103 protein-coding genes, 2 tRNA genes and 2 pseudogenes (1 of these 107 running past the window's edge) are annotated in these 98,779 nt (G+C 63.5%); 61 read left to right on the top strand and 46 right to left on the bottom strand.

Going from position 1 to position 98,779, the window contains the following annotated elements; all coding sequences use genetic code 11:
- Nucleotides 1–258: 258 nt before the first annotated feature.
- The 15 genes from oscA (at nucleotide 259) to OH705_RS17175 (ending at nucleotide 12,716) form a co-directional block, all read left to right on the top strand.
- Nucleotides 259–441: a sulfur starvation response protein OscA gene (gene oscA / locus OH705_RS17245; RefSeq protein WP_003258557.1), complete on the top strand. Its 183-nt coding sequence runs from the start codon at nucleotides 259–261 to the stop codon at nucleotides 439–441.
- A gap of 47 nt (nucleotides 442–488) precedes the next feature.
- Nucleotides 489–1,496, top strand: coding sequence for a sulfate ABC transporter substrate-binding protein (locus OH705_RS17240; RefSeq protein ID WP_031314766.1), 1,008 nt, complete (start codon nucleotides 489–491; stop codon nucleotides 1,494–1,496).
- 110 nt (nucleotides 1,497–1,606) lie between these two features.
- Nucleotides 1,607–2,425 carry a sulfate ABC transporter permease subunit CysT gene (gene cysT, locus OH705_RS17235; protein WP_023629656.1) on the top strand — a complete coding sequence of 273 codons (819 nt, stop codon included), beginning with the start codon at nucleotides 1,607–1,609 and terminating at the stop codon, nucleotides 2,423–2,425.
- 13 nt (nucleotides 2,426–2,438) lie between these two features.
- Nucleotides 2,439–3,311, top strand: a complete 873-nt coding sequence (cysW, locus tag OH705_RS17230; RefSeq protein WP_046853746.1) for a sulfate ABC transporter permease subunit CysW — start codon at nucleotides 2,439–2,441, stop codon at nucleotides 3,309–3,311.
- Between the two features lie 3 nt (nucleotides 3,312–3,314).
- Entirely contained in the window at nucleotides 3,315–4,304 is a 990-nt protein-coding gene (locus tag OH705_RS17225; protein ID WP_267302603.1) for a sulfate/molybdate ABC transporter ATP-binding protein, read from the top strand.
- Between the two features lie 293 nt (nucleotides 4,305–4,597).
- Nucleotides 4,598–5,380, top strand: coding sequence for an energy transducer TonB (locus OH705_RS17220; RefSeq protein WP_267302602.1), 783 nt, complete (start codon nucleotides 4,598–4,600; stop codon nucleotides 5,378–5,380).
- A gap of 30 nt (nucleotides 5,381–5,410) precedes the next feature.
- Complete coding sequence (locus OH705_RS17215; RefSeq protein ID WP_038707008.1) at nucleotides 5,411–6,133, top strand: MotA/TolQ/ExbB proton channel family protein; 723 nt, start codon at nucleotides 5,411–5,413, stop codon at nucleotides 6,131–6,133.
- 1 nt (nucleotide 6,134) lies between these two features.
- On the top strand, nucleotides 6,135–6,536 hold the full coding sequence (locus OH705_RS17210; RefSeq protein ID WP_028688526.1) for an ExbD/TolR family protein: 402 nt from the start codon (nucleotides 6,135–6,137) through the stop codon (nucleotides 6,534–6,536).
- A 194-nt stretch (nucleotides 6,537–6,730) separates the two neighbouring features.
- Nucleotides 6,731–7,312: an alpha/beta hydrolase gene (locus OH705_RS17205; protein WP_267302601.1), complete on the top strand. Its 582-nt coding sequence runs from the start codon at nucleotides 6,731–6,733 to the stop codon at nucleotides 7,310–7,312.
- Between the two features lie 64 nt (nucleotides 7,313–7,376).
- Complete coding sequence (locus OH705_RS17200; RefSeq protein ID WP_267302600.1) at nucleotides 7,377–8,324, top strand: sigma 54-interacting transcriptional regulator; 948 nt, start codon at nucleotides 7,377–7,379, stop codon at nucleotides 8,322–8,324.
- 181 nt (nucleotides 8,325–8,505) lie between these two features.
- On the top strand, nucleotides 8,506–9,291 hold the full coding sequence (locus tag OH705_RS17195; protein ID WP_031315208.1) for a MetQ/NlpA family ABC transporter substrate-binding protein: 786 nt from the start codon (nucleotides 8,506–8,508) through the stop codon (nucleotides 9,289–9,291).
- Nucleotides 9,292–9,759: 468 nt separating this feature from the next.
- A complete protein-coding gene (locus OH705_RS17190; protein WP_110604149.1) occupies nucleotides 9,760–10,425 on the top strand; it encodes an amino acid ABC transporter permease in 666 nt (221 codons plus the stop codon).
- Nucleotides 10,406–11,065, top strand: coding sequence for an amino acid ABC transporter permease (locus tag OH705_RS17185; RefSeq protein WP_094010962.1), 660 nt, complete (start codon nucleotides 10,406–10,408; stop codon nucleotides 11,063–11,065). Before OH705_RS17190 ends, OH705_RS17185 begins: the two co-directional genes overlap by 20 nt.
- Nucleotides 11,062–11,847, top strand: a complete 786-nt coding sequence (locus OH705_RS17180; RefSeq protein WP_023631066.1) for an amino acid ABC transporter ATP-binding protein — start codon at nucleotides 11,062–11,064, stop codon at nucleotides 11,845–11,847. Before OH705_RS17185 ends, OH705_RS17180 begins: the two co-directional genes overlap by 4 nt.
- Nucleotides 11,844–12,716 carry a transporter substrate-binding domain-containing protein gene (locus OH705_RS17175; RefSeq protein WP_267302599.1) on the top strand — a complete coding sequence of 291 codons (873 nt, stop codon included), beginning with the start codon at nucleotides 11,844–11,846 and terminating at the stop codon, nucleotides 12,714–12,716. Before OH705_RS17180 ends, OH705_RS17175 begins: the two co-directional genes overlap by 4 nt.
- Before the next feature lie 37 nt (nucleotides 12,717–12,753).
- Here the strand turns inward: OH705_RS17175 and OH705_RS17170 are convergent, their stop codons facing one another.
- Nucleotides 12,754–13,572, bottom strand: coding sequence for an alpha/beta fold hydrolase (locus OH705_RS17170; protein WP_267302598.1), 819 nt, complete (start codon nucleotides 13,570–13,572; stop codon nucleotides 12,754–12,756).
- Between the two features lie 47 nt (nucleotides 13,573–13,619).
- On the bottom strand, nucleotides 13,620–15,983 hold the full coding sequence (locus OH705_RS17165; RefSeq protein ID WP_267302597.1) for a penicillin acylase family protein: 2,364 nt from the start codon (nucleotides 15,981–15,983) through the stop codon (nucleotides 13,620–13,622).
- 88 nt (nucleotides 15,984–16,071) lie between these two features.
- Here OH705_RS17165 and OH705_RS17160 point away from each other — a divergent pair, with 88 nt between their 5' ends.
- A complete protein-coding gene (locus OH705_RS17160) occupies nucleotides 16,072–16,638 on the top strand; it encodes a sugar O-acetyltransferase (protein WP_263159830.1) in 567 nt (188 codons plus the stop codon).
- Here OH705_RS17160 and OH705_RS17155 read toward each other — a convergent pair.
- The gene (locus tag OH705_RS17155) at nucleotides 16,617–17,174 is read right to left on the bottom strand and encodes a DUF6436 domain-containing protein (protein WP_267302596.1); all 558 of its coding nucleotides are present in this window, start codon (nucleotides 17,172–17,174) and stop codon (nucleotides 16,617–16,619) included. The genes OH705_RS17160 and OH705_RS17155 overlap by 22 nt on opposite strands.
- A 191-nt stretch (nucleotides 17,175–17,365) precedes the next feature.
- On the opposite strand from OH705_RS17155, the gene OH705_RS17150 reads away from it, so the two are divergent.
- Complete coding sequence (locus OH705_RS17150) at nucleotides 17,366–18,292, top strand: alpha/beta hydrolase (RefSeq protein WP_094010967.1); 927 nt, start codon at nucleotides 17,366–17,368, stop codon at nucleotides 18,290–18,292.
- Between the two features lies 1 nt (nucleotide 18,293).
- On the opposite strand, the gene OH705_RS17145 is transcribed toward OH705_RS17150, so the two are convergent.
- Nucleotides 18,294–19,046, bottom strand: a complete 753-nt coding sequence (locus OH705_RS17145) for a DUF2059 domain-containing protein (RefSeq protein ID WP_038707001.1) — start codon at nucleotides 19,044–19,046, stop codon at nucleotides 18,294–18,296.
- Nucleotides 19,047–19,167: 121 nt separating this feature from the next.
- Here OH705_RS17145 and OH705_RS17140 point away from each other — a divergent pair, with 121 nt between their 5' ends.
- Nucleotides 19,168–19,791: a 2OG-Fe(II) oxygenase gene (locus tag OH705_RS17140; protein WP_267302595.1), complete on the top strand. Its 624-nt coding sequence runs from the start codon at nucleotides 19,168–19,170 to the stop codon at nucleotides 19,789–19,791.
- Nucleotides 19,778–20,275: a DUF523 domain-containing protein gene (locus OH705_RS17135; protein WP_094010969.1), complete on the top strand. Its 498-nt coding sequence runs from the start codon at nucleotides 19,778–19,780 to the stop codon at nucleotides 20,273–20,275. Before OH705_RS17140 ends, OH705_RS17135 begins: the two co-directional genes overlap by 14 nt.
- A gap of 34 nt (nucleotides 20,276–20,309) precedes the next feature.
- On the opposite strand, the gene OH705_RS17130 is transcribed toward OH705_RS17135, so the two are convergent.
- Nucleotides 20,310–20,792, bottom strand: coding sequence for a transporter substrate-binding domain-containing protein (locus tag OH705_RS17130; RefSeq protein WP_023632416.1), 483 nt, complete (start codon nucleotides 20,790–20,792; stop codon nucleotides 20,310–20,312).
- A gap of 227 nt (nucleotides 20,793–21,019) precedes the next feature.
- Between OH705_RS17130 and OH705_RS17125 the strand changes: the two genes are divergently transcribed.
- Nucleotides 21,020–21,496 (top strand): DUF4399 domain-containing protein, encoded by a 477-nt coding sequence (locus OH705_RS17125; RefSeq protein WP_217867937.1) that lies wholly within the window; start codon nucleotides 21,020–21,022, stop codon nucleotides 21,494–21,496.
- Nucleotides 21,497–21,652: 156 nt separating this feature from the next.
- Here OH705_RS17125 and serA read toward each other — a convergent pair whose 3' ends face one another.
- Nucleotides 21,653–22,882, bottom strand: coding sequence for a phosphoglycerate dehydrogenase (serA, locus tag OH705_RS17120; RefSeq protein ID WP_023629826.1), 1,230 nt, complete (start codon nucleotides 22,880–22,882; stop codon nucleotides 21,653–21,655).
- Nucleotides 22,883–23,052: 170 nt separating this feature from the next.
- Here serA and OH705_RS17115 point away from each other — a divergent pair, with 170 nt between their 5' ends.
- From OH705_RS17115 to OH705_RS17100, 4 genes are all read left to right on the top strand, one after another.
- Nucleotides 23,053–24,450, top strand: a complete 1,398-nt coding sequence (locus OH705_RS17115; protein WP_267302594.1) for an FAD-binding oxidoreductase — start codon at nucleotides 23,053–23,055, stop codon at nucleotides 24,448–24,450.
- Between the two features lie 25 nt (nucleotides 24,451–24,475).
- Nucleotides 24,476–25,141: a fumarylacetoacetate hydrolase family protein gene (locus OH705_RS17110; RefSeq protein WP_023629824.1), complete on the top strand. Its 666-nt coding sequence runs from the start codon at nucleotides 24,476–24,478 to the stop codon at nucleotides 25,139–25,141.
- Nucleotides 25,142–25,246: 105 nt separating this feature from the next.
- Nucleotides 25,247–26,167 carry an SdiA-regulated domain-containing protein gene (locus OH705_RS17105; protein WP_267302593.1) on the top strand — a complete coding sequence of 307 codons (921 nt, stop codon included), beginning with the start codon at nucleotides 25,247–25,249 and terminating at the stop codon, nucleotides 26,165–26,167.
- An 86-nt stretch (nucleotides 26,168–26,253) separates the two neighbouring features.
- Nucleotides 26,254–27,153 (top strand): SdiA-regulated domain-containing protein, encoded by a 900-nt coding sequence (locus OH705_RS17100; RefSeq protein WP_094010973.1) that lies wholly within the window; start codon nucleotides 26,254–26,256, stop codon nucleotides 27,151–27,153.
- A gap of 119 nt (nucleotides 27,154–27,272) precedes the next feature.
- On the opposite strand, the gene rpiA is transcribed toward OH705_RS17100, so the two are convergent.
- Nucleotides 27,273–27,947, bottom strand: a complete 675-nt coding sequence (gene rpiA / locus OH705_RS17095) for a ribose-5-phosphate isomerase RpiA (protein WP_038707000.1) — start codon at nucleotides 27,945–27,947, stop codon at nucleotides 27,273–27,275.
- A 135-nt stretch (nucleotides 27,948–28,082) separates the two neighbouring features.
- Here rpiA and ilvA point away from each other — a divergent pair, with 135 nt between their 5' ends.
- From ilvA to ptsP, 4 genes are all read left to right on the top strand, one after another.
- Nucleotides 28,083–29,597: a threonine ammonia-lyase, biosynthetic gene (ilvA, locus tag OH705_RS17090; protein ID WP_038706999.1), complete on the top strand. Its 1,515-nt coding sequence runs from the start codon at nucleotides 28,083–28,085 to the stop codon at nucleotides 29,595–29,597.
- Nucleotides 29,598–29,676: 79 nt separating this feature from the next.
- The gene (locus tag OH705_RS17085) at nucleotides 29,677–30,102 is read left to right on the top strand and encodes a DUF2269 family protein (RefSeq protein WP_267302592.1); all 426 of its coding nucleotides are present in this window, start codon (nucleotides 29,677–29,679) and stop codon (nucleotides 30,100–30,102) included.
- A 240-nt stretch (nucleotides 30,103–30,342) separates the two neighbouring features.
- A complete protein-coding gene (locus tag OH705_RS17080; protein WP_028688498.1) occupies nucleotides 30,343–30,822 on the top strand; it encodes an RNA pyrophosphohydrolase in 480 nt (159 codons plus the stop codon).
- Between the two features lie 22 nt (nucleotides 30,823–30,844).
- Nucleotides 30,845–33,118, top strand: a complete 2,274-nt coding sequence (ptsP, locus tag OH705_RS17075) for a phosphoenolpyruvate--protein phosphotransferase (protein WP_038706997.1) — start codon at nucleotides 30,845–30,847, stop codon at nucleotides 33,116–33,118.
- An 87-nt stretch (nucleotides 33,119–33,205) separates the two neighbouring features.
- Here the strand turns inward: ptsP and OH705_RS17070 are convergent, their stop codons facing one another.
- The gene (locus OH705_RS17070) at nucleotides 33,206–33,952 is read right to left on the bottom strand and encodes an NRDE family protein (RefSeq protein WP_104444758.1); all 747 of its coding nucleotides are present in this window, start codon (nucleotides 33,950–33,952) and stop codon (nucleotides 33,206–33,208) included.
- A 131-nt stretch (nucleotides 33,953–34,083) separates the two neighbouring features.
- On the opposite strand from OH705_RS17070, the gene OH705_RS17065 reads away from it, so the two are divergent.
- From OH705_RS17065 to OH705_RS17055, 3 genes are read left to right on the top strand one after another with little or no spacing between them, the layout of a single operon-like run.
- Nucleotides 34,084–34,866, top strand: a complete 783-nt coding sequence (locus OH705_RS17065; protein WP_028688501.1) for a sulfite exporter TauE/SafE family protein — start codon at nucleotides 34,084–34,086, stop codon at nucleotides 34,864–34,866.
- A 16-nt stretch (nucleotides 34,867–34,882) separates the two neighbouring features.
- A complete protein-coding gene (gene lgt, locus OH705_RS17060; protein WP_023630701.1) occupies nucleotides 34,883–35,692 on the top strand; it encodes a prolipoprotein diacylglyceryl transferase in 810 nt (269 codons plus the stop codon).
- 47 nt (nucleotides 35,693–35,739) lie between these two features.
- Nucleotides 35,740–36,711, top strand: a complete 972-nt coding sequence (locus OH705_RS17055) for a thymidylate synthase (RefSeq protein ID WP_267302591.1) — start codon at nucleotides 35,740–35,742, stop codon at nucleotides 36,709–36,711.
- A 39-nt stretch (nucleotides 36,712–36,750) separates the two neighbouring features.
- Here the strand turns inward: OH705_RS17055 and cadR are convergent, their stop codons facing one another.
- On the bottom strand, nucleotides 36,751–37,194 hold the full coding sequence (gene cadR / locus OH705_RS17050) for a cadmium resistance transcriptional regulator CadR (protein ID WP_023630699.1): 444 nt from the start codon (nucleotides 37,192–37,194) through the stop codon (nucleotides 36,751–36,753).
- 111 nt (nucleotides 37,195–37,305) lie between these two features.
- On the opposite strand from cadR, the gene OH705_RS17045 reads away from it, so the two are divergent.
- The 8 genes from OH705_RS17045 (at nucleotide 37,306) to OH705_RS17010 (ending at nucleotide 45,934) form a co-directional block, all read left to right on the top strand.
- The gene (locus OH705_RS17045; protein ID WP_267302590.1) at nucleotides 37,306–39,549 is read left to right on the top strand and encodes a heavy metal translocating P-type ATPase; all 2,244 of its coding nucleotides are present in this window, start codon (nucleotides 37,306–37,308) and stop codon (nucleotides 39,547–39,549) included.
- Between the two features lie 30 nt (nucleotides 39,550–39,579).
- Nucleotides 39,580–40,449, top strand: a complete 870-nt coding sequence (locus tag OH705_RS17040) for a LysR family transcriptional regulator (protein WP_267302589.1) — start codon at nucleotides 39,580–39,582, stop codon at nucleotides 40,447–40,449.
- A 217-nt stretch (nucleotides 40,450–40,666) separates the two neighbouring features.
- Nucleotides 40,667–41,725 carry a putative 2-aminoethylphosphonate ABC transporter ATP-binding protein gene (locus OH705_RS17035; RefSeq protein ID WP_267302588.1) on the top strand — a complete coding sequence of 353 codons (1,059 nt, stop codon included), beginning with the start codon at nucleotides 40,667–40,669 and terminating at the stop codon, nucleotides 41,723–41,725.
- 1 nt (nucleotide 41,726) lies between these two features.
- Nucleotides 41,727–43,451, top strand: coding sequence for a putative 2-aminoethylphosphonate ABC transporter permease subunit (locus tag OH705_RS17030; RefSeq protein WP_267302587.1), 1,725 nt, complete (start codon nucleotides 41,727–41,729; stop codon nucleotides 43,449–43,451).
- A 30-nt stretch (nucleotides 43,452–43,481) separates the two neighbouring features.
- A complete protein-coding gene (locus tag OH705_RS17025) occupies nucleotides 43,482–44,504 on the top strand; it encodes a putative 2-aminoethylphosphonate ABC transporter substrate-binding protein (protein ID WP_094010981.1) in 1,023 nt (340 codons plus the stop codon).
- Between the two features lie 83 nt (nucleotides 44,505–44,587).
- Nucleotides 44,588–45,133 (top strand): phosphonate degradation HD-domain oxygenase, encoded by a 546-nt coding sequence (locus OH705_RS17020; RefSeq protein WP_094010982.1) that lies wholly within the window; start codon nucleotides 44,588–44,590, stop codon nucleotides 45,131–45,133.
- Nucleotides 45,134–45,311: 178 nt separating this feature from the next.
- Nucleotides 45,312–45,503 carry a type II toxin-antitoxin system HicA family toxin gene (locus tag OH705_RS17015; RefSeq protein WP_023630583.1) on the top strand — a complete coding sequence of 64 codons (192 nt, stop codon included), beginning with the start codon at nucleotides 45,312–45,314 and terminating at the stop codon, nucleotides 45,501–45,503.
- A gap of 17 nt (nucleotides 45,504–45,520) precedes the next feature.
- Nucleotides 45,521–45,934, top strand: coding sequence for a type II toxin-antitoxin system HicB family antitoxin (locus OH705_RS17010; protein WP_094010983.1), 414 nt, complete (start codon nucleotides 45,521–45,523; stop codon nucleotides 45,932–45,934).
- On the opposite strand, the gene OH705_RS17005 is transcribed toward OH705_RS17010, so the two are convergent.
- Together OH705_RS17005 and OH705_RS17000 are read right to left on the bottom strand one after the other, a co-directional pair.
- A complete protein-coding gene (locus OH705_RS17005; protein ID WP_267302586.1) occupies nucleotides 45,935–47,314 on the bottom strand; it encodes an ATP-binding protein in 1,380 nt (459 codons plus the stop codon).
- A gap of 1 nt (nucleotide 47,315) precedes the next feature.
- Nucleotides 47,316–48,035 carry a response regulator gene (locus tag OH705_RS17000; RefSeq protein ID WP_267302585.1) on the bottom strand — a complete coding sequence of 240 codons (720 nt, stop codon included), beginning with the start codon at nucleotides 48,033–48,035 and terminating at the stop codon, nucleotides 47,316–47,318.
- 140 nt (nucleotides 48,036–48,175) lie between these two features.
- On the opposite strand from OH705_RS17000, the gene OH705_RS16995 reads away from it, so the two are divergent.
- The 3 genes and pseudogenes from OH705_RS16995 to OH705_RS16985 form a co-directional block, all read left to right on the top strand.
- Nucleotides 48,176–50,470 (top strand): TonB-dependent siderophore receptor, encoded by a 2,295-nt coding sequence (locus tag OH705_RS16995; protein WP_267302584.1) that lies wholly within the window; start codon nucleotides 48,176–48,178, stop codon nucleotides 50,468–50,470.
- Nucleotides 50,471–50,558: 88 nt separating this feature from the next.
- Nucleotides 50,559–50,810 (top strand): helix-turn-helix domain-containing protein, encoded by a 252-nt coding sequence (locus OH705_RS16990; protein WP_267302583.1) that lies wholly within the window; start codon nucleotides 50,559–50,561, stop codon nucleotides 50,808–50,810.
- 78 nt (nucleotides 50,811–50,888) lie between these two features.
- Nucleotides 50,889–51,134 (top strand): annotated as a pseudogene (locus OH705_RS16985) (type II toxin-antitoxin system HipA family toxin); the annotation flags it as partial.
- Here OH705_RS16985 and OH705_RS16980 read toward each other — a convergent pair.
- From OH705_RS16980 to OH705_RS16970, 3 genes and pseudogenes are all read right to left on the bottom strand, one after another.
- Nucleotides 51,115–51,348, bottom strand: coding sequence for a DUF3079 domain-containing protein (locus tag OH705_RS16980; RefSeq protein WP_046853785.1), 234 nt, complete (start codon nucleotides 51,346–51,348; stop codon nucleotides 51,115–51,117). The pseudogene OH705_RS16985 and the gene OH705_RS16980 sit on opposite strands and share 20 nt — an antisense overlap.
- Before the next feature lie 78 nt (nucleotides 51,349–51,426).
- A complete protein-coding gene (gene nirK / locus OH705_RS16975; RefSeq protein WP_267302582.1) occupies nucleotides 51,427–52,572 on the bottom strand; it encodes a copper-containing nitrite reductase in 1,146 nt (381 codons plus the stop codon).
- A gap of 412 nt (nucleotides 52,573–52,984) precedes the next feature.
- Nucleotides 52,985–53,273 (bottom strand): annotated as a pseudogene (locus tag OH705_RS16970) (integrase); the annotation flags it as partial.
- Between the two features lie 189 nt (nucleotides 53,274–53,462).
- Here OH705_RS16970 and OH705_RS16965 point away from each other — a divergent pair.
- Nucleotides 53,463–53,813: a type II toxin-antitoxin system RelE/ParE family toxin gene (locus OH705_RS16965; RefSeq protein WP_267302607.1), complete on the top strand. Its 351-nt coding sequence runs from the start codon at nucleotides 53,463–53,465 to the stop codon at nucleotides 53,811–53,813.
- On the opposite strand, the gene OH705_RS16960 is transcribed toward OH705_RS16965, so the two are convergent.
- From OH705_RS16960 to OH705_RS16935, 6 genes are all read right to left on the bottom strand, one after another.
- Nucleotides 53,810–54,133 carry a helix-turn-helix domain-containing protein gene (locus OH705_RS16960; RefSeq protein ID WP_046853787.1) on the bottom strand — a complete coding sequence of 108 codons (324 nt, stop codon included), beginning with the start codon at nucleotides 54,131–54,133 and terminating at the stop codon, nucleotides 53,810–53,812. The genes OH705_RS16965 and OH705_RS16960 overlap by 4 nt on opposite strands.
- A gap of 253 nt (nucleotides 54,134–54,386) precedes the next feature.
- Nucleotides 54,387–54,462, bottom strand: a tRNA-Thr gene (locus OH705_RS16955).
- A gap of 98 nt (nucleotides 54,463–54,560) precedes the next feature.
- Nucleotides 54,561–54,812, bottom strand: a complete 252-nt coding sequence (locus OH705_RS16950; protein ID WP_023629982.1) for a hypothetical protein — start codon at nucleotides 54,810–54,812, stop codon at nucleotides 54,561–54,563.
- A gap of 22 nt (nucleotides 54,813–54,834) precedes the next feature.
- A complete protein-coding gene (locus tag OH705_RS16945) occupies nucleotides 54,835–55,221 on the bottom strand; it encodes a hypothetical protein (protein WP_046853791.1) in 387 nt (128 codons plus the stop codon).
- Between the two features lie 18 nt (nucleotides 55,222–55,239).
- Nucleotides 55,240–55,446 carry a helix-turn-helix domain-containing protein gene (locus tag OH705_RS16940; RefSeq protein ID WP_023629980.1) on the bottom strand — a complete coding sequence of 69 codons (207 nt, stop codon included), beginning with the start codon at nucleotides 55,444–55,446 and terminating at the stop codon, nucleotides 55,240–55,242.
- Between the two features lie 9 nt (nucleotides 55,447–55,455).
- Nucleotides 55,456–56,034 carry a hypothetical protein gene (locus OH705_RS16935; RefSeq protein WP_094010992.1) on the bottom strand — a complete coding sequence of 193 codons (579 nt, stop codon included), beginning with the start codon at nucleotides 56,032–56,034 and terminating at the stop codon, nucleotides 55,456–55,458.
- A gap of 458 nt (nucleotides 56,035–56,492) precedes the next feature.
- Between OH705_RS16935 and OH705_RS16930 the strand changes: the two genes are divergently transcribed.
- Together OH705_RS16930 and mdtI are read left to right on the top strand one after the other, a co-directional pair.
- Complete coding sequence (locus tag OH705_RS16930; protein ID WP_267302581.1) at nucleotides 56,493–56,852, top strand: SMR family transporter; 360 nt, start codon at nucleotides 56,493–56,495, stop codon at nucleotides 56,850–56,852.
- Nucleotides 56,846–57,163, top strand: coding sequence for a multidrug/spermidine efflux SMR transporter subunit MdtI (mdtI, locus tag OH705_RS16925; protein ID WP_104444766.1), 318 nt, complete (start codon nucleotides 56,846–56,848; stop codon nucleotides 57,161–57,163). Before OH705_RS16930 ends, mdtI begins: the two co-directional genes overlap by 7 nt.
- A 225-nt stretch (nucleotides 57,164–57,388) precedes the next feature.
- Here mdtI and OH705_RS16920 read toward each other — a convergent pair whose 3' ends face one another.
- Genes OH705_RS16920 through OH705_RS16900 form a run of 5 tightly spaced genes read right to left on the bottom strand, consistent with a single transcriptional unit; the run spans nucleotide 57,389 to nucleotide 61,660 of the window.
- A complete protein-coding gene (locus OH705_RS16920; RefSeq protein WP_094010995.1) occupies nucleotides 57,389–58,612 on the bottom strand; it encodes a methyltransferase in 1,224 nt (407 codons plus the stop codon).
- Nucleotides 58,613–58,671: 59 nt separating this feature from the next.
- Nucleotides 58,672–59,361 carry an ABC transporter permease gene (locus tag OH705_RS16915; RefSeq protein ID WP_023630847.1) on the bottom strand — a complete coding sequence of 230 codons (690 nt, stop codon included), beginning with the start codon at nucleotides 59,359–59,361 and terminating at the stop codon, nucleotides 58,672–58,674.
- Entirely contained in the window at nucleotides 59,362–60,054 is a 693-nt protein-coding gene (locus OH705_RS16910; RefSeq protein WP_094010996.1) for an ABC transporter permease, read from the bottom strand.
- A 57-nt stretch (nucleotides 60,055–60,111) separates the two neighbouring features.
- On the bottom strand, nucleotides 60,112–60,873 hold the full coding sequence (locus tag OH705_RS16905) for an ABC transporter substrate-binding protein (RefSeq protein WP_094010997.1): 762 nt from the start codon (nucleotides 60,871–60,873) through the stop codon (nucleotides 60,112–60,114).
- Between the two features lie 13 nt (nucleotides 60,874–60,886).
- Nucleotides 60,887–61,660, bottom strand: a complete 774-nt coding sequence (locus tag OH705_RS16900; RefSeq protein ID WP_046853793.1) for an ABC transporter ATP-binding protein — start codon at nucleotides 61,658–61,660, stop codon at nucleotides 60,887–60,889.
- A gap of 605 nt (nucleotides 61,661–62,265) precedes the next feature.
- Between OH705_RS16900 and gabP the strand changes: the two genes are divergently transcribed.
- Complete coding sequence (gabP, locus tag OH705_RS16895; protein ID WP_046853794.1) at nucleotides 62,266–63,651, top strand: GABA permease; 1,386 nt, start codon at nucleotides 62,266–62,268, stop codon at nucleotides 63,649–63,651.
- Nucleotides 63,652–63,737: 86 nt separating this feature from the next.
- Here gabP and OH705_RS16890 read toward each other — a convergent pair whose 3' ends face one another.
- The 6 genes from OH705_RS16890 to OH705_RS16865 all read right to left on the bottom strand — a co-directional run bounded on the left by OH705_RS16890 (nucleotide 63,738) and on the right by OH705_RS16865 (nucleotide 69,215).
- Nucleotides 63,738–64,181, bottom strand: a complete 444-nt coding sequence (locus OH705_RS16890) for a hypothetical protein (protein WP_094010999.1) — start codon at nucleotides 64,179–64,181, stop codon at nucleotides 63,738–63,740.
- Nucleotides 64,182–64,270: 89 nt separating this feature from the next.
- Nucleotides 64,271–65,281, bottom strand: coding sequence for a polyphosphate kinase 2 (ppk2, locus tag OH705_RS16885; protein WP_038706989.1), 1,011 nt, complete (start codon nucleotides 65,279–65,281; stop codon nucleotides 64,271–64,273).
- 185 nt (nucleotides 65,282–65,466) lie between these two features.
- Nucleotides 65,467–65,542 (bottom strand) — tRNA-Phe (locus tag OH705_RS16880).
- Nucleotides 65,543–65,632: 90 nt separating this feature from the next.
- Entirely contained in the window at nucleotides 65,633–65,905 is a 273-nt protein-coding gene (locus OH705_RS16875) for an oxidative damage protection protein (protein WP_011536185.1), read from the bottom strand.
- On the bottom strand, nucleotides 65,902–66,969 hold the full coding sequence (gene mutY / locus OH705_RS16870) for an A/G-specific adenine glycosylase (RefSeq protein WP_110604173.1): 1,068 nt from the start codon (nucleotides 66,967–66,969) through the stop codon (nucleotides 65,902–65,904). The genes OH705_RS16875 and mutY overlap by 4 nt, the downstream gene beginning before the upstream one ends.
- Nucleotides 66,966–69,215 carry an AsmA family protein gene (locus OH705_RS16865; RefSeq protein WP_267302580.1) on the bottom strand — a complete coding sequence of 750 codons (2,250 nt, stop codon included), beginning with the start codon at nucleotides 69,213–69,215 and terminating at the stop codon, nucleotides 66,966–66,968. The genes mutY and OH705_RS16865 overlap by 4 nt, the downstream gene beginning before the upstream one ends.
- Nucleotides 69,216–69,636: 421 nt before the next feature.
- Between OH705_RS16865 and OH705_RS16860 the strand changes: the two genes are divergently transcribed.
- From OH705_RS16860 to hisF, 6 genes are all read left to right on the top strand, one after another.
- The gene (locus OH705_RS16860; RefSeq protein WP_110604175.1) at nucleotides 69,637–71,295 is read left to right on the top strand and encodes an OFA family MFS transporter; all 1,659 of its coding nucleotides are present in this window, start codon (nucleotides 69,637–69,639) and stop codon (nucleotides 71,293–71,295) included.
- Nucleotides 71,296–71,520: 225 nt separating this feature from the next.
- Nucleotides 71,521–72,114, top strand: coding sequence for an imidazoleglycerol-phosphate dehydratase HisB (gene hisB, locus OH705_RS16855; protein WP_028688464.1), 594 nt, complete (start codon nucleotides 71,521–71,523; stop codon nucleotides 72,112–72,114).
- Nucleotides 72,115–72,753, top strand: a complete 639-nt coding sequence (gene hisH / locus OH705_RS16850; protein WP_046853802.1) for an imidazole glycerol phosphate synthase subunit HisH — start codon at nucleotides 72,115–72,117, stop codon at nucleotides 72,751–72,753.
- Entirely contained in the window at nucleotides 72,754–73,014 is a 261-nt protein-coding gene (locus tag OH705_RS16845) for a DUF2164 domain-containing protein (RefSeq protein WP_023629859.1), read from the top strand.
- A gap of 27 nt (nucleotides 73,015–73,041) precedes the next feature.
- Nucleotides 73,042–73,779 carry a 1-(5-phosphoribosyl)-5-[(5-phosphoribosylamino)methylideneamino]imidazole-4-carboxamide isomerase gene (gene hisA, locus OH705_RS16840; RefSeq protein ID WP_003255731.1) on the top strand — a complete coding sequence of 246 codons (738 nt, stop codon included), beginning with the start codon at nucleotides 73,042–73,044 and terminating at the stop codon, nucleotides 73,777–73,779.
- 9 nt (nucleotides 73,780–73,788) lie between these two features.
- Entirely contained in the window at nucleotides 73,789–74,559 is a 771-nt protein-coding gene (gene hisF, locus OH705_RS16835; protein ID WP_023629858.1) for an imidazole glycerol phosphate synthase subunit HisF, read from the top strand.
- Between the two features lie 36 nt (nucleotides 74,560–74,595).
- On the opposite strand, the gene choV is transcribed toward hisF, so the two are convergent.
- From choV to OH705_RS16820, 3 genes are all read right to left on the bottom strand, one after another.
- A complete protein-coding gene (gene choV / locus OH705_RS16830) occupies nucleotides 74,596–75,774 on the bottom strand; it encodes a choline ABC transporter ATP-binding protein (protein WP_023629857.1) in 1,179 nt (392 codons plus the stop codon).
- Nucleotides 75,771–76,619 (bottom strand): choline ABC transporter permease subunit, encoded by an 849-nt coding sequence (choW, locus tag OH705_RS16825; protein ID WP_172402369.1) that lies wholly within the window; start codon nucleotides 76,617–76,619, stop codon nucleotides 75,771–75,773. The genes choV and choW overlap by 4 nt, the downstream gene beginning before the upstream one ends.
- Before the next feature lie 81 nt (nucleotides 76,620–76,700).
- Nucleotides 76,701–77,648, bottom strand: coding sequence for a choline ABC transporter substrate-binding protein (locus tag OH705_RS16820; protein ID WP_023629855.1), 948 nt, complete (start codon nucleotides 77,646–77,648; stop codon nucleotides 76,701–76,703).
- Between the two features lie 444 nt (nucleotides 77,649–78,092).
- On the opposite strand from OH705_RS16820, the gene OH705_RS16815 reads away from it, so the two are divergent.
- The 3 genes from OH705_RS16815 to OH705_RS16805 all read left to right on the top strand — a co-directional run bounded on the left by OH705_RS16815 (nucleotide 78,093) and on the right by OH705_RS16805 (nucleotide 81,660).
- Entirely contained in the window at nucleotides 78,093–79,469 is a 1,377-nt protein-coding gene (locus OH705_RS16815) for an L-serine ammonia-lyase (RefSeq protein WP_267302579.1), read from the top strand.
- A gap of 389 nt (nucleotides 79,470–79,858) precedes the next feature.
- On the top strand, nucleotides 79,859–80,965 hold the full coding sequence (locus OH705_RS16810; protein WP_046853807.1) for a GlxA family transcriptional regulator: 1,107 nt from the start codon (nucleotides 79,859–79,861) through the stop codon (nucleotides 80,963–80,965).
- A 236-nt stretch (nucleotides 80,966–81,201) separates the two neighbouring features.
- Nucleotides 81,202–81,660: a hypothetical protein gene (locus OH705_RS16805; RefSeq protein ID WP_267302578.1), complete on the top strand. Its 459-nt coding sequence runs from the start codon at nucleotides 81,202–81,204 to the stop codon at nucleotides 81,658–81,660.
- Between the two features lie 92 nt (nucleotides 81,661–81,752).
- Here OH705_RS16805 and OH705_RS16800 read toward each other — a convergent pair whose 3' ends face one another.
- Entirely contained in the window at nucleotides 81,753–82,010 is a 258-nt protein-coding gene (locus tag OH705_RS16800) for a hypothetical protein (RefSeq protein ID WP_094011004.1), read from the bottom strand.
- Between the two features lie 336 nt (nucleotides 82,011–82,346).
- Between OH705_RS16800 and OH705_RS16795 the strand changes: the two genes are divergently transcribed.
- A complete protein-coding gene (locus tag OH705_RS16795; protein ID WP_267302577.1) occupies nucleotides 82,347–83,654 on the top strand; it encodes a hypothetical protein in 1,308 nt (435 codons plus the stop codon).
- A 41-nt stretch (nucleotides 83,655–83,695) separates the two neighbouring features.
- On the opposite strand, the gene OH705_RS16790 is transcribed toward OH705_RS16795, so the two are convergent.
- The 4 genes from OH705_RS16790 to choX form a co-directional block, all read right to left on the bottom strand.
- On the bottom strand, nucleotides 83,696–84,166 hold the full coding sequence (locus OH705_RS16790) for a thioesterase family protein (RefSeq protein ID WP_267302576.1): 471 nt from the start codon (nucleotides 84,164–84,166) through the stop codon (nucleotides 83,696–83,698).
- Between the two features lie 10 nt (nucleotides 84,167–84,176).
- Complete coding sequence (locus OH705_RS16785) at nucleotides 84,177–85,142, bottom strand: L-carnitine dehydrogenase (protein WP_267302575.1); 966 nt, start codon at nucleotides 85,140–85,142, stop codon at nucleotides 84,177–84,179.
- Nucleotides 85,143–85,162: 20 nt separating this feature from the next.
- The gene (locus tag OH705_RS16780; RefSeq protein ID WP_110604178.1) at nucleotides 85,163–86,047 is read right to left on the bottom strand and encodes a 3-keto-5-aminohexanoate cleavage protein; all 885 of its coding nucleotides are present in this window, start codon (nucleotides 86,045–86,047) and stop codon (nucleotides 85,163–85,165) included.
- A gap of 124 nt (nucleotides 86,048–86,171) precedes the next feature.
- Nucleotides 86,172–87,116, bottom strand: a complete 945-nt coding sequence (gene choX, locus OH705_RS16775; protein WP_038706982.1) for a choline ABC transporter substrate-binding protein — start codon at nucleotides 87,114–87,116, stop codon at nucleotides 86,172–86,174.
- 146 nt (nucleotides 87,117–87,262) lie between these two features.
- Between choX and OH705_RS16770 the strand changes: the two genes are divergently transcribed.
- Nucleotides 87,263–88,210 (top strand): GlxA family transcriptional regulator, encoded by a 948-nt coding sequence (locus OH705_RS16770; RefSeq protein WP_267302574.1) that lies wholly within the window; start codon nucleotides 87,263–87,265, stop codon nucleotides 88,208–88,210.
- A gap of 79 nt (nucleotides 88,211–88,289) precedes the next feature.
- Here OH705_RS16770 and OH705_RS16765 read toward each other — a convergent pair whose 3' ends face one another.
- On the bottom strand, nucleotides 88,290–89,486 hold the full coding sequence (locus tag OH705_RS16765) for a class I SAM-dependent rRNA methyltransferase (RefSeq protein WP_046853814.1): 1,197 nt from the start codon (nucleotides 89,484–89,486) through the stop codon (nucleotides 88,290–88,292).
- Between the two features lie 231 nt (nucleotides 89,487–89,717).
- Between OH705_RS16765 and OH705_RS16760 the strand changes: the two genes are divergently transcribed.
- Nucleotides 89,718–90,536 carry an HDOD domain-containing protein gene (locus tag OH705_RS16760; RefSeq protein WP_267302606.1) on the top strand — a complete coding sequence of 273 codons (819 nt, stop codon included), beginning with the start codon at nucleotides 89,718–89,720 and terminating at the stop codon, nucleotides 90,534–90,536.
- Between the two features lie 3 nt (nucleotides 90,537–90,539).
- Nucleotides 90,540–91,352, top strand: a complete 813-nt coding sequence (mutM, locus tag OH705_RS16755; RefSeq protein WP_023631621.1) for a bifunctional DNA-formamidopyrimidine glycosylase/DNA-(apurinic or apyrimidinic site) lyase — start codon at nucleotides 90,540–90,542, stop codon at nucleotides 91,350–91,352.
- Nucleotides 91,353–91,388: 36 nt separating this feature from the next.
- On the opposite strand, the gene ggt is transcribed toward mutM, so the two are convergent.
- The 6 genes from ggt to OH705_RS16725 form a co-directional block, all read right to left on the bottom strand.
- Nucleotides 91,389–93,071, bottom strand: coding sequence for a gamma-glutamyltransferase (gene ggt, locus OH705_RS16750; protein WP_267302573.1), 1,683 nt, complete (start codon nucleotides 93,069–93,071; stop codon nucleotides 91,389–91,391).
- A complete protein-coding gene (locus OH705_RS16745; RefSeq protein WP_011531711.1) occupies nucleotides 93,071–93,322 on the bottom strand; it encodes a YfhL family 4Fe-4S dicluster ferredoxin in 252 nt (83 codons plus the stop codon). Before OH705_RS16745 ends, ggt begins: the two co-directional genes overlap by 1 nt.
- A gap of 109 nt (nucleotides 93,323–93,431) precedes the next feature.
- Nucleotides 93,432–93,911: a pantetheine-phosphate adenylyltransferase gene (gene coaD, locus OH705_RS16740; protein ID WP_023631729.1), complete on the bottom strand. Its 480-nt coding sequence runs from the start codon at nucleotides 93,909–93,911 to the stop codon at nucleotides 93,432–93,434.
- 111 nt (nucleotides 93,912–94,022) lie between these two features.
- Entirely contained in the window at nucleotides 94,023–95,621 is a 1,599-nt protein-coding gene (locus OH705_RS16735; RefSeq protein WP_267302572.1) for a GMC family oxidoreductase, read from the bottom strand.
- Between the two features lie 23 nt (nucleotides 95,622–95,644).
- Nucleotides 95,645–96,130: a twin-arginine translocation pathway signal protein gene (locus OH705_RS16730; RefSeq protein ID WP_267302571.1), complete on the bottom strand. Its 486-nt coding sequence runs from the start codon at nucleotides 96,128–96,130 to the stop codon at nucleotides 95,645–95,647.
- On the bottom strand, nucleotides 96,130–97,560 hold the full coding sequence (locus OH705_RS16725) for a coniferyl aldehyde dehydrogenase (protein ID WP_267302570.1): 1,431 nt from the start codon (nucleotides 97,558–97,560) through the stop codon (nucleotides 96,130–96,132). Before OH705_RS16725 ends, OH705_RS16730 begins: the two co-directional genes overlap by 1 nt.
- A gap of 146 nt (nucleotides 97,561–97,706) precedes the next feature.
- Here OH705_RS16725 and OH705_RS16720 point away from each other — a divergent pair, with 146 nt between their 5' ends.
- Together OH705_RS16720 and OH705_RS16715 are read left to right on the top strand one after the other, a co-directional pair.
- Nucleotides 97,707–98,372 carry a TetR/AcrR family transcriptional regulator gene (locus tag OH705_RS16720; protein ID WP_031315521.1) on the top strand — a complete coding sequence of 222 codons (666 nt, stop codon included), beginning with the start codon at nucleotides 97,707–97,709 and terminating at the stop codon, nucleotides 98,370–98,372.
- A 34-nt stretch (nucleotides 98,373–98,406) separates the two neighbouring features.
- On the top strand, nucleotides 98,407–98,779 hold the 5' end (the start) of the coding sequence (locus tag OH705_RS16715; RefSeq protein WP_267302569.1) for a sulfurtransferase. The gene runs 482 nt beyond the window's last position; the window shows 373 of its 855 coding nt (coding positions 1–373); the start codon lies at nucleotides 98,407–98,409; the stop codon falls past the right edge of the window.

Below are 98,779 nucleotides of genomic sequence, written 5' to 3'. Positions count from 1 at the left end.
CGGCGCGCGGTAAATTAGTTCTTTTAACCCTCGCGCATCCGGTGGGCGGGGGTGGGCCCGCTTTGGGGTCGTCCCCCGCCCCGGGGCTAGGGCGGGCAAGCCAGCTCCCACAGGGGTCAGTTTTCGTGCTAATGGTTATATAAACATTCTTAAACATTATTTTTAAGAATATCCGCGCCTCACTAGTATTGCCCTCAAGCCAGGCGCAAATCCCCTTCAAAACCTCTGCCCGGCTCCCTTACTCACAGGAGAACGAGCATGAGTGCATCTCTGCGCAGCATCGACGGTCAGGACGAAGCCACCATTCTGCGTGAAATCCAGAGTGCCCTGCGCGACCTGCGCTTTGGCGCGGTGGAGATCACCGTGCACAACGCCCAGGTGGTGCAGATTGAACGCAAGGAGAAGTTCCGCCTGCAGCAGCCCGGCAACAAGACCGGCTGACACCGCACCCCTTCAAAACTAGAAAAATGCCAATCGGGAGCTTCACCATGTCCATCCGCCGTTATGCGCTTGCCGCCCTGGCCAGTGCCGTTTTTGCCGGTTCCGCGATCGCCAAGGACTACGAATTGCTGAACGTGTCCTATGACCCGACCCGCGAGCTGTACCAGCAGTACAACGCCGAGTTCATCAAGCATTGGCAAGCCGCCAACCCCGGCGACAAGGTGAAGATCCAGCAGTCCCACGGCGGTTCGGGCAAGCAGGGCCGCGCGGTCATCGACGGCCTGCGCGCCGACGTGGTGACCCTGGCCCTGGCCGGCGACATCGACGAGATCGCCAAGCTCGGCAAGACCCTGCCGGAGGACTGGCAGAAGCGCCTGCCGGACGCCAGCACGCCGTACACCTCGACCATCGTGTTCCTGGTACGCAAGGGCAACCCGAAAGGCATCAAGGACTGGGGCGACCTGATCAAGAAAGACGTCTCGGTGATCACGCCCAATCCAAAGACCTCCGGCGGCGCCCGCTGGAACTTCCTCGCCGCCTGGGCCTACGGCCTGAAGACCGGCGGCAGTGAAGACAAGGCCAAGGCCTACGTGCAGGAGCTGTTCAAGCACGTGCCGGTGCTCGATACCGGCGCGCGTGGCTCGACCATCACCTTCGTCAACAACGGCCAGGGCGATGTGCTGCTGGCGTGGGAAAACGAAGCCTTCCTGGCGCTGAAGGAAGACGGTGGCAGCGACAAGTTCGAGATCGTCGTCCCATCGCTGTCGATCCTGGCCGAGCCACCGGTGGCGGTGGTCGACAAGAACGCCGAGAAGAAGGGCAACGAGAAGATCGCCGAGGAATACCTCAAGCATCTGTACAGCCCGGCTGGCCAGAAGATCGCTGCACAAAACTTCTACCGTCCGCGTGACGCGAAGGTCGCCGCCGAATTCGGCAAGCAGTTCCCGAAACTGGACCTGGTGACCATCGACAAGGACTTCGGTGGCTGGAAGACTGCGCAGCCGAAGTTCTTCAACGATGGCGGTGTGTTCGACCAGATTTATCAGGCACAGTGATCGGCAATGAACAAGCGGGGCTGCGCAGCAGCCCCACAAACAAAACCCTTCAGTAGCCTGCACCGGCCCGGGATGACTCCCGGGCTTCGTGCGTTCAACCAGGGACCTTTATGTCACGTCGCATTTCCCCCGTCATACCCGGCTTCGGGCTGACGCTGGGCTACACCTTGGTGTACCTCAGCCTGATCGTGCTGATACCGCTGGCGGCCATGTTCATCCATGCCTCGCAGCTCACCTGGGAGCAGTTCTGGAACATCGTCAGCGCGCCGCGGGTCATCGCCGCGCTGAAGCTGAGTTTCGGCACCGCCCTGTTCGCCGCCATCATCAACGGCGTGATCGGCACCCTGCTGGCCTGGGTGCTGGTGCGCTACACCTTCCCCGGGCGCAAGGTCATCGACGCGATGATCGACCTGCCGTTCGCCCTGCCCACCGCCGTGGCCGGCATTGCCTTGACCGCCTTGTACGCCCCTGCGGGCTGGGTTGGTCAGTTCGCCACGGATCTTGGTTTCAAGATCGCCTACACCCCACTGGGCATCACCCTGGCGCTGACGTTCGTCACCCTGCCGTTCGTGGTGCGCACGGTGCAGCCAGTGCTGGCTGACATCCCGCGTGAGGTGGAAGAGGCTGCCGCCTGCCTGGGCGCGAAGCCTTTGCAGGTGTTCCGCCATGTACTGGCTCCGGCGTTGCTGCCAGCGTGGCTGACCGGCTTCGCCCTGGCCTTTGCCCGTGGCGTTGGCGAGTACGGTTCGGTGATCTTCATCGCCGGCAACATGCCGATGAAGACCGAGATCCTGCCGTTGCTGATCATGGTCAAGCTCGACCAGTACGACTACACCGGCGCCACTGCCATCGGCGTGTTGATGCTGGTGGTTTCCTTCATCCTGCTGCTGCTGATCAACTTGCTGCAGCGGCGCATCGAAACCCCTTGAAGGAGGCCCGCTAATGTCTTCATCAACCCTTGGCGCGACCGCCGCCGCCAACGCCGCCCGGCGTGGCAGTGCCACTTCGCGCCGCGTGCTGATCACCCTGGCCTGGATCGTCTTTGCGCTGTTCCTGGCGCTGCCGCTGGTGATCGTGGTGTCCCAAGCCCTGAAAAACGGCTTCGGCACCTTCTTCGAGGCGATCTTCGAGGCCGATGCCTTGTCTGCGCTCAAGCTCACCCTGCTGGCGGTGGCCATTTCGGTGCCGCTGAACCTGCTGTTCGGGGTCAGTGCCGCCTGGTGCGTGAGCAAGTACAGCTTCCGTGGCAAAAGTATCCTGGTGACCCTGATCGACCTGCCGTTCTCGGTGTCACCGGTGATCGCCGGCCTGGTCTACGTGCTGATGTTCGGCGCCCAGGGCCTGTTCGGCCCGTGGCTGCAGGACCACGATATCCAGATCGTCTTCGCCCTGCCGGGCATCGTCCTGGCGACCATCTTCGTCACCGTGCCGTTCGTCGCCCGTGAACTGATCCCGCTGATGCAGGAGCAGGGCACCCAGGAAGAGGAGGCCGCGCGCCTGCTCGGGGCCAACGGCTGGCAGATGTTCTGGCACGTCACGCTGCCGAACATCAAATGGGGCCTGATCTACGGCGTGGTGCTGTGCACCGCACGGGCCATGGGCGAGTTCGGCGCGGTATCGGTGGTCTCCGGGCATATCCGTGGCGTCACCAACACCTTGCCGCTGCACGTGGAGATCCTCTACAACGAGTACAACCATGTCGCGGCCTTCAGCGTGGCCAGCCTGCTGCTGATCCTGGCGCTCTTCATCCTGCTGCTCAAGCAGTGGAGCGAGAACCGTATTAACCGCCTGCGCCACAGCGCCGCGGAGGAATGATTCATGTCGATCGAAGTTCGTAACGTCAGCAAGCGCTTCAACAGCTTCCAGGCCCTGGACAACATCAACCTGGACATCCACAGCGGCGAGCTGGTTGCCCTGCTGGGCCCGTCGGGCTGCGGCAAGACCACCCTGCTGCGCATCATCGCCGGCCTGGAAACCCCGGATGACGGCAGCATCGTGTTCCATGGTGAGGACGTGTCCGGGCACGACGTGCGTGATCGCAACGTCGGCTTCGTGTTCCAGCACTACGCGCTGTTCCGCCATATGAGCGTGTTCGACAACGTCGCCTTCGGCCTGCGCATGAAACCCAAGGGCGAGCGCCCGAGCGAGAGCAAGATCGCCGAGAAGGTCCACGAGCTGCTGAACATGGTGCAGCTCGACTGGTTGTCCGATCGCTACCCCGAGCAGCTGTCCGGTGGCCAGCGCCAGCGTATCGCCCTGGCCCGTGCCCTGGCGGTGGAGCCCAAGGTATTGCTGCTCGACGAGCCGTTCGGGGCGCTGGATGCCAAGGTGCGCAAGGAACTGCGCCGCTGGTTGGCGCGGCTGCACGAAGACATCAACCTGACCTCGGTATTCGTTACCCACGACCAGGAAGAGGCCATGGAAGTCGCCGACCGCATCGTGGTGATGAACAAGGGCGTAATCGAGCAGATCGGTTCGCCGGGCGAGGTGTACGAGAAACCGGCCAACGATTTTGTCTACCACTTCCTGGGTGACTCCAACCGCCTGGCGCTGAGCGAAGGCCACCATGTACTGTTCCGCCCGCACGAGGTGTCGTTGTCGCGCCATGAGACCGAAGGCCACCATGCCGCCGAGGTCCGCGATATCCGCCCGTTGGGCGCCACCACCCGGGTCACCTTGAAGGTGGAAGGGCAGAGCGAGTTGATCGAGGCCGAGGTGGTCAAGGATCATGACAGTTTGACCGGGTTGGCGCGGGGGGAGACGTTGTTCTTCCGGCCGAAGGTGTGGCAGAAGGTGACGGATATCTGAACTACTGGATGTGAATGAAGAACCCGGGCCTGGTCCCGGGTTTTTTGTTACCTGGCGGACGCAATCGCGGGGCAGTTGCCCACATGCCATTTGAGCATTTTTTTCATGCCTTCCAGGCATGTCGAACACCCGACCCGGCTAGAGGTCGCTGGTGCCAAGGCTTGCAGCGGACCGGACAAAATCGATAGCAAAAAAAGCTATAATAATAAATTTAAACATTCCTTCATGGCCTAAGCCCCTGCCGTCGATGATTCAGCCACACACCTGAATCAACACCCCAGGAGTTTCTAGCAATGGGTAATGTCCAGTCGGCCGTCAGGGCCTTTGAGCAGCCTTGGCACCCGGCATCGGGCGACCTGGTCGAGCTCGGACGCACGCTACGCCTGCCGCTTGGCCAGTTACGCCTGCAACGCACGCCACTGAGCGGCCTCAAACGACGCGACAAGCTGGCGTTGGTGCTGCTGGTGCTGGCCCTGCACGGTGCCGTCGCCTACTGGATCAACCAGGCACCGACCCCGGCGTTGCCCATCGTTCCGCCGCAGATTCCGCCCATGACCATCGAGTTCGCCGCGCCCGCGCCGCCGGTCGTCGAGCTGCCGCCGCCAGCCCCGGCAGCGCCTGTGGTCGAACCGCCACCGCCGGTGATCGACGAGTTGGCTGCCAAGCCAAAGCCCAAGCCGAAAGTCTTGCCCAAACCTGTGGCCAAGCCACAGCCAAAACCGCAGCCGAAACCGAAACCGAAACCGGTCGAGGCGCCGCCACCCACGCCGACGCCCGTGGCCGCGCCGGCCCCGGTGACGCCAGCCTCGGCCAACGCCGCCTACCTCAAGAACCCGGCGCCGGAATATCCGCAGATGGCCCAGCGCCGTGGCTGGGAGGGCACCGTGCTGCTGCGCGTCGAGGTGCTGCCCAGTGGCAAGCCAGGGCAGATCCAGATCCAGAAAAGCAGTGGTCGCGACGCTCTGGACGCCGCCGCGCTAGCCGCGGTGAAACGCTGGAGCTTCGTCCCGGCCAAGCAGGGCGAGGTGGCCCAGGTGGGTTGGGTCAGCGTACCGATCGATTTCAAGCTTCGTTAACTTGCGAGCGCACACAGGAAGGACTTCATCATGAGCTTGTTGGCATCTCCCCTCGAATCCGTTGAAGGCGCGGTCATCTGGCTGCTGGTCGGCTTCTCCGTCGCCACCTGGGCGTTGGCCCTGGTCAAGGTCGTGCAGTTCGTGCGCCTGAAGAACCAGGACAAGCGCTTCCACCAGCAGTTCTGGGCCGCGTCCAGCCTCGACTCTGCCGCGGAGCCGGCCCACGATCTGCCAGGCCCGGCTGCCCGTGTCGCCCAGGCGGGATTCGCGGCGATCGCGGTTGGCGAGCCTGGTCACGCTAACGATTTGAGCCAGGCCATCAACCACCAGGACCGCCTGGAGCGCGCCCTGCGCCAGCAGATCGTTCGCGAGCGTCGTTCGCTGGAAACCGGCCTGGCGGTGGTGGCCAGTATCGGCAGCACTTCACCCTTCATCGGCCTGTTCGGCACGGTGTGGGGCATCATGGAAGCGCTCAAGGGCATCAGCGCGGCGGGCTCGGCGAGTTTGGAGACCGTGGCGGGGCCGATCGGTGCCGCACTGGTGGCCACCGGCGTGGGTATCGCCGTCGCGGTGCCGGCGGTGCTGGTCTACAACTACTTCCTCCGTCGCCTCAAGCTGACCGCCGCCGACCTCGATGACTTCGCCCACGACTTCTACAGCCTGGCGCAGAAGAGTGCCTTCCGCGTGCTGGTGCATCCGGCGGTGCAGCGCCAGCACACCGGCTTCACCCAACCTGTGAAGGAGGCGTCCTGACATGGCCTTCTCGACCCAGGACAGCGATGAAGTGTTGAGTGAAATCAACGTCACGCCGTTGGTGGACGTCATGCTGGTGCTGTTGGTGGTGTTCATCGTCACCGCGCCGTTGCTGACCAACGCCATCCCTATCAACCTGCCCAAGACCGAGGCCGTGGCACCGGTGGAGCAGAAGGACCCGCTGGTAGTGAGCATCGACGGCAGCGGCAAGCTGTTCATCAACAAGGATGAGATCCAGCCCGACCTGCTGGAGACCAACCTCAAGGCTGCCAAGGACAAGGACGCCGAGCTGCGTGTGCAGTTGCAGGCCGACGATGGTGTGAACTACGGCGAGGTCGCCCGGGCGATGGCGGCGATCGAGCGTGCCGGGATCAGCAAGCTGGCGGTGATCACCGCGCGCTGACCGGCGATACTCTCTTCAGGCAAGTGCTTAGGGGCCATTTTCCTTGGCAGGGGATGGCCCTTTTTTTATTGCTCGAAACCAAGCCTCTTCCACATAGGCATTTTAGTTATTAATAAATAGCTTCTTATTCCTTTACGAATATAACCCCCTCCCTATACTTGCACCCAAGCACGCAAACTTCCGGAGGCGTCCCCATGCGCAATGAGTCGATTCGTTACCTGATTGTGCCGGGCTGGCAAGGATCGCCAGACAACCATTGGCAAAGTCACTGGCAGCGCAGCCTGCCCAACAGCGCCCGGGTCGAGCAGAGCGACTGGCTCACGCCACAACGGCGCGATTGGGTACAGGCATTGGAGCAGGCGATTGCCGCCGAGCGCTCGCCGGTGATTCTCATCGCCCACAGCCTCGGCTGCATCACGGTCGCGCATTGGGCCGCACAGGCCAGCCCTGATCTACAGCAAAGAGTTCGCGGCGCGCTGCTGGTGGCACCGGCGGATGTCGAGCGACCGAATTGCGCGCCAGCGCTGCGCAATTTTGCGCCGATTCCCCTGCAGGCCCTGCCGTTCCCCAGTCAGGTGGTCAGCTCAGACAACGACCCGGCGGTGAGCGTGCCGCGCGCGTTGTACCTGGCGCAGGCCTGGGGCGCCGAAGCCGGGCTGCTGGCCAACGCCGGGCATATCAACGTCAAGTCCGGGCACCAACGCTGGGAGCAAGGCTTTGCCTATCTCTACCGGCTACAGGCCCGTGTCGACCTGCGCGCCCTGCGCCGCGCCTGATCCACAGGTTTTCATCGACTGAGCTGAGTCCCTCGACCGCTTGCGGCCGGGGCGGGAGTATTCCATGACATTTCACACACCATTCGGTCAGCCGCTGCTGACCTTCCCCGAGCTGGACAAGAGCCCGCTGAGCATCCGCGCCAAGGCGCTGGTGTTCGTCGACCCGCGCTCCCAGGCGCTGCGCCAGGCCCTGGAACGGCTGGCGCCACAACCGTTGCCGGTGCTGATCCGCGGCGAGACCGGCACCGGCAAGGAGCTGCTGGCCCGGCAGATTCATCGCGCCAGTGATCGGGGCGGGTTGTTCGTGTCGGTCAACTGCGCGGCCATCAGCCCGACCTATGCCGATGCCGAGCTGTTCGGCTACAGCGCCGGTAGTCAGGGTGGTACTGCCAGCAGTCGCGCCGGATGGTTCGGCTCGGCCAATGGCGGCACCTTGTATCTGGACGAGATCGCCGACCTGCCCCTGGCGGTCCAGGGCAAGCTGCTGGCCGCCCTGGAGAATCGTGAGGTGATCCGGGTCGGCGCCACGCAGCCGCAGGCGGTCGATGTGCGGCTGGTGGCCGCTTCCAGCATCGACCTGGCGCTGGCAGTGCGCGCGGGGCGTTTCAATGAGCGGCTCTACCATTACCTGCACGAAGGCGAGCTGGAGTTGCCGGCGCTGCGTGATCGGGTCGGCGATATCCTGCCGTTGGCCGAGTACTTCGTGGGGATCTACAGCGTGCGCCTGGATCGGCCGGTTCCCCTGATCAGCGAGGCGGCACAACAGGCGCTCGAAGCGCATGCCTGGCCGGGCAATACCCGCGAGCTGGAGAACGTCATTCACTTCGCCCTGCTGGTCAGCGATGGCGATGAAATCCTCCCTGAGCACCTCGACCTGCCGGACACCCGCCCACTGGCCAACCTGGCGCGACAGCTGGAACAGCTACGCCGTGGCGGCGAAGCGCAGACCCTCGCTGAACTGCGTGGGCTGCTGGGCGAAGCCCTGGCGCGACTGGGTGAAACCGCGCCTTAGAGCCGCGCGGTGTCGCTCATGACCAAAGGTCATGATGGCGATTTGTTTTTGGAATAAGCAGCTAAGTAAAAGATATTGTTACGGAATAAAAATAATCGGTATTGTCCGGTTCACGCCCACCCGAACGGATGGGCACCCGACTCGCCATCTGCGATGGCCCAGCTATAGAACAAGGATCACCATGAAAAAGACCCTGCTGACCACCGCCCTGGCCGCCGCCCTGTCGTTCGCGGGCCTCGCCAACGCCGCTGAAAAACTGGTGGTCGCCGCCACGCCTGTGCCGCACGCGGAAATCCTCGAGCTGATCAAGCCGACCCTGGCCAAGGAAGGCGTGGACCTGGAGATCAAGGTCTTCACCGACTACGTCCAGCCCAACGTGCAGGTCGACCAGAAGCGCCTGGACGCCAACTACTTTCAGACCCTGCCGTACCTGAAGAACTTCAACGAAGGCAAGGGCACCCACCTGGAGACCGTGATCGGCGTGCACGTCGAACCGTTTGGTGGCTACTCGAAGAAGGTCAAGAGCCTGACCGAGCTGAAGGACGGCGCGACCGTGGCCATCCCCAACGAAGGCAGCAACAGTGGCCGTGCCCTGCTGCTGCTGCAGAAGGCCGGGCTGATTACCCTGAAGGATCCGAAGAACGCCCTGGCCACGCCGAAGGACATCGCCGAGAACCCGAAGAAGCTCAAGTTCAAGGAGCTTGAATCGGCCATGCTCCCGCGTGTGCTGGATCAGGTCGACCTGGACATGATCAACACCAACTATGCACTTGAAGCCGGCCTGAACCCGGCCAAGGACGCCCTGGTGATCGAAGGCAGCGATTCGCCATACGTGAACTTCCTGGTTGCCCGCCCGGACAACAAGGACAGCGCGGCCATCCAGAAGCTGGCCAAGGCGCTGACCAGCCCGGAAGTGAAGGCATTCATCGAGAAGAAATACAGCGGTGCGGTACTGCCGGCGTTCTGATACGCGACCTGGTACGAAAAACGCCGACGCATTTTGCGTCGGCGTTTTTGTTTGGGCTGGCTTGAAGAGGGGGGCAGCCAGTAGTGGCGCTTCAGCGCTGACTGGCCAGGGCCCGGCGCAGCGCCAGGAGCCACAGCAGTTGTTCGTTCGAAGCAGGCAAGCAGGGGCTGTTCATCGTTGTCTTCCTTGTTGAATGTGATGGGCCGTGCAAGTCACAGTTTGAAATCCCTTGGAGGGGAAAATTCTCGGAAAGATCCGCGTTTGGTGAAGGAAATTTCCGAGCGTCACGGGGTGGTGATATAGATATGCGATAAAGATATTTATAAAAATATTTTTATGCCTTTAGAGTCTAGGAATCGTGCTTACCGGCACAGCGCCACTATTCGTGAAACGACGCCGAGCAACCCTCGTGCCGACCCTGGACCTTCCCATGCCGTACCTTCGTGACCCCGTGCCGAGGCCCCTTCCATGAGCTTCGACACCGCTTTCATGCTTAGCACACTGCCGGCCTTCTTCAAGGCCGTTGGCGTGACCTTGCAAGTCGGGGTGATCGCAATCGCCACCTCATTGCTGGTGGCGCTGCTCAACGCGACGATCCTGGTATTGCGAACGCCGTACCTGTGGCGCCTGGTCAAGGGCTACGTGGAGCTGGCCCGCAACACTCCGTTGCTGATCCAACTGTTCTTCGTCTACTTCGCCTTGCCGAGCCTGGGGGTGAAGGTAACCGGCTTCGCTGCCGCGATCATCACCCTGACGTTCATGGGCGGTGCCTACCTCACCGAGGTACTGCGCGCCGGGGTCGAGGCCGTGCCGCGGGCGCAACTGGAGTCCGGGCGCTCCATCGGCCTTTCCGAGGGCCAGCTGCTGCGCCATGTGATCCTGCCCCAGGCCGGCATCCTCAGCCTGCCGGCACTGTTCGCCAATTTCGTCTTCCTGCTCAAGGAAACCACCGTGGTTTCGGCGGTGGCGGTGCCGGAGATTCTCTACACCACCAAGAACTACATCGCCCTGTACTACAAGACCTACGAAATGCTCGCCGTGCTGACCCTGCTCTGCGTGCTGATCTTCCTGCCGCTATCGCTGCTGCTGCGCTACCTGGAACGGAGGCTGCAACATGGCCAGTTCGGGCATTGAGCTGCTGCTGGTTTCGCTGCCGCAACTGGCCATGGGCGCCGGGCAGACCCTGGCGATCTCGGCCCTGGGCATCCTGTTCGCCACCTTGGGCGGCGTGCTCTACGGCGTGCTGGCGACACTCGGTAGCCGTTGGCTAAATATCCTGCTGCAGGTGTACCTGGAGCTGTTCCGGGCGATTCCGGTGCTGGTCTGGCTGTACCTGGTGTTCTTCGGCTTGCCGATCTTCTTCGGCCTGAGCATCCCCAGCTTTTGGTGCGCGGTGCTGGTGCTGGGCCTGTGGGGCGCCAGCGAGGTCGGCGAAGTGGTGCGCGGCGCCTTGCAGTCGCTGCCACGCGGGCAGCGCGAGGCGGGGTTGTCGATCGGCCTGGGCGGCTGGCAGCTGTATGCCTATGTGCTGCTGCCTCAGGCGCTCAAGCGCATGACCCCGCCGACCATCAATATCTACACGCGGATCATCAAGACCAGCTCGCTGGCGGTGCTGATCGGTGTGGTCGAAGTGATCAAGGCGGGGCAGCAGATCATCGAACGCACCTACGAGTCGGTGCTGATCTACGGCGCGCTGTTTCTGTTCTTCTTTCTTGTCTGCTATCCGCTGTCAGCCGCCTCCCGCGTGCTGGAGCGGCGCTGGGCCCACGCATGAATCCATTGATCGAATTCCAAGGTTTCAACAAGTTCTTCGGCCAGCACCAGGTGCTTGCAGACATCGACCTCAAGGTCGAGGCCGGCGAGGTAGTGGTGATCCTCGGCCCCAGCGGCTGTGGCAAGAGCACCCTGCTGCGCTGCCTCAACGGCCTGGAAGAGGCCCAGGGCGGCAGCCTGCGCCTCGACGGCCAGGAGTTGCTCGGCCCCGACACCGACTGGCGCCAGGTGCGCCAACGGGTCGGCATGGTGTTCCAGAGCTACCACCTGTTCGGCCACATGAGCGTGATCGACAACCTGCTGCTGGGGCCGCTGAAGGTGCAGAAGCGCGAACGCCACGAGGCCCAGGCCCAGGCCGAGGCTTTGCTGGCCCGGGTAGGGCTGCTGGACAAGCGTGACGCGTTCCCGCGCCAGCTCTCCGGTGGTCAGCAGCAACGCATCGCCATTGTCCGTTCGTTATGCATGAACCCACAGGTGATGCTCTTCGATGAGGTCACCGCCGCCCTCGACCCGGAGATGGTCAAGGAGGTGCTGCAGGTGATCCAGGGTCTGGCCCGCGAAGGCATGACCCTGCTCATCGTCACTCACGAAATGGCCTTCGCCCGCGCGGTGGCCGACCGCATCGTGTTCATGGAGGCCGGCAGGATCCTTGAACAGAACCACCCTGAGCGCTTCTTCACTCAACCGCAGACCGCACGCGCGCAGCAGTTCCTGGAGAAATTCTCGTTCGTCGAAAGCCTGCCCAAGACACTGTCTAAGCCATTGCACAAGGAACTGTCATGAAGACTGCCCCGTTCGCCAAACTGCTCGCGCCATTGTTGGGCCTGGCCCTGCTGGCCGGCTGCAACAAATCCGAAGATCCGGCCAAGCCCGCCGCCGCCTCGCCGGCCAGCAGCTACCTGGAAACCATCAAGGCCCGCGACAAGCTGATCGTCGGCGTGTTCACCGACAAGCCACCGTTCGGCTTCGTCGATGAAAGCGGCCGCTACGTGGGTTTCGACACCGACATCGGCCGGCGCTTCGCCAAGGACCTGCTGGGCGACGAGAACAAAGTCGAGTTCGTCGCGGTCGAGCCTGCCAGCCGCATCCCGTTCCTGCAGAGCGACAAGGTCGACCTGATTCTCGCCAACATGACCGTCACCCCGGAACGCAAGGAGGCCGTGGACTTCACCAACCCCAACCTGCGCGTGGCGGTGCAGGCCATCGTCGCCGACGGCAGTCCGGTGCAGAAGCTCGACGACCTGGCCGACAAGACCATCATCGTCACCACCGGCACCACCGCCGACATCTGGCTGACCAAGACCCACCCGGACTGGAAACTGCTCAAGTTCGAGAAGAACACCGAGTCGCTGGCCGCGTTGGCCAACGGTCGGGGTGATGCCTATGCCCAGGACAACCTGATCCTGTTCAGCTGGGCCAAGCAGAACCCGGGCTACCGCGTGCTGCCACAGCTGCTGGGTGATGAAGCACCGATCGCCCCGGCGGTGAAGAAGGGCAATACCGAGTTGCGCGATTGGGTGAACACCGAACTGGCCAAGCTCGGCGAGGAGAAGTTCTTGCTCAAGCTGTATGACCAGTACGTGCGCAAGGAACTGAGCGACGATACCAAGCCTGAGAGCGTGATCGTCGAGGGCGGCAAGTGGCAGGGTTGATTATCTGAACGGGGCCGCACAGCGGCCCCCTCCGGTCTCAGCAATTGCGCGGTAACCAGTTCAACAGGAAATCATTCACCACCTGCGGATTCTCCAGGCTGGAGATATGTCCGGCGAATGGAATCTGTGCCGCCAGACATCCAATCAACTGCGCCATCTCGGCGGACTCCGCCGGTGGCCTTGGGATGTCCTGGTCGCCACAGAGCACGATGGTCCGCTCTCCCGGCAGTTCACCGAGTCGCGCCAGCAGGTCTGGCCGGCCGAAGATCACCCGGCCCATCGGGTCGAGGCTGTCGCGGATGGTTTCGGCGCTGCTTGCCTTGAGGTCCGCACGGAAGGACTCGCGCACCTCGGGCACCGTCTGGCCACCGGCATGGAAGAAGATCGGCACCACGACGTCCAGCAACGGGTCGATGAAGGCTCCCGCTTTGCTTGCCGCATCCAGCAAACCGAAATACTTCAGCCGCGTCGCCTCGGGCTCGGCCCCCAGGTAGGTGTCCATCAGCACCAGGCGGTCGACTCGTTCAGGGTGGTCGACGGCCAACTGCGCGCCCCACATGCCGCCAACCGACAGCCCGATCAGGTGGCACTTCTGGATATCCAGGGCATCGAGCAACGCCAGGTGCTGGCGAGCCAGGGCGGCCATGTCGACGGTACTGGCGGGCGGGGCGGCGGAATCGCCGTGGCCCCACAGCTCAGGTACGATGACCCGGAAGTGCCGTGACAGGGCGTCGATCTGCGGTTGCCACATGGCGGACGACCACAGGTAGCTGTGGCCCAGCAGCACTGGGAAGCCCTGGCCCTGGTCGACATAGCTCATGCGTGCTCCGTCGATCTCGATGAAGTGTTTCTGCATTGCGTGACCTCATGGATTGCGAGAGGGCCGCTGTGCGGCCCCGGTTTCTATCTGGGCACCAGCCGCAGTGTGCTTTGCGCCGGAATCACTCCCATCCGCGCCTTGTGATAGCGCCCCTCGATGTAGTCCTCGGCCTGGTCGCCATAGTGCCGGTCGAACGGCACGCCACTCTGCCCGACCGGGTTGATGGTCAGCGCGGCTCCGGCGTCGGCGAAGTCGATCAGGCGGCGGGTGGATGGCCCGTAGGTGACCGGCCAGGGTGCCGGGCCGATCTTCGCCGACAAGTTGTTTGGCACCTCATGGGTCCCGGGCGCGGCGTAGGGCCCGACATTGAACAACAGGTTCAGCGGCTTCTTCACGCCCAGCGGATGGTTATGGGTGAGGGTATGGGCCTTGCCCCACTGCCAGCTGGCCGGATCCTTGCCGAAGGTCTCGCGCAGGTGCTTGATGCTGCGCTGCCAGGCCAGGCGCACGATGGCGTTGCGATCGGTGTGTTCGTTGCTACCGCGCAGGTTCCACCACGGTGATTGAGGGTCGCCAGCCAGGCGAGGCAGCGCGGCGTCGATGGCACGGGTACTGATCAGCACCGGGAACCAGGTGTCGCCCAGCTCGTCGTGCAGGGCGGCGAACGCCAGCTCGTAGAGGAACTGGTTGAACAGCGTGGCGCTGGTGGAGTCCAGCGGGTAGTCGCCGCGCCAGGCCGCCAGCTGCTCGACCAGTTCTTTCTCTTCGTCGCCCTGGGCGACGTTGCGCAAGGTGCCGAGCAGCGGTGCCAGGGTACGCGGGCCATAGTCGGTGCTGGTGTCCAGCTGCAAGGCCTGGCTGTTCTGGGTGTCCCACTTGATGTCCGGGTCGCGTAACAGGCGATCGAGCTGGCGTCCCCGGTCGGCCAGGTTGTAGTAGCCGGGCACGGGCAGTGCGCCCGGTGGTTGGTAATTGGCCGAGACGATATAGCCGTTGGCCGGGTTCTCCTGCTGTGGATTGGCACTGAACGGGTAGAACCCCGGCTTGGCGGCCTGGCCGCTGCCGCCGTCGAGGATGAACGCCGGGTTGACGCCATCCGGGCGGATCGGCAGGCGCGCCGCCGCCCACCAGCCGATGTCGCCACGGGCATTGGCCCATACGAGGTTCAACCCTGGCGCCTGGATCTTGCTTGCCGCCTCGCGCATCTTGTCCAGGGTGTCGGCGCGGTTGATCTGGTAGAAGCCCTCGAGTATCGGGTTCTCGGTTTCCAGGAAGGCCCACCACATGGCGATGGGCGTCGGGCCGGCGGTGTCGCCGAGCACGCTGTTGACGATCGGACCGTGGGGCGAGCGGCGCAAGGTGATGCTGGCCGGCTGCGCATCCTTGACCGCGATCTGCTGCTCGGTCTTTTCCAGCGACTGCCAGCGGCCATCGACCATCACCTGCTCGGGGTTCTGCGGATTGGTCCGCTCCGCGATCAGGTCGACGTCGTCGTTCTGGAACATGGTCAGGCTCCAGCCGAAGTCGCGGTTGTGGCCGAGCAGGGCGAACGGGTTGAGCGCCTGGAAGTAGCCATACAGGTTGAAGCCTGGCGCCGACAACTCGGCTTCGTACCAGATCGCCGGCACCGCGAAGCTGATGTGCGGGTCACCCGCCAGCAGTGGCCGGCCGCTGCGGGTATGGCTGCCGGCCACGGCCCAGGCGTTGCTGCCCTCGAACTGCGGAATACCCGCATCGCCCAGGGCCTCGTGGCTGAGCCGCGCCAACTGCTCCAGGCTGCGCCAGTCGGCGGCGGCCAGCGGCGTGGCCACGGCGCCGTCGGGCTGCCAGTCGAGGTCGAAGATCTTCAGGTACTCGGGGCCGAGCTGATCGCGAATGTAGGTCAGCGCCGGGTCGGTGCGGAACGCGGCGGCGAAACTGTAGGCGAGGTAGCCGGCAATGCTCAGGGTGTCCTCGGCGGTGAAGGGGCGCGGCGTGATGCCGAGCAGGTCGAACTCCATCGGCTTGGGGTGGCTGGCCTGCCACTGGTTGATGCCGTCCAGGTAGGCCTGCAGCGCCTGCCAGGCCGGTGACTGGCGGTCCTGGCGCTGCACCATCAAGGCCGCCTGGTCGCGAATGCGCAGGCTGCGGAACAGGGTATCGGTGGGCAGCAACTTCTCGCCCAGCACCTCGGCCAGCTCGCCGCGCGCCAGGCGGCGCATGATCTCCATCTGGAACAGACGGTCCTGTGCTTGCACGTAGCCGAGGGCGCGGTACAGGTCCTGCTCGTTCTGCGCCTGCAGGTGCGGCACGCCACGGGCATCGAAGCGCACGCTGACCGGCGCCTGCAAGCCGTTGATGGCCGCTTCGCCATCACGCTGGGGCTGCTTGCCCTGCACGTACCAGTAACCGCCGCCCGCGGCGGCCACGGCGATCACCACCGCCAGCAAGGTCAGGCTGCGCTTCATCGAGACTCCTTGTGCACTCGAGCGAAAGAATGTGGTCCGATCATCGGCGGATTCGCGAACTGAGCATAGCCCCCCGAAAGGAGTTTCCATGTCCCTCAGCGAAAAACAGAAAATGCTGGCAGGCCAGCTCTACCATGCCGGCTGCCCCGAGCTGCAAGCCGAGCAGGCGGCCAACCGGCAGTGGATGCACCGCTACAACGGCAGCGTCGAGCAACCCAACGAAGCGCGTCATGATTTGTTGAAGGCGCATTTCGCCAGCGTGGGCGAAGGCGTGGTGATCCGGCCGCCGTTCCACTGTGACTACGGCTACAACATCAGCGTGGGCGCCAACACCTTCATGAACTTCAACTGCGTGATCCTCGACGTGCTGCCGGTGCGCATCGGCGCCGACTGCCAGATCGCCCCGGCGGTGCAGATCTACACCGCCGACCACCCGCTGGACCCGGCGCTGCGCCGCAGTGGCCTGGAAAGCGGGCGCCCGGTGATCATCGGCGACAACGTCTGGATTGGCGGCGGGGCGATCATCCTGCCTGGGGTGACCATCGGTGATAACGTCGTGGTCGGCGCCGGCAGCGTGGTGACCCGGGATGTGCCGGCGGGAGCGGTGGTGGTGGGTAATCCGGCGCGGGTGCGTCAATCGATCCAGGGGCAATAGCAGCCGACCGCCAGGGTATTCGAGGCCTGCACCCGACGCCCTTGTGCCAAGGCCTTGAGGATCGGCTCGATGAAACTGTTGCTCGAGTTGCATACCGCGCCTTCGCTGTAGGGGCCGAAGTAGGCGAGGTTGCCGTCGTGGTCCCAGATCGCCACGGCGGGGCTGACGGGCAGGTGCTCGCTGCCGGGCAGGCTGGCCAGGGGCTTGAGTGTTCCCAGGTTGGCCGGCAGTTGGCCGTGGCTGCCAGGCTTTTGCACGACATGGAAGCTGACCCCGAGCGGTGCGAAGTGCTCGACCAGTTCGCCCAGGTGTTGCTGGTTGCCGACATTGCATGGGCAGGCCGGGTCCCAGAAATGCACCACGCGGATCGGGCCCGGGCCGGCCAGTTCGGCTGGGAGGCGCAGTTGGCTGCCGTCGAAGAAGGTGGCCTGGTTGTCGAACGGACGCAGGTAACGGGACTGGAAGCTGTCGTAGGCCCACCAGGCGGTGGCAGCGCAGAGCAGCAGTGCAAGGAATATCAGAAGTCGCTTCGCCATAGGGGCCCGGTCGCGGTACCTGCAGGAGCGGGCTTGTCCCGCGATGGCTGCGGTGAAGCCAGCATCGCTATCGCGGGGCAAGCCCGCTCCCACGAGGTCGCGTGTTTCGTTGAGAAAGGCAGCAAGCTTGCCATGACGCGGCCCAGAGCTGAATATCGCAGATCAATACTTGCTTCACTCTGGATGTACCGATGCCCGCCAGTTTCCACCCCGACCTGCTGCGCGCCAGCCTGTCGCCCCTTGCCGATCGCCACCTGCTATCCACCCAGGGCCAGGCTTACCAGGGCTTCTACGGCCTGGGTCTGTCCGCGCACAGTTGGCTGGGTGGCTTCCAGGTGGCAGGCTTCGACCTGGTCGGCCAGGTCTGGCTGCCCGAGCGGCCACAGGCGACGTTGTTCCTGCTGCATGGCTACTACGATCACATGGGGTTGTACCGCCACGTGATCGAATGGGCCCTGGGGCGCGGCTACGCCGTGATCGGCTGCGACCTGCCAGGGCATGGCCTGTCCAGTGGCGAACGGGCCAGCATCGATGATTTCGGCATCTACCAGCAGGTGCTCGAGGCGCTGTTCGAACAGGCCCGGCTGCTTGACCTGCCAAGGCCCTGGCATCTCTGCGGCCAAAGCACCGGTGGGGCGATCGTGGTCGACCACCTGTTGCATCAGGGTGAAAGCAGCCCTGTCGACGGCGAGGTGATCTTGTTGGCCCCCCTGGTGCGCCCGCGGGCCTGGGGCTGGTCGAAGCTGAGCTACCGGGTGCTGCGCCACTTCGTCAACGGCATCGAGCGGCGCTTCAGCGAGAACACCAATGACCCGGCCTTCCTGCCCTTCCTCGAAGCCGATCCGCTACAACCACGGCGTCTGCCGACCGCCTGGGTCGGTGCGTTGATGAAGTGGGTCCGGCGCATCGAAGCCGCGCCCAGGAGTACGCGGCGGCCGCTGATCGTGCAGGGCGAGGCGGACGGTACGGTGGATTGGCCGTACAACCTCAAGGTGCTCAAGGCCAAGTTTGCCGAGCCGCAGATCCTCATGCTGCCCGAGGCGCGGCATCACCTGGCCAACGAGCTGCCCGGCATCCGCCAGCGCTACTTCGAGTTCATCGGCCAGCGCCTGGGCTGACTCACTTCAGGTTGGCGGCGTTCTGGCCCACGGCCAGGGCGGCGCGAATCGCGGCCACCGCGGCCTTGTAGTAGGCCTGGCCGTCCGTCGATTCGGCGAAGGTGGCGAACTGCTCGAGCTCGGCGTCCGACAGGTCGCGATAGACGTACAACAACGTGTTGTTCAGGTCCTCGCCCACCTGGTTCATCAACCGCTGGCGCTGGCCATCGAGCAGGTTCTGGGCCTGGCCGCCGCCGAACAGGCCGGGCAACATCGAGCTCAGGCTGTCGGCCGCCACGCCGGCGATCGCCAGGCTGACTTCGGCGCCGGCCTCGCGGGCGGGCAGGGCCTGGGCCAGGTGGCCGACGATCAGCACGCGGTTGTCGCTGGCCTGGATTTTCGGCAAGCCCTTGGCGTGCTTGGCCAGTTGATCCTTGCGCGTGGCAAGCAGTTCGGCGGCCACGACCTTGCGCCCCAGCGGTGACTGGAAGAAGGCCAGGGCTGGCGAGGGGTTGGGCAGGTTGGCGCGCAGTTGTGCCTGGGCCCGTTGGTCCATGGCCTGGGCCTGGAACCGTTGGTTGCTGTTGTTGACCAGCGCCTGGTAGACGGCAGGCGGCAGGCTATTGCGGTAGCGCTGCTGGGCGGCGCTCACGGCATCGTTGAAATGGGCGCGCTGGTCGGGCCAGCCGGCGACCTTGTACAGCTGATCGAGGGTGTCTGCCCAGACAGGCATGGTGCAGATCATCAGCAGAAGCAGGGAAAACAGACGGCGCATTCAGGACTCCTGTCGGCAGGCCGCTATTGTCCTTGGCGTGGCGGGGCTTTGTCGAGTCGCCAGCGGCGCTTCCTGACCAAGTGGCGCTGTGCGAGCGATGGCCGAATGGCTATGATGCGCCATGCACATACCTTCCGAACATCCGCTGCTGTCGACCATCGTCGATGACCTGGCCACCCGTGGTTGGTCGCAGCAACCCCTCTTCCTGCCCGACGAACTGTCGCGCGCGCTGGCGGCCGAATGCCGTCGTCGTTACGCCGAGGGTGAACTGAACCCCGCCGGCATCGGCCGTGGCGCCGCGCAGGAGATCCGCGAGGCGATCCGTGGCGACCAGATCCAGTGGATCGACCCCGGTGAATCGGAGGTCTGCGACCGCTACCTGGGGGCGATGGACAGCCTGCGCCAGGCCATCAACCAGGGATTGTTCCTGGGGCTCGAGGACTTCGAGTGCCACTTTGCCCTGTATCCGCCGGGCGCCTTCTACAAGCGCCATCTCGACCGCTTCCGCGACGATGACCGGCGCATGGTGTCGGCCGTGCTGTACCTCAACGAGGGCTGGCAGCCGCAGGACGGTGGACAATTACGCATGTTCCTGAAGGGTGATGTCGAGCACGACGTGGCGCCATTGGCCGGCAGCCTGGTGGTGTTCCTGTCGGGTGAGGTCCCGCACGAGGTACTGCCGGCAGGGCGTGAACGCCTGTCGTTGACCGGTTGGTTCCGGCGCCGTGGCAATGAGCCGTTCTGAGCTGCCGAAGGTACTGGTCAGCGCCTGCCTGCTGGGCCAGCCGGTGCGCTATGACGGGCGTGCCAGTGGCCATCCCGATGTATTGCAGCGTTGGCAGGCCGAAGGCAGGGTGGTGCCACTGTGCCCGGAGGTTGCCGGTGGCTTGCCGACACCGCGACCGCCCGCTGAGATACCCGGTGGGCAGGGCGGGGCGGTGCTGGACGGGCAGGCACAGGTGCTGACGGTGACCGGCGACGATGTCAGCGACGCCTTTCTCGCCGGGGCCCGCCTGGCGCTGGAACTGGTGCGCCGGCATGGCATCCGTGTGGCGGTGCTCAAGTCGGGCAGCCCCTCGTGTGGCAATCTGCAGACCTATGACGGCAGTTTCAGCGGTGTGAAGGTGGCGGGTGAGGGCGTGACCACGGCCTTGTTGCGGCGCGAAGGGGTGCAGGTGTTCAGCGAGCTGGAGCTGGAAGAGGCGCAGCGAGCGTTGAGCCAGATCTGATCGCGGGGCAAGCCCGCTGCCCCGCGATGCGGTGTTACTGTCCGGCGCTCGCCTGCTTGGAACCCTTGAGCCATTTGCTTTCCAGGTCAGCCAGGCGGCCGTCGTCCTTGATCCGTTGCAGGGCATTGTTCAGAGCCGTCTCGAAGGCTGGATTGTCCTTCAGGTACGGAATCACCAGATTCTGGCTGGCCAGGGTCCGAATGGTGTCGAGTTGGTCGCTAGGTTCGACGTCTTGCTTGTTGAAGGCCATGTCGAACTTGCCGCTCTCCACCCCGGGCAGCACCTCTTCGGCTGCGGTCTCGACGAACTCGGCCCGCACATCCAGCTCCTTGGCCAGGGCCTGGCCCAACTCGATCTCGAAACCGGTCAGGTGTTCGTCTTCCTTGAACGCATAAGGTGGTGAATCGCTCAGCACCGCAATGCGCAGTTCGCCACGGTCGTTGATTTCGTCGATCAGTTCGGCCTGGGCCAGTGGGCTGAACAATACCGCCAACAGAATGCCAATGGTCAAACGCATGAGTGCCCCTTTCTTGTTCGGCAGGTGAATGTCATTCGCCGAGGCTTTCTTTTCTGCCGCGGTCGAACGCAGCCTATGACCGTGTAGCCGCGTTAATGTTTACGCCGGCCTGAAATATTTCTGCCGTTGTTTTTGAACCTCTGCCTGGTTGGTTGGACTATGGTGAAGTACCGCTGTGCTTCGTTTAAGTGATAGCGGTCAATTGAAGTGAATCACAGGAGAAGTGAATGAAAAGCCTATTTTCGCGTGCTGCCGTTGCCGGTCTGCTGATGGGGGCGTCGGTGTTCGCCAGTGCTGCGGATGCGCTGAAGAGCCAGCAGCCACCGGAGGGCGCCAAGGTCTTCATCGTTTCCCCCGCCGACGGGGCCACGGTCGACAAGACCTTCACCGTCAAGTTCGGTATCGAGGGCATGGGCCTCAAGCCAGCGGGTGACCAGACCCCGCACACTGGGCATCACCACCTGCTGGTGGATGTGGACAAGGCGCCGGTCGCCGACATGCCGCTGCCGACCAGCCTGATGCCGGAGAACAACGCCCCCCTGCCGGCCGGCCCGCAAGTACTGCACTTCGGCAAGGCGCAGACCGAGGCGACCATCACCCTCACCCCAGGCAAGCACACCCTGCAACTTGTGCTGGGCGACAAGTATCACGTGCCGTTCAAACCGAGCGTCGAGTCGCAGAAGATCACCGTCAACGTCAAGTGATGCTGAACCTGTAGGTGCGACTTCAATCGCGAACTAGATACCGCGGTGCTTGGCACCCGCTTTCGCGGGTGATCGCGGCTGAAGCCGCTCCTACAAGATCGCAACAACGAAAAAGGGAGGCCACCAGGGCCTCCCTTCTTCATGCAGCCGGCAAACTCAGAACAGTACGCGCGAGCGAATAGTGCCCTTCACATGCTGCAGTTTTTCCTGGGCCAGATCGGAGTACTCGGCATCGACGTCGATGACCACGTAACCCACTTTTTCGTCAGTCTGCAGGAACTGACCGGAGATGTTGATACCGTTCTCGGCGAACACCTTGTTGATCTCGCTGAGCACGCCCGGGATGTTTTCGTGGATGTGCAGCAGGCGGTGCTTGCCTGGGTGGGCCGGCAGCGCGACCTCCGGGAAGTTGACCGACGACACCGAGGTCCCGTTGTCGCTGTACTTGACCAGCTTCTCGGCAACTTCCAGGCCGATGTTAGCCTGGGCTTCGGCGGTGGAACCACCGATGTGCGGAGTCAGGATCACGTTGTCCAGGCCGCGCAGCGGGCTTTCGAACTCTTCGTCGTTGGAGCGTGGCTCGACCGGGAACACGTCGATGGCGGCGCCGATCAGGTGCTTGTCCTTGATCGCGGCGGCTAGGTGGTCCAACTCGACCACGGTGCCACGGGCGGCGTTGATCAGGATCGCGCCTTTCTTCATCGCACGGATTTCCTTCTCGCCGATCATCCACTGGGTGGATGGCAGCTCAGGCACGTGCAGCGAGACGATGTCGGCCAGGCCCAGCAGCTCGTTCAGGCTGGTGACCTGGGTGGCGTTGCCCAGCGGCAGCTTGGTCAGCGGGTCGTAGAAGTAGACCTGCATGCCCAGGCCCTCGGCCAGGACCGACAGCTGGGTACCGATCGAGCCGTAGCCGACGATGCCCAGTTTCTTGCCGCGGATCTCGAAGGAGTTGGCCGCGCTCTTGATCCAGCCACCACGGTGGCAGGAGGCGTTCTTCTCGGGGATGCCGCGCAGCAACAGGATGGCTTCGGCCAGCACCAGTTCGGCCACCGAACGGGTGTTGGAGTACGGCGCGTTGAACACCGCGATGCCGCGGTTGCGCGCTGCGCTCAGGTCGACCTGGTTGGTGCCGATGCAGAAACAGCCGACCGCGACCAGTTTCTTCGCACAGTCGAAGACCTCTTCGGTCAGCTGGGTGCGCGAGCGGATGCCGATGAAGTGGGCATCGGCGATCTTTTCCTTCAGCTCTGCATCCGGCAGCGAGCCAGTGAGGTACTCGATGTTGCTGTACCCGGCAGCCTTGAGGATATCCACCGCATTCTGGTGGACGCCTTCAAGAAGAAGGAACCTGATCTTGCTCTTGTCGAGAGAAGTCTTGCTCATCTGCGTAAACCTGTATCCCGGAGAAAAATGGCGAGGGGGGTGAAGCGGCGCGGCGTCGGCCTTAGCACGAACAGCGGGAGGGCTATGCTAGCATACGCGACACAATCTGAGCCCATCCCGACAGGTGAAGCGTGCTCAGGGTGACTATGAATAAGTCGAGAGTTCCAGCGATGACCCAGTCCGTGGTAATTGATGAACTGATGACCCTGGTCGACCCTGGCAAGGTCCTCACCGACCCAGCCTCGCTCGATGCCTACGGCAAGGACTGGACCAAGCACTACCCGCCAGCGCCCAGCGCGATCGTCTTCCCTAAAACCATCGAGCAAGTCCAGGCCATCGTGCGCTGGGCCAACCGGCACAAGGTCGCATTGGTGCCATCGGGCGGGCGTACAGGGTTATCGGGCGCTGCCGTGGCCGCCCATGGCGAGGTGGTGGTCGCCTTCGACTACATGAACCAGATCCTCGCCTTCAATGAGTTCGATAGAACCGTCGTGTGCCAGCCGGGCGTGGTAACCCGGCAGCTTCAGCAGTTCGCCGAGGATCAGGGGCTGTACTATCCGGTGGACTTTGCTTCCTCCGGCTCCAGCCAGATCGGTGGCAATATCGGCACCAATGCCGGCGGGATCAAGGTGATTCGCTACGGCATGACCCGCAACTGGGTGGCCGGGCTGAAGGTGGTCACCGGCAAGGGCGAGCTGCTCGAGCTGAACAAGGACCTGATCAAGAACGCCACCGGCTACGACCTGCGCCAACTGTTCATCGGCGCCGAAGGCACCCTGGGGTTCGTTGTGGAGGCGACCATGCGCCTGGACCGTGCGCCGCGCAACCTCACGGCGATGGTGCTGGGCACGCCTGACTTCGACGCGATCATGCCGGTGCTGCACGCCTTCCAGGGCAAGCTCGACCTCACCGCCTTCGAGTTCTTTTCCGACAAGGGCCTGGCCAAGATCCTCGCCCGGGGCGATGTGCCCGCGCCATTCGAAACCGATTGCCCGTTCTATGCCCTGCTGGAGTTCGAAGCCAGCACCGAGGAGGTGGCCAACGAGGCGCTCGCCACCTTCGAGCACTGCGTCGAGCAGGGCTGGGTGCTGGACGGAGTGATGAGCCAGAGCGATACCCAGCTGAAGAACCTGTGGAAGCTGCGCGAGTACCTGTCCGAGACCATCTCCCACTGGACACCGTACAAGAACGACATCTCTGTCACCGTCTCGAAAGTGCCGGCGTTCCTGCGCGACATCGACGCCATCGTCGGTGAGCATTATCCCGACTACGAGGTGGTCTGGTACGGCCACATCGGCGACGGCAACCTGCACCTGAACATCCTCAAGCCCGACCATATGAGCAAGGACGACTTCTTCGCCTCCTGCGCCAAGGTCAACAAGTGGGTGTTCGAGATCGTCGAGCGTTACAGCGGCTCGATCTCCGCCGAGCACGGCGTGGGCATGACCAAGCGCGATTACCTGGGCTACAGCCGCTCACCGGAAGAAATCGCCTGCATGAAGGCGATCAAGGCGGTGTTCGACCCGAACGGCATCATGAATCCGGGTAAGATCTTCGCTCCCGAATAAAAAGCAGTGTTCACAGGAGTCGGCCATGAGTTACCAGCACCAGTACGTAGACGGCACGCGCATCCACTTCCCGCTGGGCAAGGTGGTGTGCATCGGCCGCAACTACGCCGAGCATGCCAAGGAACTGGACAACCCCATCCCCAGCGAGCCGCTGCTGTTCATCAAGCCCGGCAGTTGCGTGGTGCCCCTGGAAGGTGGTTTCAAGATTCCGACCGAGCGTGGCTCGGTGCACTACGAGGCGGAAATCGCGGTGTTGCTGGGCAAGCCGTTGTCGACCAAGCCGACCGAGGAAGAGGTGCTCGACGCCATTTCCGGCTATGCCCCGGCTTTGGACCTCACCCTGCGTGACCTGCAGAGCAAGCTGAAGGAAAAGGGCCTGCCGTGGGAGCTGTGCAAAAGCTTCGATGGTGCTTGCGTGCTGCCGCCGTTCGTCTCGGCAGGGGCTTTCGAGGACGTGAAGGACATCGGCATACGCCTGACCATCAACGGCGAGGTGCGCCAGGACGGCAACAGCGCGATGATGCTCAACCCCATCGTACCGATGATCCAGCATATGGCCGCGTGTTTCTCGTTGCAGGCGGGTGATGTAATCCTCACCGGCACCCCGGCGGGCGTGGGGCCATTCGAGGTTGGCGACGAGCTGGTGCTGGAGCTTCCAGGTGTCAGCCGGTTCCAGAGCCGGGTGCTCTGACCCGAAGGTTCGCGCCTTTCCTACAAAAAGTGCAGAGACGTTTACCGTTTTTTCACACCCTTTGCGGATAATGCGCGAACCCACGCCTACCCTCAGGACCCTTGCATGCCCTTTCCTTCCCGCGCCTCCGTGTCCCCCAAGCGCCCCTTCTACCGGCGCTGGCCGTTCGGCCTGGCAGCAGCAGCGGTTATCGGCTATGGCGTCATCTCGGCCATGCACTGGGACGACCGCGGTCTGCTGTGGATAAAGGAAGGTTTCGAAAGCCAGGCTGAACGCCAGGAAAGCATCTGGCTGCCCAGCTACGTGGTCGACATCGATGCCAAGCCGTTGCCTGGTATGGAGCGTGACGAGGCGTCGGACCTGGCGTTCAACCCGCACACCCGGTCGTTGTTCGCAGTCATGGGAAAGCACCCGTTCCTGGTCGAGCTCACCCTCGATGGCGATGTGCTGCGCAAGATCCCCCTGGTGGGCTGGTCCAATCCGGAGGGCGTGGCGGTACTCGAGGATGGCCAGATCGCCATCGTCGACGAGCGCAACCATGACCTGACGCTGGTCAAGGTGGATGCCAGCACGACGTCGCTGAACCGCGCCGACTACCAGTCCCATGACCTGGGCGAAACGGAGGATGGCAACAAGGGCTTCGAAGCCATTGCCTGGGACCTGATGCGCCAGCGCCTGGTCATCGGCGCCGAGCGTCCGCCCAAAATGTTCACCTGGAACACCGATGGCCGTAGCCCGCTCAAGGGCGAGAAACAGCCGCTGGTCAGCGACGAACTGGACCTGCGCAACTTGTCCGCGCTGGGTATCGACCCGCGCACAGGGCATCTGCTGGCATTGTCGGCAGACTCCAACATGCTGCTCGAGCTTGACGAAAAAGGTGAGCAGGTCAGCTTCATGACCCTGCTGGGCGGCTTCAATGGCCTGGCTGACACCATTCCCCGGGCCGAGGGAGTGGCAATGGACGACCAGGGCAACCTGTACATGGTCAGCGAGCCGAATCTGTTCTATCGCTTCAAAAAGAACTGACCGATCAGCCATTTCTGATGATGGCATTAAGCTTTGCTTCAGTTGATAGTGGTTAGCTACGCGCTCCTATTGCCGAGTCCGCCCGCATGCGCCGCCACGTTCGCCTGATCTTCGTCTTCTTCGTGTTTGTCTGCCTGCTCGTGCTGGGGGCTGCCGGGCACGAGTTCCGCTTGTTCGAGCGGGGCTGGTTCAACCTCAAGGCCTGGTGGCAGCCGGCCGAGCAGAGCATCGGCCTGGACCGTTACCAGGTGGTGCTCGAGGCCAGGCCTGTCGAGGGCCTGGACGACGATATCTCGGCGTTGACCTACGATCCCGACCGCAAGAGCCTGTTCACCGTCACCAATGCCCGGTCGGAGCTGATCGAGTTGTCGCTGGATGGCCGTATCCTGCGCCGTGTCCCGCTGACCGGCTTCGGCGACCCTGAGGCGGTGGAGTACGTCGGGCCCAACAGCTACGTGATCACCGATGAGCGCCAGCAGCGGCTGATCCGCGTGCGTCTGGACGATGACACCCTGTTCCTCGATGCCGCCGACGCCGAGCAGCTGTCCCTGGGCATCGGCCTGAACGGCAACAAGGGGTTCGAGGGGCTGGCCTACGACTCGGCAGGCAAGCGCCTGTTCGTGGCCAAGGAACGGGACCCGATGATGATCTACGAGGTGCACGGCTTTCCCCACGACAATCCCGACAAACCCTATGCCGTGCATGTGGTGCAGGATCGCAAGCGTGACCGGCGGTTGTTCGTGAGGGATCTGTCGAGCCTGCAGTTCGACGAACGCAGCGGGCATCTGCTGGCGCTGTCCGACGAGTCGCGGCTGGTGCTGGAGCTTGATGTGAAGGGGCGGCCGCTGAGTACCTTGTCATTGCGCAAGGGGTTCCAGGGGTTGAAGCAGACCGTGCCACAGGCTGAGGGGATTGCGATGGACGACGCCGGGACCATCTACCTGGTCAGTGAGCCGAACCTGTTCTATGTGTTCAAGCAGCCTTGATGGGTTGAGAATGGCACCGGCTTCGCCGGTGTTCGCTGGCAAGCCAGCTCCCACAAGGTAGCGCGGACCCTGTGGGAGCTGGCTTGCCAGCGATTCGAGGGTGCAGCCCTCGCTGGCGATTATTCGGCCTTCAGGCTCTTCACACCTTCAGCGGTACCCAACAACAGCACATCCGCCGGGCGCGCCGCGAACAGACCATTGGTAACCACGCCGACGATGGCGTTGATCTGGCTTTCCAGCTCCACCGGGTTGGTGATCTGCAGGTTGTGCACGTCGAGGATGACATTGCCGTTGTCGGTCACCACGCCCTCGCGGTAGACCGGGTCGCCGCCCAGTTTGACCAGCTGGCGCGCCACGTGGCTGCGCGCCATCGGAATGACCTCGACCGGCAGCGGGAAGGCACCCAGCACCGGCACCAGCTTGCTGGCGTCGGCGATGCAGATGAAGGTCTTGGCCACTGCCGCGACGATCTTCTCGCGGGTCAGGGCCGCGCCGCCGCCTTTGATCAGGTTGAGGTGGGCATCGCTCTCGTCGGCGCCGTCCACGTAGAACTCCAACTCGCTGACGCTGTTCAGCTCGTACACCGGGATGCCATGGCCCTTCAGGCGCTGCGCAGTGGCTTCGGAGCTGGCGACGGCGCCGTCGAAGGCGGTCTTGTGCTGGGCCAGGGCGTCGATGAAGAAGTTGGCGGTCGAGCCTGTGCCGACGCCGACGACGCTTTTTTCATCCAGCTTCGGCAGGATGAGGTCGACGGCGGCCTGGGCGACGGCCTGTTTGAGTTGGTCCTGGGTCATGCGGGCTCCGGGAGGGGCAGGGGCGGATATCGAAAGTTGCCTAGTATAACGGCTCCGGCGGCTTTGCTGTGGTCGCCCGACGTGGCGCTGCGGTAGACTCCCAGCCCTTGTCCCGCGGCCCAGTGATGCTTTCCGATGCTCGAACAGTACGTCAAGAAGATCCTCACCTCGCGCGTCTACGACGTTGCTGTCGAAACCCCGCTGCACACTGCCGGGCAACTGAGCAAGCGCCTGGGCAACACGGTGCTGCTCAAGCGCGAGGACCTGCAGCCGGTGTTCTCGTTCAAGATCCGCGGGGCCTACAACAAGCTGGCGCAACTGAGCGCCGAGGAGCTGGCCCGTGGCGTGGTCACCGCCTCGGCCGGCAACCATGCCCAGGGCCTGGCACTGGCGGCGCGGGAGCTGGGTATCAAAGCGACCATCGTCATGCCCAAGACCACCCCGGAAATCAAGATCGAAGGCGTGCGCTCGCGTGGTGGCAAGGTGTTGTTGCATGGCGACAGCTTCCCCGAGGCGCTGGCCTACTCGCTGAAGCTGGTGGAGGAGAAAGGTTTCGTCTACATCCACCCCTACGACGACCCACACACCATTGCCGGGCAGGGCACGGTGGCCATGGAGATTCTGCGCCAGCACCCGGGCCAGCTAGACGCGATCTTCGTGCCGGTCGGCGGCGGCGGTCTGATCGCCGGTATCGCCGCCTACGTGAAATACCTGCGCCCGGAAATCAAGGTCATCGGCGTCGAACCGGACGATTCCAATTGCCTGCAGGCCGCCATGGCCGCCGGTGAGCGCGTGGTGCTGCCGCAGGTCGGGCTTTTCGCCGACGGCGTGGCGGTGGCGCAGATCGGTCAGCACACCTTCGATATCTGCCGCCACCACGTGGACGAGGTCATTACCGTCAGCACTGACGAGATCTGTGCCGCAATCAAGGATATCTACGACGATACCCGCTCGATCACCGAACCTGCCGGTGCTCTCGGTGTTGCCGGGATCAAGAAATACGTCGAGCTCAAGGGTGTGGCCGGGCAAACCCTGGTAGCCATCGACTCGGGCGCCAACGTCAACTTCGACCGCCTGCGCCATGTGGCCGAGCGCGCCGAGCTGGGCGAGAAGCGCGAAGCGATCATCGCCGTGACCATTCCCGAGCGCCCAGGCAGCTTCAAGGCCTTCTGCGAGGCCATCGGCAAGCGCCAGATCACCGAATTCAACTACCGCAAGCACACCTCCGACGAGGCGCACATCTTCGTCGGCGTACAGACTCACCCGGAAACCGACCCGCGTGCGGCATTGGTACAGCAGCTGACGGAGCAAGGTTTCCCCGTCACCGACCTGACCGACAACGAACTGGCCAAGCTGCATATCCGTCACATGGTGGGTGGCCACTCGGCCGGGGCCAGCGATGAGATGGTGCTGCGTTTCGAGTTCCCGGAGCGGCCCGGTGCCCTGTTCAACTTCCTCAACAAGCTGGGCGGGCGTTGGAACATCTCGATGTTCCACTACCGCAACCACGGCGCCGCCGACGGGCGCGTGGTCGCGGGCCTGCAGGTGCCGGAGGAAGAGCGTCACCTGGTGCCGGCAGCCTTGGCCAAGATCGGCTATCCATACTGGGACGAGACCGAGAACCCGGCTTACCGGCTATTCTTGGGCTGAACACGCTTCACCTCGCGGGGGCGGGCCTGCCCCGCGATGAGGCCGAAAGCGAAAAAGCCTGCTGAAGGATGATTTTCACATGGAACACCTGACCACCCTCAAGACCCTGCACATCCTCGCCACGGCCCTGTTGCTGCTTGGCGCCCTGGGCCTGGCGGGCTGGACCTGGCATGCCCGGCGCAAGGGCGACACCGAGGCCTACGGCAAGTTGTTGCGCCGGCCGCTGGTGTTCGTCTGGCTGCTGATGGGGCTGTGCCTGCTGAGCATGCCGTTCACCGGCTGGTGGCTGGTGCACCTGGTCGGCTGGCCGCTGGGGCAGACCTGGGTGTTGGCCTCCAGCGTCATCTATACCCTTGGCGCGTTCGCCGTGTGGTGGCTGGTGGCGCGCCTGAACCGGCTGCGCAAGGCCGAAGCCGTAGGCTTGAAGTTCACCCTGGCGCTGGCAGTGTTCAGCGGTGTGTGCTTCCTGTCCATCGCCGGCCTGATGGGCGCCAAGCCGGTCTGATTACTCTCGTCAGCCCGCTCCCATTGGCAAACTCTGGGAGCGGGCTGGCCCCGCGAGAGGCTGACGCAGTCGCGTCACCTTGCCTTCACGCAAACCCGGTATACCAGTGCCACGCCCGGTGTGGCGACGCTCGCTCAATACGCAGTCTTCACCTCGCCGCAGATAAGCTTGGCGGGCGCGTTGCTGCGCGCTCAGGCTTTGTGGAACAATGCGGCGACATGCGTTTGCGAGGTTGCTGCCGTGATCGACCCGGATGGTTTTCGCCCCAATGTCGGGATCATTCTCACGAATGATGCCGGGCAGGTGCTATGGGCTCGGCGGATCAACCAGGATGCCTGGCAGTTTCCCCAGGGTGGCATCAACCCTGATGAAACGCCGGAAGATGCCCTGTACCGCGAGCTGAACGAAGAAGTGGGCCTGGAACGCCAGGATGTGGAAATACTTGCCTGCACCCGTGGCTGGTTGCGTTATCGTTTACCCCAGCGCCTGGTGCGCACCCACAGCCAGCCGCTGTGTATCGGCCAGAAACAGAAGTGGTTCCTGCTGCGCCTGGTGAGCAACGAGCAACGGGTGCGCATGGACCTGACCGGCAAGCCGGAATTCGATGGCTGGCGCTGGGTCAGCTACTGGTATCCGCTGGGCCAGGTGGTGACATTCAAGCGCGAGGTGTACCGCCGCGCACTGAAAGAGCTAGCCCCGCGCCTGCTGACGCGCGACTGACGACGGAGTCCGACCCCGAGCCATGCTCAATACGCTGCGCAAGATCGTCCAGGAAGTGAACTCCGCCAAAGATCTCAAGACGGCGTTGGGTATCATTGTCTTGCGCGTAAAGGAGGCGATGGGCAGCCAGGTCTGCTCCGTCTATCTGCTTGACCCGGACACCAACCGCTTCGTGCTGATGGCCACCGAGGGCCTGAACAAGCGTTCCATCGGCAAGGTCAGCATGGCCCCTAATGAAGGCCTGGTCGGCCTGGTGGGTACCCGCGAGGAGCCACTGAACCTCGAGAACGCGGCCGACCACCCCCGTTACCGCTACTTCGCTGAAACCGGCGAAGAGAAATTCGCTTCCTTCCTCGGCGCACCGATCATTCACCACCGCCGTGTGGTGGGTGTCTTGGTCATCCAGCAAAAAGAGCGCCGCCAGTTCGACGAAGGCGAAGAGGCTTTCCTGGTCACCATGAGCGCGCAGCTCGCCGGGGTTATCGCCCACGCCGAGGCGACGGGTTCGATCCGTGGCCTGGGCCGTCAGGGCAAGGGCATCCAGGAAGCCCGTTTCGTCGGGGTGCCGGGTTCTCCGGGCGCCGCAGTCGGTCGATCGGTGGTGATGTTGCCGCCCGCCGACCTGGAGGTTGTGCCTGACCGCACCGTCGAGGACATCGACAACGAACTCAAGCTGTTCAACAACGCCCTCGAGGGCGTGCGCGAGGACATGCGCAAGCTGTCGGCCAAGCTTGCCACCCAGTTGCGCCCCGAAGAGCGTGCGCTGTTCGACGTGTATCTGATGATGCTCGAGGACGCCGCCCTTGGTGGCGAGGTGGTCGAGGTCATCAAGACCGGCCAGTGGGCCCAGGGTGCCTTGCGCCAAGTGGTCGGCGAACACGTCAATCGCTTCGAGCTGATGGATGACGACTACCTGCGCGAGCGGGCATCGGACGTCAAGGACCTGGGCCGGCGCCTGCTCGCGTACCTGCAGGAGGCCCGTTCGCAGTCACTGGTCTACCAGGACAACACCATTCTGGTCAGTGAAGAACTGACCCCCGCCATGCTCGGCGAGGTGCCGGAGGGCAAGCTGGTGGGCTTGGTGTCGGTACTCGGCTCGGGAAACTCCCACGTGGCGATCCTGGCCCGGGCCATGGGTATCCCCACGGTCATGGGGGTGGTCGACCTGCCTTACTCGAAGGCCGATGGCATCGAGATGATCGTCGACGGCTACAAGGGCGAAGTCTTCACCAACCCCGGCGAAGTGCTGCGCAAGCAGTACAGCGACGTGGTCGAGGAAGAGCGCCAGCTGGCCAAGGGGCTCGATGCCCTGCGCGAACTGCCGTGCATCACCCCGGACGGCCACCGCATGCCGCTGTGGGTCAACACCGGCCTGCTCGCCGATGTGGCCCGCGCCCAGCAGCGCGGCGCCGAGGGCGTGGGTCTGTACCGCACGGAAGTACCGTTCATGATCAACCAGCGCTTCCCCAGCGAAAAGGAGCAGCTGGCGATTTACCGCGAGCAGCTGCAGGCGTTCCATCCGCTGCCGGTGACCATGCGCAGCCTCGACATCGGTGGCGACAAGTCGCTGTCGTATTTCCCGATCAAGGAAGAGAACCCGTTCCTCGGCTGGCGCGGCATCCGTGTGACTCTCGACCACCCGGAAATCTTCCTGGTGCAGACCCGCGCCATGCTCAAGGCCAGCGAGGGCCTGAACAACCTGCGCATCCTGCTGCCGATGATTTCCGGCATCCATGAGCTTGAAGAAGCCCAGCACCTGATCCACCGCGCCTGGGGCGAAGTGCGTGACGAAGGCACCGATGTGCCGATGCCGCCGGTAGGGGTGATGGTGGAGATCCCCGCCGCGGTGTACCAGACCCGCGAACTGGCGCGGCAGGTCGATTTCCTTTCGGTCGGCTCCAACGACCTCACCCAGTACCTGCTGGCCGTGGACCGCAACAACCCACGGGTCGCCGATCTGTACGACTATCTGCACCCGGCGGTGCTGCAGGCCCTGCAGACGGTGGTCAGCGTGGCCCACGAGGAAGGCAAGCCCGTCAGTATCTGCGGCGAGATGGCCGGTGATCCGGCTGCGGCGATCCTGCTGATGGCCATGGGCTTCGACAGTCTGTCGATGAATGCCACCAACTTGCCGAAGGTGAAGTGGATGCTGCGCCAGATCAACCTGGGCAAGGCCAGGGAGCTGCTGGCCGATGCCATGAGCCATGACAACCCGCAGGTTATCCACAGCTCGTTGCAGCTGGCGCTGAAGAATCTCGGGCTGGCGCGGATGATCGGGCCGAACAAGACCCTCTGATCGCCTGTACCGACCTCATCGCGGGCTCCGAAGCAAAGCTGTTGGTGCGAGCCCGTGGGAGCGGGCTTGCCCCGCGATGAGGTCTAATCAGATCTCCAGGCTAACCTCGCCCAGATGCCCACCAAACGGCCCGAAACTGCGTTCGATCATGCGCCGCCGGCCTTGGTCATCGACAATCAGCACCGTACTCGCCCGCGTCCCATAGTTCTGGCTGGCGATGAACACGCTCGACAGCAGCCGCTCGGTGGCCAGCCCCACGCCGGTCTCGGGCAGTTCGCCGGCCGGTGCGGGCTGTGCATCGCCCAGCAGCGTCAGTAGCTGCTGTGGGTCAGCGTTCTCGAGCAATCCCTCAAGCCCGCTGCGAGCCTTCAGCAGCTTCGGCCACGGCGTATCCAGTCCGGCATTCGACAGCCCGTACACTCCCGGTTCAAGCAGGCGTGGTGCCGGCTCGCGGGCATGCAGGTAGCCCAATCGCTCGCCATCGCCGACCAGCAGGTTGAACCCCGAGTACTGGTCACTGCGGCTGGCCACCTGGTCCAGATAGGCCTCGACCCCCAGTTCGCCCTGCAGATAGGCTGCCACCAGTTCACCGCGGGACCGTGGCCCCAACGGCTGGCGTGGATCACGGATATTGGTCAGCGCCGCAAAGCGCCCGTTCGGCCCGACACCCAGCCAGGTGCCACCGGCTTCCAGGTCACGCCCGGCGTGCACGCCCGGGGCGTCCTCCCAATTGCCCAGGGCCTGGGTCGGCCGCGCGTAGAACTCATCACGGTTGGCCGCGACGATCAGTGGTCGGGCTGTCCCCGGCCGCCAGGCGAATACGATCAGGCACATAGGTTGTCCCCTGTGTTTTCGGCCACTCTACCCGCGCCGCCGGCCGCTATCCATCATCTGACACAGAGTTCACTAGAGCGCCGGGCGTGGCTTCCGTTACCATGCCGGATTGTTTTCCACTGGGGCCACGAATGGAATTCGCTCTCTATCTGCTGTTGGGCGCCTGCGCCGGCGTGCTGGCCGGGCTGTTCGGCGTCGGTGGCGGCATCATCATCGTGCCGGTGCTGGTGTTCAGCTTCACCTTGCAGGGCTTCGACCCTTCGGTGCTGACTCACCTGGCGGTCGGTACTTCGCTGGCAACCATCGTCTTCACCTCGATCAACGCCGTGCGCGAGCACCAGCGCAAGGGCGCGGTGCAATGGCCGATCTTCGCCTGGATGACCGTGGGCATCCTGCTCGGCGCGCTGGTCGGGGCCAAGACCGCCTCGCTGATACAGGGCCCGATGCTGCAGAAGATCATCGGTGTGTTCGCCTTGGTGATCGCCGCGCAGATGGCCCTGGACCTCAAGCCCAAGGCCAGCCGCGGCATTCCCGGTAAGCCCGGATTGACCGCCGCCGGCGGTGTGATCGGCTGGGCCTCGGCCATTTTCGGGATCGGCGGCGGATCACTGACCGTACCGTTCCTCACCTGGCGCAGCCTGCCCATGCAGCAGGCCGTGGCGACTTCGTCGGCCTGTGGCCTGCCGATTGCCTTGGCCAGTGCCTTGGGCTTCATGTGGCTGGGTTGGCACGAGGAACACCTTCCGGCCCACAGCCTGGGCTACGTCTATCTTCCGGCGCTGGTCGGCATCGCCGCCACCAGCATGTTCTTCGCCCGCTACGGCGCGCGTCTGGCGCACAAGCTGTCGCCGCGCGTGCTCAAGCGTCTGTTCGCCGCGCTGCTGTTCTGCGTCGGACTCAGCTTCCTTATCTGAACCTAGAGGAAAGACAATGCTGCCTTACCCGCAGATCGACCCGGTGGCCGTGGCCCTCGGTCCACTGAAAATCCACTGGTACGGCCTGATGTACCTGATCGGCATCGGCGGCGCCTGGCTGCTGGCCTCGCGCCGGTTGAACCGCTTCGACCCGACCTGGAGCCGCGAGAAACTTTCCGACCTGGTGTTCTGGCTGTCGATGGGCGTGATCGTCGGCGGGCGCCTGGGTTACGTGCTGTTCTACGACCTGCACCAGTACCTGGCCAACCCGACGCTGATCTTTGAGGTGTGGAAGGGCGGCATGTCGTTCCACGGTGGCTTCATCGGCGTGATGCTCGCCGCCTTGTGGTTCGGCAAACGCAACAATAAGTCGTTCTTCGAGCTGATGGACTTCGTCGCGCCGCTGGTGCCGATCGGCCTTGGCGCTGGGCGTATCGGCAACTTCATCAACGCCGAACTGTGGGGCAAGGCTACCGACGTGCCGTGGGCAATGATCTTCCCGCCGTTCAGCGACCCGGCGCAATTGCCGCGTCACCCGTCGCAGCTGTACCAGTTCGCCCTCGAAGGTGTGGCATTATTCGTCATCCTTTGGCTGTACTCGCGCAAGCCGCGCCCGACCATGGCCGTTTCCGGCATGTTCGCGCTGTTCTATGGCATCTTCCGCTTCATCGTGGAGTTCGTGCGCGTACCCGACGCACAGCTCGGCTACATCGCCTTTGGCTGGTTGACCATGGGTCAGTTGCTCTGCGTGCCGATGATTCTCGGCGGCATCTTCCTGATCTGGTGGGCCTACAACCGCAAACCGTCGGCCAAGGCCACCGTCTGATTTCCACGGCAGGGGCGCTCCCCTGCCGTTCTTGTTACAGGTAAGCCATGAAACAGTATCTAGACCTGGTCCGTGACGTCATAGACAACGGCACGCTGCAGGAAAACCGCACCGGTATCCGCACCATCAGCCTGCCCGGTGCCATGCTCAAGTTCGACCTGCAGAAGGGCTTTCCGGCCATCACCACGCGCAAGCTGGCGTTCAAGTCGGCGATTGGCGAGATGGTCGGCTTCCTGCGCGGCGTGAAGAACGCCGGCGAGTTCCGCGAGCTGGGCTGCAAGGTCTGGGACCAGAACGCCAACGAAAACGCCCAGTGGCTGGCCAACCCGTTCCGCCAGGGGCATGACGATCTCGGCGAAATCTACGGCGTGCAATGGCGCCAGTGGCCCGGCTACAAACGTATCCCGCTGAGCAACCCGGCCGCCATCGAGATGGCCGAGAAGGCCGGTTTCCGCCGTATCGCCCAGGACGAGGAGGACGGCCAGGCGTTCGTCATCCTCTACAAGGCCATCGACCAGGTGCGCCAGTGCCTGGACACCATCGCCAACGACCCGGGCAGCCGGCGTATCCTGTTCCACGGCTGGAACTGCGCCAAGCTCGACGAGATGGCCCTGCCACCGTGCCATTTGCTGTACCAGTTCCACCCGAATGTCGAAACTCGGGAAATCTCCCTGACCCTCTACATCCGCTCCAACGACCTGGGCCTGGGCACGCCGTTCAACCTCACCGAAGGTGCCGCGCTGCTGTCGCTGTTCGGCCGCCTGACGGGCTACACCCCGCGCTGGTTCACCTACTTCATCGGCGATGCCCATGTGTACGAAAACCACCTGGATATGCTGGGCGAGCAGATGAAGCGTGAACCGCTGGCGGCACCGAAGCTGGTGATCAGCGACCGCGTGCCGGCGTTTGCCGAGACCGGCAAGTACGAGCCGGAGTGGCTGGAGAAGATCGAACCGAGCGACTTCTGGCTGGAAGGCTACGAGCACCATGCGCCGATGACGGCGCCGATGGCGGTCTGACTCAAGGAAGTCGGGGGGCCGCAAAGCGGCCCCAAGTCTCTAATGCCCGTGGCTGCGCCCCACATGGGAATGCTCGATCTCCGGCACCGACACCGCCCCATTCGTCTCCAACTGCTGCAGGATCGCGCACTCCGCCCCCTGCGCATTGCACTGCTGCCGCAGTTCCACCAGCTGCGCCTGCAGTGCCACCAGCCCATCGATCCTCGCCTGCACATGCTCGATATGCTCGTCGATCAGCGCGTTGACGCTGCCGCATGAGCCATCGGGGCTGTCGCGCAGGTTCAACAGGCTGCGGATCTCGTCCAGGGTCATGTCCAAGGTGCGGCAGTTGCGGATGAAGGTCAGGCGCTCGACGTGGGCCTGGGTGTAGAGCCGGTAGTTTCCATCGCTGCGGGCAGGTTCCGGCAGCAGCTGTTCGCGCTCGTAGTAGCGGATGGTCTCCACGGCGCAGTCGGTGGCCTTGGCCAGTTCTCCGATCTTCATGGCAAATCTCCTGCAAAGGGCTTGACCCTATAGTGGCTACAGGGTGTTCACTTGGCAACAACCCACTCTGTGGATCTCTACAGAGGCCAGCGCTCAGTTAAGGATGATTCCATGAACCAGCCTGTCAGCCCCGACCGCAAGCATGATCACGCCCATGACCTCGATCATGGCCACGCGCCCCACGCCCACGGCTGCTGCGCCAGCAAGGGCGCCCCGGCCCTGGTGCAACTGACCGAAAAGGCCAGTGGCCAGGCGCAGCTCAACCGCTTCCGCATCGAGGCCATGGACTGCCCTACCGAGCAGACCCTGATCCAGGACAAGCTCGGCAAGCTGGCCGGCATCGAGCAACTGGAATTCAACCTGATCAATCGTGTGCTCGGCGTGCGCCATACGCTCGAGGGCACCTTCGAGATCGAGCGGGCCATCGATAGCCTGGGCATGAAGGCCGAACCCTTGGCCGCCGAGGATGATGGCGCCGCCAGCGCGCCCCAGGCCAGCAAGACCCGTTGGTGGCCGCTGGCGCTGTCCGGTGCTGCGGCGATCGCCGCCGAAATCGTGCACTTCTCCGGCAAGGCACCGGAGTGGGTGGTCGCCGCGCTGGCCCTGGCGGCCATCCTCGGCTGCGGCCTCGGTACCTACAAGAAGGGCTGGATTGCCCTGAAAAACCGCAACCTCAATATCAATGCGCTGATGAGTATCGCCGTGACCGGCGCCGTGCTGATCGGCCAGTGGCCGGAAGCGGCCATGGTCATGGTGCTGTTCACCGTTGCCGAACTGATCGAAGCCCGTTCCCTGGACCGCGCGCGCAATGCCATCGGCGGGCTGATGCAGCTGGCCCCGGACATGGCCACCGTGCAACAGGCCGATGGCCAGTGGCGCGAGGTAGAGGTGCGCGAGGTGGCAATCGGCGCACGGGTGCGGGTGCGCCCAGGTGAGCGCATCGGCCTGGACGGCGAGGTGGTCAGTGGCCAGTCCAGTGTCGACCAGGCGCCGATCACCGGGGAAAGCCTGCCAGTCGAGAAGGCGGTCGGCGACAAGCTGTTCGCCGGCACCATCAACCAGGCCGGCGCGATGGAGTACCGCGTCACGGCCGCCGCCGGTCAATCGACCCTGGCCCGCATCATCAAGGCCGTCGAAGAAGCCCAGGGCGCCCGTGCGCCGACCCAGCGCTTCGTCGATCAGTTCTCGCGCATCTACACCCCGGTAGTGTTCGCGGTAGCGCTCGCCGTGGCGCTCATCCCGCCGCTGTTCATGGCCGGTGCCTGGTTCGACTGGATCTACCGTGCCCTGGTGCTGTTGGTGGTGGCCTGCCCGTGCGCGCTGGTGATCTCCACCCCGGTGACCATCGTCAGCGGCCTGGCCGCGGCGGCACGCAAAGGCATCCTGATCAAGGGCGGTGTGTACCTGGAGGGCGGGCGCAAGCTGGACTTCCTGGCCCTGGACAAGACCGGCACCATTACCCACGGCAAGCCGGTGCAGACCGACAGCAAGGTGCTCGACCCACTGTTCGAAGGGCGCGCCCAGGCGCTGGCCGCGAGCCTGGCCGCCCGTTCCGATCACCCGGTGTCAGGTGCCATCGCTCTGTTCGCCAAGGACCAGGATCTGGTTCTGAGCGAAGTCACCGAGTTCGCCGCCCTGGCCGGTCGCGGTGTGCGCGGTGATATCGAGGGCCAGACCTACCACCTGGGCAACCATCGCCTGGTGGAGGAACTCGGCCTGTGCTCCCCAGAGCTGGAGGCGCAGCTGGATGTGCTGGAGCGCCAGGGCAAGACCGTGGTGCTGCTGCTCGACCGCTCCGGCCCGTTGGCGTTGTTCGCCGTGGCCGACACGGTCAAGGACAGCAGCCGCCAGGCCATCGCCGAGCTGCACGAGCTGGGTATCAAGACGGTCATGTTGACCGGCGACAATCCCCACACCGCCCAGGCCATTGCGGCCCAGGTGGGGATCGACCGCGCCGAGGGCAACCTGCTGCCCGCGGACAAGCTCGCCAGCATCGAGAACCTGTACGCCCAGGGGCATCGTGTCGGCATGGTCGGCGATGGCATCAACGACGCGCCGGCCCTGGCCCGCGCCGAGATCGGCTTTGCCATGGCCGCCGCCGGCACCGACACCGCCATCGAGACCGCCGATGTGGCGCTGATGGACGACGACTTGCGCAAGATCCCGGCCTTCGTCAGGCTGTCGCGCCAAAGCGCGGCGATCCTCACCCAGAACATCGTGTTGGCCCTGGGGATCAAGGCAATCTTCCTGGCTATCACCTTCGCCGGCATGGCCACCATGTGGATGGCGGTATTCGCCGACATGGGCGTGAGCCTGCTGGTGGTGTTCAACGGTCTACGCCTGTTGCGCAAATAACGCCTGTGGCGTGAAAAAGAGGTTCTGCCAATGCTGAGCGCCGAGCTCAAAGCCTTCTACATGGTGGCCCGCCTGGGCAGCATCACCCTGGCGGCGAAGAAGCTCGGGCTCAGCCAGCCCACGGTGACCACGCAGATCCGCAACCTCGAGGGCCAGTACAACGTCGAGTTGTTCTACCGCGGGGGCCGGCGCCTGGTGTTGAGCGAGGAGGGCGTGCGCCTGCTGCCGATGGTCAAGGCGCTGCTGCAACAGGAAGCCGAAATCGAGTTCGAGTTGCGCAACAGCGGCCAGGCTCAGGGCAGCCTGCGCATCGCCGCTACCGCGCCGTACTACATCCTCGACCTGGTGAAGATCTTCCGCGAGCGCCTGCCACAGGTGGAGGTGGCGGTGGAGATCGGTAACTCGCAGCAGGTGCTGGAAATGCTCGAGGACTACCGGGTGGATATCGCCGCCTCGTCACAATTGCTCGAAGACGCACGCCTGGTACGCCGGGTGCTGGGCACCGACCCGTTGGTACTGGCGGTGCACCGCAATCATCCCTTGGCCCAACGCCAGGCGGTGTCGATCGAGGTGGTGGCCGGGCATTGCCTGTTGATGCGCGAAAAGGGCTCGACCACCCGCAAGCTCACCGAGCAGATGATGCAGGACGCCGGGGTGAAGGCCGGGGCGCTGCTGGAGATAGGCAGCCGCGAGTCGATCCGCGAGGCGGTGCTGCGCAATATTGGCATCAGCATCATTGCCCGACATGAGGTGCCGCATAACCCCGAGCTGCGGGTGCTGGCGCTGGACGACGCACCGGTGATGCACGAGTACCTGTACTGCCTGAAGGAGCGGCGCCAGGCGCGGTTGCCGGCGGCGTTCCTGGGGGTGGCGCAGGAGGTGGTGGGTTCGCAATTCTGACAGTTCTCTACTGGTTGCACCGGCCTCATCGCCGGCAAGCCGGCCCCCACAGGGTTGGCGCCGACTTGCTTTTGTGGGAGCTGGCTTGCCAGCGATAGGGCCCTCAAGGCCACTACAAAATCTGCCTATACCACTATCGCCGGCTTTTGCCCCAACGCCACGGAACCTTCGCACAGCCTGCCTAGCATGGCCCCCATCGCTTCGATGAGGACCTGCCATGAACCACGTCACCCCGGGCGCACAGATGAAAGTGCGCGGCATCCACAAACGCTTTGGCGCTTTCACCGCGCTCAACGACGTGTCCCTCGACATCGCCGCTGGCGAGCTGGTGTGTCTGCTCGGTCCCTCGGGCTGCGGCAAAACCACCCTGCTGCGTTGCATCGCCGGCCTCGAGCGCCAGGACCGCGGCACGCTGTACATCGGCGACCGCGATATCTCCGAGCTGCCGCCCCAGGCCCGTGACTACGGCATCCTGTTCCAGTCCTACGCACTGTTCCCCAACCTCACCGTTGAAGCCAACATTGCCTATGGCCTGACCGGCGGCAACCGCGAGGCCTCGCGCCAGCGGGTGAGCGAGATGCTCGAGCTGGTGGGCCTGGCCGGCAGTGAGAAGAAATACCCCGGCCAGCTCTCCGGCGGCCAGCAGCAGCGCGTGGCCCTGGCCCGCGCCTTGGCGCCGTCGCCCTCGCTGCTGCTGCTCGACGAACCCATGTCGGCCCTCGACGCCCGTGTTCGCGAGCACCTGTGCACTGAACTGCGCCAGCTGCAACGCCAGTTGGGCATCACCACGCTGATGGTCACCCACAACCAGGACGAAGCCATGCTGATGGCCGACCGCATCGCCGTGATGAACAACGGCCAGGTCGAGCAGTACGCCACGCCCCAGGAAATCTACGACCAGCCGGCGACACCCTTCGTCGCTGAGTTCGTCGGCCAGGGCAACTGGCTGCCGTTCCAGCGCAGCAGCAATAGCCACGCCCAGGTCGGCGGCATGCACATGCGCCTGGCCGACAACGCCAGCACCGTCAGCAGCGGCCGACTGTTCTGCCGGCCCGAGGCGATCACCGTCAACCCGGTGGTGCACGAGGAGAACCTGTTCCCGGCCAAGGTTCGGGAAGTCACCTTCCTCGGCAATCGCTGCCGCATGAGCTTCGAGCTCGAAGCCCTGCCGGGCCATGCGCTGCTCGCGGAGCTGGCGCCCGAAGCCATGCCGCGCCTGGGTTCGCAGGATATCTGGGTGGCCCTGCCGCCGCAGAGCCTGCAGGTGTTCGCCTGAGATGGCCGCGCCCATGACCCTGCCGCTCACTCACGGCAACGACAGGCCACGCAACGGCGTCGCCCTGGGGGATCGACTGTTCGTCGTCGGTGGCAAGAGCCTGTTGCTGAGCCTGCTGGTGCTGGCGGTGCTGCTGCCGTTGCTGGCGATCTTCTGGCGTGGCTTCTGCGCTGAAGCCGGGCAGGGCGGGGGGCTGCTGGCCGCCCGCGAACTGTTTGCCAGCGCGAACTTCCACTGGCTGCTCGGCAACAGTCTGTCGGTAGCCCTCACCGTTGCCGCCATCGTTGTGCCGCTGGCCTACCTGTTCGCCTATGCCCTGCAACGCACGTTGATCCCGGCCAAGGGGCTGTGGCGTGGCATTTCGCTGCTGCCGTTGCTGGCGCCGTCGATGCTGCCTGCGATCGCGCTGGTCTATCTGTTCGGTAACCAGGGCCTGCTGCGCGGGCTGCTCAGCGACAACATCTACGGCTTCTGGGGCATCGTGCTTGGCGAGGCCATCTACACTTTCCCCCATGCGTTGATGATCCTGCTCTCGGCGCTGTCACTGGCCGACGCACGGCTGTTCGATGCCGCTTCGAGCATGGGCGCGGGGCCTGCCCGGGCATTCTTCAGCATCACCTGGCCGGCCACGCGCCAGGCGGTGTTCGCGGCGTTCTGCCTGGTGTTCACCCTGACCATCACCGACTTCGGCGTGCCGGTAGTGGTCGGTGGTGATTACCAGGTGCTGGCGCTGGAAGCCTACAAGGCGGTGGTCGGCCAGCAGCAGTTCGGTCGTGGTGCGCTGATCGGCATGGTGCTGCTGGTGCCGGCGCTACTCAGTTTTGCCGTGGATGCCTGGCTGCGCCGCCGCCAGGGCGAGGCCATGAGCGGCCGCGCCCAGGTGTTCGAACCGAAGCCTTCGAAGCTGCGTGATGGCTGCTACCTGGCCATTGTGTTGCTGGTCTGCGCAGCGCTGCTGGCGGTGATCGGCATGGCGGTGTACTCGTCGCTGGTCAAGTTCTGGCCGTACAACCTGTCGCTGTCGCTCAAGCACTACATGTTCGAAGACACCGCCGGCGGCGGCTGGCTGGCCTATCGCAACAGCGTGACCATGGCCATCGGCACCGCGCTGATCGGCAGCGTGGTGATCTTCACCGGTGCCTACCTCATGGAGAAGACCCAAGGCCAGCGCCTGCTCAATCAACTGCTGCGTCTGCTCAGCTTCATCCCCATGGCGGTGCCCGGCCTGGTGCTGGGCCTGGGCTACGTGTTTTTCTTCAACCTCAACGGCAACCCGTTGCACGTGTTCTACGGCAGCATGGCGCTGCTGGTGGTGTGCACCATCGCCCACTACCTGACCACCGCGCAGATGACCGCCACCACCGCCCTGCGCCAGCTCGACGGTGAGTTCGAAGCCGCCGCGCTGTCGCTCAAGGCGCCGCTGTACAAGCACTTCGTGCGGGTCACCGTGCCGATCTGCCTGCCGGCGCTGCTGGACATCATCCGCTACCTGTTCGTCTCGGCGATGACCACGGTGTCGGCGGCGATCTTCCTCTACAGCCCCGACACCATCCTCGCCGCCGTTGCCGTGCTGAACATGGATGACGCCGGCAACGTTGGCGGCGCCGCTGCCATGTCGACCCTGATCCTCTTGACCAGCGCCGCCGCCTCCCTGCTGTTGGCCGGCGCTTCGCGCGGCCTGCTACGCCGCTCCCAGGCCTGGCGCCAACGCGCCCCCGGCTATTGACCTACTGCCCACACCGATAGGAACCGCATCATGTTCAAGCCCCTTGCACTTGCCGCTGCCGTATCCGCCGTGTTCAGCCTGCAGGCTTCGGCCGCCACCCAGCTGACTGTCTACACCGCCCTGGAGGCCGAGCAGCTCAAGAGCTACAAGCAGGCCTTCGAGAAGGCCAACCCGGACATCGAGATCAAATGGGTGCGCGACTCCACCGGCATCATCACCGCCAAGCTGCTGGCTGAAAAAGAGCGCCCACAGGCTGACGCCGTGTGGGGGCTGGCGGCCTCCAGCCTGGCCATCCTCGACCAGAACGGCATGCTCGAAGCCTATGCGCCGAAGGACCTGGGCAAGATCTCGCCCAACTACCGCGACGCCGCCAATCCGCCGGCCTGGGTAGGCATGGACGTGTGGGCCGCGACGATCTGCTTCAATACCGTCGAGGCCGAGAAGCAGGGCCTGAGCAAGCCGGTGAGCTGGCAGGATCTGACCAAGCCTGAGTACAAGGGCAAGATCGTCATGCCCAACCCGGCCTCGTCCGGTACGGGCTTCCTCGATGTGAGCGCCTGGCTGCAGACCTACGGCGAGCCTCAGGGCTGGGCCTACATGGACGCACTGCACCAGAACATCGGCCAGTACGTACATTCCGGCTCCAAGCCATGCAAGCTGGCGGCAGCAGGTGAATTCCCGATCGGCATCTCGTTCGAGTACCCGGCCGTGCAGCTCAAGCGCCAGGGCGCACCCCTGGACATCGTCCTGCCCAAGGAGGGGCTGGGCTGGGAGATCGAGGCCACGGCGCTGATCAAGGGCTCGCCGAAAGCCGATGCCGCCAAGCGCCTGGCCGACTTCTCCGCCAGCCCTGCCGCCATGGAGCTGTACAAGGAGAACTTCGCGGTGCTCGCCGCCCCCGGCATCGCCAAGCCGCAGACCGAACTGCCGGCCGACTATGAGCAGCGCCTGATCAAGAACGACTTCGCCTGGGCCTCGAAGAACCGCGACCAGATTCTCGCCGAGTGGCGCAAACGCTACGACGGCAAGTCGGAGAAAGTCGCCCAGCAGTAAGGCCCTCATCGCGGGGCAAGCCGGCTTCTATACTCAAGCTGCCCCGCGATGGCGTCAGACCAGGCAACGCAGGAGCCCACGCAATGCCAACTTCTTCCCGGATCATCGACGACACCTTCGCCTTGTACGAGCGTCATGGCAGCGCCGACTATATCGGCGAGGCCATCACCCAGATCGAGCACATGTCCCAGGCAGCCCAGCTCGCCATGGCCGAAGGCTACGACGACGAAGTGATTCTGGCCGCCTTCTTCCATGACATCGGCCACCTGTGCGAGGGCGAGGACATGGGCGGTTATGGCGTTGTCAGTCATGAGCGCATCGGTGCCGAGTATTTGCGCCGGTGTGGTTTCAGCGAGCGGCTGGCCAGGCTGGTGCAGTATCACGTCGAGGCCAAGCGCTACCTGACCTTGCGCCAGCCCGGATACTACGATCGTTTGAGCGAAGCCAGCCGACGCACCTTGGCGTACCAGGGTGGGATGATGAACGATGCCGAAGCCGATGCGTTCGAGGCCGACCCGTTGTTCAGGGTCAGCCTGCGCCTGCGCGAGTGGGACGAGATGGCCAAGCGGGTAGGGGTGCCGGTGATGGATCTGCAAGTGTTGAAGGCAAAGGCATTGGCCGTGCTCTGAACTATCTGGCGACTCTCCCTGCTGCAAGATCCCGCATCACTTCTCCCGGTGCTTGCTCCGTTCCTCTCCCCATACTTCTCCTCCTGGCAGCCGCTTGTCGTAATGGTGGGTATGGTGTTGATAATTGTCTGTTGGTGGTTATACTAACCACCAATCGGCCGGCCCAAGGAATGGGTGAATGAACAGCCGTGAAATGATTGCTGTGATCGAGGCGGATGGCTGGTATCTGGTGCGCTCCAAAGGCAGCCACCATCATTTCAAGCATCCTGAAAAAGCCGGGCTGGTCACCATCCCGCATCCCAGGAAAGACCTGCTGCCCGCGACTGCGGCCAGCATCCTGCGCCAGGCACGCATCTGCTACGCCAGCTGACGAGGAGACTCATCACCATGTTGTTCCCTATCGCGATCCTCCCCGGTGACGACCAGCACGCCTGGGGCGTGGAAGTCCCGGATATCCCTGGCTGCTTTTCGGCGGGCGAAGACCTCGACAACGCCATCGCCATGGCGCGTGAAGCGATCGAAGGCCACCTCGAACTCCTGGCCCAGGACCAGCAGGAAATCCCCAGGGCCAGCAAGGTCGGCGTGCATGCGGCCAATCCCGCCTATGCCGGCTGCACCTGGGCATTGATCGATATCGACATCACCCGCTACCTGGGCAAGGCCGAGAAGCTCAACATCACCTTGCCGGCGTACCTGCTCACCCGCATCGACAGCTACGTACAGAACCACCCGGAGCACAAGAGCCGTTCGGGCTTCCTGGCCGAAGCGGCGCTGAGGATCCTGCAGGGTGACGGCAAATGATCAGGCGATTTTGCCCTTGGGCAATCGCACGCTGACCCGCAACCCGCCCCCTTGCCGATTCACCAGCTTCAGTTCACCTCCATGGCTGGCAACGATGCGCTGGGCGATGCTCAGCCCCAGCCCATAGCCGCCAGAGGCCTGGTTGCGTGAGCCCTCGCCGCGCACGAAAGGCTCGGTGACAGTCGCCAGCAAGCCCGGGTCGATGCCCGGGCCGCGATCGTCGATGTGGATGTACCCATCGGTTGGCGTGCTTTCCAGCACCACCGCGACCTCCCTGGCATAGCGCAGGGCATTGACCAACAGGTTTTGCAGGCACCGTTGCAGTAGCAGGGCATCTACCTGGGCCTGGCCCACCTGGCCATGGATCGGCAAGGGCTCTTCGGCGCTGGCCAAATCCGCGCATTGGCGTGCCACCAGGCGGTCGAGGTCGACCGCTTGCAGGTTCTGCTGCTCGCCCGCCCGCAGGTAGTCGAGCACCTGGCCGATCATGCCGTCCATCTGTGCGATGTTCTGGCGCAGGCGCTCCTTGTGTTCGCTGTCCTCCAGCCGTTCCAGGCGCAGGCGCATGCGCGTCAGCGGCGTACGCAGGTCATGGGACACGGCGGCGAGGAAGTAGGCCTTGTCGTTGACCATGCGGATCAGCCGTTGCTGCATGGCATTGAAGGCCTGGGCGGCGTGCCGCACTTCCTCGGGGCCGTCCAGCGGCAACGGCGCCTGTTCCAGATTGCCACCCAGGCCACGGGCGGCATCGGCCAGGCGGCGCAGCGGGCGCAGGCACAAGCGTACCGCCACCAGGCACACCACCAGCACGGCGGCGATGCGCAGGGCATAGACCCGCAGCAGGTAGTCGCTGATCAGCAGCCACGCCGACTCGCCGCTCCAGCCCTGCAACTCCTGGCCATCGATGACCAGCCAGTGGCCATCGGCGAGGGGCACGGCAAACTCGATATGCGCCTGGGCGGTGCGCAAGCCGAACAGGCTGCGCCAGACGATGGGCTGGCCCAGTTCGTCGGTGAGCCGGACCTTGAGCAATCTCGGCCGCACATCGCCCCCCAATTCGTAGGCCAGTGCCTGATGCAGCAACAGCTCGATGCGCCGCCAGCCGCGCCGTTGGTCATGCTCACCCTCGGGCGGCGCTTCGGCGCAACGCAGTTGGTAGTGCTTCGGTACCTGGCGTGCCGTGCCATGGCAGTCGGCCTGGACGATCAGGGGCGCGCTGCGCGCCGCGATCAACCGCACCGGCGCTTCCAGCACCTGGGCGAAGCGTACGTCGAACCAGATGCTGCTGGACATCAACTGGATCACCAGGGTGCCGCTGATCATGATCAACAGCAGTTGGCCGAACAGCGTGCGCGGCCACAGCCGGCGAAGCAGTCGCACCTCAGGGGCCCAACGCTTCGCGGGCCAGGCTCAGCAGATAGCCTTCGTTGCGGATGGTGAGGATCTGCACGCCTTGGCCTGGCGCCCGGCGCAGTTGTTGGCGCAGGCGGCTGATGCACATGTCCACCGAGCGGTCGTCGGGCAGATGGTCGCGGCCGAACGCGCTGCGTGTCAGGTGGTCCCTCGAGACCACGCGGTTGTTGGCGTCCAGCAGTTCACGCAGCACACGGTAGTCGGAGCGTGGCAGGTTGAAGGCTTGGCCGTCAGGGTGAACGAGCAACCGTTTGACGTGATCGAGACGAAAACCCGCAAACAATTGTGGCTCGCTATCCGAAGTATCGGGCTCTACCTCCAGACGATGGGGGCGGCGCAACACAGCCTTGATCCGGGCGACCAGCTCGCGCGGCTCGAAGGGTTTGGCCAGGTAATCGTCGGCGCCTACTTCCAGGCCGATGATGCGGTCCAGAGTGCTGCCCCTGGCCGACAGCATCACCACCGCCAAGCCCGGCTGCGCCTGTAACTGCCGGCACAGGCTCAGGCCGTCCTCGCCGGGCAGCATCAGGTCGAGTACCACCAGGTCGACCTTGTGCCGGGTCAATTGCGCGTGCATCTGCTTTCCATCGACAGCAGCGAGAACCTGATAGCCGGCGTCCGTCAGGTAATCGCAGAGAAGTTCGCGAATCTCGTCGTCATCATCGACGACCAGCAAGGTGGTGTTCATGGCTGTGGGTACCTGTGGAAAGAGGAACTGCGCTGCTCGTTACGTTCGATTACATCCCCATACAAGCCATCCATGGAGCCTAAGGGGTAGATGCCTAGAATCGTAACAAAAAATCATCTGCGAATACGAAGCCTTCCCAAATGGTATGCAAGAGCATCATGACTGACACAACCCCCTTGGTCCGAGGCGGCAGTCGCCTCTCCCCGCTTGCCTTCTGCGTGGCCCTCGGGCTTAGCGGCACAGCCTTCGCTGACGGCCCGGTGCTGGAACTGGGCGCCACCAACATCGACAGCAGTGGGTTGCCGCTGGCCGACGATAGCGGCCAGATCGGCTACACCGTGCAGAACACACGCAGCTCCACGGGCTTGCAGCTGACACCCCGGCAGACGCCACAGTCGGTCACCAGCATTACCCGCCAGCAAATGGAAGACCGTGATATCCACACCCTCGAGCAGGCCCTGGACACCACGCCGGGCGTGAGCATGAGCAAGATGGAAGTGGGCGGGCGCACCGACTTCCGCGCCCGTGGCTACTCGATCAGCAACTGGAAAATCGACGGCTTGCAGTTCCCCGGCGGTTCGGACTTCAGCGGTGGCGGCAACGCGCTGAACATGGACCTGTACGAACGCATCGACATCGTCCGTGGCGCCAACGGCCTGCTCGGTGGCACCGGTGACCCTTCGGCTACCGTCAACCTGATCCGCAAGGCGCCGACCCGGACCTTCGGCGGCAGCGCCTACGCCACCTATGGCAGCTGGGACAAGCGCCGCCTGGGTGCTGACCTGAACCTGCCGCTGTCCGAGGACGGCCGCCTGCGTTCGCGTCTGGTCATGACCCAGCAGGACGCCGGCTCGTTCCGCGACAACCAGTCCGAACGCTCCCGCGCGGCCCTGGCCAACTTCGAATTCGACCTGGACGATGCCACCACCCTGGGTGCCGGCTACCAGTACGAGTACAGCAAAGTGGTCGGCGGCGGCTGGGGCGCCAACATCCCGATCTGGTACGGCGATGGCAGCAAGACCGACCTGCCGCGCAGCACCAACGTGGTACCCAGCTGGAGCTTTGGCGAATACATCACCCGCACCGCCTTCGGCTCGCTGGCGCACCGTTTCGACAACGACTGGAGCCTGGACCTGAAGGTTGCCCAGAGCAGCGGCGAGGCGCTCAACCACCGTGGCCTGGCCAAGGTCAACTCGTCCGGCCGTGGCGTCTACGGCGGCTACTGGAACCAGGACGGCAGCGGCGCGGTGCTCAACGGCCTGCACAGCTCCACCGACACCACCCAGCAATCGGCGCAGATCGACCTGTCCGGCCCATTCCAACTTTTCGGGCGCACCCATCAGGCGATGGTCGGCTACAACGACAGCCGCACCGTGGCCTGGTCACCGCAGTACACTTACAGCATGGTCGGCGGCGGCAAGGCAGTGAACAGCGGGGTGGGTTGCCAGTTCCGGGCGAACAATGGCCTGGGGCTGGGCAACTGGCTAGACGGCGTGGACGACGACTACGCCATGCTGGCCTCAAAAACCGGCCTGCACAGCAAGACTACCACCCGTCTTCAGGGCATGTATGCCGCCACCCGCCTTAGCGTCACCGACCCCCTGTCGCTCATCCTCGGTGTGCGCAGCACCGACTATTCGGCTACTACCGTCAGCGTCAACGGTGCGCGCAGCAACCAGCAGAACAACGGCATCGTCACCCCTTACCTGGGCGCGGTGTACGACCTCGACGACAACTACTCGCTGTACGCCAGCTACACCGACATCTTCAACCCGCAGACCGAAGAGAGCGCCAGCGGCACCAAGGTCGAGCCGATCCGTGGCCAGAGCTACGAAACCGGGATCAAGGGTGAATGGTTCGATGGTCGCCTGAACGCGTCCGCGGCCTACTTCCGCACCAGGCAGGAGAACAAGGCGGTGATGGACGGCGACCTGCTGACGCCGACCGGCGCCACTGCCTACAAGGCCGGTTCCGGCCAGGAAACCGACGGTATCGACCTGGAAGTCGCCGGCGCCCTGACCCCGAACTGGAACGTCTATGCCGGCTACACCTACCTGCACTTCCGCCGCCTGGACAGCGACGGGCGCAGCGACCCCTCGCACCTGTTCAAGGCCTCGACCACTTATCGCCTGTCCGGCCCGCTGGATCGCCTGACCCTGGGCGCTGGCGTGACCGCGCAAAGCAACATCCGCGCGGTGTCCACCCCTGCCGGGCAGCCAAGCAACGGCGTCAGCCGCAGCGCCACCGACGTCAACTGGTCGGGCTATGCGATCTGGAACGCCATGGCCAAGTACCAGCTGACCGACGACACCAGCGTCAGCCTCAACGCCAACAACCTGTTCGACAAGCACTACTACACCCGTTACGGGTTCTATGCCGGGGCAATCTATGGCGACCCGCGCAACCTGGCGGTGACGGTGAGCACGGCGTTCTAGAACAGCTTTTTACACCGTTGATGCTGGTTGATTTTTGATCATGTTCCTTATACGTTACATTCATCTAAATTTGTCACGTATAAAGAACATGGACCACTCATTGATCGTTGAGCGCCTGGGCGCGCAGGTTCGCACGCGAAGGCTTAACCGGGGATTGACCCAGCAGGCGCTCGCAACCTTGGCCGGTATCACCCGGCAAAAGATCATTGCCATGGAGAAAGGTAGCCTCTCAGTGGCCATCGGTGCTTATGCACGTGCATTGGCGGCGCTCGGCTGCGAACTGAAGGTCATAGCGGCGGTGATGCCGACGCTTGACGAAATCGAGGGGATGTTCGAATGACGCCGCTGATAGTCGCGACACCCGAGGGTGACAGTGGAGCATTGCTGACCAGTGCAGGCGACTACCTCTTCCGCTATGGCCCGCACACCGGAAGACGTGCTGGCGTTTTCGCTATCCGGCAACAAATCCTTGTTTGCGTCGCGGCAAGGCCTGCTGGACTTCGCACCGCTTTGCGACGTGAGCTACCCGGCTGAAGTCATTCGCAAGCAGCTTGAAGCATTGGAGCGAACACTGGCCAGGGAGTCCGCGCTTTGCGATCAGGCACCCAAGGTAGTTGCCGCCATCAAGGCAAGCGCGGCGCCGTTCATTCAGACTTTTGGTTGAGCGGCATTTCCTGTCCGGGCGCGGCATGCGAAGTGGCCATGGTCGCATCCAGATGATCATCGAGCTGTTCCCAATCCTCGCCGAACAACTCCACCGGGTGCATGGTCCGGTCCGCACCATTGCCGCAGGCCAGCGCCTTGGCCGGGCAGTACAAGTCGCAGCCCCAGCAGATCCGTTCGGGATGGCTGGGGTTCGTGGGAAATCGCTTGGCCATGGTCTCCCTCCATGAAGTGGATGCCTGCGCTCAGGCTATGCCGCGCATGGCCAAGGGGCTTGATCCGGATCAATACCGCTAGCGGATCGGCCCGGGTGCCTGCACCTGCTTCATCAGGTCGTCATTCCACTGCCCCTCCACCTGCACATGCGCGGCGGCACCGAGCATCACCGCCTCGATCAGGTTGTGGTTGAGGTAGGTGTACAGGCCGGGCTGGCGGAAGGTGTACAACGCCGCCCCCGCCGCGCCGCCGGGGATGAACCAGGTCTCCAGGTTGCGCTGCGGCGGGTTGGCGAACTTGCCCGAGGCCCAGACGTAGTCGCCGTGCCCGCCGATCAGGTGCGGGCGAGTATCACGGTTGGCCTGGGAATGAACGATCAGCACGGTCTCGCCCACCTTGGCGGTGAGCGCCTGCTTGCCGGTCAGGGCGCCGACGCTGCCGTTGAACACCACATGGCTGGGCACCAGCCCCTTCATCAGCTGGCTCATGTCACCGAAGCTGGCCATGGGGTTGGCGTAGCGCTTGTACTTGCCGTCCTTGTCGCGGGGGATGTAGTAGTCCTGCTCGCCGATGTACCAGGCCTTGTCATACTGCAACGGGCGGCCCTCGGGGTCTTTCAGGCCGTCACGGGGCAACACCATGATCGCGCCGTTCATGCCGCACACCACATGCCAGGGAATCATCGCCCCGCCCGGCGCGCAGTGATACACGAACACCCCGGCACGGTCGGCCTTGAAGCGCAGCACCACCTGCTCGCCCGGCTTCACATGGGTCAACTCACCGCCGCCGAGGGCGCCGGTGGAGGCGTGGAAGTCGATGTTGTGCATCATGCTGTTGCTGGCCGGGTTGACCAGCGTGAGCTCCACGTAGTCGCCCTCGTGCACCACCATCAGCGGGCCGGGCACCGAGCCGTTGAAGGTCATGGCGTGGATATAGGCGCCGGCGCTGTCGACAGCCAGTTCCTTCTCCTCGATGACCATGCGGAACTCGACAATGCGCGGCTTGCCGGGAGCGCGCTGGCTGTGGGGGTGCACCTGTGGCGGTGCCACCAGTTCGACGCTTACCCGCTCCAGTTTCGCCAGGTCAGGCACCGGGCCGGCGGCGGGCGAAGCGGTCGCGGCCTGGGCCAGGCCACTGCCTAGCGCCGAGGCTCCGACGCCCAGCAACACAGTGCCGGCCAGCATGCCACGCCGGGTCAGGGACACGCCTTCTTGCTCGTTCATGGGACTTCTCCTTAAGTCGACGAAAGTCGTCGGGCACAGGAATAGCCGCTTTGAAATTAGGGTTTATTGAGCGAAAACAAGAAGTAGAGAGGGTGGACAATGTGTCGCAGGCGCGGAAACGAACAAGCCCCGGCATTCGTCGAGGGTTTTGAGGCGACAGCACTTGCGACTCCCGGCCTACGCTTGTGGACAATATTCGTCAAGCAGCGGGATATCAGGGATTTAGCGCCTGTGGATAAAACTACCCCCCGGTGGACATCAATGGTTTTCCACATACGTAAGCTGTGCCAGCAGTTTTTTTCTTGGGTATGGTCACGGGGCGGCTTTGCAGCCCCGTTTGAAAGGACCCGCGCGGAGGAGCATCACGCGGTCCTGTGGGTAACTTCACAGCGAATTGAGGTGGTGCGGCGGGCTACTCGGTCCTCTTGCCACTGCGAAGGCGCGTGACGTTCTTCCCCGCCTGCTTGGCAAACTCATGCGGCGTCACATGGTTGTCGCGGTTCGCCTTCAGAAACCGGCTCCACCAGGTCATGATCATCCGGCGCTCTTCGAGGAACTCGTCCCATTGGGTACAGGCGGCGCGCTCGTTGTTGCGCTTCTTGTGGCTCAACTGCCGTTCAATAGCCGTTTCTGACCATAGCTCGGACGCCATGGCGGCAGATGTCCGCCTTGGTGTTACAGCCCATTGCTCCGAGCAACGCGATTGCCGCCCACCATCTCCTGCGACGCCTCAGGCCAGCTCAAGCCGTGCAGGTGAATGAAACACCCTATTTCAAGCTGATATCCCGAAACACTTCTACCCCCGCCCAGAGCAATCGACTGCGCTAAATTCCACGTTCTCCGGCATGCATGCCGTCCACGATGCCAGCATTTCGTTTGTAGGTAGACCGTTGAGAAAGTTTGCGTTTGTGAGTGCCGCTGCTGAGCGTGAGTACAAGGATCTTCCGCAGGATGTTCAGGACGATTTCGGCAAAGACCTGCGTCGTATTCAGTATGGCCAGGACCCTGAGCGGCCGATCAAGGCGCTGACGGAGTCGGTGGGGGCGGGCGCGATAGAGCTCATCATCAACGGCAGCCCTGCATTCCGCTGCGTGTATGTGGCCAAATTTGCGGACATGGTCGTTGTGTTGCATTCGTTCGTGAAAACGACTAACAGGTCCGACCGGCATGCGATGCAGGTCGCTGAAGATCGCATGAAGGAGTTCAAGCAAGAGCTGCGGAAGATGGGGTACAGGGTTTAGCTGCCGGGCGTTTGAGTGATCACGATCTGCGCAGGCGAATCGGCATCGTTCGAAGGGAGGGTCAGGCTCGTTCTAAAGCCGAGCTTGTCGAGCATGTCCATCATGGCGTCCAGCGTGAACTTCTCGATCTTGCCATTGGCCAGCTCGGATACCCGGGACTGTGTCACGTTCAGCCTGGCCGCGGCTTCGTGCTGTTTGAGGCCCATTTTTTTGATGCAATGCGTGATGAAGATAGACAGGTCCATCTTCAAGGCCATTTTGCTGGCCGTCTCTGCATCGTGGGTGGCGTGGAAAGGGCTTTCGTGGAATTGAAGCGCCATGGGGTTGCCTCAGCAGGAATATCTAAAATTTAAGATAAAATCGTAGCTGGGCTCGTTTGGCAAGTCAAAGCGTTTGTGTTTGGAGGCGTGTCTTGCTGGGTGGAGAGGGGGGTGTTGTCAGAGATTGCCGGGGCCGCTGTGCGGCCCATCGTAGGCAAGCCCGCTCATTGATCGGGTTGGCTTTGAGGGATTTTTTTCGGCTGAGGGACAGCGGAAACGAAAAAGCCCCGACATTTGTCGAGGCTTTTGAGGATGGTGCCGGCACCAGGAATCGAACCCGGGACCTACTGATTACAAGTCAGTTGCTCTACCATCTGAGCTATACCGGCACAGGGGCGTCATTATAGCGATGGATTCGGCGCTGTAAACCACTTCGTTACATCCAGCGCACAAAACCCTAAGTCACCGAACTGAAAGGAGAATTTTCTTACCAGCCGCGGTGCATGGAGTTGACGCTTGGCTCGGGTTGGCCGGGGTTGAAGAACAGCTTGCCGTTGTCGCAGCCGCGCTTGCGGCAGCTGCCGTCGGCGTTGTGCAGGGGCAGGCCGCGGTCACCGCCCAGCTGCATGCCGGGCATGTTCCAGTTCAACGGGGCCGGCTTGCTGCTTGGCAGGCTGTTGGCGCAGCCGGTCATGGCCAGGGCGAGGGTCAGCAGGGCGAAAGGCTTGGTGTGTTTCACGATGTTCGAGTCCGTTCCGGGATCAGTCTTTGTTCAGGATGCGCTGGATGGTGCCGCCGCAAGCCATGTAGCAGGAGTCGTAATCATTGCCGCAACTGTAGCTGCTCCCTGTGTTGAAGGGGTAGCTCGGGTAGTGGCAACTGTGACGCGCTTCCTTCTTGCTCTTGCCGTTCTGGCAGTACTGGTAGGCCCTCATCTCGGCCTGGTACAGCGCACGTTCGCTGTTGTCCTGCAGGCGGGCCATCTGCTGGCAGTGGTTGCGCTCCGTCGAACAGCTGTTGATGCAGTTCATGCCATGCGCGCTGGGCGGTGGCGAGTATCTATAGGTGTAGCTTGGGCCGCAGCCGGTCAGGGCCAAGGCCAGGCAGGCCAGCACGAGGGCGGCCAGACCATTGTGGAAAAGTGCCATGGGTGTTGCAGTCCTTGATCATTCGTCGCTGAACTCCAGCAAATCGCCGGGCTGGCAGTTCAGGGCGCGACACAGCTTCTCCAGGGTCTCGATCTTGAAACCCTTGATCTTGCCGTTCTTCAGCAGCGACAGGTTCGCTTCCGTGATACCGATGATTTCCGCCAGGTCCTTGGAACGCATCTTGTTCCGGGCCATGACGACGTCGAGGCGGATGATTATCGGCATAGGAAGCAGTCAGACATAACAGTTGTGTTCATCGCTGATGGTCTTGGCGTCACGCATGAGCAGCGAGAAGGCACACAGCAGGATGCCTTTCATGATCTCGTAGACAGCCTGCGATGATACACCGATCGAGAAGCTGAAGCTCCTTTCGCCGGCCGGCAGGTCGATGGCCAGGGCCAGGCCCTGCAAGGTGTAGGTCACCGGCCACAGCAGTGGGGTGAAGATGCACAGCAGGCCGACCCACCACAGCAATTTGATATTGGCCGAGGTCCAGGTCTGCCCACGCGAGAGGCGGTGGAAGAACAGGCCGGTCAGGCCGAGGGCCACAACGGAAATCAGCGTGGGAATCATGTCCACCGCCAGTACCAGGCCGACGGCCAGGGGGGATGCCTGGTAGCCGGGTTCGAGCAGCAGCGGCATCTGGTCGCCGTAGGCTTGCAGGTAGCCGTTGAAAACCTCGGGGAAGTCGAAGATGAAGAGCAAGGGCGTGATGGTCAGCTCGACGACCGCGGTTGTCCAGGCCAGGTAGGCGGCGAATGCGCCGATGGTGCGTAGGCGCGAACGCGCATAGGCCACGGATCTACTGTTCATGGGGTGCCTCCGTACAGTGATGAACGGAGCGGATTATTCTTGAATAATTATCGTAAAACAATAATTAATTTTTAGTTTGCCTCGATGGCGACGGTTTGTCGCAGGGGTGGCCTTGCAGGTGATCGCGGGGCAAGCCGGCTACTGCAAAGACAACGTGGGGATTATAATTTACGAAGCTTTCAGCAAGCTTTACGGGGGTTTTTCTTGATAAGTCCATTTTCCCCGAGAAATAATTAGTCTCAGCCTATCATTTTGACTAAATCAATCAGCTAAGATAATCTTGTGTTCATTATGTTGAACAGTAAAGCTTTCAAGCTCCTCTCCTCTTCCCGCCTGGTCTCCCGTGAACGTCACTGGACCGGCGACCTCTAGCGCCACCCTCCCTCTACAGCCGTAAAACGTCTCTGTCTGGCGCCGATGCCTGTGCGCTCGGCCGCTGTCGCCCATGGGAGGGCACCATGCGTTCCTGGATCTACCTGATTGTCGCCATCACCTTCGAGGTGATCGGCACGGCGTCGATGAAACTCGCCGCCACTCATTTCCCCTTGATGGGGCATGCCGTCATGTACGTCATGATCTGTCTGTCGTATTTCTTCCTGGCCCTGGCGGTCAAGCGCGTGCCGGTGGGTGTGGCCTACGCGCTGTGGGAAGGGTTCGGCATCGTGCTGATCACCTTGATCAGTGTGCTCTGGCTCGGTGAAAGCCTGGGCTGGACCAAGGCCCTGGGCCTGGCGGTGATGATCGCCGGCATCCTGCTGGTCAAGGCCGGTACCCGCGCCAAGCCCGTCGAGCGTGAAGGGGAGGCCGTGCCATGTTGATTCCATTTGCCTGGCTGGGCCTGGCCATCGTGCTGGAGGTACTGGCCAACCTGCTGCTCAAGTATTCCGACGGTTTCCGCCGCAAAGACCTGGGCCTGGCCTCGATCCTCTGCGTGCTGGCGGCGTTCACCGCGCTGGCGCAGGCGGTGAAGGACATCGACCTGTCGCTGGCCTACGCCATCTGGGGCGGCTTTGGCATCCTTGCCACCGTGGCCATGGGCTGGGCCTTGTTCGGTCAGCGTCTGGCCGGGCGTGGTTGGTTGGGTCTTGCGTTGCTGCTGGTAGGCATGGGCTTGCTCAAACTGGCTTGACAACTGCCCTTCCAAAGCGCTTGGCAAAATTGCTTATGCACAAGTGGCATTGGCCGCTTGCGCGAAAGGCATGCCGATAGGGGCTACCACCGGTCTTTGCGCAAAGGCCTGTTTTTACTGGCTTTGAGGCCCACGACGGAATAAGCAAAGCAGCGCAAATAGCCCAAGGATCCAAGATTTCGTGATTTTCATCACAAGCTTGTACACAGAGTTATCCACAGGCTGTCAACCGCGCTGCGGCGTTGCGTCGCGCTCACCCAGCAGCAACAGGTTGCGCGGGGTCAGCGGGTAATCGCAGAACACGCCTAGCCGTACCGAATAGCCTTGCTCCTGCAGGAACAGGGCGCGATCGAGCACCAGCCACATCTCCAGTGGGCGGCGGAACAGGTTGCGTACCTGTTCGAGGTTGCGTACCTCGGCCAGGCGTTGCTGGCCGGCTGCCTCCAGGGCAACCCAGTCGGGTTGGCCGTTGATCGTCAGTTGCTTGAGCTCGGCCAGGTCGCGACAGTAATGCTCGAAAGGTTTTGCCAGCCAACTGACCGGCAGCGAAGGGGTGGGCAGGTATTCGTCCACGTCCCGTTGTTGGCGCTGCAGCAGGTCGAACCCGAGGCGGCGGGCCATGGACTGGTCGCGCTGGCGGCGGGTGCGCTGGCTGGAGGTGACCGCTTCGCTCAGCGGCAGGCCCAGGTCGTCCTGGGTCAATGCCAGGGCCGAGGCCTGGGCGGCGCCGGAGAGCGGCTGATAGCGCTTGCCCTGGATGCGGTTGTAGCAGCAGGGCGCGACGGCGATCTGTCGGCATCCCTGCTCGCTTGCCAGTTGCAGCAGCCGCACATGCAGATCGCCGCAGGCGTGCAGGGCGACCGCGCTCTTGCCGCCATCCAGATGCCGGGCGCTGTCCATGGCCATGACGTCCTGCTGGACATGGGTGGCAGCCAGGTGGTGATGCTCGCTCAGGGCCTTGCCGGCGCTGACCAGCTCGGCGTCGTACTCCAGGCAGGTCAGCTGCTGGCCGGGTTGCAGCAGGCGCCTGCCCAGGTGGCCTTTGCCAGAGCACCAGTCGAGCCAGTGCCGCGCAGGCTGGCTGAACGCCAGGCGGCGGCTGAAGGCTTCGATCTGCTGCCACTTGCGGCCGGGGACGTTGACGTCGAGACGGTGCGCGGCGGGGTGCAGGCCGGCATCGGGCAGCTCGCCGACGACGGACAGTGCCTGCGCCTGTGCGGCCAGTTGTGGAAATGGGGCCGGGGCTGCAGGTTGCTCGGGGGCTTCGGCTTGCTCAAGGGTACGTTGGCGCAGCCAGCAGGACAGCTCGGTGTGCTCGTCTTCCCAATCCAGGCGCAAGTGGTTGAACGGGCGCGGGCGCCACAGTTGTTGGTGCTGCAGCAGGAAATGGTCGAGGGCCTGGAAGCGCTCGAGCAGGTGCTGGTCGTGGAGGTAAGGCGTGGTCGGCATGCAGGCACCGCAGCGCTATCAATAGGGGCCGCCAAGCGGCCCCGATGGTATTTACAGCCTCAACGCCCTTGGCAGGCATCCACGCGCAGCCAGCGCTCCAACAGCTTGAAGCCTTGCACCAGCACGAACGAGATCAGCAGGTAGAACACCCCGGCGGCAAAGAAGATTTCCACCGGCAGGTAGGTGCGGGCAATGATGGTCCGTGCCATGCCGGTCAATTCAAGCAAGGTCACGGTACTGGCCAGGGCACTGGCCTTGAGCATCAGGATCACTTCGTTGCTGTAGGCCGGCAGGCCGATGCGCGCGGCGCGCGGCAGCATGATGTAGAGCAGCGTCTTGCCCCGCGACATGCCCAGTGCTCGGGCCGCTTCGATCTCGCCCTTGGGGATCGCCTGCAAGGCACCGCGCAGGATCTCGGCGATATAGGCGGCGGTGTGCAGGGTCATGGTCAGCACCGTGCACCAGAACGGATCGCGCAGGTACGGCCACAGCGAGCTGTTGCGCACCACGTCGAACTGGGCCAGGCCGTAGTACACCAGGAACAGCTGCACCAGCAGCGGCGTGCCGCGGAAGAAGAAGATGTAACCGAAGGGCAGGGCGCGCACATACCAGTGTCGCGACGAGCGCGCCACGCCCAGTGGAATGGCCAGGATCAGGCCAGCGATGACGGCGATGGCCACCAGTTCCAGGGTCAGGGTGGCACCCTGGGCCAGGCGTGGCAGCCACTTGATGATGACTTCCCAGTTCATTTATTCGGCCCTCATGAAGCCGCGAGCGGCGCGCTTTTCCAGGAAGTGCATGCCGGTCATGGCAATCACGGTCAGGCCCAGGTATATGCAGGCGGCCACGGCGTAGAAGGTGAACGGCTCCTTGGTGACGGTCACGCCGATCTGCGCGTGGCGCATGATCTCTTCCAGGCCGATCACCGACACCAGCGCAGTGTCCTTCATCAGGATCATGAACAGGTTGCCCAGGCCCGGCAGGGCGATGCGCCACATCTGCGGGAGGATGATCCGTGACAGGATACGGCCCTTGGACAGACCAAGGGCCAGGCCCGCTTCACGATGCCCCTTGGGGATGGCCAGGATCGCGCCGCGGAATACTTCCGTGGCGTAGGCGCCGAAGCACAGGCCGAGGGCGATCACGCCAGCGGTGAAGGCACTGAGCTCCAGGCCAGGCATGTTCAGCAGTTCGCCAAGGCTGTTCATCAGCCCGACGGTGCCGAAATAGATGAGCAGCACCCAGAGCAGTTCGGGTACGCCGCGTACCAGTGTGGAATAAGTGCCGCCAAGCCATTGCAAGGGCTTGACCGGCGAGGTCTTGGCCAGGGCGCCGAGCAGGCCCAGGACCAGCCCCAGCAGCAAGGCGCAGAGCGCCAGTTTTACGGTCATCAGGGTACCGGCCATCATGGCCGGGCCGAATCCGTGCAGGTCGATATTCATGGGTAAGTTTGTTCAAGGGACAGGCACCGCCAAGGCGGCGATGCCTGTCGGGGCGAATCAATAGATGCTGAACGGGAAGTACTTGTCGTTGATCTTCTTGTAGGTACCGTCGGCGACGATTTCCTTCAGTGCGGCATTGAGCTTGTTACGCAGCTCGTTGTCGCCTTTGCGTACTGCGATGCCGACCTTGTCGCTTTCGTTCACCGGGTCGCCTTTGAACTCGTAGTTCTTGCCGGCTTCGGATTTCAGCCAGTCGTAGTTGGCGTACTTGTCGGCGAGGATGGCGTCGACGCGGCCGGAGGTCAGGTCCAGGTAGGCGTTTTCCTGGCCGTCATACAGATTGACCTTGAATTTGCCGTCCATACCGCCGTGATCGTCCAGCCAGGTAGCGGCCTGGGTGGCGCGCTGGGTGCCAATGGTCTTGCCTTCGAGCGATTTGTCGTCAGTCTTGAAGTCGACGTTCTTCGGCGCGATGAACTGCTGCTTGTTCGAATAGTACGGGTCGGTGAAGTCCACGGCCTGCTTGCGCTCGTCGGTGATCGACAGCGAGGAGACGATGAAGTCGAACTTCTTGGCGTTCAGGGCGGGGATGATGCCGTCCCAGTCGGAGGTGACCACTTCGCATTCGACCTTCATCTTGGCGCACAGGGCGTCGCCGATGTCTTTGTCGAAGCCCACGACCTGGCCGCTGGCATCTTTGTTGTTGAACGGCGGGTAGGCAGCCTCGATGCCCATTTTCAGTTTCTCGGCTGCCATGGCATTGGCCGAGAACACCAGGGTGGCGGCAGCGGCCAGGAGGACTTTCTTATAGGTCTGCATTCGTGTTGCTCCGTTAGCGGTGGCTGGACATGAATTGCTTGCAACGCGCCGAGGTCGGGTTCTCGAAGACCTGCTGCGGCGATCCTTGCTCTTCGACCAGGCCCTGGTGCAGGAAGACCACTTCACTGGACACCTGGCGGGCAAAGTTCATCTCGTGCGTCACCAGCAGCATGGTACGGCCTTCTTCGGCCAGGGCGCGGATGACGTTAAGCACTTCCTGGACCATCTCCGGATCGAGCGCCGAGGTTGGCTCGTCGAACAGGATGACCTTGGGCTTCATGGCCAGGGTACGGGCGATGGCGGCACGCTGTTGCTGGCCACCGGAAAGCTGGGCGGGGTAGCTGTGGCGCTTGTCGAAGATGCCGACCTTGTTCAGCAGCGCCTCGGCATGCTCGATGGCCTCGGCCTTGCTCTGGCCGAGCACGCGGCGCGGCGCCTCGATGATGTTGTCGAGGATCGACATGTGCGGCCACAGGTTGAAATTCTGGAAGACAAAGCCGATCTCGCTGCGCAGGCGGTTGATCTGGCGGTTGTCGGCGGCGATCAGGTCGCCGTTTTTCTGCGCCTTGAGCTTGAGGGCTTCACCGGCGACCAGGATCTCGCCCTGGTGCGGGTTCTCCAGCAGATTGATGCAGCGCAGCAGGGTGGACTTGCCAGAGCCGGACGAGCCGAGGATGGAGATCACGTCACCGTCGCGCGCGGTCAGCGAAATGCCCTTGAGAATTTCCTGCTCGCCATAGCGTTTGTGCAGGTTGCGGATTTCCAGCGCGGGCGTGGCCTGAGCCATTTGCGGTCCTCATGTGTTCGGGTGCGTTCCCAGCTGTTGGCGGCCTTCCTGGCGAGCGCCACGCTAGCATAGCGGCGCAACGGCGGCCAACCGGGTCGCGGGGTGCTCGGGTCGCTGGTGGGACAGTTTGTCGCATCGCTGCAGTGGACTGTCGCCAGGATGTCCGCAATAGCGTTTTGCCCAGCACCGGAGCCTTGATGAAAAAAGGCGCGATGGTGCCAGCTTTGGTCCGGTCTGGGAAGCCGTTTTTAGCCGGGTGGCACTGTGTCGCGGACTTGACGGGGGCAAGGTTGCGCCTGTTGGTTGCGCTTTCTGATGCGCAGAATTCGTGCACAGGTGTTACCCAGGAGCGCCTTTGGTGCGTTTGTAAGTGGGTATTTCCGTAATCCGGACTTGGCATGGGGTTTTGGCGACCTTTCGGTCAAAGCTTGGCACAATGCCCTGCAAGCCGCGCCGTTATTGGTGGCGGAAGCATTTCAGACGAAAGTCATTCTCAGGTGGCCCGCTTATTGCCCTCTGGAACCACTGAATGCGGCGTCGCCTATCCACACCCCGGCGCGCTGGCCAGTCATTCGTGTAGTCCACCTCCTTACAAAGGTAGTTTTATGAGCGGTAACAATTCCAATGACCTCGCTCAGGGGCTCAAGCAACGGCATGTGACCATGCTGTCCATCGCCGGCGTGATCGGCGCAGGGCTGTTCGTCGGCTCCGGCCACGCCATCGCCGCCGCAGGCCCCGCCGTGCTGCTGGCCTACGCCGCGGCCGGTACCCTGGTCGTGCTGGTGATGCGCATGCTCGGCGAAATGGCCGTCGCCTCGCCTGACACCGGTTCCTTCTCCACCTACGCCGACCGCGCCATCGGGCGCTGGGCCGGTTTCACCATCGGCTGGCTGTACTGGTGGTTCTGGGTGCTGGTGATTCCGCTGGAGGCCAACGCCGCCGCCGCCATCCTGCATGCCTGGTTCCCCTCGGTAGACCTGTGGGCGTTCTCTTTGATCATTACCCTGGCGCTGACCATCACCAACCTGTTCAGCGTGAAGAACTACGGTGAGTTCGAGTTCTGGTTCGCCCTGCTCAAGGTGCTGGCGATCATCGGCTTCATCGTCGTCGGTTGCGCGGCCATGTTCGGGATGGTGCCGAGCAGCCAGATCAGCGGCGTCAGCCACCTGTTCGACACCCAGGGCTTCATGCCCAATGGCCTGGGCGCCGTGCTGGCCGCCATGCTAACCACCATGTTCTCGTTCATGGGGACCGAGATCGTCACCATCGCCGCCGCCGAATCGAAGGACCCGGGCAAGCAGATCAGCCGCGCCACCAACTCGGTGATCTGGCGTATCTGCCTGTTCTACCTGGTATCGATCTTCCTGGTCGTGGCCATGGTGCCGTGGAACGATCCGGCCCTGGCCGAGAAAGGTTCCTACCAGACTGTCCTCAGCCTGATCGGCGTGCCGAACGCCAAGCTGATCGTCGACATCGTCGTGCTGATCGCCGTGACCAGCTGCCTGAACTCGGCGCTGTACACCTCTTCGCGCATGCTCTTCTCCCTGAGCAAGCGTGGCGACGCCCCGGCGGTTGCCCAGCGCACCACCAAGGCCGGCACCCCGCACTGGGCTGTGCTGTTGTCCACCGCCGCAGCCTTCCTGTGTGTGTTCGCCAACTTCCTGGCCCCGGCCGCGGTGTTCGAGTTCCTGCTGGCCAGCTCCGGCGCCATCGCCCTGCTGGTGTATCTGGTGATCGCCGTGTCGCAACTGCGCATGCGCAGCCAGCGTGAAGCCAGTGGCGAGAAGATCTCGTTCAAGATGTGGCTGTTCCCGGGCCTGACCTGGGCGACCATCGCCTTCATCGTTGCCATTCTGGTGGTGATGGGGCTGCGCGAAGATCACCGTGCCGAGATCATCGCCACGGCAATCCTGAGCATTGGTGTGGTGGCAGCTGGTCTGCTGGTGCACCGCAAGCGTGGCGCTGCTGCGCGTGTGGCGTTGGATAGCTGATCCACAAGTGAAATGAAAAGGCCGCGTCCTGTGAAGGGCGCGGCCTTTTTTGTCTGCACAGGTTTTGGAAGCGGGAGCGGTTCGACTCAGCCGAACTGCTTCTGCTGTTGCTGCTGCTTGGCCACGACCTCCGAGGCGGTGACATAGGCGTCCTGGAACTCGTCGCTCTCCAGCCAGGCCATGGTCGCGTCCTCGTCGGCGCCGTCCAGCCATTTGCGGTAGGCGGTGAACACCAGGACGATATAGTCGGTGGCGTGCTCTTCCTTGTGGCCCTTGAGCACCAGTGCCAGCAGTGGATCGACCAGGAACACCGAGATCATCGGCACCAGACCGTTTGCCTGGGCTTCCTTCATCTTTTCGAACAGACTGTCGTAGCTGCCCGATTCCATGGCCTTGTTGAACACCTGCTCGACACTGGCGCTGTCGCCGGCGCTGGCCTTGACCGCCTGGCCGCTGCGCACCATGCGGTTCTGCTTGGCCTTGGTGGCGGCGCGCTTGGCGCGTTTCTGTTGCTTGGTGCTGGTGGCCATGGGTGGATCCTTGGGCTGACTGGTAAAGGCGCGTATTGAAGCGTAGTTGCGCGAGAAACCCAAGAGGCCGCCTAGCGGCCCCAAAGTGTTCAGCTTACCAGTGCCGCCGGTTCATCCTCTTCGAACCCCCGCGAAGCCCGCCCGACCAGCAACGGATCCGGTGCATGCGCCACGCTGTGGTCCTTGCCTGGATAATCCAGCGAGTGCAGGAAGTGACGAATGCAGTTGATCCGCGCGCGCTTCTTGTCGTCCGACTTGATCACCGTCCATGGCGCATCGGCTGTGTCGGTATGGAAGAACATCGCTTCCTTGGCAGCGGTGTAGTCCTCCCACTTGTCCAGCGACTTGATGTCGATGGGCGAGAGTTTCCAGTGCTTGAGCGGGTCGTCGCGGCGAGAAATGAAACGGCGCAACTGCTCCTCGCGGTTCACCGAGAACCAGAACTTGAACAACAGGATGCCACTGTTGCACAGCATGCGTTCGAGGTCAGGTGCCTGGCGCATGAACTCCAGGTATTGCAGCGGCGAGCAGAAGTCCATCACCTTTTCGACCCCGGCGCGGTTGTACCAGGAGCGATCAAAGAACACCATTTCACCAGCGGTGGGCAGGTGCTGCACATAGCGCTGGAAGTACCACTGGCCCTTTTCCTGCTCGGAAGGCTTCTCCAGTGCCACAATTCGCGCGCCACGCGGGTTCAGGTGCTCCATGAAACGCTTGATGGTGCCGCCTTTGCCCGCGGCATCACGGCCCTCGAACAGCACGACGATGCGCTGGCCGGTCTCCTTCACCCAGTTCTGCACCTTGAGCAGCTCGATCTGCAGGTCGTGCTTGGCCTTCTCGTAGTCCTGGCGGCGCATGCGCGTGCGATAGGGGTAGTTGGCCGGCAGGCGCGCCGAGGTGCTGTCCTCGCTGCTGCCCTTGCGCGCGTTGGCCACTTCCAGGGCGGCGGGCTGCTGGCTGACCTGGGTAATGGTCTCTGGCGCGGCGGCGCTGGCGACCGGCTTGCGCTGGCGCGGACGACGGGTGCGAGGGCTGGGCTTGACGCTGCTGCCGGCCTCGGCAGGCGACGGCAGGAGGAGGGTGGCGGATTCTTCGCTCATGGAGGTCCTTGCGGGGTCGTTCGAATGTCCACCTGTCATCCTATGAGCGCATGGCAAGTGGCTTTTTGATGTCGATCAACCGGGCATGAAGGAGCTAGAAGAAAAATCGCAGGCAACAAAAAACCCGCACTAGGCGGGTTTCTTGTGTCGCTTCGGGTAACTTTGCAACCACCAGAAGCTGAAGGTGGTGCCCAGAGACGGAGTCGAACCGCCGACACGAGGATTTTCAATCCTCTGCTCTACCGACTGAGCTATCTGGGCGACGGGGTGAATTAAATAGATTTTCTCAGAGGCCGTCAACGACTTTTTCAAAAAAATTTAAATTAATTCCGTCGCTTACGGTTTTCGGGGTCAATTCGAGGGTGGAACGTAGCCTTCGGCCTGGGCGTAATCCTCGCCGGCGAAGAACTTGTCCATCTCGGCCTGGATGAACTTGCGGTCCTCGGCATTCATCATGTTCAGGCGCTTCTCGTTGATCAGCATGGTCTGGTGGTCCTGCCACTCCTTCCAGGCCTTCTGCGAGATGTGCTCGAAGATGTCCTGGCCCTTGGCGCCCGGGTAGGGTGGGCGGTCGAGGCCTGGGAGTTCTTCGTTGTACTTGCGGCACTTCACGGTGCGGGTCATCGCTTCTCTCCTGCAATCAGTTCGTCGGCCGCGCGTTGCAGCAGCTTCTTGACCGGGGCGGCGAGGCCCAGGCGCGGCGGGGTGGCGAGGTTATACCAGAGCCAGTCGGGCTCGGCCACGTGCGCGCCGACGGGGTCGACACGCACCAGCCACGGCTCGATGGCCAGCTGGAAATGGCTGAAGGTATGGGTCAGGCCTGCCAGGGCCTGGCTGCCGGCCAGGCGCAGGCCGTGCTGGTAGGCAAGGTCTTCGAGCTGCTCGAGGCTGTCCAGCTCCGGCAGGCTCCACAGGCCGCCCCACAGGCCGGTGGATGGCCGACGATAGAGCAGGATCGCGCCTTCGTGGTTGGTCAGCAGCGGCATCAGGGTCTTGCGCTGGGGCAGGGCCTTGCGCGGCTTGGGCTCGGGGTAGCGGGTCTCTTCGCCGTGCAGGTGCGCTTCGCAACCGCGTTGCAACGGGCAGATAAGGCAGCTGGGCTTGCTGCGCGTGCACAGCGTCGCGCCCATGTCCATCATCGCCTGGGTGTAGTGGTTGGCCCGGGTCATCGGTGTGAAGCGCTCGGCGCTGGCCCACAGCTGGTTGGCCACCTTCGGCTCGCCCGGGTAGCCGGCCTGGGCGGTGAAGCGGGCCAGTACGCGCTTGACGTTGCCGTCGAGGATCGGCGCGCGGATGCCCATGCTGATGCTGGCGATGGCCCCGGCGGTGGAGCGGCCGATACCGGGCAGCTCGGTGAGCTGCTCGACGCTGCGCGGGAACTCGCCGCCATGTCGCTCGACGACGATCTTCGCTGCCTTTTGCAGGTTACGGGCACGGGTGTAGTAGCCCAGGCCCGTCCACAGGTGCAGCACCTCGTCCTCCGGCGCCTCGGCCAGCGCCTGCACGGTGGGCAGGGCCTGCATGAAGCGGTCGAAGTAGTTGAGCACGGTGCTGACCTGGGTCTGCTGCAACATGATTTCAGACACCCACACCCGATACGGGGTGATGCCCTGTTGCCAGGGCAGGTCATGCCGACCGTGCTGGTCGTACCAGTCCAGCACGGCGCTGGAGAACTGCTGGGGTGTCATCGCTTGAACAGCCCCTTCAATGCATCTTTGAGTTCAGGGCTCACCTTGTCTCCGAGTTTCTCTTCGAGCTTTTCATCGATCTTGTCCTTGAGGCGGTTGCCGGCAAGCTTGGCGGCAACCTTGCCCAGGCCGTCCTGGTCCAGGCGGCAGGCCTTGGCACCCAACTCCAGCGGGCCGCGGCAGCGCAGCGGCACTTCGACGCCGACATAGCGCTCGTTGACCTGGCAGGCCGGGTCGGGCATGGCGCGTTGGTCGCCTTCGACGACCACGCCGACGTTGTAGTCCATGCCCAGCACGCGCAGGTCGAGGTCACCGTGGCCGTTGACGGTCAGGCCCGGGATACGCACCTTGAGGTCCGGATTGCTGGCCACGCCGTTACGCATTACCAGGCTGCCGCGCAGCTCCTGGAACGGCGTGTCCTTGCCACGGGGTTCGCCGCTGAGCTGCTTGCGGTTGAGGGTGGCGATGGCCTGGCACAGTTGCTGTTCCAGGTTGGCATTGACCAGCACGCCGTCGTTGATGGTGAAGCTGGCATTGCCATTGAGCGTATCGACCAGCGCCTTCTGGCTGTTGCCGGTAGCGGTGAGGTCGCTGTTCAGGGTCAGCAGGCCCTTGACCGGCGGCGCCTGTTCCGGGGATTCACGCTTGATGAAATGTTCGACTGGCACGCGGTTTATCTTGGTGTTCACGCCGATCTGCGGCACGGCAGGGCGTACATCCACGGTGCCCTTGGCCTCGAAGGTGCCGTTGTACAAGGCGCCGCGCAGGGTCTGCAGGGTGACCAGGCCGCCTTGGCCGCTGGCGGTCAGCTGCGCGTCGCTGATCGGAAGCTTGTCCAGCGTCAGGGCGCCGAACGACAGGTCGGCCTGCAGATCGAGGGCGCGCAGGCGATCGACCGGCAGCAGCTTGTCGCTGCTCCAGGCGACTTGCTTCGGAGCGTCGGGTAGCGGTGTGGAGCCGGCGCCGGCGACGGCGCTGGCTTCCTGCTGCTTGACCTCGGCCTGGCGCGCTGCGGTGGCACCCTTGGCTTCCTCGCTCTTGGCCGGCAGGTAGCGGTCGGCGTCGAACTTGTCGCCCTGGAGGCGCACGCGCAGGGCCTGCTTGGCGAAGTCTTCCACGGCGACCCGACCTGTGAAGGTGCTGTCGTCCAGCTTCACCGCCAGGTCTTCGAGGGCGATGCTGTTCGGCGTGCCTTGCAGGCGGGTGACCAGTTCCAGCTTCTTGAACGCTGCCGCGTCGGCGGTGGCGGGCAGCGGGTGGCCGATACCGTCGAGGAAGGTGCGCAGGTCGAACTGGGCGATGGACAGGCCGCCGCTGACCTGCGGCGTCTTGTCGAGGTCGCGCACGTTCAGCTCGCCCAGGGCGCGCAACTGGTTGGCCGAGACCTTCAGGCCGCTCCAGGAGGCGACATTGGCCGCCAGGTCGACCAACACCTGGCCTTGGGCGGCGAAGGTCATGGTCTTGCCGGCCAGTGGCTCGCCCGAGGTTTCGCCAGACAGGCGCATGTCCTCGAGGTTGTAGCGCTTGAGACGCCGGTCGAAGCGCAGTTCGCCGGTCAGTTCGGTACGCGCCTTCAGGTTCGGCTGGCTGGCGCTGAGGAAGGCGCTGGCCTTGAGCGGGATGTTCACACCTTCGTGCACGGGGCCGGTGCTCAACTGAATGCTTTCTGCGCCGTAGGTCTGGCCGGCTTTCTCGTCGGTATAAAGCACGCGGGCGTTGTTGACGGTCAGGCTGTCGATATCGAGCTTGACCGAGCGCTCGCCACTTTCCGGCTTGGCAGGTTCCGTCGCTGAGCTTGCATCGGGCGTGCTCGTCGGCGCGTTGGCGATCGCCGGGTCCGGCAATGGCTTGCCGATGTCTTCCCAGTTGCCATGGCCGTTGGCATCGCGGGTCAGCGTCAGGTTGAGGCCTTCGACCCGCACGTCGCTCATCTGCACTTCACGGCGCAGCAGCGGCAGCACGCGTACAGACAGGCCGAGCATCTGCAGGTCGGCGAATGGCACCTTGGGGTTTTTCAGCGTGGCGATGCTGGCCTCGTGCAGTTCCAGGCCCAGCCAGGGGAACAGGCTCCAGCCGATGTCGCCGTTGAGGGTCAGTTCCACGTGGGCCTTGTCACGGGCCAGCTGGCGGATTTCTTCTTTGTAGTCGTTGGGATCGAATAGGTGGGTCAGGGCGAAGCCCAGCGCCACGATGATCAGCAACAACCCGAGAAGCCCCAGCCCCAGGATTTTGCCGAACGCTTTCATGGGCGAGTCCTTGTAGTCCGATTATGAATTTCAGCGGCGAGTATAGCGCTGTGGCACTTGGCTCTGCGTATCCGACATTTCGACAGTGGCAATGGCAGCAGTTCATTTATTGCTTGTCCTGGCCTCATCGCCGGCAAGCCGGCTCCCACAGCGACCGCGCAGGCCTCAAGACTTGCGTTGTCCCTGTGGGAGCCGGCTTGCCGGCGATGCAGACGCCACCGATAGCGGATTGATCGTTTCAGTTGACAAAAAAAACACGATATCAGATTGCTTTCATGTCACCCGCTGCTGGTAATCTTGCGCCCGCCCGTGGAGCCCCGCGACCCATTGTCGCGGGTGATGCCTGAAGCGGCCGGGCTGCCTTGCGTGCAGCCATACAGAGCCGTCCACGCGCACAGCCCACCTACAAAAGGATCAATCCATGAACAGCAGTATCACGGCGGGAGCGGCGGCAAGCACGCCGGGCTTCCTGTCGAAGGAGCGCATCATCGCCCGACCGGGCTTCAACCGCTGGCTGGTGCCGCCGGCGGCCCTGGCCATTCACCTGTGCATCGGCATGGCCTATGGCTTCTCGGTGTTCTGGCTGCCGCTGTCCCAGGCCCTGGGTGTCAGCGCGCCAGTGGCCTGCGCCGCCGACATGGGCTTCGTCGCCCGCCTGTTCAGCGCCGAGTGCGACTGGCCGATCTCCATGCTCAGCTGGATCTACACCCTGTTCTTCGTGTTTCTCGGCTGCTCTGCCGCGGTACTTGGTGGCTGGCTGGAACACGCCGGCCCGCGCAAGGCCGGCCTGGTCTCGGCACTGTGCTGGTGCGGCGGCCTGCTGATCTCGGCGATTGGCGTGAAGACCCACCAGCTGTGGTTGATGTGGCTGGGTTCGGGGGTGATCGGCGGGATCGGCCTGGGCCTTGGCTACATTTCGCCAGTGTCGACCCTGATCAAGTGGTTCCCGGACAAGCGCGGCATGGCCACCGGCATGGCGATCATGGGCTTTGGTGGAGGTGCCATGGTGGGCGCTCCTCTGGCCACCGCACTCATGGGCCACTTCGCCAGCGCGACCGAGGTGGGCGTATGGCAGAGCTTTGTCGCCATGGCCGCGATCTACTTCGTATTCATGACTGCGGGCGCCCTGGCCTACCGAGTGCCGCCAACCGGCTGGAAGCCCGAAGGCTGGACACCGCCGGCGAAGAAAGCCAACGCCATGGTTACCGACCGCCACGTGCATGTGAGCGTGGCCTGGAAAACCCCGCAGTTCGCCCTGGTGTGGTTGGTGCTGTGCCTGAACGTCTCGGCCGGTATCGGCATTCTCGGCATGGCTTCGCCACTGCTGCAGGAAGTGTTCGCCGGCAAGCTGCTGGGCAACGAGCTGACCTTCAGTGAGCTGAATGCCGCGCAACTGGCGCAGATTGCCGCGATTGCCGCCGGTTTCACCGGCCTGCTGAGCCTGTTCAACATCGGCGGGCGCTTCTTCTGGGCGTCGTTCTCCGACTATATCGGCCGCAAGAACACCTACTTCGCGTTCTTCGCCCTGGGCGTGGGGCTCTACAGCCTGGTGCCGAACATGGGTCACATCGGCAACGTGGCGCTGTTCGTGGCAGCCTTCTGCATCATCCTGTCGATGTACGGCGGCGGCTTCGCCACCGTGCCGGCGTACCTGGCCGACCTGTTCGGCACGCAGATGGTCGGTGCCATCCATGGTCGCCTGCTGACTGCCTGGGCGGCGGCCGGTGTACTCGGCCCGGTGCTGATCACCTACCTGCGCGAGGCGCAGCTGGCGGCGGGCGTGGAGCGGGCCGCGGCCTACGACATGACCCTGTACATCCTGGCCGGCCTGCTGGTGCTGGGGTTCATCTGCAACATGCTGGTGCGCCCGGTGGCGGACAAGTACTTCATGACCGACGCCGAACTGGCGGCCGAACGCGCGCTGAGCCATGACAAGGGCGCCGATTCCGCGCGTTCGCTGGAGTGGCACGCGGCGCCTGGCAGCCTGCCGCTTGTGCTGGTGGCCTGGGCGGTGGTGGTGATTCCGCTGGCCTGGGGGGTGTGGATCACCCTGCAGAAGACTGCGGTGCTGTTTCATTGATGGATGACACGGCTGGCTGACTGGCTGGCTTCAAGGGCCCTGTCGCGGGGCAAGTCGCATCGGCGCACCGCGATGGGGTCAACAGAAAAATCTGCTTGTATAGACCTGTAGGTCTCTCCCACCCCCGTAATTACTAGCCCTGCCATATGTCATCCGCGTTTCAAGCTGGCGCGTTCTGGGCCTATAATGGAGCCCTTTTCGCCCAATGATTTTGCGGAGCTGGTGATGGTCGAACGTAAGGCTTCCGTCGAGCGCAATACCCTGGAAACCCAGGTCAAGTGCTCGATCAACCTCGATGGCAGCGGCAAGGCCCGATTTGAAATCGGCGTGCCTTTCCTTGAACACATGCTCGACCAGATCGCCCGGCATGGGCTGATCGACCTGGACATCGAGTGCAAGGGCGACCTGCATATCGACGACCACCATACCGTCGAGGACGTCGGCATCACCCTGGGCATGGCATTCGCCCAGGCCATCGGCGACAAGAAAGGCATCTTCCGCTATGGCCATGCCTATGTGCCGCTGGACGAGGCCCTGTCGCGCGTGGTCATCGACTTCTCCGGTCGTCCGGGCCTGCAGATGCACGTGCCGTATACCCGCGCCACCGTGGGCGGCTTCGATGTCGACCTGTTCCAGGAGTTCTTCCAGGGCTTCGTCAACCATGCCCTGGTGACCCTGCATATCGACAACCTGCGTGGCCACAACACCCACCACCAGATCGAGACCGTGTTCAAGGCGTTCGGCCGCGCGCTGCGCATGGCCGTTACCCTCGACGAGCGCATGGCCGGGCAGATGCCGTCCACCAAAGGGTGCCTGTAAATGCAGACGGTAGCCGTAATCGACTATGGCATGGGCAACCTGCACTCGGTGGCCAAGGCCCTGGAGCATGTGGGCGCCGGCAAGGTGCTGGTGACCAGCGATGCCGCGGTGATTCGTGAAGCCGACCGCGTGGTGTTCCCGGGCGTCGGCGCGATCCGCGACTGCATGGCCGAGATCCGCCGCCTGGGCTTCGACAGCCTGGTGCGAGAAGTCAGCCAGGACCGCCCGTTCCTCGGCATCTGCGTAGGCATGCAGGCCCTGCTCGAGCGCAGCGAGGAAAACGACGGTGTCGACTGCATCGGCCTGTTCCCCGGCCAGGTGCGCTTTTTCGGTAAAGACCTGAAGGAGGACGGCGAGCACCTGAAGGTGCCGCACATGGGCTGGAACGAAGTCGGCCAGACCATCGACCACCCGCTGTGGCATGACATCCCCGACCGTGCGCGTTTCTACTTCGTGCACAGCTACTTCATCGAGGCCGGCAAGCCGGGCCAGGTGGTCGGTCGCGGCCACTACGGCGTCGATTTTGCCGCCGCGCTGGCCGAAGGTTCGCGCTTCGCCGTGCAGTTCCACCCGGAGAAGAGCCATACCCATGGCCTGCAGCTGCTGCAGAACTTCGTCGCCTGGGACGGGCGCTGGTAAATGAGCCGATCGAAGACCAAGGCCCCGATCATCACCCTGACCCCGGAGCAGGAGCGCGAGGCGCTCGACACGCTCAAGCGCTTTCTCGAAGACCGCTTCGAGCTGGAGCTGGGGTCGTTCGAGGTGGCCGAGGTCCTCGAGCTGTTCAGCAAAGAGATTGCACCCCATTACTACAACAGGGCGATTGCCGATGTTCAGCTGCACCTCAAGGAGCGGTTCGAGAGCATCGAAAGCGACCTGTGGGCGCTCGAGAAGCCCTGAATTCCAACGATTAGACAGGTTCCTCACATGCTGATTATCCCCGCTATCGATCTCAAGGACGGTGCCTGCGTACGCCTGCGCCAAGGCCGCATGGAAGACTCCACGGTATTTTCCGACGACCCGGTGAGCATGGCCGCCAAATGGGTCGAGGGTGGTTGCCGCCGCCTGCACCTGGTCGACCTCAACGGCGCTTTCGAAGGCCAGCCGGTCAACGGTGAAGTGGTCACGGCTATCGCCAAGCGCTACCCGAACCTGCCGATTCAGATCGGCGGTGGCATTCGCTCGCTGGAAACCATCGAACACTACGTCAAGGCCGGTGTCAGCTACGTGATCATCGGTACAAAGGCGGTCAAGCAGCCTGAGTTCGTCGCCGAAGCGTGCAAGGCGTTCCCTGGCAAGGTCATCGTCGGCCTGGACGCCAAGGACGGCTTCGTCGCCACCGACGGCTGGGCCGAAGTGAGCAGCGTGCAGGTCATCGACCTGGCCAAGCGTTTCGAGGCCGATGGCGTCTCGGCGATCGTCTACACCGACATCGCCAAGGACGGCATGATGCAGGGCTGCAACGTGCCCTTCACCAAGGCCCTGGCCGAAGCCACGCGTATTCCGGTGATCGCCTCGGGCGGCATCCACAACCTGGGCGATATCAAGGCCCTGCTGGACGCCAAGGCACCAGGCATCATCGGCGCCATCACCGGCCGTGCCATCTACGAAGGCACCCTCGACGTCGCCGAGGCCCAGGCCTTCTGCGACAACTACCAAGGCTGAGGAGCGACCATGGCACTGGCCAAGCGCATCATCCCTTGCCTGGACGTGGATAACGGCCGGGTGGTCAAGGGCGTCAAGTTCGAGAACATCCGCGATGCCGGCGACCCGGTGGAGATCGCCCGGCGCTACGACGAGCAGGGCGCCGACGAGATCACCTTCCTCGACATCACCGCCAGCGTCGATGGCCGTGACACCACCCTGCATACCGTCGAGCGCATGGCCAGCCAGGTATTCATCCCGCTGACCGTGGGTGGTGGTGTGCGCACCGTGCAGGACATCCGCAACCTGCTCAACGCCGGTGCCGACAAGGTGTCGATCAACACCGCCGCGGTGTTCAACCCGGAGTTCGTGGGCGAGGCGGCGGACCGTTTCGGTTCGCAGTGCATCGTCGTTGCCATCGACGCCAAGAAAGTCTCCGGCCCGGGTGAAACCCCGCGCTGGGAGATCTTCACCCACGGCGGGCGCAAGCCTACCGGGCTGGATGCGGTGGAGTGGGCGAAGAAGATGGAAGGCCTGGGGGCTGGCGAGATCCTGCTTACCAGCATGGACCAGGATGGCATGAAGAATGGCTTCGACCTGGGCGTGACCCGCGCCATCAGCGATGCACTGGGGATCCCGGTGATTGCTTCCGGTGGCGTAGGCAACCTGCAGCACCTGGCCGACGGTATCCTGGAAGGGCATGCCAGCGCGGTGCTGGCCGCGAGCATCTTCCACTTTGGCGAGTACACGGTACCGGAAGCCAAGGCCTACATGGCTTCGCGCGGTATTGTCGTACGCTGAAAAAATGATTGGGGCCGCAACGCGGCCCCAATTGAATCACCCGTGATTCTTGCCGAGCAACGCGTGATACAACTCGGTATCCCCGAGTATCCCCACCACCTTGTCGTTATCCTGCAGCACCAGCTTGTTGCCGGTTTGATAACGTATCTGCAGTGCCTCGCGCATGCCGATATCGGCGTGCACCACGGTTGGCCTGCGCTCCAGCAAGCCGACGTCCTGCCCTGGCGCCCAGTTCTGCATGTCCAGGCCATTCTGGCCCTGGCGTGCGCGCTTGAGCGAGCCGCCTTCGCCAAGGTCCAGCCATGAGTCGATGCCAGGGTCCAGGCACACCGAACCGTTGACCCGCCGGCAATTGTCCAGGCTGCGCATCAGGCTGCGGCCGCACAGCACGTTGAGCGGGTTGGTGTGGGCGACGAAGGTGCGCACGTATTCGTCGGCCGGGTTGAGCACGATCTCTTCCGGCTTGCTGTACTGGATGATGCGCCCGTCCTTCATGATAGCGATGCGGCTGCCCAGTTTCAGCGCCTCGTCCAGGTCATGGCTGACGAACACGATGGTCTTGCTCAGCTTGCTCTGCAGGGCCAGCAATTCGTCCTGCAGACCCTGGCGGATCAGCGGGTCGAGTGCCGAGAATGGCTCGTCCATCAGCAGGATGTCGGCGTCCATCGCCAGCGCCCGGGCCAGGCCCACGCGCTGCTGCATGCCACCGGAGAGTTCGTCCGGTTTCTTGTTGCGCCACTGGGTCAGGCCCACCAGCTCGAGCTTTTCATCCACCAGCTTGCGCCGTTCCTTCTCTGGCCGGCCCTGCATCTCCAGGCCGAAGCTGATGTTCTCGCGCACCGTCAGCCAGGGCATCAGGGCGAACTTCTGGAACACCATGGCGATGCGCTTGGTGCGCATCATCTTCAGTTCTGCCGGGGTGCAGTGGGCGATATCGATGTGCTTGCCTTCGTGCTCGACGAACAGCTTGCCGCGGCTCACGGTGTTGAGGCCGTTGATGCAGCGCAGCAGGCTGGACTTGCCCGAGCCGGACAGGCCCATCAGTACGCAGATCTCGCCCTTGTTGATGTCCAGGTTGGCCTTTTCGACGCCGACCACCAGGCCCGTCTGCTTGAGGATCTGCTCGCGGGTCTTGCCCTGGTCGAGCAGGGCCAGCGCCTCGCGCGGCTTGCTGGAGAAGATGACGTCGACGTCTTCGAAACGAATGATGCTCATGCCTCACCCCTTACCGGCAGCTCCGGTTGCTTGCAGATACGGTCGAGCATGATCGCCAGCAGCACGATGGCCAGGCCCGCTTCGAAGCCCAGGGAGATATCGGCGGTGTTCAGTGCGTTGACCACGGGTTTGCCCAGGCCGTCGGCGCCGACCAGGGCGGCGATCACCACCATCGACAGCGACAGCATGATGCATTGCGTCACCCCGGCGGCGATGCTCGGCATGGCGTGGGGCAGTTCGATGCGGGTCAGCAGCTGGCGGCGCGAGCAACCGAAGGCCTTGCCAGCGTCCATCAGCTCCTGCGGCACGTCGCAGATACCCAGGTAAGTCAGGCGGATGGGCGCTGCGATGGCGAATACCACGGTGGAGATCAGCCCCGGCACCACGCCCAGGCCGAACAGGGTCAGGGTCGGGATCAGGTAGACGAAGGTGGGCACGGTCTGCATCAGGTCCAGCACCGGGCGCATGGCGGTGTAGAACATCGGTTTGTGCGCGGCGGCGATGCCCAGCGGCACGCCGATAACCACGCAGACCACCGTGGCGAAGGTAACTTGCGCCAAGGTTTCCATGGTCTCCTGCCAGTAGCCCAGGTTGAGGATCAGCAGGAACGACAGGGCGACGAAGACGGTGAGCGCCCATTTGCGCTGGATCAGGTGCGCGAGGGCGGCGAACAGGGCGATGAGCACGAACGGGTTGAACCAGGTCAGGGCGCTGGTGACCCCATGGATCATGAACTCCAGGCCTGCGGCGATGGCGTCGAAGTAGCTGGCGCCATTCTGGGTCAACCATTCGACGAATGAGGCGATGTACTGCCCCAGGGGTATTTTCTGATCGATAAGCATGATAGCGAGCTTCCACCTGCAAAGATTGAAATCAGTCCGGGGTGGGCACGGTCCCACCCCGAGGTGTTGCCATGGCGTCTTGCGTTATTGCGTCAGTTTGGCCTTGGCCGCCTCAAGGCCGGGTTTGCCATCCACGGTGGTCACGCCGGCGAGCCAGGCGTCGAGTTTGCCAGGGTTGTCCTTCAGCCATTTCTTAGCGGCCGCCTCGGGCTTCATCTTGTCGTCCAGGACATAGCCCATCATGGTGCTTTCATCCTTGAGCTCGAACGACAGGTTCTTCAACAGCTGGCCAACGTTGCCGCATTCCTGTGCGTAGCCCTTGCGGGTGTTGGTCAGCACGGTGGCCTTGCCGAAGTCGGGACCGAAATAGGCATCCCCACCGGTCAGGTACTGCATCTTGAAGCGGGTGTTCATCGGGTGCGGTTCCCAGCCGAGGAAGACGATCGCGTCTTCACGCTTCTGCGCCCGGTCGACCTGGGCCAGCATGCCCGCCTCGCTGGACTGCACGATCTGGAACCCGGCGTCCTTCAGGCCGAAGGCGTTGTCGTCGATCATCTTCTGGATGGTGCGGTTGCCGTCGTTGCCCGGTTCGATACCGTAGATCTTGCCCTTGAGCTCCTGCTTGAACTTGGGAATGTCGGCGAAGTCCTTCAGGCCCTTGTCATACAAGGCCTGGGGCACGGCCAGGGTGTACTTGGCATTTTCCAGGTTGGCGCGCACGGTCTCGACGGTGCCGGCGTCACGGTACTGCTTGATGTCGTTCTCCATGGTCGGCATCCAGTTGCCGAGAAACACGTCGAGGTCCTTGCCGGTCGCCAGAGACTTGTAGGTCACCGGTACCGAGATCATGGTGGTGTGGGTCTTGTAGCCCAGGGCTTCGAGCACGACGCTGGTGGTCGCGGTGGTGACCGTGATGTCGGTCCAGCCGACATCGGAGAACCGCACCGTCTGACACTGCTCGGGTTCGGCGGCCTGGGCCAGCAGCGGAGCGGACAGCAACGCGACCAGCAACAGCTTGGGTGAACCTTTCATGGATGGACTCCTGTGATTTTATCTTCGGGTTCGCGTGGGCCGCCGGGCGTTCTCAGGGCTCCGGTCGACCAGGCCTGCAGAGGGCAGGATGCGAGGCCGTGCAATACGAGTCGCTTTCGATAATCCTCCAGCGTTCGGCAATCGCCTACTGGTGGCGTCGTATCCAGTACAGGACGGGTCGTATCCAGTACGGACGATGTCGCAACTGGATTTTTCCACCCCCATACCTCGGTTTTTGCGTCGTCCCGCCGCTGGAAAACGGCGCACGAAAGGCCCGTGCAGCGGCGGCGCTGCTGGACAAAAGTACGTCGGTTGCAGACGGCGAAGGGCTGGGCAAAAGCCCGATGATGCGAGCATTCAAGGCGGCTCGACTGTTTCAGCCTAGCAGTTGCTCCGCCCTGCGCCTGGCGCGCAGAGACAAGCCCAGCAAGAGGTGATTCGACAATGGCCATCAGCGTGTTCGACCTGTTCAAGATCGGTGTCGGGCCTTCCAGCTCGCACACCGTCGGCCCCATGCGCGCCGCTGCGCTGTTCGTCCAGGGGCTGCGTGAGCGCGGCGAGCTGGAGCAGGTACGGCGTATCGAAGTGAGGCTGTATGGCTCGCTGTCGGCCACCGGTGTCGGCCACGGCACCGACAACGCCACGATCATGGGGCTGATGGGCGAATGGCCGGACGCCATCGATCCCAGCCAGATCACCCCACGTATCGCCGACCTGCGCGAAACCAACGTGCTCAAGCTCGATAATCGCCTGCCCGTCGAGTTCGTCTGGACCCGCGACATGCTGCTGCTGGACGAGAACCTGCCTTACCACCCGAATGCCATGACCCTGATTGCCGAAGGCGAGGCGGGCGAGCTGCACCGCGACACCTATTACTCGGTGGGCGGCGGTTTCGTGGTCGATGCCGCCCAGGCCGCCAGCGGCGTGCTGGACGCCGACCAGACCGTGCTGCCCTACGACTTCGACAGCGCCGCCGAACTGCTGCGCCTGTGCAAGCAAAACGACCTGCGCGTGTCGCAATTGATGCTGGAGAACGAAAAGGTCTGGCGCAGCGAAGCCGAGATCCGCGCCGGGCTGCTCAAGCTCTGGCAAGCCATGCAGGAGTGCGTGAACAACGGCCTCAAACATGAAGGCATCCTGCCCGGCGGGCTCAATGTGCGCCGCCGCGCCGCCCGCTTGCACCTTAGCCTGCAGGAGCTGGGCAAGCCCAACGTGATCGGCTCGACCATGAGCGCCATGGAGTGGGTCAACCTGTTCGCCCTGGCCGTCAACGAAGAGAACGCCGCTGGCGGGCGCATGGTCACCGCGCCCACCAACGGTGCGGCGGGGATCATCCCGGCGGTGTTGCACTACTACATGCGTTTCTCCGATGCGGTGGATGAGTCCAATGTGGTGGACTTCTTCCTCGGCGCGGCTGCCGTGGGCATCCTGTGCAAGAAGAACGCCTCGATCTCCGGCGCCGAGGTTGGTTGCCAGGGCGAGGTCGGTTCGGCCTGCGCCATGGCGGCCGCAGGCTTGGCCGAGGTGCTTGGCGCCACCCCGGCGCAGTTGGAGAACGCCGCCGAGATCGCCCTGGAGCACAACCTCGGCCTGACCTGCGACCCGGTCGGTGGCCTGGTGCAGGTCCCGTGCATCGAGCGCAACGCCATTGCCGCGGTGAAAGCGATCAATGCTGTGCAGATGGCCTTGCGCGGTGATGGCGAACACTTCATCTCGTTGGACCAGGTGATCCGCACCATGCGCGATACCGGCGCCGACATGCACGACAAGTACAAGGAAACCTCCCGTGGGGGGCTGGCGGTCAGCGTCATCGAGTGCTGATGCGCCGTTCTGGCCCACACGTGACCGATGCGCCACATTCTGGCGCAGCGGTTGTCATCTACCGGTCGTCGCCTGTCGTTACCAGCAGGTTGGTTGTCGGTGACACTTAAGTCTGTCGCATCTGGGCAACCTTCCCACAAGTGCTACCGAATTGCTCAGGGGTGACGCGCAGAGGCGCTGGCGCGCCTGTTTGCGCTTGACTAGACGCTTATCACCCAGGCCGCTGGAAGGCGCATGCCGACGTCGCTTTTGGGTTTTATTGGATGGGCGTTCAAATTCAGGCATGCCATTTGCGTTGAGATTGGCAAAGCCCCTGCATACGAAACGGGGCCATTACAAGAACAGTGCTCGCCTGAAGCACACCCTGCATTGTGTGAGGAGAAATCGCGATGACGTCGTACACCTCCGGGACCCCAACCCAGAACCGCACAGCACCCCAGTCCATCGGCTTTCTCCTGCTGGACAACTTCACCCTCATTTCCCTGGCGTCGGCGGTCGAGCCGCTGCGCATGGCCAACCAGCTGTCCGGTCGCGAGCTGTACCGCTGGCATACCCTGACCGTCGATGGTGGCCAGGTGTGGGCGAGCGACGGCCTGCAGATCACCCCCGACGCGGCCATGCACAGCGCGCCGCCGATGGACACCGTGATTGTCTGCGGTGGCGTCGGCATCCAGCGCACGGTCACCCGCGAGCACGTCACCTGGCTGCAGGCCCAGGCCCGCCAGTCGCGTCGCCTGGGCGCGGTGTGTACCGGCAGCTGGGCGCTGGCCTGCGCCGGGCTGCTCGACGGCTTTGACTGCAGCGTGCACTGGGAATGCCTGGCGGCAATGCAGGAGGCCTACCCGCGGGTGAACATGAGCACCCGCCTGTTCACCCTCGACCGCAACCGTTTCACCAGCTCCGGTGGCACCGCGCCGCTGGACATGATGCTGCACCTGATCAGCCGCGACCACGGCCGCGAGCTGTCGGCGGCGATCTCCGAGATGTTTGTCTACGAGCGCATCCGCAACGAGCAGGACCACCAGCGCGTGCCGCTCAAGCACATGCTCGGCACCAACCAGCCGAAGCTGCAGGAAATCGTCGCGCTGATGGAGGCCAATCTCGAAGAGCCGATCGACCTCGACGAGCTGGCAGTCTATGTGGCCGTGTCGCGGCGCCAGCTCGAGCGCCTGTTCCAGAAGTACCTGCACTGTTCGCCATCGCGCTACTACCTCAAGCTGCGCCTGATCCGTGCCCGGCAACTGCTCAAGCAGACGCCAATGTCGATCATCGAGGTGGCATCGGTGTGCGGGTTCGTCTCCACGCCGCACTTCTCCAAGTGCTATCGCGAATACTTCGGCATTCCGCCGCGTGACGAGCGGGTGGGCTCGAACACCACCCAGCAGGTGGCGATGATGCCGATCCCGCAGGCCATGGCGCTGTCGCCCCACAGCGGGCCGATGGCGGCGCTCAGCCAGGCCCGCAATGAGTCGACGTTTGCCAGTGTGAGGCTCTGAGCTCCGCGTTGCCTTTGTGGAATACACGCGGAGAGGGTAGCCAAGTAGTGTTGTCGTTCATGTTGCCCGGTCGCTTGATGCGGCCGGGCTTTTTGTTTTTTCGACCTGATATTTTTGCTAGTTGCGGACTGTGGACTGTTACGAAAGTATGGTCATGAGCGATTTACCAAGCCGGATTTCTGCAAGCCCGCAGATGTCTGAAAAATGGTTCAAGTTCTCATGAGGGAAATATAGCCATGAAATCAAGAGCAACTTATTTTTCTATTTTTATGGGTTTGTTGGTGGTTTCATCTTTTTCGGCCTGTACGACGGTGCCGTCAACTAAATCCGACCATGAAATACGCGTGGTCACCTTCACGCAAAGGTACATGCGGGGCGACGATTGTCTCACGGTGGTGGGGCAAGGTGAAAATATAATGTGCAGAGCAACAAGAAATAAGATGATAGACTCGATCGCTCTTAGTAATCTGCCAAAAGGCCACATGGAGCTTTGTTTTCAAACTGAGAGTCGGGTGAACGCTCTGTGTATTGAGGGTGAGCTTGATAAAGAGTATCGCGAGCGTTTTTTGATTAGCCTAAGGCCCTTGGAAACTTCACTTCTTTCCCCATACCGAGTTACGCGAAGTAACCGGGATTTGTTTGATAAGATTGAGTTTATACAGTATTCGGCTCCTCAGGGTTTTGCAGGTAAATGACTTGTTGGCATGCCGTAAAGCCTGGGCCTGCTATCTCGCATATATTAATCGAAACAGTCAGGCCCGGCGTGTCTCCCTGATTTCGCGTTGAATCAAGCGTGTTTGTTATATTGTGCCAGCGCCGGCAGCAACTGCTTGTCGATGGCTTGGCGTACCGCTGGCAGGATCGTCGCGCTGCCGGTATACATCTGCTCCACCATGCCCTTGAGCGCCCGGGCATTGGGTTCGGTCAGCCCACGCACTACCACCTCGCAGGCCTGCTCGGCGCTGGCGCCGGCCGGAATGTCGAAACCCCGTGAGCGCAATTGACCCAACAGGTCGTCCTGGTCGATCAGATCCGCATGCATCATGGCCGTTGCCCTTCGCTTGTGTTGTTTGCAATTGATTCTGTGACGGAGTTGCCAGCGCGGCAAGGGCAGAATGCCGCGATGGCCGCTTTGGCTAAGAACAGGTCGTTTACGGCTAAATCGTCGGGGCGGCAAGCCTGCACACTGATGTCATTCACGGCACCGAGGGTTTGGTCACCCTCATTCCACGCAAAGTGAATGTTGCCCGCGCTTGGCCCCGGATGCTCACGGCTTACCGGGGTTTCTTTTTTGCGCTACGCGCTACCTGGTAATTCTGCCAGTTGTCGGATACCTCATCCGCCTGTCCAATTGAACCTCGTCTATTTTCGGAGGTGAGGTATGAGAGACCTGACATTGAAGTGCTGGGCGCATGCCGTGCTTTTGGTAGTGTTGTTACTGATTTCCTTACGCCCTGCTTTAGCGCAGGAAGCCCTGCGGTTGGCCACACTGGAGCCTTCGGTAAACCGTGAGGCGCTAGAAGCTGAAAAAGCCGCTGGCCGGCACAAGCTGGGGGTATTGCTTGATAGGCCGGGGAAAGAAAGCATTCAGTTGATACGTGTAGACCCTGAGGTCGTAAGGAAGTCGACAAACCGCTTGTCTGTATTGCTGCCAGGCGGAAGAGCTGTAGAGTTTAAACTGCGCAACTATAAAGGGCATGAATCTGATGAGGTTGGCAGCCGCGCAGAGGCGGCGCTGAAGTATACCCCCGCTGACTATTGGTTCGGTGATGCCTCATCTGATGTGAAGGATGGACATTTCAACGCAGCGAATTTCATTTTTCTAGCCCGTCGCGGCGATTCACTCAGGGGGCGAGTGGTTGTCGAGGGTAAGCTCTATGTTCTGGAGGATGTAGGTAACGGCCAGCATGGGTTGATGCAGGTCGACATGGCGGCAGCACCGCCCTGCCTGGTACTAGAAAATGAGCCAGCTGTGCAAGAGCACGCTACTAAAGCGGTAGCATCAAAGTCTATCTCGAAGGCCAAACCTTCGATCTCGGTACTTCTGGTTAGCACCAGAAAAACCAATACAATGGAACCGTCAGCGATGATTGTCCTGAGAGACGAGCTTGAGTGGTTCAACGAAATGACTAATCAGGGGGATGGCGTATCTCTGAAACTCACCGTGGCTCACATGACCGCATCGAATGCAGCTGACAGTATTTTTCACCACAACGATAAAATTCTGCTGGATTTTACAGATGCAGAAACTGAAGCCACAAAAGAAGTGGCTAGACTTCGTAAGCAGCATGCTGCCGATGTGGTCATCGTGGGGGCGTACTGGGTGGACAAGAAAGAAGTAACTTATGATGAAGCCCAAAAAGATAACGCGTTTTATGTGTTCAATATTAAAAGTCCAGAATATTTTTTGCATGGCTTTGGCCATTTAATGGGGATTAATCATGTATGGAAACCAGGGGGGTCGGAATATGTCCCTCCTTACCAATTTGGTTTCATAAGTCCGACTTATGAGGGTAAGCGTTATGCATCAATTGGCTATGATCCGAAGGAATGCACTGGCAACTGTGAGTATATTTATCGCTGGTCTGACCCTGGCGTAACTTATCTCGGTGTGCGATTCGGCGATGACCACTCTCATGAAAAGCGCCGTCTGAACGAGCGGGCTGTTGTTATATCGAACTTTTATTAAGTCTTCCAAGGGGTGCGTTTGGGCGAATTGCCAAGGGGCATTCAACTTGGCAACCGAATTACTCTTCCTGTCAGCGCCGGCAATGGGAGATCGTATTGCTGCTGCGTCAGCTCCCGCAGCAGCATCACGCTATGCTCACCAAAGGCGGTCGACCTGGGACCGGCCATGTCGACATGGAGCAGCATCTGTTCGCTGGCCGACAGCGCTTCGTCAAACCCATTGCGATGGAGGCTGTGATATAGGTGCAGACGCTTCTTGTCGAAGCCGATGATGTGAGTCTGCACCCACACCTCGATGTCAAGTTTCACCTCGTGCAGGTAATTGATATGTGCCTCCAGGGTGAATAATGAGTGCCCGCTCTGGCCCCGTGCTTGGCCATCCAGGCCGATGCGCTCCATCAGCGCATCGGTGGCAAAGCTGAAGATCAGCAGGTAGTAGGCATCGCGCAGGTGGCCGTTGTAGTCGACCCACTCGGGCAACACGCGAGTGCGATAGGTGATCAGGGCGGGCATCGTTTTCTCCTCAGTCGCTGAAGGCCATGCCGTGCTTGGCCTTGCTGGTTTTCACCGCTTCCAGCACCGCCAGCAGGGTGTCGTCACGATAACGCTCCAGCGCGGCGATGCTGTGTTCGCCCAATTGCTCCGAGGTGCCTTCAACCACGTCGTCAATCAGCTTGTCCGTCAGTTCCGGCGCTGGCAGGTAGGTCCAGGGTAGCTTCAATGCCGGGCCGAACTGGGCCATGAAGTGGCGCATGCCGGCATCGCCTCCAGCCAGAGTGTAGGTGAGGAACGTACCCATGAACGACCAGCGCAGCCCAGCGCCAAAGCGAATCGCGTCGTCGATCTCGCCGGTGCTGGCGACACCGTCATTGACCAGGTGCAGGGCTTCGCGCCATAGCGCTTCGAGCAGTCGGTCAGCGATAAAACCGGGGACCTCCTTGCGCACATGCAGCGGGCGCATGCCCAGGCTGGTGTAGATGCGTTTCGCCGCTTCGATGGCTTCAGGGGTGGTCTTGCGGCCGCCGACGATTTCCACCAGTGGCAGCAGGTAGACCGGGTTGAACGGGTGCCCCACCACGCAGCGTTCGGGGTGGGTCGCCGACTCGTAGAACTCGCTGGGCAGCAGCCCCGAGGTGCTGGAGCCGATGATTGCGTCGGGCTTGGCGGCGGCGCTGATCTTCGCGTGCAAGTCGAGCTTGAGGTCCAGGCGTTCGGGGGCGCTTTCCTGGATGAAATCGGCATCGCCCACGCATTCCTCGATGGTGGCCACGAACCTCAGGCGATCCTGCGATGCGCCGGCTGCCAAGCCTTGTTTTTGCAGCGCCGGCCAGGCGTTGGCGATGCGCTTGCGCAACGCGGCCTCGGCACCGGGGGCCGGGTCCCAGGCAACCACGTCGAGGCCGTGGGCCAGGGCGCGGGCGACCCAGCCGCTGCCGATCACGCCGCTACCCAGCGCGGCGAAAGTCTTGATGTCGGTGATGAAAGGCATATCTGGCTCCTGCGGGGATATTAGCGACGCTTGAGGTTCATCTTTTCCCGGCCTTCGGCGGGGGTGAGCACACGGCCACCCATGCGGGTGATGATCTCGGCGGCCCGCTCGACCAGTTGGCCGTTGCTGGCCAGCACGCCACGGTCCAGGTACAGGTTGTCTTCCAGCCCGACCCGCACGTTGCCGCCAAGCAGCACCGCCTGGGCAGCCATCGGCATCTGCATGCGACCAATGCCGAAACCGGCCCAGGTAACGTCGGCAGGCAGGTTGTCGACCATGGCCTTCATGGTGGTGGTGTCGGCCGGAGCGCCCCACGGGATGCCCAGGCACAGCTGGAACAGCGGGTCTTGCAGCAGACCTTCCTTGATCATCTGTTTGGCGAACCACAGGTGGCCGGTGTCGAAGATCTCCAGCTCCGCCTTCACGCCTAGCTCGGTGATGCGCTTGGCGCCAGCACGCAGTTGGGCGGGGGTGGAGACATAGATGGCGTTGCCATCGCCGAAGTTGAGGGTGCCGCAGTCCAGGGTGCAGATCTCCGGCAGCAGCGCTTCGACATGGGCCAGGCGCTCCAGCGGGCCGATCAGGTCGGTGCCCGGGCCGAACTCCATGGGCGATTCGCCTGGGCCGATCTCCAGGTCGCCGCCCATGCCGGCGGTGAGATTGACGATGATGTCCACGTCAGCCTCGCGGATGCGATCCATCACCTCGCGGTAGAGGTTGACGTCGCGGCTGAAGCGGCCGGTCTGCGGGTCACGGACGTGGCAGTGGACCACCGTGGCGCCGGCCTTGGCGGCTTCGACGGCGGACTCGGCGATCTGTTTCGGCGTGACCGGGACCAGGTGGCTCTTGGCGACCGTGTCGCCGGCACCGGTGAGGGCGCAGGTGATGATGACGTCGTGGTTCATTGATCAGTTCCTCTTGGTGTCTTTGCTGGCCCTATCGCCGGCAAGCCGGCTCCCACAGGGTTGGTGATGAACCCTGGTCGTGTGGAAGTCCCGTGGGTGTTGGCTTGCCAGCGCTGAGGCGGTGTCAGTTGGCGGTGAGCTTGAGGTTGTCCGCGGCCGGTTTGCCGTCGAAGGTGGTCACCCCGTCAAGCCAGCGGGCCTTGTCCTCGGGGTGGTCCTTGAGCCACTGGCGCGCGGATTCCAGCGCGTCCTTGTGGTCGAGCAGCGGCTGCATCATCCGGCTCTCGTCCTCGGCGCTGAAGCTGAGGTTGGTCAGCAGGCGATGGGCGTTGGGGCAGCGCTGGGCATAGTCCGGCGCGGTCACCGTCCACACCGTGGCGCGGCCCTCGTCCGGGCCGAGGGCGTCCTGGCTGTCGCCCAGGTAGACCATGTCGATGTTCACGTTCATCGGGTGCGGCGCCCAGCCGAAGAACACCACCGCCTCCTTGCGCCGCACGGCGCGGTCGACGGCGGCGAGCATGCCGGCCTCGCTGGACTCGACCAGCTGGAACTTGCCGAGGTCGAACTGGTTCTTGCTGATCATCGCCTTGATCTGGGTATTGGCGCCGGAACCGGGCTCGATGCCGTAGAGCTTGCCGCCCAGCTCCTTGTGGAACTTGTGGATGTCGGCGAACGTCTTCAGGCCCTTGTCGGCCAGGTATTTCGGCACGGCGAGGGTGGCGCGGGCATCTTCCAGGCTGGGCTTGTCGAGCACCTTCACCTGGCCGGCCTGGACGAACGGGGTGATGGTCTGGGTCATGATCGGGTTCCAGTACCCGAGGAACATGTCCAGGCGCTTGTCGCGGATGCCGGCGAAGATGATCTGCTGCGAGGCGCTGGTCTGCTTGGTCTGGTAACCCAGGCCGTCGAGCAGCACCTGGGCCATGGCGCTGGTGGCGATCACATCGGTCCAGTTGACCACGCCCAGGCGCACATCCTTGCAGGCGGCGGGTTCGGCGGCGAAAAGCGGAGTGGCTACGGTAGTGCTGAGCGCGAGGGACAACAGGCTGCGGCGGATAAAGCGATGCATGGTGGCTCTCCATCGGCAGTGCGTATTGTTATCGGATCCGGCCTCTGCGGGCCGTGAGAACACGCTACGCTGGCAGCAGGGTGGAAAATCGCACCCTGGCGACCAACACTTGCACGGAGGCGACCACCTTTGCTGCGGAGCACGCGATGCCGCAAACCATAGACTTCCTGTTGCTGCCAGGCTTCTCCGCCATGGGCTTCATCAGCGCCATCGAGCCGCTGCGCGTGGCCAACCGTTTTCGTGGCCCGCTGTACCGTTGGCGTGTGTTGAGCCTGGACGGTGGTGCGGTGCAGGCCAGCAACGGCATGTCGGTGAATGCCGACGGCGCGCTGGGGGAGGGAGAGCACGGGCGCCTGCTGCTGCTGGTGGCCGGGTTCGAGCCACTGGCGTGCTATGGGTTGAAGTTGCAGCACATGCTGCGTCGTCTCGACCATGAGGGCGTGGTGCTGGGCGGGATCGACACGGGCGCCATGGTATTGGCCGAGGCTGGCCTGCTCGATGGTCACCGGGCCACACTGCATTGGGAGGCACTGGAGGCGTTCAAGGAACGTTATCCACGCCTGCAGGCGACCCAGGAGCTGTTCGAGATCGACCGTCGACGCATCACCTGCGCCGGCGGCACGGCCTCCATCGACCTGATGCTCGACCTGATTGCCCAGGCCCACGGCAGCGAATTGGCGGTGCAGGTGTCCGAGCAGTTCGTGCTCGGGCGCATCCGCCCGCGCCAGGATCACCAGCGCATGCAAATCGCCACGCGCTATGGGTTGCGCAACAAGAAGCTGGTGAAGGTGATCGGCGAGATGGAGCGCAACACCGAGCTGCCTCTCAACACCCAGGTGCTGGCCGATGGCGTGCAGGTGACCCGGCGGCAGCTGGAGCGGCTGTTTCGCCTGCACCTGGACGACACGCCCGGTGGCTTCTATCTGCGGCTGAGGCTGGACAAGGCCCGGCAGTTGCTGCGCCAGACCGACATGAGCGTGCTGGAGGTGGGGGTCGCTTGCGGATTCGAATCGGCGTCGTACTTCACCCGCTGTTATCGGGCACGGTTCGAACGCTGTCCCAGGGAGGATAGACGCCTGGCGCTGCCGTCATGACGCCTGGACCGGGTCGAGCCTCGGCAAGCCGGCTGCCACAGGTGCCGCACAGCGCGAAACCTGTGGAAGCCGGTGCAGCTTAGCTGTTGGGCAGCAAGCGGCAGGTGATGCTCTTGATGTAGCGGGTCTCGGCGATGGCCGGGTGCACCGGGTGGTCCGGGCCCTGGCCGCCGCGCTCGAGCAGTTGCAGGTTGCGGTCCAGGTGGCGGGCGCTGGTCAGAAGGATGTTGTGCAGGTCGTCCTCGGGCAGGTGCATCGAGCACGAGGCGCTGACCAGGATGCCGTCCTTGGTGAGCATGCGCATGGCCTGTTCGTTGAGGCGGCGGTAGGCGGCCTCGCCGTTTTTCAGGTCTTTCTTGCGTTTGATGAAGGCGGGCGGGTCGGCGATGATCACGTCAAAGCGCTCTTCGGCGGCTTTCAGCTCGCGCAGGGCTTCGAACACGTCGCCTTCGATGCAGGTCAGCTTCTCGCCGATGCCGTTGAGCGCGGCATTGCGCTCGACGCCGTCGAGGGCGAAGCCCGAGGCGTCCACGCAGAACACTTCGCTGGCGCCGAACGCGCCGGCCTGCACGCCCCAGCCACCGATGTAGCTGAACAGGTCGAGCACGCGCTTGCCCTTGACGTAGGGGGCCAGGCGGGCGCGGTTCATGCGGTGGTCGTAGAACCAGCCGGTCTTCTGGCCTTCACGCACCGGCGCTTCGAACTTGACGCCGTTCTCTTCCAGCGCGACCCAGTCCGGCACTTCGCCGTAGACGGTCTCGACATAACGCTCCAAGCCTTCGGCGTCGCGGGCGGCGGAATCGTTCTTGAACAGGATGCCGCTGGGCTTGAGCACCTGCACCAGCGCGGCGATTACCTCGTCCTTGTGCGCTTCCATGGTGGCCGAGGCCAGCTGGACCACGAGGATGTCGAAGAAACGGTCGACCACCAGGCCCGGCAGCAGGTCGGAGTCGCCATACACCAGGCGGTAGCATGGCTTGTCGAACAGGCGCTCGCGCAGCGACAGGGCCACGTTCAGGCGGTGCACCAGCAGCGACTTGTCCAGCGGCAGCTTGGCATCGCGCGACAGCAGGCGCGCGCAGATCAGGTTGTTCGGGCTCATGGCCACCACGCCCAGCGGCTTGCCGTTGGCGGCTTCGAGAATGGCCTGCTGGCCGGCCTTCAGGCCTTGCAGCGGGGTCGCGGCAACATCGACTTCATTGCTGTAGACCCACAGGTGGCCGGCGCGCAGGCGGCGATCGGCATTGGCTTTGAGGCGAAGGCTGGGCAGGGACATGACGTCGCTCCGGGAAAAAAGAGCGGGAGTATACCGTGTTGGCCCCAGGTTCGCTGGTGACTGCGACCAACTGGTCGGCGCCCACAGCTAAAGAAATTCTTGGATCCAACGATTCACTGATAGTCACCCTGGCGGCGTACAGGGTTAGAATCCCCCGTCCCCAGCGAGAATGCACGAATGTCCCAGGAACTCACCGCCGAACAGATCCAGCAAGCCCTGCAGGGCATCACCATCCCGCCACAGCCGCAGATCATGGTCGACCTGCAGTTCGAGCAGTACATGCCCGACCCGGACCTGGAGACCATCGCCAAGCTGATCGCGCAGGACCCGGGCCTGTCCGGCGCCCTGCTCAAACTGGTCAACTCGGCGCAGTTCGGCCTGGCGAACAAGATCGGCTCGATCCAGCGCGCGGTAAACCTGCTGGGCAGCCGTTCGATCATCAACCTGATCAACGCGCAATCGATCAGGGGCGAGATGAGCGACGAGACTATCGTCACCCTCAACCCGTTCTGGGACACCGCCCAGGACGTGGCCATGACCTGCCTGACCCTGGCCAAGCGCACCGGCATCCAGGCCGTGGACGAGGCCTACACCCTTGGCCTGTTCCACGATTGCGGCGTGCCGCTGATGCACAAGCGCTTCCCCAACTACATGGAAGTGCTGGAGGAATCCTACGCCAAGACCAATGACGAGGTCCGCGTGGTGGACACCGAGAACCGCGTGTTCAACACCAACCATTCGGTGGTCGGCTACTTCACCGCCAAGTCCTGGCGTCTGCCCGAGCACATCAGCGCGGCCATCGCCAACCACCACAATGCCCTGGCGGTGTTCCGCGACGAATCCTCGCGCAATACCCAGACCCAGCTGAAGAACCTGCTGGCGGTACTGAAGATGTCCGAGCACATCTGCGCTTCGTACCGTGTGCTGGGCAACCAGAGCATCGATCACGAGTGGAACATGGTGGGACCGCTGGTGCTGGACTACATCGGCCTGACCGAATACGACTTCGAGCAGCTCAAGCAGAACATCCGCGAAATGGGCGGGCACTGAGCCATGCCGGAGCTGCCAGAGGTCGAGACCACGCGGCGCGGCATCGCGCCCCATCTGCAAGGCCAGCGGGTCAGCCGCGTGGTGGTGCGTGACCGGCGCCTGCGCTGGCCGATCCCGGAAGACCTGGATGTGCGCCTGTCGGGGCAGCGCATCGTCAGTGTCGAGCGCCGCGCCAAGTACCTGCTGATCAACGCCGAGGTCGGCACCCTGATCAGCCACCTGGGCATGTCGGGCAACCTGCGCCTGGTCGAGTTGGGCTTGCCGGCGGCCAGGCACGAACATGTGGATATCGAGCTCGAGTCGGGGCTGATGCTGCGCTACACCGACCCGCGCCGCTTCGGGGCGATGTTGTGGAGTCTCGACCCGCTCAACCATGAGCTGCTGATTCGCCTGGGGCCAGAGCCGCTGACCGACCTGTTCGACGGTGAGCGCCTGTTCCAGCTGTCCCGGGGACGGTCGATGGCAGTCAAGCCGTTCATCATGGATAACGCGGTGGTGGTTGGCGTGGGCAACATCTACGCCACCGAAGCCTTGTTCGCGGCCGGGATCGATCCGCGCCGCGAAGCTGGCGGGATTTCGCGGGCGCGCTATCTGAAGCTGGCGATCGAAATCAAACGAGTGTTGGCGGCGGCCATCGAACAGGGCGGGACCACCTTGCGTGACTTCATCGGTGGCGATGGCCAGCCGGGCTACTTCCAGCAGGAGTTGTTCGTGTATGGGCGTCGTGGGCAGCCATGCAAACTGTGTGGCACCGAGCTGCGCGAAGTGAAGCTGGGCCAGCGGGCGAGCGTGTTCTGCCCGAAATGCCAGCGCTGATGCCACAGGCCTGATCGCGGGGCAGGTGGAAATGGATCAGTCGACGATCGCGGCCTGGCCTACGCCCCTGGGGTCACTGGCCGCTTCCAAGGTCCCGGCAGCTTTGTTCCAGTACAGCACCTGCTGATTACCGTACTGACGCCCGACATCCTTCAACCGATACCCACGCCCTTCAAGCTCGGCCTTCTGCCGGGCACTGAACGTCCCCGGTTCATGCTCCACCACGTCCGGCAGGTACTGGTGGTGATAGCGTGGTATCGCCGGCCACTCGGCCACCGGCCGGCCCTCGAGGAACCCCAGCACCGACAGCAGTACCATGCTGGGTATGCGGCTGCCGCCTGGCGTGCCGAAAGTGGCGAGCTGGCTGGGGCTTTCGATGAAGGTCGGGCTCATGCTCGACAAGGGGCGCTTGCCCGCCGCCACCGCATTGGCCTGGCTGCCGGCCAGGCCATAGCTGTTGCTGCCGCCAGGGTCGGCGGCGAAATCGTCCATCTCGTTGTTCAGCACCACCCCGGTCCCCGGCACGCTGAACGCCGCGCCAAACGGCAGGTTGACCGACAGCGTGGCGGACACGGCGTTGCCGTCGCCATCGATCACCGCGAAATGGGTGGTGTGGTCGCCTTCACGCCAGGCGGGTGAGGGCGGCAGCGCGCTGCTGGGGGTGGCCTGGTGCACATCGATGCTGTCGGCCAGCCCTGTCAGGTACTGGCGCGCCAGCAGGCGGTTGATCGGGTTGCTCACATAGTCCGGGTCGCCGAGCAGGCCGCGGTCGCGGTAGGCGCGGCGCAGCACTTCGATCACATAGTGGCTGCGCTGCACGGGCGCGGCGCTCTGCCAGGGCAGGCGCTGGAGCATGGCCAGGCTTTGTGCCAGGGCCACGCCGCCGGCCGAGGGCGGCGGGCTGCTGATCAATTCACGCTGGTCGGCCAGTGGATAACGCAGCGGTTCACGCCACGCCGTACGGTAGCCGGCGAGGTCGTCGAGGGTCCAGATACCGCCGGCCTGGCGCACGCCTTCAGCCAGGCGGCGGGCCAGCGGGCCACGGTAGAAGCCGTCGCGGCCCTGCTCGGCCATGGCTTGCAGGGTGGCGGCCAATTCGGGTTGGCGGATCACCGTGCCCAGGGCCGGTACATCATTGCCACTGAGGAACAGCCGCGCGCTTTCGGCATCGTCGCGCAGGGCGCTCAGGCGCATGGTGGCGCGATCTCGATAGATGCGGTCGACGGCGAAGCCCTGGTTGGCCAGGCGGATGGCCGGGGCCAGGCTGTCCTTGAGCGGCAGCTTGCCGTGGGTGCTGGCGAGGTCGGCCAGGGCCTGAGGCAGGCCGGGGATCGCGGCGGCCAGCGGCCCGTTGATCGACAGGCCGGGCTGCACCTTGCCGTCCTTGAGGTACATGTCCGCACGGGCCGCGGCCGGAGCGCGTTCCCGCGCATCGAGGAAGGTATACCGTGGCGTGGCGCCGCTCTCGCGCAGCAGGAAGAAGCCACCGCCACCCAGGCCCGAGCCATAGGGCTCGACCACGGCCAGCGTGGCGCTGATGGCCACGGCGGCGTCGAAGGCGTTGCCGCCTTGTTGCAGGATCTGTTGCGCCGCCGAGGTCGCCTCGCTGTGCGGGCTGGCGATAGCCGCACGCCCGGGGCCTTGCGCCTGGGCGGCGCAGGCCAGCAGGGCCAGGCAGGCGCCTAGGGCTGCGCGCTGTAACGCGGCGACGAACGGCATCAGGCCTTGCCGGTGATCCGGCGGTACTTGGCCATCAGCTCGTCTTCGGTTTCCGGGTGGGCTTCATCCAGGGGGATGCAGTCGACCGGGCAAACCTGCTGGCACTGTGGCTCGTCGTAGTGGCCCACGCACTGGGTGCACAGGTTCGGGTCGATCACGTAGATCTCTTCGCCTTGCGAGATAGCGGCGTTCGGGCACTCGGGTTCGCAGACGTCGCAGTTGATGCAATCGTCGGTGATGATCAGGGACATGGGGACTCCGGCCTGGGCATCGGGCCCGGGCATGTTTCAAAGCGATGGGCGCAATTGTGCCGGATTCGCGCCCGCAGTGCACGCGGGCGCGACATCGTGACCGCGAGGGTTACTTGCGGAAGCGCTCGGTCAGTGCGTCGGCCACGGCCGGGTGCACGAACTTGCTGATATCACCGCCCAACGCGGCGATTTCCCGGACCAGCGTCGAGGAAATGAACGAATAGCGCTCCGACGGCGTGAGAAACAGGCTCTCGACGTCTGGCGCGAGCTGGCGGTTCATGTTGGCCAGTTGGAACTCGTATTCGAAGTCGGACACGGCACGCAGGCCGCGCAGGAACACATTGGCGCCTTTTTCCTTGGCGAAATGCGCCAGCAGCGAGGAGAAGCCGATGACTTCGACATTGGGCAGGTGCTTGGTGACCTCGCGGGCCAGCTCGACCCGCTGTTCCAGGGGGAACAAGGGGTTTTTCTTCGGGCTGGCCGCCACGGCGATGATCACATGGTCGAACAGGCGCGAGGCGCGCTCGACCAGGTCGCCATGGCCTTTGGTAATGGGGTCGAAAGTACCTGGGTACAACACTCGGTTCATCGCGTCATCCTGGCTGGAGTGCGTTGGGGAGTCGGATGGTAGCGCAGCGATTGCGCCCGGCCAAGTCGCGTGGCCGGCTGATGGCACTATAGACAGCGCGGCCATTGGCTGTCATGTGCCGCGTGCCAGGCGGCCGACCAGCGCTTCGCTGAGCAGGGCGGCCAGGGCGTAGACCGACAGCTGCGGGTTGGCGCCGATGCTGGTGGGGAACAGCGAACCGTCGTGGATCGACAGGTTCTCCAGCTGGTGATGCCGGCCCAGGCTGTCGCACACTGCTTGGCGCGGGTCCTCGCCCAGGGCGCAGCCGCCCATGACGTGGGCGCTGCCCAAACGCATGCGCAGCAGCTCCAGGGTCAGGCCGTCGATCAGTGCCTGGGCTTGCGCCGGGGTGCTGACATAGCGCGCATCGCCATGCACCGGCATCACCTGGCGGGCACCGGCGGCGAACTGGATCTGCGCCATGCTGTGCCAGGCTCGGCGCAGGCCATCGCGCAGGTAGCCGGTGACGGGGTAGTCGAGCACCGGTGAGCCATCGCCGCGCAGCTCCACCTGGCCGCCGGGGCTGTCGGGATGAAAGCCGTCGCGCAGCAGCGCCAGCATCACATGGGTATGGGGCAGTTCAGCCATGCGCTGGGCGTTTTCCTGGCCATGGCCGCCGAGCAGGGTGCTGGCCAGGGCCGGGTGCAACGGTGGTACTTCGAGTTTGTAGCCTACCGCGCCGGCGACACCGTCCTGCCACTGGAACTGGTCGCTGTAGATCGATTGCGGCGCCCCGTAGTACGGGTCGATCTTCGCTTCGAACTGTGCGGCGCTGAAATTGACCAGGTGCAGGAAGGTGCGCTTGCCCAGGCGCTGGTGCGGGTCAGGCGCGTCTGAGCGCAGCAGCAGTGCCGGGCTGTTGATACCGCCGCCGGCGAGCACATAGTGGCGGGCGCGTACGCGAATATGGCGGCCTGTGGGCTGAATACCCCGGGCGTCCAGGGCCTGGCATTGCAAGTGGGCAATGCGCTGGCCGTCATGACTGAACCGCTCGGCACGGGCCAGGTAGAGCAGTTCACCGCCGTGCTCCAAGGTAGCCGGGATGCTGGTGACCAGCATCGACTGCTTGGCGTTGACCGGGCAGCCCATGCCGCAGTAACCCAGGTTCCAGCAGCCGCGCACGTTGCGCGGAATCACCGCCCAGCGGTGACCAAGCGCCTCGCAGCCGCGACGCAACACGTCGTTGTTGGCATTGGGCGGCATGGCCCAGGGGCTGATGCCCAGATGCTGCTCCATGCGCTCGAACCACGGCTTCAGGGCGTCGTTGTCCAGGCCCTTGATCCCATGCTCGCGAGCCCAGTGTTCCAGGGTCTGTGGCGGTGTGCGAAAGCTCGATGTCCAATTGACCAGGGTGGTGCCGCCCACCGCCCGGCCCTGCAGAATGGTAATGGCGCCGTCTTTGCTCAGACGGCCCAGGCCCTCCTGGTAGAGGTCGGCGTAGGCTTCGTGCTCGAGCAGGTGGAAGTCGCTGCTGGTTTTCAGCGGTCCCTCCTCAATCAGCAGCACCTTCAAGCCGGCGGCGCTGAGCCGTTCGGCGCTGGTGGCGCCGCCCGCGCCGCTGCCGATGACGGCGACGTCGACGGCGAGGGTCAGGTCCTGTTCCAGGCGCGAGCCGTCGTGGGTGATCCAGCCTCGTTCAAGGCCTAGGCGGAATGGGTCGGGGACGGACATTTGGCGGTGCTCTTGTCTGGTGTTCAGATCTTTGGTGGGCCGGGGTAGCCGCACGCCGCCCAGGCTTCGGGGCGTTCGTACCAGGCCATCAGCAGCAGTTGCAGCAACGAGGCGTGGCCCTGGCGCAGCAGGTTCAACGAGCTGTCGCGCCAGTGTTCGAGGAAACGTTCAATTTCGGCGTCGGTGGCCTCTGCCCAGCTGCCCCAGACCCCGGTCAGCGGGCCGCGGGTGAGGGGCAGGGTGAGCAGGTCGAACAGTTGTCGGGTCAGCTTGAGCATGGCAGGCGACAGTGCCGCCAGCTTATGGTCGAGGCTTTGCAGCACCTGTTCCGTGGAGGCCTGGGTGCCGGCCAGCACGACGGGGATCAGGGCCTGCAACAACGGCAGGTCGTCTTTGCGCAGCGCCTGGTAACCCGCCGACGGCGTCTGCTCGCTGCAGCCGACCAGGCTGGCCGCCCCCAGAAACAGGCTGGCGCCCAGGCCGAAGCGCAGCAGGTCGCGGCGCTGCATCAGCGGATAAACAGCTTGTAGACCAGGCGCTGCAAGGCCTTGCCATAGGGCGGATAGATCACCTTGGCGGCATTGATGCGTTGCTTGGCCAGCACGGCCTTGGCCTTGCTGAAGGTCAGGAAGCCTTCGTGGCCGTGGTAGTGGCCCATGCCCGACGGGCCGATGCCGCCAAATGGCAGGTCATCCTGGGCCACATGCAGCAGGGTGTCGTTGAGGCAGACACCGCCGGAGTGGGTGTCGCGCAGCACCCGGGCCTGCTCGCCACGTTCATAGCCGAAGTAGTAGAGCGCCAGGGGGCGAGGTCGCTGGTTGATGTAGGCCAGGGCCTCGTCCAGGCGGTCGTAGGGCACCACGGGCAGCAATGGACCGAAAATTTCATCCTGCATCACCTGCATGCTGTCGTTTACGTCCAACAGCAGGTGTGGGGGCAGGCGGCGCCCCTGGCGCGGCTCGTCGGGATAGAGGTCGATCACTTGGGCACCCTGCTCACGGGCATCGTCCAGCAGCTGGTTCAGGCGGCCAAGCTGGCGCTCGTTGATGATCGCGCTGTAGTCGGGGTTGCCAGCGAGCCGCGGATAGAGGCGACGCACGGCATGCCGGTAGGCCTCGGCGAAGGCGTCCAGGCGCTCGCGGGGCACCAGCACGTAGTCGGGGGCGACGCAGGTCTGGCCGGCGTTGAGGGTCTTGCCGAAGGCGATGCGTTCGGCGGCGGTCTCCAGCGGCACGTCGGCCGAGACGATGGCCGGCGACTTGCCGCCCAGCTCCAGGGTCACCGGCGTCAGGTTCTCTGCGGCGGCCAGCATCACATGGCGACCGACGCTGGTGGCGCCAGTGAACAGCAGATGATCGAAGGGCAGGCGGGCAAAAGCCTGGCCGACTTCCACCTCGCCAAGCACCACGCTGACCAGATCAGTGGGGAACACGCGCTCGAGCAGGTTCTTGAGGGCCTGGCCACTGGCCGGGGTCGACTCGCTGAGCTTGAGCATCACCCGGTTGCCGGCGGCCAGGGCGCCGGTCAGCGGGCCGATGGCGAGAAACAGCGGGTAGTTCCACGGCACGATGATCCCCACCACGCCCAGTGGCTGGTATTGCACCCGGGCGCTGGCTGGTTGGAAGGCCAGGCCGACCTTGCGCCGCGATGGGCGCATCCAGCGACCCAGCTGTTTCTCCGCATCGCGCAGGCCCATGACCGACGGCATCAGTTCGGCGAGCAGGGTTTCGTCACGGCTGCGGCCACTGAAGTCGGCATCGATGCTCGTGATCAAGGCCTCCTGGTCCGCCAGCAGTGCCTCGCGCAGGCTTTTCAACCACTGCCGGCGTTGCGTGGCCGGGGGCATCGGGTTGCCGGCGAACGCCTGTCGCTGGGCGTCGAACGTCGCTTGCAGGTCGAGGTCGGATTGCACAGGGGGAAGTACGGCAGGCGAGGTCATGGCGGCTCCAGGGCTGACGAGTGAGTAGAGCATATACTCTAATTGGTACCATAGTGCACCATTTTTCACTTGGCCGCCGGTGCACCCGACGGGCTGGAGGCCGTAAGATGGGCCCGATCATTACACGCTGGAGACTGGAGCTGAGCATGGCCCCGCGCATGAAGACTCGAGAGCGCATCGTGCAGAGCAGCCTGGAGCTGTTCAACCAGCAGGGCGAGCGTTGCGTCAGCACCAATCACATTGCCGCGCACATGGAAATCTCGCCCGGCAACCTGTACTACCACTTCCCCAATAAGCAGGCGATCATCGCCGTGCTGTTCAATCAGTATGAAGAGCTGGTCGACAGTTTCCTGCGTCCGCCCCAAGGCCGCAGCGCCACCGTCGAAGACAAGCGCTTCTACCTCAAGGCGCTGCTGGCGGCGATGTGGAACTACCGTTTCCTGCATCGCGACCTCGAGCATCTGCTTGACAGCGATCCGGAGCTGGCGGCCCGCTACCGGCGTTTCTCGCAGCGCTGCCTGCAGCAGGGTCAGGCCATCTACCGCGGCTTTGTCGAGGCCGGCATCCTGAACATGGACGCCGCGCAGCTGGAGTCGCTGACCATCAATGCCTGGATCGTGCTGACTTCCTGGGTACGTTTTCTCAGCACCACCCGCGAGCATTCCGCGCACCTGGGTGAAGAAGCGTTCAAGCGCGGCGTCTATCAGGTGGTGGTGCTGGAGCTGGGGTATGTCACCCCGGCCGCGCGTGCCGCGGTGCAGGCGCTGTGCGCTGAGTTTCATGTCCCGTTCAACCAGGCCCTGGAGCAGTGATCCGGGGTTTCGAGCCATTCATCAGGAGATTGTCATGCCCCTCGCGCAATTGATCACCCCTCAACAGCTGGCCGAACGCCTGGATGCGCCCGGCCTGGTGATCCTCGACTGCCGCTTTGCCCTGGAAGATGTCGACTACGGTCAACGCAGTTATGCCGAGGGACATATTGCCGGGGCGCACTTCGCCGATCTCGAGCGCGACCTGAGCGGGCCGGTGCTCAAGGGCAGCACAGGCCGCCACCCGCTGCCCGACCCGCAGCGGCTGGTGGAGCGCCTGCGCGAGTGGGGCGTGGACAACGACAGCCAGGTGGTGCTCTACGACGACGGCCCCGGCGCCTTTGCCGCCAGGGCCTGGTGGCTGCTGGCCTGGCTTGGCAAGCGCGACGCGGTGTTCATTCTCGATGGCG

This window comes from Pseudomonas sp. BJa3 (assembly GCF_026343815.1).
Taxonomy (GTDB): Bacteria; Pseudomonadota; Gammaproteobacteria; order Pseudomonadales; family Pseudomonadaceae; genus Aquipseudomonas; species Aquipseudomonas soli.
This window is presented reverse-complemented; position numbering and strand designations above follow the sequence as displayed.

Bases quoted from the DNA above. Each gene is read 5' to 3' on its own strand.
- oscA (WP_003258557.1), top strand. From the start codon at position 259: ATGAGTGCATCTCTGCGCAGCATCGACGGTCAGGACGAAGCCACCATT.
- OH705_RS17240 (WP_031314766.1), top strand. From the start codon at position 489: ATGTCCATCCGCCGTTATGCGCTTGCCGCCCTGGCCAGTGCCGTTTTT.
- cysT (WP_023629656.1), top strand. From the start codon at position 1,607: ATGTCACGTCGCATTTCCCCCGTCATACCCGGCTTCGGGCTGACGCTG.
- cysW (WP_046853746.1), top strand. From the start codon at position 2,439: ATGTCTTCATCAACCCTTGGCGCGACCGCCGCCGCCAACGCCGCCCGG.
- OH705_RS17225 (WP_267302603.1), top strand. From the start codon at position 3,315: ATGTCGATCGAAGTTCGTAACGTCAGCAAGCGCTTCAACAGCTTCCAG.
- OH705_RS17220 (WP_267302602.1), top strand. From the start codon at position 4,598: ATGGGTAATGTCCAGTCGGCCGTCAGGGCCTTTGAGCAGCCTTGGCAC.
- OH705_RS17215 (WP_038707008.1), top strand. From the start codon at position 5,411: ATGAGCTTGTTGGCATCTCCCCTCGAATCCGTTGAAGGCGCGGTCATC.
- OH705_RS17210 (WP_028688526.1), top strand. From the start codon at position 6,135: ATGGCCTTCTCGACCCAGGACAGCGATGAAGTGTTGAGTGAAATCAAC.
- OH705_RS17205 (WP_267302601.1), top strand. From the start codon at position 6,731: ATGCGCAATGAGTCGATTCGTTACCTGATTGTGCCGGGCTGGCAAGGA.
- OH705_RS17200 (WP_267302600.1), top strand. From the start codon at position 7,377: ATGACATTTCACACACCATTCGGTCAGCCGCTGCTGACCTTCCCCGAG.
- OH705_RS17195 (WP_031315208.1), top strand. From the start codon at position 8,506: ATGAAAAAGACCCTGCTGACCACCGCCCTGGCCGCCGCCCTGTCGTTC.
- OH705_RS17190 (WP_110604149.1), top strand. From the start codon at position 9,760: ATGAGCTTCGACACCGCTTTCATGCTTAGCACACTGCCGGCCTTCTTC.
- OH705_RS17185 (WP_094010962.1), top strand. From the start codon at position 10,406: ATGGCCAGTTCGGGCATTGAGCTGCTGCTGGTTTCGCTGCCGCAACTG.
- OH705_RS17180 (WP_023631066.1), top strand. From the start codon at position 11,062: ATGAATCCATTGATCGAATTCCAAGGTTTCAACAAGTTCTTCGGCCAG.
- OH705_RS17175 (WP_267302599.1), top strand. From the start codon at position 11,844: ATGAAGACTGCCCCGTTCGCCAAACTGCTCGCGCCATTGTTGGGCCTG.
- OH705_RS17170 (WP_267302598.1), bottom strand. From the start codon at position 13,572: ATGCAGAAACACTTCATCGAGATCGACGGAGCACGCATGAGCTATGTC.
- OH705_RS17165 (WP_267302597.1), bottom strand. From the start codon at position 15,983: ATGAAGCGCAGCCTGACCTTGCTGGCGGTGGTGATCGCCGTGGCCGCC.
- OH705_RS17160 (WP_263159830.1), top strand. From the start codon at position 16,072: ATGTCCCTCAGCGAAAAACAGAAAATGCTGGCAGGCCAGCTCTACCAT.
- OH705_RS17155 (WP_267302596.1), bottom strand. From the start codon at position 17,174: ATGGCGAAGCGACTTCTGATATTCCTTGCACTGCTGCTCTGCGCTGCC.
- OH705_RS17150 (WP_094010967.1), top strand. From the start codon at position 17,366: ATGCCCGCCAGTTTCCACCCCGACCTGCTGCGCGCCAGCCTGTCGCCC.
- OH705_RS17145 (WP_038707001.1), bottom strand. From the start codon at position 19,046: ATGCGCCGTCTGTTTTCCCTGCTTCTGCTGATGATCTGCACCATGCCT.
- OH705_RS17140 (WP_267302595.1), top strand. From the start codon at position 19,168: ATGCACATACCTTCCGAACATCCGCTGCTGTCGACCATCGTCGATGAC.
- OH705_RS17135 (WP_094010969.1), top strand. From the start codon at position 19,778: ATGAGCCGTTCTGAGCTGCCGAAGGTACTGGTCAGCGCCTGCCTGCTG.
- OH705_RS17130 (WP_023632416.1), bottom strand. From the start codon at position 20,792: ATGCGTTTGACCATTGGCATTCTGTTGGCGGTATTGTTCAGCCCACTG.
- OH705_RS17125 (WP_217867937.1), top strand. From the start codon at position 21,020: ATGAAAAGCCTATTTTCGCGTGCTGCCGTTGCCGGTCTGCTGATGGGG.
- serA (WP_023629826.1), bottom strand. From the start codon at position 22,882: ATGAGCAAGACTTCTCTCGACAAGAGCAAGATCAGGTTCCTTCTTCTT.
- OH705_RS17115 (WP_267302594.1), top strand. From the start codon at position 23,053: ATGACCCAGTCCGTGGTAATTGATGAACTGATGACCCTGGTCGACCCT.
- OH705_RS17110 (WP_023629824.1), top strand. From the start codon at position 24,476: ATGAGTTACCAGCACCAGTACGTAGACGGCACGCGCATCCACTTCCCG.
- OH705_RS17105 (WP_267302593.1), top strand. From the start codon at position 25,247: ATGCCCTTTCCTTCCCGCGCCTCCGTGTCCCCCAAGCGCCCCTTCTAC.
- OH705_RS17100 (WP_094010973.1), top strand. From the start codon at position 26,254: ATGCGCCGCCACGTTCGCCTGATCTTCGTCTTCTTCGTGTTTGTCTGC.
- rpiA (WP_038707000.1), bottom strand. From the start codon at position 27,947: ATGACCCAGGACCAACTCAAACAGGCCGTCGCCCAGGCCGCCGTCGAC.
- ilvA (WP_038706999.1), top strand. From the start codon at position 28,083: ATGCTCGAACAGTACGTCAAGAAGATCCTCACCTCGCGCGTCTACGAC.
- OH705_RS17085 (WP_267302592.1), top strand. From the start codon at position 29,677: ATGGAACACCTGACCACCCTCAAGACCCTGCACATCCTCGCCACGGCC.
- ptsP (WP_038706997.1), top strand. From the start codon at position 30,845: ATGCTCAATACGCTGCGCAAGATCGTCCAGGAAGTGAACTCCGCCAAA.
- OH705_RS17070 (WP_104444758.1), bottom strand. From the start codon at position 33,952: ATGTGCCTGATCGTATTCGCCTGGCGGCCGGGGACAGCCCGACCACTG.
- OH705_RS17065 (WP_028688501.1), top strand. From the start codon at position 34,084: ATGGAATTCGCTCTCTATCTGCTGTTGGGCGCCTGCGCCGGCGTGCTG.
- lgt (WP_023630701.1), top strand. From the start codon at position 34,883: ATGCTGCCTTACCCGCAGATCGACCCGGTGGCCGTGGCCCTCGGTCCA.
- OH705_RS17055 (WP_267302591.1), top strand. From the start codon at position 35,740: ATGAAACAGTATCTAGACCTGGTCCGTGACGTCATAGACAACGGCACG.
- cadR (WP_023630699.1), bottom strand. From the start codon at position 37,194: ATGAAGATCGGAGAACTGGCCAAGGCCACCGACTGCGCCGTGGAGACC.
- OH705_RS17045 (WP_267302590.1), top strand. From the start codon at position 37,306: ATGAACCAGCCTGTCAGCCCCGACCGCAAGCATGATCACGCCCATGAC.
- OH705_RS17040 (WP_267302589.1), top strand. From the start codon at position 39,580: ATGCTGAGCGCCGAGCTCAAAGCCTTCTACATGGTGGCCCGCCTGGGC.
- OH705_RS17035 (WP_267302588.1), top strand. From the start codon at position 40,667: ATGAACCACGTCACCCCGGGCGCACAGATGAAAGTGCGCGGCATCCAC.
- OH705_RS17030 (WP_267302587.1), top strand. From the start codon at position 41,727: ATGGCCGCGCCCATGACCCTGCCGCTCACTCACGGCAACGACAGGCCA.
- OH705_RS17025 (WP_094010981.1), top strand. From the start codon at position 43,482: ATGTTCAAGCCCCTTGCACTTGCCGCTGCCGTATCCGCCGTGTTCAGC.
- OH705_RS17020 (WP_094010982.1), top strand. From the start codon at position 44,588: ATGCCAACTTCTTCCCGGATCATCGACGACACCTTCGCCTTGTACGAG.
- OH705_RS17015 (WP_023630583.1), top strand. From the start codon at position 45,312: ATGAACAGCCGTGAAATGATTGCTGTGATCGAGGCGGATGGCTGGTAT.
- OH705_RS17010 (WP_094010983.1), top strand. From the start codon at position 45,521: ATGTTGTTCCCTATCGCGATCCTCCCCGGTGACGACCAGCACGCCTGG.
- OH705_RS17000 (WP_267302585.1), bottom strand. From the start codon at position 48,035: ATGAACACCACCTTGCTGGTCGTCGATGATGACGACGAGATTCGCGAA.
- OH705_RS16995 (WP_267302584.1), top strand. From the start codon at position 48,176: ATGGTATGCAAGAGCATCATGACTGACACAACCCCCTTGGTCCGAGGC.
- OH705_RS16990 (WP_267302583.1), top strand. From the start codon at position 50,559: ATGGACCACTCATTGATCGTTGAGCGCCTGGGCGCGCAGGTTCGCACG.
- OH705_RS16980 (WP_046853785.1), bottom strand. From the start codon at position 51,348: ATGGCCAAGCGATTTCCCACGAACCCCAGCCATCCCGAACGGATCTGC.
- nirK (WP_267302582.1), bottom strand. From the start codon at position 52,572: ATGAACGAGCAAGAAGGCGTGTCCCTGACCCGGCGTGGCATGCTGGCC.
- OH705_RS16960 (WP_046853787.1), bottom strand. From the start codon at position 54,133: ATGGCGCTTCAATTCCACGAAAGCCCTTTCCACGCCACCCACGATGCA.
- OH705_RS16945 (WP_046853791.1), bottom strand. From the start codon at position 55,221: ATGGCACTTTTCCACAATGGTCTGGCCGCCCTCGTGCTGGCCTGCCTG.
- OH705_RS16940 (WP_023629980.1), bottom strand. From the start codon at position 55,446: ATGCCGATAATCATCCGCCTCGACGTCGTCATGGCCCGGAACAAGATG.
- OH705_RS16935 (WP_094010992.1), bottom strand. From the start codon at position 56,034: ATGAACAGTAGATCCGTGGCCTATGCGCGTTCGCGCCTACGCACCATC.
- OH705_RS16930 (WP_267302581.1), top strand. From the start codon at position 56,493: ATGCGTTCCTGGATCTACCTGATTGTCGCCATCACCTTCGAGGTGATC.
- mdtI (WP_104444766.1), top strand. From the start codon at position 56,846: ATGTTGATTCCATTTGCCTGGCTGGGCCTGGCCATCGTGCTGGAGGTA.
- OH705_RS16920 (WP_094010995.1), bottom strand. From the start codon at position 58,612: ATGCCGACCACGCCTTACCTCCACGACCAGCACCTGCTCGAGCGCTTC.
- OH705_RS16915 (WP_023630847.1), bottom strand. From the start codon at position 59,361: ATGAACTGGGAAGTCATCATCAAGTGGCTGCCACGCCTGGCCCAGGGT.
- OH705_RS16910 (WP_094010996.1), bottom strand. From the start codon at position 60,054: ATGAATATCGACCTGCACGGATTCGGCCCGGCCATGATGGCCGGTACC.
- OH705_RS16905 (WP_094010997.1), bottom strand. From the start codon at position 60,873: ATGCAGACCTATAAGAAAGTCCTCCTGGCCGCTGCCGCCACCCTGGTG.
- OH705_RS16900 (WP_046853793.1), bottom strand. From the start codon at position 61,660: ATGGCTCAGGCCACGCCCGCGCTGGAAATCCGCAACCTGCACAAACGC.
- gabP (WP_046853794.1), top strand. From the start codon at position 62,266: ATGAGCGGTAACAATTCCAATGACCTCGCTCAGGGGCTCAAGCAACGG.
- OH705_RS16890 (WP_094010999.1), bottom strand. From the start codon at position 64,181: ATGGCCACCAGCACCAAGCAACAGAAACGCGCCAAGCGCGCCGCCACC.
- ppk2 (WP_038706989.1), bottom strand. From the start codon at position 65,281: ATGAGCGAAGAATCCGCCACCCTCCTCCTGCCGTCGCCTGCCGAGGCC.
- OH705_RS16875 (WP_011536185.1), bottom strand. From the start codon at position 65,905: ATGACCCGCACCGTGAAGTGCCGCAAGTACAACGAAGAACTCCCAGGC.
- mutY (WP_110604173.1), bottom strand. From the start codon at position 66,969: ATGACACCCCAGCAGTTCTCCAGCGCCGTGCTGGACTGGTACGACCAG.
- OH705_RS16865 (WP_267302580.1), bottom strand. From the start codon at position 69,215: ATGAAAGCGTTCGGCAAAATCCTGGGGCTGGGGCTTCTCGGGTTGTTG.
- OH705_RS16860 (WP_110604175.1), top strand. From the start codon at position 69,637: ATGAACAGCAGTATCACGGCGGGAGCGGCGGCAAGCACGCCGGGCTTC.
- hisB (WP_028688464.1), top strand. From the start codon at position 71,521: ATGGTCGAACGTAAGGCTTCCGTCGAGCGCAATACCCTGGAAACCCAG.
- hisH (WP_046853802.1), top strand. From the start codon at position 72,115: ATGCAGACGGTAGCCGTAATCGACTATGGCATGGGCAACCTGCACTCG.
- OH705_RS16845 (WP_023629859.1), top strand. From the start codon at position 72,754: ATGAGCCGATCGAAGACCAAGGCCCCGATCATCACCCTGACCCCGGAG.
- hisA (WP_003255731.1), top strand. From the start codon at position 73,042: ATGCTGATTATCCCCGCTATCGATCTCAAGGACGGTGCCTGCGTACGC.
- hisF (WP_023629858.1), top strand. From the start codon at position 73,789: ATGGCACTGGCCAAGCGCATCATCCCTTGCCTGGACGTGGATAACGGC.
- choV (WP_023629857.1), bottom strand. From the start codon at position 75,774: ATGAGCATCATTCGTTTCGAAGACGTCGACGTCATCTTCTCCAGCAAG.
- OH705_RS16820 (WP_023629855.1), bottom strand. From the start codon at position 77,648: ATGAAAGGTTCACCCAAGCTGTTGCTGGTCGCGTTGCTGTCCGCTCCG.
- OH705_RS16815 (WP_267302579.1), top strand. From the start codon at position 78,093: ATGGCCATCAGCGTGTTCGACCTGTTCAAGATCGGTGTCGGGCCTTCC.
- OH705_RS16810 (WP_046853807.1), top strand. From the start codon at position 79,859: ATGACGTCGTACACCTCCGGGACCCCAACCCAGAACCGCACAGCACCC.
- OH705_RS16805 (WP_267302578.1), top strand. From the start codon at position 81,202: ATGAAATCAAGAGCAACTTATTTTTCTATTTTTATGGGTTTGTTGGTG.
- OH705_RS16800 (WP_094011004.1), bottom strand. From the start codon at position 82,010: ATGATGCATGCGGATCTGATCGACCAGGACGACCTGTTGGGTCAATTG.
- OH705_RS16795 (WP_267302577.1), top strand. From the start codon at position 82,347: ATGAGAGACCTGACATTGAAGTGCTGGGCGCATGCCGTGCTTTTGGTA.
- OH705_RS16790 (WP_267302576.1), bottom strand. From the start codon at position 84,166: ATGCCCGCCCTGATCACCTATCGCACTCGCGTGTTGCCCGAGTGGGTC.
- OH705_RS16785 (WP_267302575.1), bottom strand. From the start codon at position 85,142: ATGCCTTTCATCACCGACATCAAGACTTTCGCCGCGCTGGGTAGCGGC.
- OH705_RS16780 (WP_110604178.1), bottom strand. From the start codon at position 86,047: ATGAACCACGACGTCATCATCACCTGCGCCCTCACCGGTGCCGGCGAC.
- choX (WP_038706982.1), bottom strand. From the start codon at position 87,116: ATGCATCGCTTTATCCGCCGCAGCCTGTTGTCCCTCGCGCTCAGCACT.
- OH705_RS16770 (WP_267302574.1), top strand. From the start codon at position 87,263: ATGCCGCAAACCATAGACTTCCTGTTGCTGCCAGGCTTCTCCGCCATG.
- OH705_RS16765 (WP_046853814.1), bottom strand. From the start codon at position 89,486: ATGTCCCTGCCCAGCCTTCGCCTCAAAGCCAATGCCGATCGCCGCCTG.
- mutM (WP_023631621.1), top strand. From the start codon at position 90,540: ATGCCGGAGCTGCCAGAGGTCGAGACCACGCGGCGCGGCATCGCGCCC.
- ggt (WP_267302573.1), bottom strand. From the start codon at position 93,071: ATGCCGTTCGTCGCCGCGTTACAGCGCGCAGCCCTAGGCGCCTGCCTG.
- OH705_RS16745 (WP_011531711.1), bottom strand. From the start codon at position 93,322: ATGTCCCTGATCATCACCGACGATTGCATCAACTGCGACGTCTGCGAA.
- coaD (WP_023631729.1), bottom strand. From the start codon at position 93,911: ATGAACCGAGTGTTGTACCCAGGTACTTTCGACCCCATTACCAAAGGC.
- OH705_RS16735 (WP_267302572.1), bottom strand. From the start codon at position 95,621: ATGTCCGTCCCCGACCCATTCCGCCTAGGCCTTGAACGAGGCTGGATC.
- OH705_RS16730 (WP_267302571.1), bottom strand. From the start codon at position 96,130: ATGCAGCGCCGCGACCTGCTGCGCTTCGGCCTGGGCGCCAGCCTGTTT.
- OH705_RS16725 (WP_267302570.1), bottom strand. From the start codon at position 97,560: ATGACCTCGCCTGCCGTACTTCCCCCTGTGCAATCCGACCTCGACCTG.
- OH705_RS16720 (WP_031315521.1), top strand. From the start codon at position 97,707: ATGGCCCCGCGCATGAAGACTCGAGAGCGCATCGTGCAGAGCAGCCTG.